Annotated in this window: 93 protein-coding genes and 1 pseudogene (1 of these 94 cut by a window edge); 11 read left to right on the top strand and 83 right to left on the bottom strand. The window is 49.0% G+C overall.

From position 1 onward, the window contains the following. Positions 1-35 precede the first annotated feature (35 nt). Complete coding sequence (locus ACLIN2_RS14825) at positions 36-479, top strand: RrF2 family transcriptional regulator (protein ID WP_411504425.1); 444 nt, start codon at positions 36-38, stop codon at positions 477-479. Between the two features lie 313 nt (positions 480-792). Here ACLIN2_RS14825 and ACLIN2_RS14820 read toward each other — a convergent pair whose 3' ends face one another. The 4 genes from ACLIN2_RS14820 to ACLIN2_RS14805 all read right to left on the bottom strand — a co-directional run bounded on the left by ACLIN2_RS14820 (position 793) and on the right by ACLIN2_RS14805 (position 3,173). Continuing rightward, positions 793-1,056: a hypothetical protein gene (locus ACLIN2_RS14820; protein WP_411504424.1), complete on the bottom strand. Its 264-nt coding sequence runs from the start codon at positions 1,054-1,056 to the stop codon at positions 793-795. A 251-nt stretch (positions 1,057-1,307) separates the two neighbouring features. Next, positions 1,308-1,478, bottom strand: a complete 171-nt coding sequence (locus ACLIN2_RS14815; RefSeq protein ID WP_411504423.1) for a hypothetical protein — start codon at positions 1,476-1,478, stop codon at positions 1,308-1,310. 564 nt (positions 1,479-2,042) lie between these two features. After that, complete coding sequence (locus ACLIN2_RS14810; protein ID WP_122922807.1) at positions 2,043-2,387, bottom strand: potassium channel family protein; 345 nt, start codon at positions 2,385-2,387, stop codon at positions 2,043-2,045. A gap of 174 nt (positions 2,388-2,561) precedes the next feature. Beyond that, positions 2,562-3,173: a DedA family protein gene (locus ACLIN2_RS14805; protein WP_411504422.1), complete on the bottom strand. Its 612-nt coding sequence runs from the start codon at positions 3,171-3,173 to the stop codon at positions 2,562-2,564. A 209-nt stretch (positions 3,174-3,382) separates the two neighbouring features. Here ACLIN2_RS14805 and ACLIN2_RS14800 point away from each other — a divergent pair, with 209 nt between their 5' ends. After that, positions 3,383-4,624 carry a cysteine desulfurase-like protein gene (locus ACLIN2_RS14800; RefSeq protein ID WP_411504421.1) on the top strand — a complete coding sequence of 414 codons (1,242 nt, stop codon included), beginning with the start codon at positions 3,383-3,385 and terminating at the stop codon, positions 4,622-4,624. A gap of 255 nt (positions 4,625-4,879) precedes the next feature. On the opposite strand, the gene ACLIN2_RS14795 is transcribed toward ACLIN2_RS14800, so the two are convergent. The 17 genes from ACLIN2_RS14795 to ACLIN2_RS14715 form a co-directional block, all read right to left on the bottom strand. Continuing rightward, entirely contained in the window at positions 4,880-6,196 is a 1,317-nt protein-coding gene (locus ACLIN2_RS14795; protein WP_411504420.1) for an acetamidase/formamidase family protein, read from the bottom strand. A 124-nt stretch (positions 6,197-6,320) separates the two neighbouring features. Beyond that, positions 6,321-7,307: an NAD(P)H-dependent flavin oxidoreductase gene (locus tag ACLIN2_RS14790; protein ID WP_411504419.1), complete on the bottom strand. Its 987-nt coding sequence runs from the start codon at positions 7,305-7,307 to the stop codon at positions 6,321-6,323. Positions 7,308-7,376: 69 nt separating this feature from the next. Further along, on the bottom strand, positions 7,377-8,534 hold the full coding sequence (locus ACLIN2_RS14785; RefSeq protein ID WP_411504418.1) for an acyl-CoA dehydrogenase family protein: 1,158 nt from the start codon (positions 8,532-8,534) through the stop codon (positions 7,377-7,379). A gap of 27 nt (positions 8,535-8,561) precedes the next feature. After that, positions 8,562-9,344 carry an enoyl-CoA hydratase/isomerase family protein gene (locus tag ACLIN2_RS14780; protein ID WP_411504417.1) on the bottom strand — a complete coding sequence of 261 codons (783 nt, stop codon included), beginning with the start codon at positions 9,342-9,344 and terminating at the stop codon, positions 8,562-8,564. Between the two features lie 224 nt (positions 9,345-9,568). Then, complete coding sequence (locus ACLIN2_RS14775) at positions 9,569-10,522, bottom strand: MBL fold metallo-hydrolase (RefSeq protein ID WP_411504416.1); 954 nt, start codon at positions 10,520-10,522, stop codon at positions 9,569-9,571. Between the two features lie 610 nt (positions 10,523-11,132). Continuing rightward, positions 11,133-12,479: an acetyl-CoA carboxylase biotin carboxylase subunit gene (gene accC, locus ACLIN2_RS14770; RefSeq protein ID WP_092270026.1), complete on the bottom strand. Its 1,347-nt coding sequence runs from the start codon at positions 12,477-12,479 to the stop codon at positions 11,133-11,135. 13 nt (positions 12,480-12,492) lie between these two features. Then, positions 12,493-12,942, bottom strand: a complete 450-nt coding sequence (locus tag ACLIN2_RS14765; protein ID WP_411504415.1) for an acetyl-CoA carboxylase biotin carboxyl carrier protein — start codon at positions 12,940-12,942, stop codon at positions 12,493-12,495. A gap of 15 nt (positions 12,943-12,957) precedes the next feature. Continuing rightward, positions 12,958-14,508: an acyl-CoA carboxylase subunit beta gene (locus tag ACLIN2_RS14760; protein WP_411504414.1), complete on the bottom strand. Its 1,551-nt coding sequence runs from the start codon at positions 14,506-14,508 to the stop codon at positions 12,958-12,960. Between the two features lie 24 nt (positions 14,509-14,532). Further along, positions 14,533-15,576: a methylmalonyl Co-A mutase-associated GTPase MeaB gene (meaB, locus tag ACLIN2_RS14755; protein ID WP_411504413.1), complete on the bottom strand. Its 1,044-nt coding sequence runs from the start codon at positions 15,574-15,576 to the stop codon at positions 14,533-14,535. Next, positions 15,573-17,747, bottom strand: coding sequence for a methylmalonyl-CoA mutase (scpA, locus tag ACLIN2_RS14750; protein ID WP_411504412.1), 2,175 nt, complete (start codon positions 17,745-17,747; stop codon positions 15,573-15,575). The genes meaB and scpA overlap by 4 nt, the downstream gene beginning before the upstream one ends. Then, the gene (locus ACLIN2_RS14745) at positions 17,744-19,867 is read right to left on the bottom strand and encodes a methylmalonyl-CoA mutase family protein (protein WP_411504411.1); all 2,124 of its coding nucleotides are present in this window, start codon (positions 19,865-19,867) and stop codon (positions 17,744-17,746) included. Before ACLIN2_RS14745 ends, scpA begins: the two co-directional genes overlap by 4 nt. Positions 19,868-19,904: 37 nt before the next feature. Then, entirely contained in the window at positions 19,905-20,423 is a 519-nt protein-coding gene (gene accB / locus ACLIN2_RS14740; protein ID WP_411504410.1) for an acetyl-CoA carboxylase biotin carboxyl carrier protein, read from the bottom strand. A gap of 282 nt (positions 20,424-20,705) precedes the next feature. Next, positions 20,706-21,353, bottom strand: a complete 648-nt coding sequence (locus tag ACLIN2_RS14735; RefSeq protein ID WP_174769250.1) for a TetR/AcrR family transcriptional regulator — start codon at positions 21,351-21,353, stop codon at positions 20,706-20,708. Positions 21,354-21,506: 153 nt separating this feature from the next. Then, positions 21,507-22,667 (bottom strand): MFS transporter, encoded by a 1,161-nt coding sequence (locus ACLIN2_RS14730; RefSeq protein ID WP_092270054.1) that lies wholly within the window; start codon positions 22,665-22,667, stop codon positions 21,507-21,509. A 254-nt stretch (positions 22,668-22,921) separates the two neighbouring features. Continuing rightward, a complete protein-coding gene (locus ACLIN2_RS14725; protein WP_411504409.1) occupies positions 22,922-23,149 on the bottom strand; it encodes an AroM family protein in 228 nt (75 codons plus the stop codon). Positions 23,150-23,280: 131 nt separating this feature from the next. Then, complete coding sequence (locus ACLIN2_RS14720; protein WP_092270060.1) at positions 23,281-24,219, bottom strand: M15 family metallopeptidase; 939 nt, start codon at positions 24,217-24,219, stop codon at positions 23,281-23,283. Positions 24,220-24,421: 202 nt separating this feature from the next. Next, complete coding sequence (locus ACLIN2_RS14715) at positions 24,422-25,351, bottom strand: bile acid:sodium symporter family protein (RefSeq protein WP_092270063.1); 930 nt, start codon at positions 25,349-25,351, stop codon at positions 24,422-24,424. Between the two features lie 231 nt (positions 25,352-25,582). Here ACLIN2_RS14715 and ACLIN2_RS14710 point away from each other — a divergent pair. Continuing rightward, a protein-coding gene (locus tag ACLIN2_RS14710; RefSeq protein WP_327933914.1) for an IS3 family transposase occupies positions 25,583-26,940 on the top strand; the annotation gives its coding sequence in 2 pieces (ribosomal slippage) (positions 25,583-26,036 and positions 26,036-26,940; 1,359 coding nt in all). 53 nt (positions 26,941-26,993) lie between these two features. Here the strand turns inward: ACLIN2_RS14710 and msrA are convergent. The 13 genes from msrA to ACLIN2_RS14645 all read right to left on the bottom strand — a co-directional run bounded on the left by msrA (position 26,994) and on the right by ACLIN2_RS14645 (position 43,823). Next, positions 26,994-27,962, bottom strand: coding sequence for a peptide-methionine (S)-S-oxide reductase MsrA (gene msrA / locus ACLIN2_RS14705; protein ID WP_411504408.1), 969 nt, complete (start codon positions 27,960-27,962; stop codon positions 26,994-26,996). A gap of 173 nt (positions 27,963-28,135) precedes the next feature. Further along, positions 28,136-29,350 carry a M20 metallopeptidase family protein gene (locus tag ACLIN2_RS14700; protein WP_411504407.1) on the bottom strand — a complete coding sequence of 405 codons (1,215 nt, stop codon included), beginning with the start codon at positions 29,348-29,350 and terminating at the stop codon, positions 28,136-28,138. A 25-nt stretch (positions 29,351-29,375) separates the two neighbouring features. Further along, positions 29,376-30,776, bottom strand: coding sequence for a M20/M25/M40 family metallo-hydrolase (locus ACLIN2_RS14695; protein ID WP_092270072.1), 1,401 nt, complete (start codon positions 30,774-30,776; stop codon positions 29,376-29,378). Continuing rightward, complete coding sequence (locus ACLIN2_RS14690) at positions 30,776-32,434, bottom strand: ABC transporter substrate-binding protein (protein WP_092270075.1); 1,659 nt, start codon at positions 32,432-32,434, stop codon at positions 30,776-30,778. Before ACLIN2_RS14690 ends, ACLIN2_RS14695 begins: the two co-directional genes overlap by 1 nt. A 39-nt stretch (positions 32,435-32,473) precedes the next feature. Continuing rightward, a complete protein-coding gene (gene opp4C / locus ACLIN2_RS14685; RefSeq protein ID WP_092270078.1) occupies positions 32,474-33,388 on the bottom strand; it encodes an oligopeptide ABC transporter permease in 915 nt (304 codons plus the stop codon). Between the two features lie 28 nt (positions 33,389-33,416). Then, positions 33,417-34,367, bottom strand: a complete 951-nt coding sequence (locus ACLIN2_RS14680) for an ABC transporter permease (RefSeq protein WP_411504406.1) — start codon at positions 34,365-34,367, stop codon at positions 33,417-33,419. 20 nt (positions 34,368-34,387) lie between these two features. Next, complete coding sequence (locus ACLIN2_RS14675; RefSeq protein WP_328211638.1) at positions 34,388-35,377, bottom strand: ABC transporter ATP-binding protein; 990 nt, start codon at positions 35,375-35,377, stop codon at positions 34,388-34,390. After that, positions 35,374-36,396 (bottom strand): ABC transporter ATP-binding protein, encoded by a 1,023-nt coding sequence (locus ACLIN2_RS14670; protein ID WP_092270088.1) that lies wholly within the window; start codon positions 36,394-36,396, stop codon positions 35,374-35,376. The genes ACLIN2_RS14675 and ACLIN2_RS14670 overlap by 4 nt, the downstream gene beginning before the upstream one ends. Positions 36,397-36,434: 38 nt before the next feature. Beyond that, entirely contained in the window at positions 36,435-37,643 is a 1,209-nt protein-coding gene (locus tag ACLIN2_RS14665) for a M20 family metallopeptidase (RefSeq protein WP_092270091.1), read from the bottom strand. Positions 37,644-37,879: 236 nt separating this feature from the next. Continuing rightward, positions 37,880-39,901 (bottom strand): S9 family peptidase, encoded by a 2,022-nt coding sequence (locus tag ACLIN2_RS14660; protein WP_411504405.1) that lies wholly within the window; start codon positions 39,899-39,901, stop codon positions 37,880-37,882. 6 nt (positions 39,902-39,907) lie between these two features. After that, a complete protein-coding gene (locus ACLIN2_RS14655) occupies positions 39,908-41,695 on the bottom strand; it encodes a S9 family peptidase (RefSeq protein ID WP_411504404.1) in 1,788 nt (595 codons plus the stop codon). A 180-nt stretch (positions 41,696-41,875) separates the two neighbouring features. Continuing rightward, positions 41,876-42,787 (bottom strand): DMT family transporter, encoded by a 912-nt coding sequence (locus ACLIN2_RS14650; RefSeq protein ID WP_092270101.1) that lies wholly within the window; start codon positions 42,785-42,787, stop codon positions 41,876-41,878. Between the two features lie 115 nt (positions 42,788-42,902). Then, the gene (locus tag ACLIN2_RS14645) at positions 42,903-43,823 is read right to left on the bottom strand and encodes an MsnO8 family LLM class oxidoreductase (protein ID WP_411504403.1); all 921 of its coding nucleotides are present in this window, start codon (positions 43,821-43,823) and stop codon (positions 42,903-42,905) included. A 68-nt stretch (positions 43,824-43,891) separates the two neighbouring features. Here ACLIN2_RS14645 and ACLIN2_RS14640 point away from each other — a divergent pair, with 68 nt between their 5' ends. Beyond that, positions 43,892-45,217, top strand: a complete 1,326-nt coding sequence (locus ACLIN2_RS14640; protein WP_411504402.1) for an MFS transporter — start codon at positions 43,892-43,894, stop codon at positions 45,215-45,217. A 78-nt stretch (positions 45,218-45,295) separates the two neighbouring features. On the opposite strand, the gene ACLIN2_RS14635 is transcribed toward ACLIN2_RS14640, so the two are convergent. The 6 genes from ACLIN2_RS14635 to ACLIN2_RS14610 form a co-directional block, all read right to left on the bottom strand. Beyond that, a complete protein-coding gene (locus ACLIN2_RS14635; protein ID WP_301172882.1) occupies positions 45,296-46,684 on the bottom strand; it encodes an APC family permease in 1,389 nt (462 codons plus the stop codon). Between the two features lie 54 nt (positions 46,685-46,738). Next, entirely contained in the window at positions 46,739-48,193 is a 1,455-nt protein-coding gene (locus ACLIN2_RS14630) for an NAD-dependent succinate-semialdehyde dehydrogenase (protein ID WP_411504401.1), read from the bottom strand. Between the two features lie 48 nt (positions 48,194-48,241). After that, positions 48,242-49,600, bottom strand: coding sequence for a glutamine synthetase family protein (locus ACLIN2_RS14625; protein ID WP_411504400.1), 1,359 nt, complete (start codon positions 49,598-49,600; stop codon positions 48,242-48,244). 36 nt (positions 49,601-49,636) lie between these two features. Continuing rightward, the gene (locus ACLIN2_RS14620) at positions 49,637-50,398 is read right to left on the bottom strand and encodes an SDR family NAD(P)-dependent oxidoreductase (RefSeq protein WP_092270115.1); all 762 of its coding nucleotides are present in this window, start codon (positions 50,396-50,398) and stop codon (positions 49,637-49,639) included. Continuing rightward, the gene (locus tag ACLIN2_RS14615) at positions 50,382-51,488 is read right to left on the bottom strand and encodes a M20 family metallopeptidase (RefSeq protein ID WP_411504399.1); all 1,107 of its coding nucleotides are present in this window, start codon (positions 51,486-51,488) and stop codon (positions 50,382-50,384) included. The genes ACLIN2_RS14620 and ACLIN2_RS14615 overlap by 17 nt, the downstream gene beginning before the upstream one ends. Before the next feature lie 156 nt (positions 51,489-51,644). Further along, positions 51,645-53,729: a sigma-54 interaction domain-containing protein gene (locus ACLIN2_RS14610; RefSeq protein WP_411504398.1), complete on the bottom strand. Its 2,085-nt coding sequence runs from the start codon at positions 53,727-53,729 to the stop codon at positions 51,645-51,647. A gap of 189 nt (positions 53,730-53,918) precedes the next feature. On the opposite strand from ACLIN2_RS14610, the gene ACLIN2_RS14605 reads away from it, so the two are divergent. Beyond that, the gene (locus tag ACLIN2_RS14605) at positions 53,919-55,658 is read left to right on the top strand and encodes a methyl-accepting chemotaxis protein (RefSeq protein WP_411504397.1); all 1,740 of its coding nucleotides are present in this window, start codon (positions 53,919-53,921) and stop codon (positions 55,656-55,658) included. A 282-nt stretch (positions 55,659-55,940) separates the two neighbouring features. On the opposite strand, the gene ACLIN2_RS14600 is transcribed toward ACLIN2_RS14605, so the two are convergent. The 12 genes from ACLIN2_RS14600 to ACLIN2_RS14545 all read right to left on the bottom strand — a co-directional run bounded on the left by ACLIN2_RS14600 (position 55,941) and on the right by ACLIN2_RS14545 (position 71,936). After that, positions 55,941-56,924, bottom strand: a complete 984-nt coding sequence (locus ACLIN2_RS14600) for a 2-hydroxyacid dehydrogenase (RefSeq protein ID WP_122961826.1) — start codon at positions 56,922-56,924, stop codon at positions 55,941-55,943. Positions 56,925-57,166: 242 nt separating this feature from the next. Next, entirely contained in the window at positions 57,167-58,522 is a 1,356-nt protein-coding gene (locus ACLIN2_RS14595; protein WP_411504396.1) for a DJ-1/PfpI family protein, read from the bottom strand. Positions 58,523-58,688: 166 nt separating this feature from the next. After that, positions 58,689-60,032, bottom strand: coding sequence for a DJ-1/PfpI family protein (locus tag ACLIN2_RS14590; protein WP_258957762.1), 1,344 nt, complete (start codon positions 60,030-60,032; stop codon positions 58,689-58,691). A gap of 28 nt (positions 60,033-60,060) precedes the next feature. Further along, the gene (locus tag ACLIN2_RS14585; RefSeq protein WP_218033692.1) at positions 60,061-60,852 is read right to left on the bottom strand and encodes a tyrosine-protein phosphatase; all 792 of its coding nucleotides are present in this window, start codon (positions 60,850-60,852) and stop codon (positions 60,061-60,063) included. A gap of 30 nt (positions 60,853-60,882) precedes the next feature. After that, positions 60,883-62,097, bottom strand: coding sequence for an MFS transporter (locus tag ACLIN2_RS14580; protein WP_411504395.1), 1,215 nt, complete (start codon positions 62,095-62,097; stop codon positions 60,883-60,885). 108 nt (positions 62,098-62,205) lie between these two features. Then, positions 62,206-63,567: a DJ-1/PfpI family protein gene (locus ACLIN2_RS14575; protein ID WP_411504394.1), complete on the bottom strand. Its 1,362-nt coding sequence runs from the start codon at positions 63,565-63,567 to the stop codon at positions 62,206-62,208. Between the two features lie 57 nt (positions 63,568-63,624). Beyond that, on the bottom strand, positions 63,625-64,320 hold the full coding sequence (locus tag ACLIN2_RS14570; protein WP_400581895.1) for a hypothetical protein: 696 nt from the start codon (positions 64,318-64,320) through the stop codon (positions 63,625-63,627). 510 nt (positions 64,321-64,830) lie between these two features. Beyond that, positions 64,831-65,847, bottom strand: a complete 1,017-nt coding sequence (locus tag ACLIN2_RS14565) for a TerD family protein (protein WP_411504393.1) — start codon at positions 65,845-65,847, stop codon at positions 64,831-64,833. Between the two features lie 138 nt (positions 65,848-65,985). After that, positions 65,986-66,834, bottom strand: a complete 849-nt coding sequence (locus tag ACLIN2_RS14560; RefSeq protein ID WP_411504392.1) for a hypothetical protein — start codon at positions 66,832-66,834, stop codon at positions 65,986-65,988. Positions 66,835-67,216: 382 nt separating this feature from the next. Then, complete coding sequence (ltrA, locus tag ACLIN2_RS14555) at positions 67,217-68,479, bottom strand: group II intron reverse transcriptase/maturase (protein WP_411501590.1); 1,263 nt, start codon at positions 68,477-68,479, stop codon at positions 67,217-67,219. A gap of 606 nt (positions 68,480-69,085) precedes the next feature. Further along, positions 69,086-71,146: an acyltransferase family protein gene (locus tag ACLIN2_RS14550; protein WP_411504391.1), complete on the bottom strand. Its 2,061-nt coding sequence runs from the start codon at positions 71,144-71,146 to the stop codon at positions 69,086-69,088. A gap of 589 nt (positions 71,147-71,735) precedes the next feature. Next, a complete protein-coding gene (locus tag ACLIN2_RS14545) occupies positions 71,736-71,936 on the bottom strand; it encodes a hypothetical protein (protein WP_092270149.1) in 201 nt (66 codons plus the stop codon). A 189-nt stretch (positions 71,937-72,125) separates the two neighbouring features. On the opposite strand from ACLIN2_RS14545, the gene ACLIN2_RS14540 reads away from it, so the two are divergent. Then, entirely contained in the window at positions 72,126-73,784 is a 1,659-nt protein-coding gene (locus ACLIN2_RS14540) for a multicopper oxidase family protein (RefSeq protein ID WP_411504390.1), read from the top strand. A 128-nt stretch (positions 73,785-73,912) separates the two neighbouring features. Here the strand turns inward: ACLIN2_RS14540 and ACLIN2_RS14535 are convergent, their stop codons facing one another. From ACLIN2_RS14535 to ACLIN2_RS14510, 6 genes are all read right to left on the bottom strand, one after another. After that, entirely contained in the window at positions 73,913-75,868 is a 1,956-nt protein-coding gene (locus ACLIN2_RS14535; RefSeq protein ID WP_411504389.1) for an ATP-dependent DNA helicase, read from the bottom strand. Positions 75,869-76,013: 145 nt separating this feature from the next. Next, a complete protein-coding gene (locus ACLIN2_RS14530) occupies positions 76,014-76,985 on the bottom strand; it encodes an ABC transporter ATP-binding protein (protein ID WP_092270155.1) in 972 nt (323 codons plus the stop codon). Positions 76,986-76,997: 12 nt separating this feature from the next. Next, positions 76,998-77,984 (bottom strand): ABC transporter ATP-binding protein, encoded by a 987-nt coding sequence (locus ACLIN2_RS14525; RefSeq protein WP_301172899.1) that lies wholly within the window; start codon positions 77,982-77,984, stop codon positions 76,998-77,000. Positions 77,985-77,999: 15 nt separating this feature from the next. Further along, complete coding sequence (locus ACLIN2_RS14520) at positions 78,000-78,905, bottom strand: ABC transporter permease (protein WP_174769283.1); 906 nt, start codon at positions 78,903-78,905, stop codon at positions 78,000-78,002. A 15-nt stretch (positions 78,906-78,920) separates the two neighbouring features. Then, positions 78,921-79,841 (bottom strand): ABC transporter permease, encoded by a 921-nt coding sequence (locus tag ACLIN2_RS14515; RefSeq protein WP_092270161.1) that lies wholly within the window; start codon positions 79,839-79,841, stop codon positions 78,921-78,923. A 99-nt stretch (positions 79,842-79,940) separates the two neighbouring features. Further along, positions 79,941-81,557 carry an ABC transporter substrate-binding protein gene (locus tag ACLIN2_RS14510; protein WP_328211621.1) on the bottom strand — a complete coding sequence of 539 codons (1,617 nt, stop codon included), beginning with the start codon at positions 81,555-81,557 and terminating at the stop codon, positions 79,941-79,943. 540 nt (positions 81,558-82,097) lie between these two features. Here ACLIN2_RS14510 and ACLIN2_RS14505 point away from each other — a divergent pair. Further along, positions 82,098-82,457 carry a Lin0512 family protein gene (locus tag ACLIN2_RS14505; RefSeq protein WP_122961780.1) on the top strand — a complete coding sequence of 120 codons (360 nt, stop codon included), beginning with the start codon at positions 82,098-82,100 and terminating at the stop codon, positions 82,455-82,457. A 47-nt stretch (positions 82,458-82,504) separates the two neighbouring features. On the opposite strand, the gene ACLIN2_RS14500 is transcribed toward ACLIN2_RS14505, so the two are convergent. Both ACLIN2_RS14500 and pepF read right to left on the bottom strand, forming a co-directional pair. Continuing rightward, positions 82,505-82,852, bottom strand: coding sequence for an MGMT family protein (locus tag ACLIN2_RS14500; RefSeq protein ID WP_411504388.1), 348 nt, complete (start codon positions 82,850-82,852; stop codon positions 82,505-82,507). 71 nt (positions 82,853-82,923) lie between these two features. Next, positions 82,924-84,738: an oligoendopeptidase F gene (gene pepF, locus ACLIN2_RS14495; RefSeq protein ID WP_411504387.1), complete on the bottom strand. Its 1,815-nt coding sequence runs from the start codon at positions 84,736-84,738 to the stop codon at positions 82,924-82,926. Positions 84,739-84,980: 242 nt separating this feature from the next. Between pepF and ACLIN2_RS14490 the strand changes: the two genes are divergently transcribed. After that, positions 84,981-86,207, top strand: a complete 1,227-nt coding sequence (locus tag ACLIN2_RS14490) for an aminopeptidase (RefSeq protein WP_411504386.1) — start codon at positions 84,981-84,983, stop codon at positions 86,205-86,207. Between the two features lie 517 nt (positions 86,208-86,724). Here ACLIN2_RS14490 and cdaS read toward each other — a convergent pair. Together cdaS and ACLIN2_RS14480 are read right to left on the bottom strand one after the other, a co-directional pair. Then, positions 86,725-87,336 carry a sporulation-specific diadenylate cyclase CdaS gene (gene cdaS, locus ACLIN2_RS14485; protein WP_400581906.1) on the bottom strand — a complete coding sequence of 204 codons (612 nt, stop codon included), beginning with the start codon at positions 87,334-87,336 and terminating at the stop codon, positions 86,725-86,727. Between the two features lie 202 nt (positions 87,337-87,538). Further along, a complete protein-coding gene (locus ACLIN2_RS14480) occupies positions 87,539-88,108 on the bottom strand; it encodes an SF0329 family protein (protein ID WP_122961782.1) in 570 nt (189 codons plus the stop codon). 682 nt (positions 88,109-88,790) lie between these two features. On the opposite strand from ACLIN2_RS14480, the pseudogene ACLIN2_RS14475 reads away from it, so the two are divergent. Beyond that, positions 88,791-89,048, top strand: a pseudogene (locus ACLIN2_RS14475) (transposase); the annotation flags it as partial. Between the two features lie 146 nt (positions 89,049-89,194). On the opposite strand, the gene ltrA (ACLIN2_RS14470) reads toward ACLIN2_RS14475, so the two are convergent. The 21 genes from ltrA (ACLIN2_RS14470) to pfkB form a co-directional block, all read right to left on the bottom strand. Then, positions 89,195-90,493 carry a group II intron reverse transcriptase/maturase gene (ltrA, locus tag ACLIN2_RS14470; protein ID WP_411501843.1) on the bottom strand — a complete coding sequence of 433 codons (1,299 nt, stop codon included), beginning with the start codon at positions 90,491-90,493 and terminating at the stop codon, positions 89,195-89,197. 639 nt (positions 90,494-91,132) lie between these two features. After that, the gene (locus ACLIN2_RS14465; RefSeq protein WP_411504545.1) at positions 91,133-92,851 is read right to left on the bottom strand and encodes a methyl-accepting chemotaxis protein; all 1,719 of its coding nucleotides are present in this window, start codon (positions 92,849-92,851) and stop codon (positions 91,133-91,135) included. 97 nt (positions 92,852-92,948) lie between these two features. Beyond that, positions 92,949-93,587: a deoxyribose-phosphate aldolase gene (deoC, locus tag ACLIN2_RS14460; RefSeq protein WP_400581907.1), complete on the bottom strand. Its 639-nt coding sequence runs from the start codon at positions 93,585-93,587 to the stop codon at positions 92,949-92,951. 13 nt (positions 93,588-93,600) lie between these two features. Beyond that, a complete protein-coding gene (locus ACLIN2_RS14455; RefSeq protein WP_400581908.1) occupies positions 93,601-94,605 on the bottom strand; it encodes a substrate-binding domain-containing protein in 1,005 nt (334 codons plus the stop codon). Positions 94,606-94,655: 50 nt separating this feature from the next. Then, positions 94,656-95,645, bottom strand: a complete 990-nt coding sequence (locus ACLIN2_RS14450; protein ID WP_400581909.1) for an ABC transporter permease — start codon at positions 95,643-95,645, stop codon at positions 94,656-94,658. Beyond that, the gene (locus tag ACLIN2_RS14445; protein WP_411504385.1) at positions 95,633-97,135 is read right to left on the bottom strand and encodes a sugar ABC transporter ATP-binding protein; all 1,503 of its coding nucleotides are present in this window, start codon (positions 97,133-97,135) and stop codon (positions 95,633-95,635) included. The genes ACLIN2_RS14450 and ACLIN2_RS14445 overlap by 13 nt, the downstream gene beginning before the upstream one ends. Beyond that, a complete protein-coding gene (locus ACLIN2_RS14440) occupies positions 97,132-98,679 on the bottom strand; it encodes an FGGY-family carbohydrate kinase (RefSeq protein WP_411504384.1) in 1,548 nt (515 codons plus the stop codon). Before ACLIN2_RS14440 ends, ACLIN2_RS14445 begins: the two co-directional genes overlap by 4 nt. Positions 98,680-98,695: 16 nt before the next feature. Next, the gene (locus ACLIN2_RS14435) at positions 98,696-99,733 is read right to left on the bottom strand and encodes a galactitol-1-phosphate 5-dehydrogenase (RefSeq protein WP_411504383.1); all 1,038 of its coding nucleotides are present in this window, start codon (positions 99,731-99,733) and stop codon (positions 98,696-98,698) included. After that, positions 99,730-100,701, bottom strand: coding sequence for a sugar-binding transcriptional regulator (locus ACLIN2_RS14430; protein WP_411504382.1), 972 nt, complete (start codon positions 100,699-100,701; stop codon positions 99,730-99,732). The genes ACLIN2_RS14435 and ACLIN2_RS14430 overlap by 4 nt, the downstream gene beginning before the upstream one ends. A gap of 266 nt (positions 100,702-100,967) precedes the next feature. Next, entirely contained in the window at positions 100,968-101,624 is a 657-nt protein-coding gene (locus ACLIN2_RS14425; RefSeq protein WP_411504381.1) for a hypothetical protein, read from the bottom strand. Positions 101,625-101,801: 177 nt separating this feature from the next. Further along, positions 101,802-101,960 carry a hypothetical protein gene (locus tag ACLIN2_RS14420; protein WP_400581917.1) on the bottom strand — a complete coding sequence of 53 codons (159 nt, stop codon included), beginning with the start codon at positions 101,958-101,960 and terminating at the stop codon, positions 101,802-101,804. A 503-nt stretch (positions 101,961-102,463) separates the two neighbouring features. Beyond that, positions 102,464-103,231: a LamB/YcsF family protein gene (locus tag ACLIN2_RS14415; RefSeq protein WP_092270257.1), complete on the bottom strand. Its 768-nt coding sequence runs from the start codon at positions 103,229-103,231 to the stop codon at positions 102,464-102,466. Between the two features lie 3 nt (positions 103,232-103,234). After that, the gene (locus ACLIN2_RS14410) at positions 103,235-104,242 is read right to left on the bottom strand and encodes a biotin-dependent carboxyltransferase family protein (protein ID WP_411504380.1); all 1,008 of its coding nucleotides are present in this window, start codon (positions 104,240-104,242) and stop codon (positions 103,235-103,237) included. Beyond that, on the bottom strand, positions 104,239-104,949 hold the full coding sequence (gene pxpB, locus ACLIN2_RS14405; RefSeq protein WP_411504544.1) for a 5-oxoprolinase subunit PxpB: 711 nt from the start codon (positions 104,947-104,949) through the stop codon (positions 104,239-104,241). The genes ACLIN2_RS14410 and pxpB overlap by 4 nt, the downstream gene beginning before the upstream one ends. Before the next feature lie 85 nt (positions 104,950-105,034). Continuing rightward, on the bottom strand, positions 105,035-105,682 hold the full coding sequence (gene pcp / locus ACLIN2_RS14400) for a pyroglutamyl-peptidase I (protein ID WP_411504379.1): 648 nt from the start codon (positions 105,680-105,682) through the stop codon (positions 105,035-105,037). A gap of 28 nt (positions 105,683-105,710) precedes the next feature. Beyond that, a complete protein-coding gene (locus ACLIN2_RS14395; RefSeq protein ID WP_092270269.1) occupies positions 105,711-106,475 on the bottom strand; it encodes an IclR family transcriptional regulator in 765 nt (254 codons plus the stop codon). An 84-nt stretch (positions 106,476-106,559) separates the two neighbouring features. After that, positions 106,560-107,513: a DUF979 domain-containing protein gene (locus ACLIN2_RS14390; protein WP_092270272.1), complete on the bottom strand. Its 954-nt coding sequence runs from the start codon at positions 107,511-107,513 to the stop codon at positions 106,560-106,562. A gap of 3 nt (positions 107,514-107,516) precedes the next feature. Then, the gene (locus tag ACLIN2_RS14385) at positions 107,517-108,215 is read right to left on the bottom strand and encodes a DUF969 domain-containing protein (RefSeq protein WP_092270275.1); all 699 of its coding nucleotides are present in this window, start codon (positions 108,213-108,215) and stop codon (positions 107,517-107,519) included. A gap of 39 nt (positions 108,216-108,254) precedes the next feature. Next, positions 108,255-111,731, bottom strand: a complete 3,477-nt coding sequence (locus ACLIN2_RS14380; protein ID WP_411504378.1) for a M14 family metallopeptidase — start codon at positions 111,729-111,731, stop codon at positions 108,255-108,257. 201 nt (positions 111,732-111,932) lie between these two features. After that, the gene (locus ACLIN2_RS14375) at positions 111,933-112,814 is read right to left on the bottom strand and encodes a YitT family protein (RefSeq protein ID WP_411504377.1); all 882 of its coding nucleotides are present in this window, start codon (positions 112,812-112,814) and stop codon (positions 111,933-111,935) included. 141 nt (positions 112,815-112,955) lie between these two features. Further along, a complete protein-coding gene (gene pfkB, locus ACLIN2_RS14370) occupies positions 112,956-113,966 on the bottom strand; it encodes a 1-phosphofructokinase (protein ID WP_411504376.1) in 1,011 nt (336 codons plus the stop codon). Between the two features lie 100 nt (positions 113,967-114,066). On the opposite strand from pfkB, the gene ACLIN2_RS14365 reads away from it, so the two are divergent. Beyond that, complete coding sequence (locus ACLIN2_RS14365) at positions 114,067-115,110, top strand: DUF4855 domain-containing protein (protein WP_411504375.1); 1,044 nt, start codon at positions 114,067-114,069, stop codon at positions 115,108-115,110. Between the two features lie 76 nt (positions 115,111-115,186). Then, positions 115,187-115,343, top strand: the beginning of a protein-coding gene (locus tag ACLIN2_RS14360; protein WP_411504374.1) for an SWIM zinc finger family protein. Its footprint extends 1,448 nt past the window's final position; 157 of the gene's 1,605 nt are visible here — the first part of the coding sequence; it begins with the start codon at positions 115,187-115,189; its stop codon lies off the right edge, out of view.

Genomic DNA, 115,343 nt, shown 5'->3' with positions numbered 1-115,343 from the left:
ACTATTTTTCTTTGTTGACGCAGGAGGATATTTTCATGCAGCTGTTGATTCAATCTGGCGACCTTGGTCCAAAATGGTTTCATGTCGCCTTGAGAGCTCTTGTTTTGATGGCGGAGCAAAAGAGCATGGTAAAAAGCAATCAGCTCGCGGACGCAATTGGAGAAGATCCAACGTTTGTCCGAAAAATACTGGCGAAGCTGGCAAAGGAAGAACTGGTAAAGACATTTGGCGGAAGATACGGCGGGTATGTATTGGAAAAGGATCCTCACTCCATCACGGTCCTGCATGTGTATCAGGCGCTTAGCTCTTCTGATATGATCCCCCATTGGTCGGTTCCATCTACAGGCTCCGAGCTATTTATTTCCTTGATCATTTCAAAGGCGGAGGAAAGATTTCAATCGACCTTGGCTGATTATACGATAGCAGATATTCTGCTCCATAAAACGGAGCCCCGCCATCAGGATAAACCTGGAAATTAACGGCCCCTCATGCCTTAGTAAAAAAGCCTGCTTTCTGCTTTTTCGTAAAGAAGAGAGTAGACTTTTCGTTTTGAGAGATGCTTATGAAAACGTAGGTTGCCTTGGTTCCTCTTGCTTGTTTGACTGCGATTGCGGTGTCATCACCCCGGATCGCAGGACGCGAGAATCGGAGGAGCTTAGCTTCCAAGGGATGCTGTCTGTAAACCTATCCGGTACGGCGTTGAATGGATGGCGTAACATGGTTTTAGTATAGTATTGGGCCGTATAAGAATTTAGTGCCTTGACGAGAGATCATTTGTTAATAAGAGTTATATTATTTGAATCGATCCTCGGTTATTATGTACACATGCCCGATATTCTCAGGATGGTCTCCCGCTAAGTTCTTCACTACTCTAACTTTGTATAACCCATCAAGTCTACCAAAATCGAGGTAGTGAGGAGACTCTTTTTCCGGCGCTTTTCCAACGTCTATCGTTAGTCCAATTGACTGCAAAACCTTCAATGCATCAGCAGGGTACTTTAACACTTCAACCGGTCTTACTTCAATACTAGCCACGTTACCTTCTATGAACTTCACGCTAATTTCACCGATTTCCGTTCTGTAAGTATGTCGAACCGCTTTTGATGTCTCCTCGGTCGAGAGAGACATCCAAGACCCGGTCATCGTTAGTTTTGGATTACCCAGTAGAGATGTTACCTCGGTCTCAGATTTTCCTACGATCGATTTGATATCGAATGTGATATCGTGATCTGCAAACGAAGGTCCTAAGTCGTACGAGAAGTTTCCTGACGGCTCCGTCGGCTTCGTTAGCAACCCATATTTATTTGCTATGGCAGCTTTTTTTCCTCCGTTAATCCTGGCTTTTCTAAAGCAGATTCTTTGGAACTTACTACTTTTGCATCTATATGTACAGATGAGACTTCCTTTAAACCTTGCCCTTGGTCGCTACATCCGACTATTATTGCTACCGTAGCCATTATGCATAGGATACGTTTCATGGCCCTCCCCTTCCCAAATTGTTACTAATAATTAATTGTACTTTCACTTAGAAAAATATTCCATATATTAATCGCATAATTTTGATTATAGATGCGCTGAAGATCCTCACTATATTTGGAGTAAAAATGTACTTAGTAGTGAGAGTAAGAATAACCTAGAAGAAAAGTTAAGTGTAATATCAAAAGCCTTAGCAGCCAATCTAAGACCTGAAAATAAAGGATTAGATTGGCCGCTGTTTTAATTATTGGTTGCAGTCTAAAACCAATTTTAATGAGCTGTGGTCTTTTTGGCCAAAAAACTGCGTAAGATCAAGAACTTTAGTCTAGAACATTATTATCTATGAACAATATTGTCAGTGAAAAAATTAATTACGGGTTCGGTCGTACAATAGAAGCAGCGGAAGTCTAGGACTTTACTATTTTACTAAATCTAAGAGTTTTGAAGTGCGAAAAGTCTTTTAGATTCAACATGTCGAGCCCAATACTTTATTTTCAACAAAAAGCAGTAATTTACAGTTGATGCACCTTTCCAAGTTGTCTCGGACGTTTGAACGACCCCACGCCCTATTCCTCACTTCTATCCTCTGAGCCCCTCTTGGTTGTTCTCGTGACCGTTAGCTTTCGAATCAACCCAAGAATGATCCCTAGGCCTGTAAACAAATACAGGATGGTAAATATTTTGCCCAGATCCGTTTTAGGTGCCAGGTCCCCGTAGCCGACAGTCGTCAAAGTCGTCACACTGAAATAAATCGCATCCACCCAACGAAATCCTTCGACAGTTGCGTAAAAGATCGTTCCGGACAACAAAGTAGTTAGGGTCAAAACGAGAAGCCCCTGGAATTCCTTGTCTTTCATCGAGTGAAAAAACGACGAAATAAGATGCTTCAGCGTTATGAGGAACGAAATCATCGACATTCCCCTTTCCTATGTAATTTCGCCGCGCCTTATCGCCACCAAGAAAGCGATCACGCTCATTTTTTGATTTCTTTAGCTTTCCCTTCTCATTTTGGATTAATCAGGAAACGATGGGCGCGTGGCGTGTGCACCCAATCCACAAAAAAAGAGGTGCTGCTCGCACCTCTTTTACGATTTAACTCCTCTTTTTCGCAGAAATAGAATCAGAAATATGACGATTCCTCCGCCGATGACCGCATATGCCACCGTCGAATACATGTCCATGAAAGTCAAAATCTCTTCCCAGGACTGCCCCAGAAATGCCCCGAGCATCACGAGTGCGACATTCCATATCAAGGTTCCCAAGGTCGTGAACAGCAAAAATAGCCACACGTTCATTTTCGTCATCCCCGCAGGAACGGAAATCAGGCTTCTGACCAAGGGCACCATTCTGCACAGGAAAATCGTCCAGTACCCATATTTATCGAACCACACATTCGCTCGTGCGATATCCCCTCGCTTCAAGCGCAGGATATGACCCCAACGGTCGACAAGCACTTCTATTTTTTCCAACTCTAGATAATAGCCGATCCCGTATAGCACGATTGCCCCCATCACAGATCCCATCGTAGCTGAAATAATGACGCCCGGAATCGATAACGTCGTGTACGTCGTCATGAATCCACTGAAGGTAAGAATCACTTCAGAAGGAATCGGCGGAAACACATTTTCCAAAGCCATCAGTAAAAAAATGCCAATATAGCTGAACTGCTCTAAAAAAGCAGTAATCCACGTTTGCATGGTATCCCTCTCATCCCTAGATTGATCTGGTGGTGAGTGACAGTCAGAGCACCCTATCAAGTATTACGTATCTCCTTTTAGTATAGATACCCTCGAGCCATTTGTACAATTCGAAACCAAGAAAGGAGATTCTCTCTATAATTGGCTGATTATTGTGATAATATGGAGGTTGTAGGATTCTATCTGGTAGCCAAAAGGAGACGTGGACGATGACCAAAACGACGGAACTCTTTCCAATCGCGGCAGTTCGAGAACAGTTTCCCGCCTTGCAGCGGACTTACAAAGGTAAACAAGCCGTTTATTTTGACGGCCCTGGAGGTTCGCAAGTCGTAAAAAGCTCCATGGATGCCATTTATGCCTATATGCAAAACGGCGGGGCCAACCTGCATGGTTCCTTCCCGAGCAGTCGTGAAACCGAACAAACCATAGCGAGTGCAAAGGAAGCCGTAGCTGCCCTCTTTGGAGTGAAAGCGGAGGAAGTCGCCTTTGGAGCGAACATGACGACGCTGACCTTTGCGATTGCACGCGCGCTGGGCAAGCACTGGCAAGAGGGCGATGAAATTATCGTATCCGAGCTGGATCATCGCGCGAACGTCGATCCATGGCTGACGATCGCTGCAGACCGCGGGATGACCGTGCGCTGGCTCCCTGTGGACCCAGACACCCTTACCTTGCGTGTAGATGAGCTGGATTCTTTGTTGAATCCGCGAACACGTCTGGTAGCCGTTGGTCTTGCTTCCAATGCTGTCGGTACGATCAATCCCGTTGCTGCGATTTCCGAAAAAGCTCATGCTCTCGGTATTCCCGTCGCCGTCGATGCTGTCCACGCCGTCCCGCATCTTGCCATCGACCGAGACGCTTTGGGTGCTGATATTCTTCTCTGCTCTGCCTATAAGTTTTTTGGCCCGCACGTCGGGATTGCCGTCATTCGCCAAGAGCTGTTTGAACAGCTGCAGCCATACAAACTCCAACCCGCTCCCACCTACATACCAGATAAACTGGAAACAGGCACGCAAAATCACGAGGGGATCGCGGGAATAAGACCCGCTATCGAATTTATTGCGGGATTGGGGAACGGAGATAGCCTTGCTGCGCAAATCCAATCCGGCTATGAACGAATCGAAGTCTATGAAAACGAGCTGGCAGAAAAGCTGAGACATGCGCTGTCCCTGATTCCTTCTGTCACCTTGTTCCAGGCTGCCCCTGATGTCCCCAAGACGCCAACACTCGCCTTCCGTGTAGAGGGCTGGTCCCCGCAAGCCTTCTGCGAGAGAATGTGCGAGGACTACGGGATCTTCATCGCAGACGGAGATTTCTACGCAATGACACTCGCGGACAAGCTGGGGATAAATGAAAGTGGCGGCTGGATTCGTGCAGGGCTGGCACCGTATAATACCTTGGAGGAAGTGGACCGTTTCATTCAAGGAATCAAAGAACTGACCCAAAGCTGATCAGCTGAAATAGAATTGCCCAAAAGTGACAAAAAGAAATATCCCCTCGTGGTTGTATTGTGTAGCAACCTTCGAGGGGATTTTCTATGAGTCAACTTTTGCGTACGAATGATTCAGAGTGTAAGAATCCGCCAGCAGGATCACTCGGAATGGGGGTCGCCTCCCCATCCAATAAAAATGCACCCCGTCGAGAGTTCCTCTAGCTTTTCCCATGTCTATTCGTAGGAGTGCCTATCGCTTGTCTCTCTGACTTTCTTATTCTATGTAGCGGGAGTACTGTTCTTTTGCCAGCTCCAGCAATCCGATTTTCTCCAGCCGTTCTACGGGTGCTAGGAAAGTGACCGTAACAACACCCGGGTGACGGCCAATCTGGATTGCCCCTGTAATGGTAGCCCGATTCAATACCTCAGGAACGGTCATTTCCAACAAATCAGCTGCACGCTGCAGCCCGTTCTCCGTCGCTACGTTCAGATTGGCACCCGTACCGATGACCGATAGGGGCAGAGACTCTTCCAGTTTGTCCAGCTCCCATGTTTTGGCGTAATGCAGCGCTTTTGCCTTTTCCTCCGCTGTAAACGGCTTTGCCAAATAGGGAAGATCTTCTTCTACCGGCAACAATACAGGACCATCTATGGAAAGCCCGGGTATAACATGGACTTGCAAGGTGACAATGCCGGAAACATCCGTCGTGTGGCCGGCAATTTCCCCATCCCCCTGCATCGCGTGCATGTCGCCGAGATAAACACCACCACCAGGTACTTTTACAGGGCAAATCAAGATGGCGTTCTCGCGCACACGGTTGATATCCATATGCCCATCCGTCTTGTGCTGATCGAGTTGTTCTTTGGTCATGGCGTACTCATGGGGAGCACCGACGAGAAAAGCACCAAAGTCTCCCGCATTATGCGAGTCAGGAATTGCATAGGAAGGAGTTGTCCCCAGCTGGCCAAGAAATGGACGGACGCGGGCAACAACACCAACGAGATCATGCGGGGCAAAGGTGACAATCGGGTTTTGCTGAGATTGCTCAGGTGTATTCATATAGTAGCGACCGTCTTGGGCAATTTTTTCTGCGGCCTTCTGCGGAAGAGTAACTCCAAGCTCTCTGGTTTCATTAAATCCAATCGTGTAACCATTTGTAAACGTAAAGGGAGTAGTTTCTGCACCGCAGTTTACGCAGCGGATGGCTTCTGGTCCGATACCCTCAATTTTTGTCTCTGGATACAGCGTACCGCAGCCAGGACATTTTGCTGCAACAAATGGGTCTCCCAAAAAACGCCCCTCCATCGTCCGCTCATTACCTGATGCAGTCACCATGGAGGTCACTTGAATGGATTTGATTCGGATCGCGATTGCGTCACCTACATTTGCTCCTTCAACAAAAACAGGCTGTGTCACCTCATGTCCACCTCGAAGTGCAGGCGTGATCATGGGTCCCCAGCAGCCCGGGGTGGTATTGGCTACGATAAATCCCCCATCACGAACAGGTCCGAGCATAGCTTTTTCAGGATCTAGGATGCCATTCACAAAAGAATTCACGTAAATGGTTTGTTGCGCTTTGACCTTTTCCATTACGATCTCTCCTCGCTCAGTAAAATGTCCACAAGATTATTATCGCTCTAACAATTCCAGGAAGGCACAAAAAGTCCGCTTCGCACGAAGAGAAACTAGCGAACAAAACGGACTCTTCCTGCTCTTAATTCAGTGAGCTGTTCAAAGGGGAACGTGAGGCTGGCAGCTGTTTAAAGGCCGCAAGCGTTTGATCGTATTCCGTTTGAAGCTCGTTTACAATCTCTGCTACGGTTTGAATGGATTTCGTACGGCCAACTCCGTGACCTGCCGACCAGATGTTTTTCCATGCTTTCCTGCCCGTCTTTGCAAATTCAGCGTATGTCCCCAAATGATCTGGATCCAGTCCTTCGCCCACAATACTCGGCTTTAAATAGTTTGCTGGAATGCCGCTGAAAGTGGGCGTGTAGATGATGTCTTCAATGCTTGCGTCAATCAGCATCTGCTTGTAATCGTCCCCCGCGCTGCTCTCCACGGAAGCGATAAATCGCGTTCCCATAAATACAAGATCCGCATCGATCGTGCGGGCCGCCAAAATTTCCTGTCCGCTTGCGATCCCTCCTGCCAAGACGGTTATCCCATCCCAAAACTCACGGATCGCACTTAAGAAAGCAAAGCTGTTCAGTGTTCCGGCATGACCGCCTGCTCCGCCGCACACCAGGATTAACCCGTCCACGCCTGATTTCACTGCTTTTTTTGCATGATAGATGTTGGTGACATCGGAGAAGACGATTCCCCCATAAGCGTGCACAATCTCTACTACAGGCGCGGGATCTCCCAAGGCTGTAAAGACAAACGGAGGCTGATACTTTTTGATGAGCTCGAGCTCTTCTTCCAACCGTTCGTTTAAATGGCGTATGACAATATTGATGGCCCAAGGAGCAATCTTGCGGTCCGGCTCCGCTGCTCGGCTGCGCGCCAGCTCTTCCGTAATGGTAGACATCCAGGCTCGCAGGTCATCCACCGTCCGAGCATTTAAGGACGGGAAAGAGCCGATGACCCCAGATTTGCACGCAGAGATCACTAGCTGCGGATTCGAAACCAAAAACATAGGAGCTGTAATGACAGGCAGCACGAGATGCTCGGAAGTCCATTCTGGCAAACGATTTTTCATAGCGTGTTCGCTCCTTTCTCATTCGACAACTGAATTTGGCTGTTTCATTTGCAGTGGAGTCTCGTTTCCTCAATACGATCTGGGCAGGCCAAGGACATGCTCGGCTACATAGGAGAGGATCAAATTTGTCGAGATCGGAGCGACTTGGTACAGCCGCGTTTCCCGGAATTTGCGTTCGATGTCGTATTCTTCAGCAAAGCCAAAGCCCCCATGCGTCTGAATGGTCGCATTGGCTGCCTCCCAGGAAGCATCTGCTGCGAGCAGCTTGGCCATGTTCGCTTCTTTCCCGCATGGAAGACCTGCATCAAACAGCTCTGCTGCCCGAAAACGCATCAGATTAGCCGCCTCGAGGTGGATATAGGATTGGGCGATCGGAAATTGAATCCCTTGATTCTGACCAATCGGCCGATTGAACACTACTCGTTGATTGGCGTACTGAGTGGCGCGATCGACAAACCAGTAGCCGTCGCCGAGACATTCGGATGCGATCAGGATTCGCTCCACATTCATTCCATCCAAAATGTAGGAAAACCCTTTTCCTTCTTCGCCGATCAAATTTTCCACCGACACTTCCAGGTTTTCGATAAACAGCTCAGTCGTTGCGTGATTCATCATGGTGCGAATGGGGCGGATCGTGATTCCGTTCCCTACAGCTTCCCGCAGATCGACCAAAAGAACAGACAAGCCCTCTGTTCGCTTTTTCACCTGGTCGAGTGCTGTCGTGCGCACAAGCAGAATCATCAGGTCAGAATATTCCGTTCGGGAAATAAACACCTTTTGACCGTTTACGATATACTTGTCTCCTTTTCTGACCGCCATCGTCCTCAGCTGTGTCGTATCGGACCCTGTGTTCGGTTCTGTTACGCCGAACGCTTGCAGGCGAAGTGACCCATCTGCGATTTTCGGCAGGTACTTGCGCTTTTGTTCCTCTGAGCCATGCCGCAACAGAGTTCCCATGGTATACATCTGTGCATGACAAGCCCCCGCATTTCCCCCGGAGCGATTGATCTCCTCCATGATTATGGAAGCTTCCGTTACGGAGAGACCCGAGCCACCATACTCTTCTGGAATTAAGGCGCCCAGGAATCCCGTCTGCGACAGCTCGTTCACGAAGTCTTCCGGATACGCTCTTCTCTCATCCAGCTCACGCCAATAGGCATCGGGGTACTTTTTGCAAATTGAGCGAACGCTCTGTCGCAATTCTTGATGAAAGGCAGTATCAATCATAGCTTCAACCCTCCCATCTACTTCGCATTATTTTCCGACAAAACGGGGTGCGCGTTTTTCCACGAAAGCCAAGACACCTTCCAGCCGATCTTCTGTATCCACACATCGGTTGTAGTACTCCAGTTCCTTTTCCCTGGCGAGATCATCCTCCATGCCAAACAAGTTGTCCACGGCTTGCTTGCAGTACTGGACAGACAGGGGCGCATTACGGGCCAGACTTTCTGCCAAATCCAGCGTGACCTCTCTCAAATCTTCCGGTGCTGTCAGTCGGTTGATCAGCCCGGCACGATCAGCTTCCTCCGCCTGAATCATTCGTCCCGTGCATATCCATTCCTTTGCTTTATGTAAGCCAATTCGTTTTGCCAAGAGCCGAGTTGCTCCTCCTCCTGGCATAATCCCGCGCGTCACCTCTGGGAGCCCGAATACTGCACGAGTCGTTGCCACGAGAAAATCGCAGCTCAGAACAAGCTCAAAGCCGCCTGCCAGTGCATATCCATCCACAGCTGCAAGAACCGGCTGCGGTGTATCAGCAATCGCGTAGAACATCTGCTCGAACAAGCGATGCTGCTCTCGCCATGCTGCTTCTGACATACCATTGCGCTCCTTCAGGTCAGCTCCTGAGCAAAATGCCTGTTCGCTCGATGACTGCAGGATGACAGCGCGTGCATCGGATTGAGCAATTTGCTGAAATGCTTGCAGCAGGTCTTGTGCCATTTGCGTGTGAAAGGCATTACGAGATTGTGGTCGATTCAGCTCAACTACAGCGATGCTTCCCTCAAAACCTATGCGTCTACTCTCAACAAAAGACATGTCCTTCCCCCTTGTTGTCGTGCAAACTCGGATTGCTCCTACTTGAAAAACCTGCACCTACCAGTCAACATGCAACAAACTTTAATTGTCTATATTTTAACACAATACAGACTATTTCTCCTACTTTCCTGCTGCTCGCAAATCGCTAGGATAGCTGTCAGCAAAGCCACAGGGAATGAGGAATAGCGCCTTCCTTCTTCAGAAGACGCTTTTTCGCTCATTTGCTACTCTGCCTTATGGTAGGAAATGACTCCCTCTCGTTCCCGAGCTTGCACTTTGCCCACTGACTCCATATAGAGAATGCGGGTGAGCGTCATTAAAAACTCTGCGCTACGGGGCATCGACATTTTTTCAAACCCGTATACCGCTTGGGCAAGCTCCCCTGCCGTACTTCCCGCTTCTGGTATCGCAGCTAAAATCTGCTGCATTCTTTGCTCATGGCCGGCAATCAGCTCGTGAATACGCGCCGGTACATTCCGAATCAGACTCCCGTGCCCTGGCAGTCCGATGCTCACCGGCAGCTTGGCTATCTTCTCCAGAGACTCAAAATAAACCGCCAAAGGGTTGCCATCTTGCTCCGTCCAGATCGGAATAAGCGGTGAAATCTCGTTTAACACATGATCGCCAATCAGCATGACTCCGTTGGATTTATTCAGAAAGCAAAAGTGATCAGGCGAATGCCCAGGCGTCCAAATCGCTTCAAACGCTTGATCCCCCAGTTGGATTTCCTGCTGATCCTCCAGAAGCTCGTCCGGTTCAAAATAATCGGCGTCCAACTGCTCCAGCATGGCCTTCTCACTGACCGATGGGCCTCCATGCTTTGTGAAAAAGGGGTACGTGCTCGTTGCATCCCCTTCATGTGCTTTTCGGCGGGCACGAAGCTTCTTCATTTCCTCATAGCCTTGTCTCGCTATCACTAATGGTGCATGATACGTCTCCCGCAGCCATTTTGCCAATCCGATATGATCAGTGTGCGAATGCGTCAGAAGGATTTTTTCTACCTTGGTCCCTTCTGGCAGTGCCTCCTTCCAGATCCCGATCGCCTGCTCTGCATAGCTGCCCGTATCTACAATGGTCACACCGTTCTTGCCTTCGATCACATAACTGTTTACTTGCCGCATGCCAAAGGGAAACTGTATCGACAGCAGATGAATTCCTTCTGCAACCTGTACCAGCATCGTTTTTCTCCTTCTCTCTCTTTATTGTTTTTTAATCTTACCATATTTTTTTACGGATCATGGGAAGCCAGTTACCTACGCCATCCGAACAGGTTTATCCTGCAATGGCATTGCCTTTTGGATCCCGAAAAAACTGATCAGGCATGAAATCTATGTAACCTCCCTTTTTGCTGTGGCTCTCGCTATCATCACAGATACCTATCTGGACCTTAAACATAATCTGTACGGTTACTTTCACGTTGGTCCGGATTATGAAGTGCTACTCGTTTTGTTTGGTCTCTATCCGGCGTATAGCTTTATTTACTTAAACCTTTTTCCTATTACGAAAGGCCTGTATGCAAAGGCCGTCTACCTACTGCTTCATTGGCTCTTCTGTCTTTTCTATGAATGGCTAAGCGTACAGCCGTTTGGTTTTTTTTACTACAACGGTTGGAAGCTCTGGTATTCAGCCCTTGTTTACCCGCTTCTGCTTGTCACCCTTTTCGGCCACCTACTCTTTTTTAGAATGCTTTGCTCACCTCGCAAGTAGCCATACATCTCTTCTTTTCTGCACACAAAAGAGCCTCAAAACCTCGAGGCTCCTTTTCTTGCTAGGAAATCTACGTTCTCCTTATAGATCCAGCTTGTTTTTCTCCAGAAAATTCGTTGCGAAATGACCGGCAACAAAATCAGGGTGCTCCAGCAGCTTCTCATGGAATGGCACTGTTGTATGCACACCTTCGATCACAAACTCATCAAGGGCACGACGCATGCGGGAAATCGCCTCGTTGCGGTCTGTTCCCCAAACAATCAGCTTCGCCACCATGGAATCATAAAACGGCGAGATTTCATAGCCGGGGTAGACAGCACTATCTACACGTACGCCATAGCCTCCTGGCGGCAGATAGTTAACCACTTTTCCAGGCGAGGGCATGAAATTTTTCGCAGGATTCTCCGCATTGATGCGGCACTCGATCGCCCAACCATTGATTTTGACATCTTCCTGGGTAAACGACAACGGATTGCCTGCAGCAACCGAAATTTGCTCCTTGATCAGGTCGATCCCTGTAATCATTTCCGTCACGGGATGCTCGACCTGAATGCGTGTGTTCATTTCCATGAAATAGAATTGACCATGCTTGTCGAGCAAAAATTCTACGGTTCCTGCCCCGTGATAGTTCACAGCTTTTGCCGCTGCCACAGCAGCTTGCCCCATTTTCTCGCGCAGCTCTTGATCGAGTGCTGGGGATGGCGCCTCCTCTACCAGCTTTTGATGACGACGCTGAATCGAGCAATCACGTTCGCCCAGATAGACGGCATTCCCATGCTTGTCACCCATGATTTGGATCTCGACATGGCGCGGCTCTTCCACATATTTCTCGAGATAAACACCCGCGTTGCCAAAAGCGGACTCTGCTTCTTTCTGTGCTTGGTGGATCGCTTTGCTAAGCTCCTGCTCGTCATAGGCGAGACGCATACCACGACCGCCTCCGCCTGCTGTTGCTTTCACGATGACAGGATAACCGATAGTGGCTGCAACGGAAAGCGCCTCTTCGATGTCATCAATCAGACCTTCCGTCCCTGGAACGAGTGGTACGTTCGCCAGACTCATTGTCGCCTTCGCTTCGGACTTGTCCCCCATTTTCGTAATCGACTCTGGATCCGGTCCGATAAACGTAATGGAGCAGTCCTGGCACAGCTGTGCGAACGACGCATTCTCTGCCAGGAAGCCATATCCGGGGTGGATCGCGTCTGCTTTCGTCAAAAGCGCAATGCTCATGATGCGCGGCATGTTCAGATAGCTGTCCTTGGAGGCAGTCGGTCCAATGCAGTACGCTTCGTCAGCTAGCTGGACGTGCAAGGCTTCGCGATCTGCCTCCGAATACACAGCGACAGTGGCAATTCCCAATTCTCGGCAAGCGCGAATGATTCTGACAGCGATCTCACCGCGATTGGCTACTAAGACTTTTGTAAACATATACGCTCTCCTCCTAGCCTTGTTTGACAGTCAGCAAAGCTTTCCCGTAATCGATGAGCTGACCATCCTCTGCGAGCAGTTCTACGACTTCTCCATCGAAAGGAGAGACAATATCCTGGGAAAGCTGCAGGGCGTCTACCGTGCAACGCCCTACCACGTCTCCAGACTGAACCTTCTGACCTGCTGCAACCGATGTGCTGAAAATACCTACTGATGTAGAAGTGATCGTATGGATCATTTCCTGTACCACTGGTGCTTGTTCCGCAGCTTCAGCTGTCACCGCTGCTTCCTGATAGCCAGTTTCGACTTCGGCTACCTGAGCAACTGGCTCCATCGCTGCCGCCACGACAACGGGTGCTGCTTTTTTGATCACGATGGAGGTCGAGCCCTTTTCCCACTCCAGCTCCTCGATGGACGATTGATTCACCAATTTGATTAACTCGCGAATGTCGTGCAGTTTCATCTCTATCGATCCCTTCTACAATGGGATGTTCCCATGCTTTTTATAAGGACGTTCTTCCTTTTTATCCCGCAGCATTTCCAGCGCTTGCGCTACTTTCATTCGCGTTTCGCGTGGATCGATGACATCGTCGACCATTCCCAGACTCGCAGCCACGTATGGATTGGCAAACTTCTCGCGGTACTCAGCGATTTTTTCCGCGCGCGTCGCAGCCGGGTCTTCGCTTTGCTCGATCTCTTTGGCAAAGATGATGTTGGCCGCCCCTTCAGGACCCATCACGGCGATCTCCGCATTCGGCCATGCATAGACTACATCTGCCCCGATGGACTTGGAGTTCAGCGCCACATAGGCTCCGCCATACGCTTTTCGCAGGATAACCGTAATTTTAGGCACGGTCGCTTCCGAGTAGGCGTAAAGAATCTTCGCACCGTGGCGAATAATGCCTCCATGCTCTTGGTTGATCCCCGGGAAGAAGCCGGATACATCCTCAAACGTGAGCAGTGGAATGTTGAAGCAATCGCAGAAACGGATAAAACGAGCCAGCTTGTCGGAGGAGTGGATATCGAGCCCTCCCGCCATGACTTTCGGCTGGTTCGCGATGATCCCGACGCTGTGACCATCGATGCGTGCAAGTCCAATCACGATGTTGCGTGCGAAGTTGGGCTGTACTTCCATGAAGTCGCCAAAGTCGACGATTTGCTCGATCACTTTGCGCACATCGTATACTTTCGTGCTTTCGGCAGGGACGAGCTCCAGCAGTTCCTCCTGCCAGTTTTTCCCTTCCTCCGCATCGCGTACGGGCGCTTTGTCCCTGTTATTTTGCGGCAGGAAGCTCAGTAGGCGACGTACCTGATCCAGTACTTCTTGCTCCGATTCCGCTGTAAAATGGGCGTTTCCGCTCACGGTGGAGTGCACTTTTGCCCCGCCGAGATCCTCGGAGGAAATCTTCTCCCCTGTTACGGTCTCAATAACCTTAGGACCCGTGATGAACATCTGACTGGTCTTTTCCACCATGAAAACGAAGTCCGTGATCGCGGGAGAATAGACGGCTCCGCCTGCGCATGGTCCGAGGATGACAGAGATTTGCGGGATCACACCGGAATAGATCGAGTTGCGATAAAAAATGGTTCCATAGCCATCAAGTGAGCTGACGCCTTCCTGAATGCGAGCTCCTCCGGAATCATTCAAGCCGATAAATGGGGCGCCGTTCTTCGCTGCCAAATCCATCACCTTGGCGATCTTCATGGCGTGCATCTCACCGAGTGCCCCGCCAAATACCGTGAAATCCTGTGCGAACAAATAGACAGGACGACCGTTTATTTTTCCATAACCGGTAACGACACCCTCACCAGGCGCCTCCATTTTATCCAAGCCAAAGTGAGACGCACGATGCTCTACGAACGGATTTAGCTCCATGAACGTATCGGGATCGAGCAACAGATCGATCCGCTCCCTGGCCGTCAGCTTGCCGCGGTTGTGCTGCGCATCGATCCGGGCATCGCCACCGCCTAGCTGGACTTTAAATTTTCGCTCCATTAGCTCGTCAATTTTTTCATGCATGCTGCTCATGGTCCGACCTCTCTTTCTGTTCCATCACTGTCTCGTTTTTTCAAATATCGCCACTAGTTGTTGCACCGCGCTCGTCGCAGACAGCTGTCCGCTGGCTACGGCGTTTTCGATCTGCGGCAGCATGCTGGCTACTTCCGGATTGCTGTAAAAGGTGGAGCGCAAATAATCCTGCGTCATACTGTGCATCCAATCCAGGGATTGCGCCCTCCGGCGGGCATCGAAGCCTCCCGTTCGAGTCGTCTGATCACGAAACTGACCGATGACGTTCCATATTTCTTCGATCCCTTCACCGGTAAGCGCAGAGCACATGTATGCTTTTGTTTCCCAACCGGTTGTCGCCGGCTGTAGGTAATGCAAGACCCGATTGTACTCGCCGCGTGCGACGAGTGCCCTTGTTTTGTTCTCTCCGTCTGCTTTGTTGATCAAAAGAGCATCCGCGATTTCGATCACGCCCTTTTTGATCCCTTGCAGCTCATCTCCAGCTCCTGTCAGCATGAGCAGCAAAAAGAAATCGACCATGGACCGAACCGTCGTTTCACTCTGCCCTACGCCAACTGTCTCTATTAAGATTACATCGTACCCTGCCGCTTCACAGATCAGCATCGTTTCTCGCGTTTTTCGGTTGACCCCGCCGAGCGTGCCCCCCGTAGCAGAAGGGCGAATGAATGCATTCGGATTGCGCGACAGCAGCTCCATCCTCGTCTTGTCACCGAGAATGCTTCCACGTGTAACTGTGCTGCTAGGGTCTACTGCTAGAACAGCCACTCGATGTCCTCTCTCGCAAAGCATCGTACCAAAGGCTTCAATAAATGTGCTTTTCCCCGCTCCTGGCACACCCGTAATTCCGATCCGAATGGATTGTCCCGTATGCGGCAAAAGCTGCTTGATGACTTCCTGGGCCATGTTCATATGGAGGGCAGAATTGCTCTCTGCAAGTGTGATGGCCTGCGCAAGAATCGTGCGGTTGTTTTCCCGCACCCCCTGTACGTACTGTTCAACCGTTAAGCGAGGGAGACGGACAGACGATGTAAAATGCAAGGAAGTCCTGTCGTTCCTAGCCTCACTCATAGGCTCGAAGCCTCCAGGCGACGAACGATTTCTTGCAGAACATTTTGCGCAGCAACAGGAATGACGGTCCCTGGTCCGAAGATAGCAGCGGCGCCATTTTCCCTTAGAAACGCATAGTCCTGTGCGGGAATGACCCCGCCAATCACCACGACGATGTCTTCACGCCCCAGCTTTTTCAGCTCTTCTACCAGCTGCGGCAGCAACGTTTTATGTCCGGCAGCAAGCGAGCTGAACCCGATGACGTGTACATCGTTTTCTACGGCCTGCTTCGCTGTTTCCTCGGGTGTCTGAAATAGCGGTCCGATATCGACGTCAAACCCTAGATCGGCAAAAGCGGTTGCAATGACTTTCGCTCCCCGGTCGTGACCATCCTGACCCATTTTCGCGATCATGATGCGTGGACGGCGGCCCTCCCATTGCTCGAATTCGTCCGCCATTTTTCGTACCGCTGCCACTTCTTCTGCATCGGCATATTCTGAGCTGTAAACACCGCTAATGGAACGGATAACCGCTTTATGACGACCCACGACTTTTTCATACGCATCGGATATTTCCCCGAGGGATGCGCGTGCCCGAGCCGCTTCAATCGCCAGCTCCAGGAGGTTGCCTTCTCCTGTCTCTGCGCACGTAGTAATTGCCTGCAAGGCTGCTTGCACTCTTTGCTCATCGCGATTTTCTCGCAGTTCACGCAGGCGCTTGATCTGCGCTTCACGTACAGCGGTATTATCGACCTCGAGAATTTCCAGCGGATCTTCTTTGTCCAACCGATATTTATTCACGCCGATAATAGCCTCTTTGCCAGAATCGATATGCGCCTGACGACGTGCAGCTGCCTCTTCGATTTTCATTTTCGGCAGACCGGTCTCAATCGCTTTTGCCATGCCGCCAAGAGCCTCGACCTCTTCAATATGCGCCCAAGCTTTTTCCACAAGCTGCGCGGTCAATGCTTCGACATAGTAGGAGCCTGCCCATGGATCCACGACTTTGCAGATTTCCGTCTCGTCTTGTAAAAACAGCTGTGTATTGCGTGCGATCCGTGCAGAGAAATCCGTCGGCAGCGCGATCGCTTCATCCAGCGCATTGGTGTGCAAAGACTGTGTATGCCCAAGAGCTGCAGCCATCGCTTCTATGCACGTACGAACGACGTTGTTGAACGGATCTTGCTCCGTCAAGCTCCAGCCTGATGTCTGGGAGTGTGTGCGCAGCGCCATCGACTTTTCCGATTTCGGATTAAACTGCTTGATGAGGTTTGCCCAGATCAGACGTCCCGCTCTCATTTTGGCAATTTCCATGAAGTAGTTCATGCCAATCGCCCAAAAGAAAGACAGCCGCGGTGCAAACGCATCGATGTCAATCCCTGCTTTCAAGCCGGTACGGACGTACTCCAGTCCGTCTGCCAGCGTGTAGGCCAGCTCGATATCTGCCGTCGCACCTGCTTCCTGCATATGGTATCCGGAAATACTGATGCTATTAAATTTCGGCATGTGCTTGGAGGTGTAAGCAAAGATATCGGAAATGATTTTCATAGATGCTTCCGGCGGATAGATGTACGTATTGCGCACCATGTACTCTTTTAAAATGTCGTTCTGGATGGTTCCTGTCAGCTGAGCTTGCGATACACCCTGCTCCTCTGCAGCTACGATATAAAACGCCATAATCGGCAATACCGCACCGTTCATCGTCATGGATACCGACATCTTATCCAGCGGAATGCCGTCAAACAAAATCTTCATGTCTAAAATGGAATCGACTGCTACACCGGCTTTTCCTACATCCCCGACAACTCGCGAATGATCGGAGTCATAGCCGCGGTGAGTCGCCAGGTCAAACGCGATGGAAAGACCTTTTTGACCCGCGGCGAGATTTCGGCGATAAAAAGCGTTGCTCTCCTCTGCCGTAGAAAAACCTGCGTACTGACGCACTGTCCAAGGCTGCGTCACGTACATCGTCGGATAAGGGCCACGGAAAAACGGAGGCAAACCCGGCATATACCCCAGATGCTCCATGCCCTCCAGATCTTCTTTTGAGTAGAGGGGCTTCACAGGGATTTGCTCAAGTGTCTGCCAGAGGAGCTCATCCATTGATTGCTGCGTATCCGGCATCGATGAGTTCGCGCCTACACTTTTATTTGTCCGAAACGAAACTTTTGAAAAATCAGGTCTCTTCTTCATGCCATCACCCCTATGCGCTGCAGAAGATCTCGAAGTACTTGGTAGCAATTCGTACGGACGTGGATGCAATCATCCAACCCCACATCCTTATAGACAGCGAGCTGTTCTGCTGCTGGAAGACCCGCCAAAAGAACAGTCATCTCCGGCTGGCCCGCTTTGATCCCTTTCACGATTGTCGGAACGATCTCGGGATAGCTCTCATCATCCGAGCAAATGACCGTGATCGCTGCACCAGAAGCATTTGCGGCTTCCACTGCTTCTTCAGCAGAAGTAAACTGCTGCTGGCGTAGGACATCAAAGCCGCCTACCGTGAAAAATTCCGCGGCGAAATCGGCACGACCTTTATGCTTCGATACCGGTCCCATATTGGCGAGAAAGACATTTGGCTTGCCGCCTGTCTTTGCGGCATATTGTTCTGTCTGGAAGCGCAGCTGCTCAAAAGATTCAGCGATGCGCTGTTGCGGCAGAGCTTTTACCGAAATCGCTCCTGTACCGGATGGAAGCAGTGCTTTCGTCAGTTCGCCCAAGGTCGCCCCGGCCTGCACAGCTTTTATCGACGCATCCAGCAGATCTTGCTGGTCAAAGGAAAGCGCCTGGAGTATCGCCTCCATCGCAGTACGGTCCTGTTTTTGAAGAAAAGCCTGATGCTCCGCTATCCTTTTTGCCGGATCACACTGGAGTTTTTCAGGTTGTTCCGGACGCTCTTGTGCATTTGCGTACATATTCGTCCCTACGATACGAGACTTGCGTGAAGCAACATTCTCGGCCTTTTTGCTCGCGACTGCTGCGATTTGCTCCTGTGGCATACCTGCTGCGAGTGCTTTCTCCATGCCCCCTTGCTCTTCTACCTGCAGGAAAAGCTCCCATGCTTTTGCAGCAAGCTCATCTGTCAGCCACTCGATATACCAAGAGCCGCCTGCGGGATCGGCCACCTTTGCCAAATGGGCTTCCTGCTCCAAAATGATCTGCGTATTTCTAGCAATGCGCCGTGAAAACTCGGTGGCAGGACGGATAGCTTCATCGTAAGCAGACACATGAAGACTGTCTACACCGCCAACTACCGCTGAAAACGCTTCCGTTGTCGCGCGCAAAAGGTTTACATTCGGATCAAGTACGGTTTTCGTCCAGGCAGAGGTTCTCGCGTGAATGTTCATTTTTTGCGCGGCTTCCGAACCACCGTACGAATCGATGATAGAGGCCCAGAGCATACGAGCCGCTCTGATTTTTGCGATCTCCATAAAGACATTCGAGCCGATGGAAAAAGCGAACTGGATGCGTGGTGCTATTTCTTCAATTGAGAGTCCTCTATCCAGCAAAGCTTGCACGTACTCCACTCCGGTAGCCAAAACGTATCCCAGCTCCTGAGCAGCACTTCCTCCAGCATTGTGGTAGGGGTGCGCCTGCACGAGAATGGTTTTTACTTGAGGTGCATGCTTGATCGCCCAGCGAGTCGCATGAGCCATTCCGTCATACAGGATGGTCAGGGGGACAGATAGAATTCCTTCGCTTGCGAGCCTTGCCATTGGATCCGCACCCACACAGGCATGAAGTTTGTTCGGATCTTGACCTTTTGCCTTCATATGAGCAATCAGCAAGCTGAGCAGTGGCAATCCAAAAGCGCCGGCGTTCACGTAAAGCGGGACTTTCTCCAGGTCGATTTCTGCAAATGCCTGGTCCAGATCCTCGCGACTAAAAATGGAAAGCCCTTGGTTTCCGACTTTACTATGCACACCATCTTCTGGATCAAGTCCAGCCTTCGTAGCTTCATCCAAGACCAGATTCAGCATCGTCTGACCGCGTGCAAGATCGTGACGAGCAATCTGATTGAACTCTTCTACGGTAGCGGCCAGGATCTCTTGCGAAACTTCCCATGCGCGCGCTGCAAAGGCTCCCGCCGCTTTTGTGCCTCGCAAGTATGGCGCAACACCCGGTTGGACATGAATATGCTTGAGTTTTTCGATATCTTCCTGTCGATAGATCGGCTGAAGAGTAATTCCCTCGTAGGTTTTGGTCAACAGCTTGGCGTCAAAAGAAGCGCCTTTCAGCGTCTTTTCTGCCGCCTCCCGCCATTGCTCGTACGTCGGGACGGAAAATTCTTTAAACAACGTCTCTTTATTCACGTATTTTGACCTCCCCGATCGGTGAAAGCCTCACCGTTTATTTTGCCGTCTTGACGAGGAACAGGGGCTGCCCGAGATCAACAAGCTGGCCGTTTTCCACCAGGACCTGCACAATTTCCCCATTGACCTCTGCTTCGATTTCATTAAAGAGCTTCATGGCTTCTACAATACATACGATAGTAGATTTCTCAACCTGACTGCCAACTGATACATAAGGGGCAGCATCAACTGCTGGGGAGGCATAAAAAGTACCTACCATCGGCGAAGTCACTTTATGCACGTTTTCTGTGCGATCGTCTGCGAGCGTTGTAGACTTTTGAACCTCTGCTGTCGGACGTACCGTTTCGATAACCGGCTTTGCCGCTTCAGCTTGGGGGGGCGCAGCAGCTTTGACAGGTGCGAGCACTACCTTCGTCGCGGGCTGTGTCTGCACAACCACTCCATTCGAGCGTCTTTTAATGGACAAGCGTGCATCCTCTTCTTTGATCTCGATGGATTCTACATCCGTTTGCTCCAATAATTTCACGAGTTCTCTCACTTCATAGATCGTCAGCACAACCATTCCTCCTGTTTCTCCGTCAACGAGTCAGCCCGCGAACCTCAAACCGACTAGTTGGTTTGAAGGCGCTGAGCAAGACCGACCAGTTGGTCTTTGCTACAGTATAACAAGTTTCTGAATAATAGTACAGACCAACTGGTTGGTCTGACGGAACTATTTTTAATCTCGTTGCAATGCTTTGTACAACGAGAGAAGGTTTGGAGCGACCACAGCCCCATCCCGCTATCTTCTCGCAGCGCGATTTTTGACACAGTCGCTTTTTTCTCCTATAGCTGTTTCCTAAAAAGGCTTAAACGGCATCTCCGAAGATGTTAAAAAGAATCGATTGAAATCAGGGTTTGCCATCGCATCCTGTTTCAGTACAGAGTGCAGTACCATATCTGCATAAATATCGGCAATTTGCTCAATCGAGTATGTACCCGACTTTTGGTACCATTTATAAATCCAGTTCACCATCCCGAAAATAGCCATCGATACGATGGGAACAGGCAGCTCGGGACGAAATTCTCCAGAGTCGATACCGTCTTGTACCACCGTGAACATGATTTTTTTGTAACGATCCCGCTTGATCTCGATGTCTCTGAAATATTCGGGGGCCAAGAATAAGCTTTCCTGATAGAAGATGGTCACTTGTGATCGATACAGATCGATCATCATGACGAAGGACTTCACGATCGCCTGCAACCGCTCTGTCGGTGTTTCCCACTGCTCGTAAGCTTCCTCCGCCTTTTCCAGTACGTAAGAAATAAACTGATCGTGGATGATGTAAAGAAGCTCATCCTTCGACTTAAAGTTGTGATAAAAACCACCTTTGGACGTGCCGCTTTCTTTGACGATTTGGTCCACAGTCACCCGGTGGTAGCCATTTGCTTCAAACAAGCGCATGGACGTTTCAATAATTCGTTCTCTGATTGATTTTTCGCTCATTATCTTCACCCGTAGTCATTATAGCACAAGATCTGGTATCGTCACTCCTGTTGCGATGCAAGTTCGCGATGAAATGAAAAAAACGTTGCGTAAAAAAACAAGAGCCCTACTGCTTTGGAGCCCTTGTTTGGCGTTTGCATGATCACTATCCGATTAACTACTGACTGACGATCCTTGCTTGGCTGCTGATTGCTTTTCTTTTGTTAGGAAGGCGCCGCCAAGCAAAAAGGCACCGCTAATATAAAAGACCGCAACTAGACCACCCCAGCTGCCAATGACGCCAAAAAACAGTGGCGCAATGAGCTGCGAGAGTCGATTGGAAGCAAGCCGCAGCCCCAGCACTTCACCCGTTCGCGTTTTCGGTGAAGCGTTGTATGTCGTGGTCAAGGATAAAGGCTGCCCACATCCCAATCCTACCCCCATGATGGCGCTCAACACGAGCAGCCACCACTCATTACTTACAAACGGAATGAAAATGAACGAGATCCCCGCCGTTAAGATGGAAAACAGCAAAACCTTTTCCCTGCCTGCCTTTTCCGCTAGCTTGGCTAAAAAGAACCGGACTGGAACCATCGCAAGTCCCTGAATGGCAACAATCCACCCGATATTCGAGTCTGAGATCCCCAAATGACTCGCATACAAAGGGAAGTACGCCACATAAATATCACGAGAATACAGGACGAGCGCACTTGTCGCGAGTGCTTTGCGCAGCAGCGGAATCCGCAATAAAGTAAAGGAGCTGCCCGATTCTTCTGCTGCCATCTGCTTCTTCTGCCCCACCACTTTTGGTATCAGCAAGGAAAAACAAATCGGCACAACGCTGATGATCACCGATACGATAAATACGGACGCATACGATACATGCTCCGACAAGTATCCACCGACCACTGGACCAATAAAGCTTGCGAGTGCGACGACTGTGCTAAAAATGCTGAAGTAGTGGTCGCGATTTTCTTTTGTCGCCGCTTTTCCCAAGACATTTTGCATACATACATTGATGAAAACATGGGATATCCCTACGATCGCCTGGGAGACAAAGAGTGAAGGCAATGTCGGAAATAGAAAAGGAAGCGTCAGTCCAATCGCACAGCCGATGTTGGACAAGAAGAGCGGAATGCGGTCCCCAAAGTAATCCGCAATTTTTCCCGCATGGATGGCAAACAACAACGGAAAAAACGCAAAAGTCGCGGCCAAAATCCCGATAAGAAACGTATCTGCCCCCAAGTGAGACGCATACAACGTCATGATCGGTCTCGTGGCGAAAATCATGATCTGGAATCCAAAGGTAATCATTAGCACATTACGTAAAATCATTCCTGTTCCCCCGGCTCTTCTCTCTCGTTACACCTGTTCATTGTAGTAAAATTTCGATAGAAAAAGATATTCCGAAAATTTATCACAGTCATTTAAAAAGCAAATGTGATGGAAAGCTTTTTAATAGGTTGTTATGTACCAATGTAAGACGCTTTTGCAGCAATGTGAAATAGCGGTTTTACATGAGTGGTGATAACTTGTGGTTATGAGAGGGCAAACAAAAAAACACCCCGTAACAGGGTGCTCGCTGCTTGCTAAATCATTTCTAATAAAATTTTCGCCATGAGGGCAGAAGACAGGATGACCGGCAGACCTGTCAGATCACTTGCCAGCTGATGTGCTTCTTCCGTGTACCCCATGCAGTCCAGAAGGAGTATATCGACGTGATCCCTCAATGGCGCTACCGCTTGTTGGTATGTGTCTGCATCTAGCTTGAACGGGGAAGACTCCTGTACATAGCAGCAGCGTAGTGGAAATCCCACGGCTCTCCATTTCCCTGATCTTCTCCTGTAGAATAGGCCGCTTTTTTGTGTGCGCTTACAATCGGCTCAAACCAAAAAAGAGAAAGCCGTCCTCTCCAAAGGAACGGGCTTTCTCTTGTTCATGTAATCCACTACTGTTCTGACGAAACCGGTGCGATCCCAAAGTACTCTTCCATGGTCGTTTGTTTCTCTTCGATTGCTTGGGCAACTTCATTTCCAACATAACGCAAATGCCAAGGCTCGTATATATACCCCGTGATGGCGTCCTTGCCCTCTGGGTAACGGATAATAAAGCCGTATTCATGCGCATGATCCGCAAGCCATTTCGCTTCTTTGGTTCCAGCAAAGCAACTGGTCGCTGCGCATTTTCCGTCCGCGCCTGACACGTCGATCGCAAGTCCGGTCTCATGTTCACTCGTTCCAGGGACTGCGCTGTATGTACGCGCCTTCTCCAGTCCATCCTGCTGCACGTAGCGATTAAACAATGCCTTCTGATAGGCATGTGGACGATAGGCAGATACACCGGCGAGGGCTACTCCATCCGCTTTCGCAGCCGCAAACAGCTTTTCCAGCGCTTCTGCCGCTTCCTTGCGCATTTGGCGCTTTTCACTCTTGGCGGGGAGCAGATATGGCACATTCGGGAAAACGAGATCCGTCGGCTGATAATTATCCGGCAGCTGCCGCTGTTTGTTGACGAGAACGGTTACACTCTGCGGCTCCGCTACTACCTCGAGATCAAGGTCTGGAATCTGCACCGAATCAGAAGGCTTGCCGGATGGCTTCTGCTCTTCCGGTATAGTGGAAGCAGCTGGCTTTTGCGGTTCCGCAGATGATTTCGGTGGTGTCTTCACCGGCGCTTGACCTTCTGTAGGCTTCGGTGCCGTTTCAGTGGAATTGCTCGGCTGTGACTTTTGTCCCGGTTCGTTTTTTTCAGTCGAAGCAGGGGCATCGGATTGAGTAGGTGCCTCCGATTGTGGAGGAGCAGCAGCACTACTGCAGCCTGTCACGAGTAGGAGCGCGGTTGAAATCAGGAGAAAGTGACTTTTCACAGGATTCCTTACTTTTTTCATCTTGTCGTTCCTTTCAATCCCGGCGATTTCACGTAAGTCCGGTCTGGGTGTTCGTACCTGTTACCTTTATCGTACGTAATCATTATGACATACATCCACCCGTTTTCGTTACAGGTTTCCGTAGATTTATGGTCACAAAAAACCTTCGCTCCATCCAGGGATTACTGGCGAAGCGAAGGCTGTTTTGTTGACATGTTTCCCGCTATTTCTCTTCCTTTTTGGCGAACCAAGTAGCGAGGACAGAACCGGAAATATTATGCCACACGCTAAAGATGGCACTTGGCACTGCAGCAAGCGGATTGAAGTGGGCTGCTGCCAAAGCTGCTCCCAAACCAGAGTTTTGCATTCCGGTTTCCAAAGTAATGGCTTTTCTTTTAGCGAGGTTTAATCCAAACAATTTGGCAAAGCCATATCCCAGCAGGTACCCAAGAACATTGTGCAAAATGACGACTGCAAAAATGATAAGTCCCGTTTCCACGATTTTTCCTTTATTAATAGCTACCACGATCGCTACGATCAGGACGATGGCGATCGTCGATATCAAAGGCAGCGCTTTTGCACTCGCAGCAGCTTGCTTTTGAAACAGCGCTTTGACGATTACACCCAGAACAATCGGCACGATCACGACTGTCACGATGTCCATAAACAGGGACTGGGTGTTAATATTCATCCATTGACCTGCAAGCAAGGAAATGAGAGCGGGCGTTGCCAGCGGTGCGATCAGGGTCGATACAGCAGCGATGGATACACCCAAAGCCACATCTCCTTTGGACAAATACGTCATGACGTTTGAGGCAGTACCACTTGGACAGCAGCCAACCAGGATAACGCCAACGGCAATGTCAGGCGGAAGCTGCAGAACAATGGCTAGGATGAAAGCGAGCGACGGCATGATCAAATAGTGGCCAATCACACCAATCAACACATCCACCGGGCGACGAAACACTTCCCGGAAGTCTTCCGAGGACAAGGTCAGTCCCATCCCGAACATAATGACACCGAGCAGGAAGGAGATGTACCCTTTTCCTCCCACAAATGCTTCTGGGGCAAAAAATCCGAAGATCGCAAACAAGATTACCCAGATCGAAAAAGTGCCTCCTACAAATTTACTGATTTTTTCAACGGTATTCACTGCATCTCTCTCCACTCTCTTTTTTATCTCTATTGTATTTTTTTCATTATACTTTACGACTTTTCATTATTCTATACACTCTCACAATTCCATCTATACTTATTACCTATATAACTATAGTTTTCATATCAAAGCGTGCGTTCGGAAAAAGACCGCCATCCTCCCACTTTGGGAAGTGAACTGCACCCCAATTGTTAGACACATCTAACGATTGGGGGTGCAGTTTTTTCTATGGCTAAATTTTCTCCGGAAGATAAAATAACAGCGGTTCTCCGCTATTTAAACGGTAACGAAAGCTTTGCTTCCATTAGCTCGTCAATGGGTATTGCGAAATCTGAGGTGGTTAAATGGGTTCAACATTACCAGCACCACGGTACCGAAGCGTTTATGAAACTCTATACAGGTTACACGGTTCAGTTTAAACTAGACGTACTCAATTATATGAACGGTCAAGGGACGTCTATCAGGGAAACAGCTGCACGGTTTAACATCTCGCATTCGTTGCTGATTCAATGGAAAAAGCAGCTGGAATTGCAAGGATTGGATGCCCTTGAATCAAAGAAGAAGGGGCGTCCATCTATGCAAAAGAAAAACTCCAGTTCAATGAAAAATCAAGTACCAGCAGAAGGATCACTAGAGGCATTGAAGGCGGAAAATGAACGTTTGCGTATGGAGAATGCTTATTTAAAAAAGTTGAATGCCTTAGTTCAAAACAAGGAAAAATCACCAGGCAAGACAAAGCACAAGTAGTCTATGAACTAAGGCATGAATTTCCGGTGAAAGCACTTCTTCAACTCGCAGATATTCCTAGAAGTACGTATTATTTTTGCGTGAAAAACTTTGGTCGTCCAGATTTGGATGGGGAGTTAAAAGTGTTGATTCAAGCCATTTATGACGAACATGAAGGACGCTTTGGCTACCGTCGTATCCGTGATGAACTTCGAAATCGTGGGCATATAGTCAATCACAAAAAAGTCCAGCGAATCATGAAGGAATTGGGGCTAAAATGTCTTGTCCGCATGAAAAAATATCGCTCTTATAAAGGAAAAGTCGGTACGATTGCTCCAAATATTTTGGACCGTAACTTCAAAGCTGAAAAACCAAATGAGAAGTGGGTAACAGATATTACAGAGTTTAAATTATTTGGTGAAAAGCTCTATTTCTCACCGATATTGGATTTGTTTAACGGCGAAATTATCACCTATACAATCGGTTCAAGACCAACCTATTCCTTAGTTTCAACCATGTTAGAACAAGCTTTTGAACAATTGACAGATGACCATACTCTTATGATTCATTCTGATCAGGGCTGGCACTACCAAATGAAACAATATCATCATGCCCTTCATGAGCGAGGCATCACACAGAGTATGTCCCGAAAAGGGAACTGCTACGATAATGCAGTGATGGAAAATTTCTTTGGTATTATGAAATCAGAACTTCTATATCTAAAAGAATTTCACAGCGTGGAGCACTTTAAGACAGAACTAGCCAAATATATTGAATACTATAATTCCAAACGAATTAAGGCAAAATTAAAAGGCCTGAGTCCGGTGCAATACCGAATTCAAGCCCTAGAGGCTGCCTAATAAATTAATCTGTCTAACTTTTCGGGGTCACTTCAAAGCTGACGGTCTTTCGATCATTTTTCAAACAAACGCTTGTACTCGCCAAAGCCTTCCTCTTCCAAACGATCTTTTGGAATAAATCGAAGCGCAGCCGAGTTGATGCAATACCGAAGTCCATTCTCACCTGGACCATCCTCAAATACGTGCCCCAAATGGGAATCCGCATCTTTACTCCGTACCTCGGTACGAATCATGTTATGCGTCAGGTCCATATGCTCGGTGACTACTTCTTGATCGATCGGCTGTGTAAAGGATGGCCAACCGCAATTGGAATCAAACTTGTCCAGCGAGCTAAATAGTGGCACGTTCGAAACGATATCCACGTAAATCCCCTCTTCATTGTGATTCCAAAATTCGTTGGTAAAGGGGCGTTCCGTTCCACTATTCTGTGTCACTTCATACTGCAAGGGTGTCAGTCGTTGCTTAAGCTCTGCTAGCTTTTCGCGATCACGCCAAGCTTCCTTCGTAAATTTCGCACGTCCGGAACCTTCCCGATAGTACTGGTAGCGTACCGGATTTTTTTGATAGTAATCCTGATGGTACTCTTCAGCAGGATAGAACGTCATGGCTGGCAGGATCAATACGGCGATCGGCTTTTGGAAACGTCCGCTCTCGTCCAGCTCCTTCTTCGATTCCTCAGCTAGACGCCTCTGTTCTTCATCGTGATAAAAAATGGCTGGCGCATACGACTGTCCTCGATCCCCGAACTGTCCGCCTGCATCAGTCGGGTCGATTTGCCGCCAAAATAGCTGCAGCAAATCTTCATAAGAAAATCTTGCCGGATCATATGTAATCTGGACCGCTTCATAGTGACCCGTCGTACCGGAACAAACCTGCTCATACGTCGGGTTCTCCACTGTCCCTCCTGTATAGCCTGAGATTACTTTCTGAATGCCTGGCATTTTATCAAACGGGCTGACCATGCACCAAAAGCATCCACCCGCAAAGGTAGCCAGCTTGTAAGCATTTGTGTCGCTACTCATGCCCTTCGCCTCCTAACGTTTTCCCTTACATGCTTTCATCCCTTCGATTGTACCTGTTTTTGAAAAAGAAAGTCCACCTTGCAACTGTTATACTTACATGCACTCTGTGAAAGGCAAAGACCCCGCCAGCTAGCGAGGTCTCTGTTTTCATTTGTCTAGCCCCATATTTCCGTTTATCCTTGCGCTGTTGCAGACTCGATAGGACTTGGAAAGGACGATGCGTCGCCCCCAAAAACGATGGAAAGAAACGCTTTGCCGGTCAACAGTATGGCTCGCTCATCTGCATCAAACATGGGATGGTGATGTGGATACGTTGCCCCGATCTCCGGATTACGTCCACCTACAAAGAAAAAGGTACCCGGGACTTTCTGCAGGTAATAGGTAAAATCCTCACTCGCCATGCTTGGATCCAGGTTTTTTACGTTTTCCTCGCCTATCAGATGTTGAAATAGCCTGCGAACGACTTGTGTCTGCTCGGGATGATTCCAAACAGCGTCATAGCCAGAACGATAGCGAACCGTCCCGACAGCACCCGCCGCCTCGCAGGTAGCTTCCGTGATCTGGCGAATCTGCTGCTCCACGAAGCTTCTGACCTCTTGATTGAAGGTACGGACATTCCCGTTGATGTGGCAGGTGTCGGGAATGACATTCGCTGCAAGCCCGCTGTGGATTGATCCGACTGACAGAACGACTGGTTCAATCGGATCTACACGCCTGCTCACGATCTGCTGCAAATTCACCACCAGCTGACACCCTACCACGAGGGGATCGATCGTCAAATGCGGCTGACCGCCATGACCGCCTTTTCCTGAGATGTCAATCTCAAAGCCATCGCCAGCAGCCATCGTATAGCCGTCTGTCACACCAATCGTTCCATACGGCTCTGTAGACCACACATGTGCACCGTAAACTTCATCTACCCCGTCGAGGCAGCCATCCTCAATCATGGCTTTTGCGCCACCGGGAGGCATCTCCTCTGCGAATTGATGAAGAAATACGACGTTTCCGGGCACCTGCTCTCGCACCTCGCTCAGTACGTGTGCGACACCAAGCAAGGCCGATGTGTGTATGTCATGTCCGCAAGCGTGCATGACTCCTGGAACGCGAGATTTGTACTCGACCTGTTTCTCGTCCTGAATGGGCAGTGCGTCAAAGTCTGCACGCAGAGCGATCGTCTTTCCTGGCTTGCCGCCACGTAAAAGTCCAACGACTCCTCGGCCACCAACTTCTGTCCTGACCTCCAGCCCAAGTGCTCGTAAATAATCGGCTACTTTTTTCGGGGTATTCACTTCCTGATAGGATAGCTCCGGATGCATGTGGAGGTCGCGTCGAATATTCACCAATTCGGGGTAAAGCTGTTCCAATCTCGTGAACAAATCAGACAACATCCGCCTACTCCCCCTTCTTTTCCTCTTACGCTTCTACGCTTCTTTCTTCTCCAGTCAGCGCTGCCGCAAATCCCGAGAGCAGCAGGACCATATGGGCTATCCCTTGCTCAAAATCCTGCAGTCGAATGGATTCGTTTGGAGCATGCGCTTTCGATCCTACCCAGCCCACTCCGGTACTCACGACTGGCAGCTTCAACGTTTCTCCAAAGGCGAACATCGGTCCTGTACCCGCTGAATTCGGAGCGAGAACCGGGCCCTTTTCGTAGATGACTTTGGCAGTGTCGAGCACATGAGCGACAAACGGATGATGGAAGTCGGAACGATACGCCTTCTGACCATTAATCATCGTCGCTTTCACATCGTCAAAGCCATTTGCCAGCAAGTGCTTTTGAATGCAAGCGAGAATATGCTGAGGATCTTGCCCTGGTACCAGACGGCAATCCACTTTTGCCTTTGCACTCTTTGGCAGAACCGTTTTGGCCCCTTCGCCTGTATAACCGCTTTCCAATCCGCAAATCGTCATCGTAGGATGGAAAACCATCGCTTCCCGTGGATCGGTTCCCTTCTCAGCCGTGATAAGAGGTCGTTTGAGACCATACAGCTTGCTCACGGCTTCTTCGTCAAAAGGAAGCTCCGCTACGACCTGCTTCTCTCCATCCGTAGGCTCTTCGATTCCATCAAAGAAACCTTCGACCAAAATCTCGTTCTGCTTGTTTTTCATGGAAGCCAGAGCCTGCACCAAGCGCCATGCCGCATTGTCCACATAGGCTCCTACGGAGGAATGCATGTCAATATCGGCACCGACGCAAGTCAACTCCATGTATGCCATGCCTTTGATCCCTGCTACCATACTGATGCGGTCTTCCTCGTCCTTGGAGCCGAACTCCCAGATGCACGCGTCAGCGGCAAACAGCTCTTGATACTCTTTTAAATACGGCTCCAGATTCGGACTCCCGATCTCCTCTTCGCCCTCAATCATGAACTTGATATTGCAAGGCAATCCGCCAAGCTCACGATTTAAAATCTGAATGGCAGTCAACCGGGCAACCAGGTCGCCTTTATTATCGGCGACCCCCCGTGCAAACAATTTCCCGTCTTCAATGACCGGATCAAATGGCTCTGAGTTCCATTCTGCAAATGGCTCCGGAGGTTGAACATCGTAGTGGTTGTAGAACAGCAAGGTCTTCGAAGCATCGCCTTCGCTTCCCGCCGCAAAAAACGCGTAGATGACGGGGTTTCCACCTAACTCATCGAGGATCTGCACTTCGCCGCCAGCAGACGTGATCATTTTGGCAACGAAGGCAACCGTTTCTGGAATCGCTTTGTGCTGCGCCGATATGGTAGGAAATCGCAAGTACTCCTTAAGTGTTTCGATAGCACCTGGCACGCTTTCCTGAACGATGCTGACCAGCTGTTCTTTTTCCATTATTGAGCGCCTCCCATGGACCATTTTTCAAGGTGATTGTGGAATCCGAAAATTTTCGGTTCCCCAGTGGCAACCTGTTTGGAATAAGCGAAGAAATCACTATCCGAGTACAAGGAAATCAAAGGTACATCTTGATTCCAAATCGCTTGCAGCTCGTTGTAGATCTCTTTGCGTTTGTCTGGATTCGCTTCTGCTTTCCCTTTCAGGAGAAGCTCATCGACTTTTGGATTTTTGTACTTCATGAAGTTAAAGGATCCAATCGAGCTGTACAGGGAAGATACTTCCGGATCGAGCGTAAAGGTAAGACCCATTAACAGAAGTTCGTAGTCCCCAGCCTTTGCTTTTTGCATGATGGTCGGGAAGTCAAACGTAGATACTTTGACTTTCAATCCGATTGCTTTCAGGTTTTGCGTCAAAATGTCTGCGGATTGCTCGCGAACTTTGTTGCCAAGCGGAACGACAAAGTTGAGCTCATGGTTGAAGTCCCAACCAGCTTCTTGCAGCAGCTGCTTCGCTTTTTCTACGTTATAGCTGTATTTCTCCAGGTTTTTGTCAAGGTATGGGCTAACAGAAGTATACGGTCCATCCACGATTTCACCGTATCCTCGCAGCAGCTTGTCTACAATTTGCTGACGGTCAAGCGCATACGTGATCGCTTGGCGTACACGAGGATCTGAAATCTTTTCAGTGTTGAACATCATGGTTTGGAAGCCGTATTGCGCTTCGCTCTTCGTCGTCACGTTCTCAAACTTCTTCACTGTCTCGTAATCTTGCGGTGGAATTTTCCCAATTCCGTTACCAATGTTCATTTGCAGCTCGCCTGTTTGCAGCTGTGCTACGAGGTTTGGCGCAGGCATAATTTTGATGAACATTTTATCAAGCTGTGGGGCTCCCAGATAGTAGTCTGGGTTCTTTTCAAACTCGACGTACTGGTCCTTTTTGTATTGGACAAACTTGAACGGGCCGTTTGTTACCGTTGGCTTTTGCATGAATGGATCTTGCGACAAGGCAGCTGGATCAATCTTCTCAAGCGCGTGCTTCGGCAAGATCATCAGCTTTGTGCCCAACTGCTCTTTGATCATATTCGGATCGACAGGAGCTTTGGTTTTGAACTCAATCGTTTTCTCATCAATGACTTTTACACCAGGCAGTTCGGTTTTCCCATCCTCTAGCTTCCCTGTATCTTTCGTGCCTTCAAACATCGACAGGTAGCTGCCTACAGAAATCTCTACCTTTGGATTCGCAATCAAATTGAACGTGAAGGCTACATCCTCTGCGGTTACCGGTTTGCCATCCGACCATTTGGCATCCTTGTTAATTTTGATGGTAAAGGTTTGGTTGTCGGTTGTTTCAAAAGAATCAGCCAGCTTCGGAACAAACTTCAGCGGCGCTTCCATCTCGAGGAAGGAGTCGAACATGAATTTTTCTACAAACTGAGAGGCTACGTCCGCGCTGTTGATCGGGTTGAAGAGAATGGGCGGATTGACCAAGCCGAGGAACATCGTTTTCCCAGCCGCGCTGGTGGTTGAGCCACCACTGTTTGATGGTGCGGCAGTGCTACCGGTACCACTCGTCGCTGTATTGCCGCCTCCGCAGCCTGCGAGCAGCAAGAGTGAGGCAACTGCTGCAATACTGATGCTTCGATTGATTCGTTTCATTCATAGACCCCCCTATTTTTTTATTTCACCCAATCCTTGTTACTTCAAGCTTTTCGGATCCATCGCATCCCGCAAGCCGTCTCCCATGAAGTTGATAGAGAGAACAGCGAGCAAGATCATCATACCCGGTGGAACCCACAGCCAAGGTTGAGATGACAACACCGTTAACGATTGCGCTTCTGTCAGCATATTGCCCCAGCTCGCTGTCGGCGGCTGTACGCCCATCCCCAAAAAGCTGAGGGAAGCCTCCATGATAATGGCCTGCGCAATCCCAAAGGTCGCATTGACCAGAATGGGAGCCAAGCAGTTCGGCAAAATGTGCTGAAAGACAATTTTCGGTGTGGAGTAGCCAAGTGCAACACCCGCCTTGACGTAGTCCATTTCTTTAATAGAAAGGACACTCCCTCGGACAATCCGACAAATTGCTGGCCATCCGAGTAAACCTAACACGATAATGATGTTATAAAGGTCTGGACCCATGATACTGACGAGAACCAAAATAACCATCAGATAAGGGAATGACATGAAAACGTCTGTAAGGCGCATGATCACCATGTCTACCCATTTCCCAAAGTAACCGGCTATCGCTCCCAAGACGGTTCCGATCACGACGTAAATCGCAACGGCGCCAACCCCTACAGAGAGTGAAACTCGAGACGCATAGATCAGACGACTCAAAAGATCACGTCCCACCTGATCGGTTCCCAGCATATGTTCGCCTGATGGCGCTGCCGCAAATTCCCCAGAAATCTCATATGGATCACTCGGGGAGATCAACGGGGCGAAAACGGCTGACAGAATAATCAAACAAAAAACAATCAAACCAAGCACAGCGAGCTTATGCTTGAGGAAGCGCTTGGTGATCATACGCATGTAGCTTTCCTCTGCCCCAAGTTGGGCTTGAACATTTGACAACGGAATATCCTTTTCCGTGTTTACATTTGCCATCGACATAGCTGTCCCTCCCCTCCAACATTCGTCATCAATCGTACTTAATTCGTGGATCTGCTACTGAGTAGAAGATATCCGCCAACAAGTTGGAAGAAAGTACGGCAATTGCTGCCAGGAAGTTGATCGCCATAAGCGTCGGATAGTCGCGAGAGCCAATTGATTGAATCGTCAGCTGTCCGAGTCCAGGCCATTGGAAGATCTGTTCGGTAACAACCGCACCACCAATCAGGACAGACACGTCTATACCGATTACCGTAATGATCGGAATCAGGGCGTTACGGAATCCGTGCTTGTTAATAACAAAGAATTCCCGCAGCCCCTTGGATCGAGCTGTACGCAAATAATCCTGACCGAGGATGTCCAGCATACTCGAGCGAACGTATCGTACCATCCTTCCCGCAATCCCTGCAGCGAGCACCATCGCCGGCATGATCAGATGCTTGAAGGTATCGCTGAATCCGCCTTCGCTGCCGAGCGTATTCATACCTCCTGTTGGCAGTGAATGCATCTGGACGGCGAAGATGTAAATAAAACCGAGCCCAAGAAAGAAGTGAGGAATGGAGATGCCTAGAAAAGAGACCGATGTCGATAGATAATCCAACCAGGAATACTGCTTCGTCGCGCTCAACACACCAATCGGAATGGCAATGAGATAGGCGACGAACAAAGCGGTTCCCATCAGGAGCAGCGTCGGACCAATCCGGGAAGACACCATGTTGAGTACCGGCTCGTACGTCGAAAAGGAATAACCGAAATCTCCTTGAACCAAATTGCCGAGCCAGCGGACGTATTGAACATAGATCGGATCATTCAGTCCCAACGCTTCTTTTTTCAGTTCAATATCAGCTTGTGTCGTATCCGGGTTTACAAACATTTCAACCGGGTTTCCAGGCGCCAGGTTTACGATGAAAAAGCTAAAGACGGTAACACCAAAGAGGACAGGTACCGCGATTAAAAGTCTTCGTACGATGTATTGAAACAAGGTATCCCCTCTCCTTTCTGTCAGCCTAGTGGAAAATGGCAGGCTACGGTATGCTCGTCACCCTGCAGTGCTGGAGCCTGTGAACGGCAAATGTCTTGTGCCAACGGGCAGCGTGCATGAAAGCTGCAGCCTTTTGGTGGATTTGCCGGACTTGGCACGTCCCCCTCCATGACGATCCGCTCCCTGTTTCGCAGATGCGGATTCGGAATGGGGTACGCATGGAGCAGTGCCTGCGTGTAGGGGTGCCGCGGATTTTTAAAGATATCCTCCGTCTTTGCCAGTTCTACAATTTTGCCAAGGTACATGACGGCGATGCGGTCACTTATGTACTTGACGACACCAAGACCGTGTGCGATGAACAAGTACGTCAGCTGAAATTCCTTCTGCAAATCTTTCAGCAGGTTGAGCACTTGCGCCTGAATGGAAACGTCCAGGGCAGATACCGGTTCATCGCAAACGATCAGCTTCGGCTGCAAAATCAGTGCTCTCGCAATCCCGATCCGCTGTCTTTGGCCACCGGAAAACTCGTGAGGATAGCGGCTTTTGTGAAATTTCGAGAGGCCAACAATTTCCAGAATGTCATCGACCTTTCTCGAAACCTCGCTTTTATCGGTCAGCTTGTGGGCGAGCAGCGGTTCCGCTAACAAATCGCCAATTCGTTTTCTCGGATTCAAGGAAGAGTAAGGGTCCTGGAAAATGATTTGGAGGTCTGTGCGAATTTTTCGCAGTTCCATGGACGACAAGGTACTAAGCTCCTTGCCTTTGAAAATGACTTTCCCCTCCGTTTGGGGATCCAGCTGAACGATTGCTCGTCCTGTGGTCGATTTTCCGCACCCGGATTCGCCCACAAGAGAGATCGTTTCTCCCTCATAAATCGTCAGGTTCAGACCGTCTACGGCTTTTACCTGACCGACTGTGCGAGAAATAATCCCCTTTTTGATAGGAAAATACTTTTTCAGGTTTTGCACTTCCAGTAAAGGGGTTCGTTCGTCGGATTTTATCAGACTCATGCGATCACCTCTGTCCTCGGTTGGATCGGGGCTCTGTGCGGATCATCTTGTTGTAACCAGCAGCGAACCCGGTGGTCGCTCTCAGGCTGAATCGGAAGTAAAGGCGGCTTTTCGTGAGCGCATTTTTCGGTCGCGTACTGACATCTTGTGTGGAAGCGGCAGCCTTTAGGCATGTTGTGGATCGTCGGTACTGTACCTGGAATCGAGAAAAGTCTCTGATCGCTGTCGTGCTCTAAGTGGGGAATGGAATCCATCAAACCTTTTGTGTAGGGGTGCTTGGGGTCATCAAACAAAGTAAACACGTCTGCTTCTTCTACTACTTGTCCGGCGTACATGACAATGACTTTGTCCGCCATTTCCGCGATCACTCCCAAGTCATGGGAAATGATCATGATCGCCGTATTCGATTCGTCTCGGAGCTTTTTCATCAGCTCCAGGATTTGTGCCTGAATCGTCACGTCCAAGGCCGTCGTCGGCTCATCTGCAATCAACAGCTTTGGCTTACAGGAAAGCGCCATCGCGATCATGACCCTCTGCCTCATCCCACCAGATAGCTTGTGCGGATACTCGTCGATGATCTCCGATGCACGTGGGATCCCGACTTTGGTCAGCATCTCGACCGCGTAGGCTCTCGCCTCTTTTGCTGGCAGCTTCATGTGAAGATTGATCAACTCTAGCATCTGGTTGCCTACTGTAAAGACAGGATTCAGAGAAGTCATAGGCTCCTGGAAAATCATCGAAATCTCGTTCCCTCGAATGCTGCGCATTTCCGCTTCTGTGGCTTTTGTCAGGTCTCTCCCGTTAAAAGTGATAGACCCCTTTTTAATCACGCCGGAATGGCCCAAGAGTCTCATGAGAGATAGGGAGGTCACGCTCTTCCCGCAGCCAGATTCACCTACGATTCCGATCGTTTCTCCTGGCCGAAGCTGAAAGCTCACTTCCTCTACGGAGATGACCTCGCCTTTATCGGTTTGAAACGCAGTCTGGAGCTTATCTACTTCGAGAAAGTTTTTTTCCAAGCCTCACACACCCCCGTCTTAGTGATCGTTATTCGGTATTAGACTGCCGGTTCGGGAACAGGCTTTGTTTCCTTTTCTACGGCGTAATGATAGACCAGTGCGGTCAGTGCTTTCGCTGCGTGTACCATCGCTTGCTCATCAAAATCAAATCTTGGATGATGATGCGGGTAATGAGCGCCTGTGTCTTCATTTCGTGCACCTGTAAAAAAGAACATGCCCGGTCTTTCTCGCAAATAGTAGGAGAAATCTTCACTACCCATGATGGGCGTCATTTCTATGAGCTGATTCTCATCGGTGAATGTTTTGACCGCTTCGAGGAACGCGTCGGTCTCCTCTGCGTGATTGAAAACAGCAGGATAGCCTGATTCGTATTTCAATTGGCAATCGGCATGCAGCCCCTGGCTGATTCCATTCACGATATTGGTCACTTCCCGCTGCATATGCTCTCTGACATTCTCGTCGAACGAGCGAACGGTTCCTTTGAGTACAGCTGAATCTGCGATGACGTTGCCCGCGTTTCCTGCATGGAAGGAGCCTACCGACAAAACAGCGGCCTTTTGTGGGTTAATTTGCCTGCTCACGATATATTGCAGCTGACCCACAAGCTGTGCCCCAATCGCGACGGCATCGACTGTCTCGTGAGGCGAAGCACCATGTCCGCCTTTGCCCTGCACCACGATCTCAAACGCATCTGCTGCAGCCATCGCGTAGCCTTTTGCGTACAAATAGGTGCCGGTGGGTGCTTGGGAAGTGAGATGGGTGCCGAACACGACATCTACTCCATCTAAGCAACCGTCTTCTATCATTCCGATCGCACCGCCGGGATTCAGTTCTTCCGCGTGCTGATGCAAAAGGACCACATTACCTGCCAGCTTGTCACGGTTCTCACTCAACACTTTTGCTACAGCGAGCAAAGTTGCCGTATGTCCATCATGTCCGCATGCGTGCATCACACCAGGTACTTTTGATTTATACGGAACTTCTTTTTCATCTGGGATCGGGAGGGCATCAAAGTCTGCGCGCAAGGCAATTGTCTTTCCAGGCTTCGCTCCACGAATGGTTCCGACAACGCCTCTACCACCGACCTGCGTCTTCACCTCAATCCCATAGCTCTCCAGAATGCCTGCAATCATTTTAGGTGTCTCTACTTCCTGAAAAGATAGTTCAGGGTATTGATGCAGATGTCTTCTCCATTCGACCATTTGCTCATACATCGATTCTATCTGAGTAAACCAATGATTCAGCATTCGGATTCCCCTCTCAATATGTTGGTAAAAATCCATATTTTGAGTATACGAATATTCAGATATAGATTCAATTATATTTTTCAGTTTATTCAGAATAAAAATTCTATTATGAAAACGTTTTCATCTATGATCTTGCAAGTTTGTAATCGCTGTCAACACATCGGAACACTTGGTATTAAATGATCAAAAAAGGAACGCAATACACGTTCCTTTTTTGATTAGAGCAAACAAAGCCTCTACTCCATCACTACTTTTTCCGTCTGGTGCAGGTACGTATCGAACCATTCTCCTGTGTATTGCAAGCGCAAAACACGCTGTTCCGGATCTCCGCTGCGGGATAGCTCGTGGCTCGCCCCTGGGAAACGAATGAAGCTGACTGGTGCCTTTCCCTGATGCTGCAAGGCGATATACAGCTGCTCTGCCTGTTCGATCGGGCAGCGATGGTCCTGTTCACCATGCATGATCAGGAGAGGCGTTTCCATCTTGGCGACATGACGAATCGGGGAGTGCTGCCAAAGCTTCTCTGGATTGGTAAAAGGATTGCCTTGAATCTCTTCCTCCGTGAAATAGTAGCCGATATCGCTCACCCCGTAAAAGCTGAGCCAGTTGCAAATGCTGCGATCTGTAACCGCCGCTTTGAACAGATTCGTTTGGCCGATGATCCAGTTGGTCATGAATCCCCCGTAGCTGCCGCCTGCAACACCTAGTCGCTCTGTATCGATAAAATCAAACGTCTGGCATGCAAATTTGACCGCACTCATCAAATCGAGGTAGTCGTTTCCACCGTAATCTCCGCAGCACGCTTGGACAAATTGGTCACCGTAGCCCAAGCTCCCCCGTGGATTGGTATACAAGACTGCATAGCCTTTTGCCGCGAGCAGCTGGAACTCGTGGAAGAACGTATTACCGTACATGGAGTGTGGGCCCCCGTGGATTTGCAGGACCATCGGGTATTTTTCACCAGGCTGAAAGCCCACTGGCTTCAACAGCCAGCCGTGAAGCTTCCAGCCATCTTCCCCCTGATACTCCAGCTCGATTGGCTCAGGCAACGCCAGCTCTTCCATCAGATCATGATTGACGTCCGTCAGACGAACTTCCTCACCTGTCGATAAATTCGCCGCATACAAATCTCCGGGCGTACGCGTATCGCTGACAGCCAGTACGACGGTATGGCTCTGTTCATTTAGACTAAATCCGTAAATGTTTCGAGCGCCGCCTACTACTTGGGTAATCTTACTGTCCAATGTCGTATGATATAGACCCGAATTGCCTCGCTCACTCGCGATGAAATACAGGCCTTGACCGTCTTCCGTCCAAACTCCGCCTGGATTTGGATGGCCAGGAGAGCGCACGTCTCCAATCGTGCAATCGCCTACATGAACATCCCAGTTCGCCGTGATGCAAGTCTGTGTTCCCTTTTCCAGATCCGTCACCCAAAGGCTCTTTTGTGTGGCGATCATCCGTGTGGGAGATTCGTTACCGATATACGCCAGCTTCTTGCCATCAACTGACCAGGTAGGGTTTGAAAAGGTTCCTGCACTATTGGTCAGCTTTTTCCAATCTCCTCCTGCTACAGGTACAAGATAAACGTCCAGAGCAAGATGCAGATCCGTATTCTCCACGCGGTTGGCCGTTATCGCCAGCCACTCGCCGTCTGGGGACCATGTCCCTACAGTGTGCTGATACTTCCCTTCCGTCAGTGGTGTGATTTCTCCGGTTCCCACTTCTACCACAGCAATCTGCTTGTTGGTATCATAGACAAAGCCAGCGTCATCCGACTTGTACATCATCCGGTTAACCACGATCGCTTTTCTCGGCAATTCCTTCTTCTCGTCGGTTTCCAGGTCAGCAAACGAATCATCCGGCGCAAGTGTCGATGAAAAAGCGATTCGCTTCCCGTCGGGTGACCACACTGGATTACCCGCTCCTGTTCTACATCTTGTCAGCTGCCTTGGCTCTCCCCCGTTCACATCGATCAGCCAGATTTGCGATTTTCCCGAACGTTTGGAAACAAAGCAGATCGTGGAGCCATCAGGCGACCAGCGAGGATAGGAGTCACGTACCTCACCCGTTGTGAGCGCTGTAACCGTTTGGTCTTGTAAAGATTGAAGAAACAGATGCGTTTGGTAAGCGCGATTTTCATCCACCATCGACTGCACGTACACGACTTTCCTTCCATCGGGAGAAAGCTGCGGATCACTCGCATACCGAATTCGATAAAAATCTTCCGCCGTAATGCCTCGTTTGTCCTGTACCATCGTCCTTCACTCCTCTTCTGAATGGGAATTCGCCAGGTGATGCAGAAAAAACTCGGATATTTTGTGATTCATGGTGATATGATTTTCCAGTTTCTCAGTCATGTGGCCTTCATCTTCAAAAATGTGAAGATCGACCAGCTGTCCCCTCTCTTTCATGTCCGCTACCAGCTGTTCTGCTTCACTGACAGGGACGCGCGTATCGTTGCGGCCATGAAATACGAGCAAGGGGACGTTGATTCGAGCGGAATGATTGAGCGGAGCGATTTCTTCAAAAAACTCGCTGTCTTCTGCGAGCGAACCGTACTCTGCTTCCCGCAATTTGCGTCTCCACTCCCCCGTGTTTTCGAGGAAGGTCCGGAAGTGTGAGATTCCTACAATATCGACGCCAGCTGCCCATAGATCCGGATAATGGGTTAATGCCGCCAGTACCATGAAGCCACCATAGCTGCGTCCCATGATACCGATTGCGTGCCCATTCACTTCTTCTTGATTGGACAGGTCCTTTGCCAGCCAGGCAAGATCCGCTACAGAGTCCATCCGCTTCCGCTTGTCATCCAGCTGCACATAGGTACGGCCATACCCCATGCTGCCACGCACGTTTGGTGCCACGACGATGAAGCCTTGATTCGCCAGATATTGAAAAACGGGATGGTATTCGGCGCGTATCTGACTCTCCGGCCCACCGTGCACGTGAATGACAACCGGTTTATTCCGTGCCTGTCCTTTGGAATAGAAGAAGTAAGGTACTTCCAAGCCGTCAAAGGAGCGAAAGGTTTTCAGTTCCGGTGTCACGAGCGTCTGCTCAATCGCCTCGGACCTGCCAATCGTTGTAATCTGCTCGTATGCTTTTGCTGCAAGCGTGTAGGTCCAGATGTCTCCTGGCATCGTAGGGCTTTTCAACGTAAATGTCAGTTGCTCATCCGACAGCCAGGCAAGTGACTGGATCACGCCAAAGGGAGTCCCTTCGACCTTCTCGTATGTACGTTCTGGTACGGAATATAACGATAAGGATGAGATGCCGCCTTCGTTTGTCGTGAATGCAATCTGCTGCTCATCCTTTGACAGGACGATTTCTTCTATATCCCAGCCGGGAATGTGGACAAGGCGCTCTAACTCGGGGCTATCAAAGGTAAACCGGTACAAGCCCATCGTATCTTCGCCGCGATCTGTGACAAGATACCCCCCGTTTCCGTCCGCAGTCATTTTCAAGGACTGGAATCGCGCAGGGACACTGCAAATCGGCAATCTCGATGCTGTTTTCGTTTGCACGTCCAAGAGGTACAGTGCGTTGTCGATATTCGTTTCCTGCACGCTAAAGACGATCTGCCCCCCATCTGGCAGCCAGCCAATCGGGACGCATCGGCCGTCATAGGCGAAGACTTCCTCGATCACTCCGCTTGCTACATCCTGCACAAACAAATCAAAGCATCGTGGATGACGCCGGTTACTGGACCAAACAATCTTTTCCCCATTTGGAGACCAGCCACCGAAATAATGAAAATGCTCAGGTGAGTTCGTGAGTGAAGCAACCACCTCTCCCTGGCCGTTCAGCAGGTAAAGCTGCTGGCGTTCATCCCCTTTGCAGTCCATACCTACAATCGTTTTCGTACCGCAAGGAGAATGCTCATACTCCACAACTCGATCAGGCAGAGAGGCGATTTGCACCGGACCTGACTCTCCCCAGCTCCACAGCTGTGCAGAGCCGGAGATTTTGCTGAGAAACGTCCATTTCTTCTGTCCAGGAACTACTTTCATCTGATAAGCGGACTGTACTTGCAAATAATCCAAGATCATACGCTGTCATCCCCCTCTCGTTGTTTCACTCCAATCAACCAGTTCCACGAAAATCGAATTTATCCTTCAACTTCTTTTCAATTGTCTGTATTTTTTGCAAATTCCCCCAATGTGCTTCCATCAAGAAAGCGCAAACCCGTACAGGAAGAAAACTTCCTGCGAGCTTGCGCTATTACCTACTTACATGGATTTTGTACGTTCTGCCAACAGCTCTGTCTGTCTCGTCGATGCTTTTCGAGAACGAACGGTCGCGACGATAACCCCGGTCACGATCAAGAGCGATCCCCCTACTTGAATAGCGGTTACTTGGGAGCCAAGCAGAAGAAAACCAACCAGCATGGCTACAAACGGCTGCAAATTGAGGAAAATGGCAGCTTTTCCCGTGCCTACTACCTGGAGCTGCTGATTCCATACCAACCCGCAAATCCCCTGCATAAAAATCGCTGTCAAAATGAGCATGGCCCACGCCCAAAACTCATGGCTGATCACGGATGTCCGATCAAGGGTGAGGAAGGCAGCTGGGGTGAGAAAAATGGTACCTACTGTAGTGGAATACACGGTCGAGATAAACGGATGCATCGTCTCTGTCAGCTTGCGGATGATGATCATGGATGAGGAGAAGGTCACCATCGCAATCAGAATCAGCATGACACCTTTGGAGATCGTAAGTCCTGCACCGATGCCCACTACACAAAACGTTCCCAGAAGAGCCAGAGCAGAGCCAATCTTCATACGATTGGTAAACTGTTCCTTCAAAAACAGAGAGGCCAAAATTGCTGTGACAATGGGTGCCATCGATAAGATCAAGGAAGCCGTTGTTGCATCCGTGGTAAGCAAGCCATTGAAATAGGCAGTCTGATTCGCCAACGTCCCAATCAGACCAAGCAAAACCAATAGTCCCCACTCTCTCGGCTTGATTTTCACGAATTTCTTTGTGATCCACGCATAACAGAGTAAAAACAGTGACGTAAACATCAGTCGAACATCTGCCAAAAACAGGGGAGGAAATTCTTTGACCAGCATGCTGCCGAATACAAAATTGCTCCCCCACAGCGTAACACAAAACAGCAACAGCAAGTATGATCGAATCATGGTCTATCCTTCTTTCGCCCGTTACATTCAACTCTTTGCTACGCTATAGTAACCGAGAGTTGCGCAAAAGTCCATGAGATTTTCAACCATATTTTTTTGGTAAAGATGTTCTGATTTACACAATACTTCCCAAGGATAAAACCAAATGCGCCAGCCGCTTGTAAGATCCCAGCCGCTTTTGATAATCGGGAACATCCGTGATGATCATGAGTTCATCTGCACGAAATTTCGATACGAGCTCATCCAAAATGGGCGCCAGCTGTTTCGATGTGCCTATAATCATTTTAGTGGAACGGCTCCCTTCCTTTTTTTCACAGATCATTCTGGATGCCTCTTCCTCGGTTGCCGCGCAATACACACTGACAGCCAAAATAACTTGCGGCTTCTCATGATGACGAGTGGCTTGAAACTGTTCGCGGTAATGCGCAATGGCCTCTTCCCCAGGCTGCTCACTCATAAAGTGGCCAAACACGTAGCCAGACCCGAATTTTGCAGCAAGCTCTGCACTTTTGCGATTGGTGCCGAGCATCCATAGCTGTGCAGGAGCAGGCGGAATAGGCCGTGCGATCACGGGCTGCCCTTCCACTGTAAATTCATTGGCTAAAATAGCGGACAAGTCCCCGACAAGTTCCTCCATCTTCCCCACTTGCGCGAGAAAGCTGCCACTAATGGCCAAGGAGGCATGAGCGGACCCTCCAGGCGCACGTCCTATTCCTAGATCGATCCTTCCCGGGTACAGCGTTGCCAACAGGGCAAAGGCTTCTCCGACTTTATACGGGCGGTAATTGGGGAGCAGTACCGCTCCTGAGCCTATTCGGATACGACTTGTCTTTGCTCCGATGTGCGCGAGCAGCACTTCTGGAGTTGACGAGGCAAATTGTGGCATGTCATGATGCTCAGAGACCCAGTATCGCGAATAGCCCAGTGCTTCTGCGGTTTGCGCGAGCACTACCGATTGCTGCAGGGCAGCATGGGGGGCGACTTCTTGATAGATAGGGGAGAGATCTAGAACACTAGCTTTGATTCCTTTCAGCAAGTCAGTAACACTCCTTTCGATCACGATGAGAAGCAAGTCTACAATATGGGAGAAGAAGGCGGTGTCCTATGAACGATAGAATCACGATCCCCATTTGGGCTATCGGATCATTCCTCGTTTTAATGAATACGACGATGTTCAACGTTTCTTTGCCCAGTATCATTACGGCTTTGCATATCGATGCCGGGCTCGGCTCCTGGATCGTTTCCGGGTACTCCATCGTCTTCGCTCTTTCCACGATCATTTTCAGCAGACTCTCCGACAGTCTCCCGATCCGCAGCCTGCTCACTACTGGCCTTTCCATCCTTGGTGTTTCTTCTATTATCGGTTACATGGCGGACAGTTTTTTCCTGATTCTGCTCGCGCGCCTCCTGCAAGCCTGTGGCGCTGGGGCTGTCCCCGGACTCGGGATGATTTTGGCCAGCCGCTACATACCCGCAGAGCGGAGGGGCAGGGCCATCACGGTTCTGGCATCGGGCAGCATTTTGGCTTTCGGCTTAGGTCCAGTCATAGGTGGCGTCCTCACGCAGGTAATGGGCTTTCATGGACTGTTTTTAATCATCTGCCTGGTCTTCGTTTTGATTCCCGTTCTGTGGAAGCTTCTGCCCAAGGAGACATCTACAGGGCTGCAATTTGATTTCGCGGGTGCTCTTTTGACTATCGTTGCTACGGCAAGCTTGTTGATCGCCTTGACTCAGCTGTCTTTGTTCTTTTTGTTGATAGGGATCGCTGCGATTGTCGCGAATATCCGCCACCTGCGCCAAAAAGAAAAGCCTTTCATTCATCCTTCCTTACTCTCGCATGCAGGCTATCGAAAGCTTGTCATCATCGGCTTTTGTGCATTCATCTTGAATATGTCCAACCTGTTTTTGATGCCCTTGGTACTCGCGCAGGTTTTCCATCAAAGCGCTGCAGCCATTGGACTCACGATTTTTCCTGGAGCGATATTGTCCAGTATCGTCATCCCGTTCATTGGACGCTTGATTGACAAGTATGGAAATTTTCGTTTTTTGCTCGGCGCCCATTTTTTTCTTTTTCTTTCCATTCTACTGACTGCGGTACTTCTACCACAATCACCTATTGTCATTTTACTCGCTTATGTACTGTTTGCGCCTTCTCTTTCCACTATTACCTCTACCCTCTCCAATGAGGTTTCACAAATCCTGCCGAAGGAAATGATAGGCGCAGGGATGGGACTCTTGCAGCTGTCGCAATTTCTCGGCGGCTCCTTTGCCGTTGCCCTTTGCGGATTGCTGCTCAGCTGGGAAAAGAATCTTCCTGTACAGCTTGCGTTCCAAAGCCTTTTCTTCTTACTCGCTCTCGTGCTGCTCGGTGCGATCGTGATGGTCATCCGCTACCGAAGCACCCAACAAGCACGTACATTTAGTGCCTAACCAAAAAGAAAAGACAACGGCATGCAGGGCGTGGTAGTAACCCTGCAGTCGTTGTCTTTTTTCGTTGCACCCATGTGTCTACAGATCTCGCATTGTTGGCGGAAGCTCTCTAAATCCTTTTGTTTTGAATGCAAGCAGAATTACTCCTACAATCATCCAGCTTGTTCCTACCGCAAAAGTTTTCCAGTCAAAGCCCCACCAAACAAATCCGATGACAAGGAATCCGAGCCATGGGAGCAAGCAGTAGTTGATGAAGCCTTTCATGTCTCTCTTTCTTTTCTTCACGAAGAAGTAAGCAAAAACGGATAGATTCAGAACCATAAAGGAAGTCAGCGCACCGAAGTTGACCAGCTGAATGATCGTTTCAATCGGCATGAACATCGCAATGAAAAACGAAGCCGTCCCGACAAAAATGGTAGCATTGAACGGTGTTTTGTATTTCGGGTGAATTTTCCCCAAGAAGCCTGACATCGGGAGCAGCTTGTCGCGGCTCATCGAGTAGATAATGCGGGAGATGGCAGATTGAATCGCCAAAGCGTTTGCAATCCCCACTGCGGCAACGGCAATCAGGATGAATGCGTAGTACAGGAACGCTCCCCCAACTTCACGTGCGATATCGAAGTAAGCCATATCCGGGTCAAGGTTGGTGTAATCGGGATGTGCCAGCGCAGCCAGATAGGTTTGCGACATAAAAATCACACCGATCAGCACAAGGGTGGACACGGTAGCTCGTCCAACCGTTCTGCCGGGATTTTTCACTTCTTCAGACAGGGTAGAAATAACGTCGAAGCCTAGGAAGCCCAGAACCGCGATCGAAGCTGCACTCGCGATAAACCCGAGGTCAATCTTGTCGGCTTGGAACAAAGGTGCCAGGGAGAAGCCTCCTGCTCCGTGACCATCAATAAACACGAATTTGATCGCAAGAACCATAAAAGCAAGAAGGATGGCAATCTCAAAAAAGAGAAAAATCTTGTTCGTTGTGGCTGTCAGTGTTATTCCTCGTGCCGTAACAAATGTATTAATGGCCAAAAATACCAAAACGATAAGAGGCGTAGGAATAGCAGGAAAAATGCTGTTTAGCCACAACGCAGAAAATGCGGTCAGCAAAGCAGGAGCCATTAAATAATCGACGGCGATCAGCCAGCCTGTGACAAACCCGACATGGGGGTTCAATCCGCGCTGTACATACGAATAGACAGAACCTGCGATGGGAAACTCCTGGCTCATTTTGCTGTAGCTGAGTGCCGTAAAGACCATCGCGATGACGCCTACCAGATAAACGATTGGAACCATTCCAAATGTTTCATGCGCAATCATTCCATACACTTGAATCGGGGCGATCGGAAGCATCGTGATCAAACCGTAGATGACAAGATCCTTGAAAGTAAGAGCTCGCTTCAGCTCCTGTTTGTATCCAAGGTTCGTGCCGGTCTCGGGTGATTGCACTTCTGCAGCGGCATTTGACATACGCACACCTCATTCTTTGATTTTTTCGAAGCAAAGACCACCGAAGCGGTGGCGTTACTCGAGCGTTAACGCCACGTACTTCAGCTCCATATATTCCTCAAGTCCTTGGTGACCGCCTACTCTGCCGATCCCACTTTCCTTTACACCACCGAATGGCGACTGAGGATTGGCGAGGGATGTTCCGTTAATGGCCAGATTTCCTACCTCCAGACCATCAATCATCCGGAACATCCGGGCAGCGTCTTTTGTAAATACATAGGCAGCCAAACCATAAGGCGTATTGTTGCATCGCGCCAAAACTTCAGCTTCATCGGTAAAGGACAGCACCGGTGCTACCGGACCAAAAATTTCCCGTTTGGTCAGCTCCATGTCAGCTGTCACTTCATCCAGCAAGGTTGGTGCGTAGAAATACCCGTCTTGCAGACCTTCATCCGATACGCGGTTGCCTCCGACGACGAGCTTTGCCCCTTTTTCTACTGCATCGCGCACCAGCGTCTCGACTTTATCCCGATAGTTCGGGTCGATCATCGGGCCGACTTGTGTGCCTTCTTCTGTTCCGAAACCTACTTTCAAGCTGCGCACTTTTTCTGCCAGCTTTTCCACGAGCTCTGCACGAATTGATTCATGTGCGTAGATCAAATTGATCCCGTTGCAGACCTGCCCGCAGTTCTCAAACTTGTTGCCCATGATGGCATCGACAGCCTTCTCGAGATTGGCATCCGGAAAGACGACGACCGGTGCATTTCCACCCAGCTCCAGCGTGAGACGCTTCACATTGTCAGCCGCTTGGCGCATCAAGATTTTGCCCACCTCTGTGGACCCCGTAAACCCGATTTTGCGCACGCGCGGATCAGCAGACAATGTGGCTCCGATCTCCTCTGCAACACCTGTCACGACATTGGCGACGCCTGCGGGAATGCCCGTCGCCATCAGATGATCGAGCAACGCGATCGCGATAAGGGGAGTCTGCTCCGCCGGCTTCAGTACAAACGTGCAGCCTGCCGCAAGTGCCGGTGCGACCTTGTTCGCTACGATGGCACTCGGAAAGTTGGCAGGTGGAATCAGTCCAACCACACCGATGGCCTCTTTAAAGACCATCAGACGCTGTCCTTGTCGGGAAGCTGGAATGATCTCCCCGTAGGCACGCTTTCCTTCTTCCGCATACCAGCGAATATAGACCGTCGTTCCATAAATTTCGCCTCTTGCTTCGTCTAACGGCTTTCCTTGTTCGGTCGACAGCAGCCAAGCCAACCGCTCTTGATCAGCCAGAATCCGTTCCGCCCAATCCAGCAGGTAGCCGGCACGCTGATCTGCTGGAAGCTTCGACCAAGTTGGAAATGCTTTTGCTGCAGCATCAATCGCCTGCTCGGTCAATGCTTTGCCTCCGCGGGGAACACGGGCCATCGGTTTTCCTGTCGCTGGATTGATGACATCCATCGATTCTTTCAAAAAGACTTTTTCCCCATGGATCCAGGCATAGTTCAGATCGTCATGCTGTATCTGGAACATCGTCGGTTCCCTCCTTTTCATTGCGTACGAAAAAGCGCTTTGCCTGCGTTAGATAAACTCGAAGTACTTTTTCCGCTCCCAGTCGGTTACTTCGAGGAAATAGTCGTTCAATTCATTTTGGGCGGCCGTCAGGTAATGATCGACTACGTCATCTCCCAAAAGCTCACGGGCGATTTTGCTATTCGAAAGCTTTTGGATGGCTTCTGCCAAATTGGCCGGCAAGCGTCTCACTCCAGGAGCACTGGAAGCATCACCTTTTGTTGGGGCTTCGATGTCGATTTTGTGCTCGATACCGTACAGTCCTGAAGCCAGGCAAGCAGCGAGAACGAGATAATGGTTGGCGTCAGAGCCCGGAATGCGGTTTTCGATGCGGCAGGACTTGCCTTGTCCATCTACGCGGAAAGCGGTCGTGCGATTATCTTCGCCCCATGTCTGTGTATTCGGCGCTCCCCCCGTATTGGCAAGGCGCTTGTACGAATTGATGTACGGCGCATAAAACAGCATGAACTCAGGAGCGAGCGCCATCATGCCGCCGAGAAAGTAACGCCCCGTGTCAGACAGCTTATAGGGATGGTTTGCATCGTAGAAAACATTGTTTCCCTGTAAGTCCCACAGGCTAATATGCGTGTGTCCGCTGCTGCCTGATGCTTCTGTATCGTGCTTCGCCATAAATGTCACCATCAGGTTGTTCAATGCGGCGATCTCTTTGATCCCATTTTTGTAAATAGCCGTGCGGTCTGCCATTTCCAGCGCTTCTGCGTACTGCACATTCAACTCGACTTGGCCGTTCCCCCATTCCCCTTTCAGAGCTTCTACAGGGATACCGGCTTCTTCCAGATAGCGAGCCAGCTGACCTAGGAACCAATCATCCACATTAAGCCGATAGATCGAATAGTCGACTGGATAAGAGAAAAGCGGCTGCAAATTTGAGAAGTTCTTTTCCCTAGCAGAGTCTATCGTTTCTTTGAAAATATGAAACTCGATCTCGGATGCCGCATAGGCGCGATAGCCCAGTGCCCCTGCTTTTGCCAACTGCTTTTTCAGGATATTCCGAGGGGCGATCGTGACTTCCGATCCGTCTTTATTGTAAATATCACCGATGACCACCGCATTTTTCGGAATCCAGGGGTATGTGCGCAAAGTGGAAATATCCGGTATGACCTTGATGTCATGCAGCCCCGTATCAAAGTTGCAAAACGTGTAGTTCTCTGCGTATTTCAAGCTGACATCCCAGATGAAATTGATGGCGCAAGTGTGAATTCCGTGTACGGCGTCATCGAGAAAATAGCGCACCGGCACCTTTTTTCCAAACAGCTTCCCTTGCATATCTACACCTGCAACGGTAATCATGTCGATCGTTCCATTTTGGTACTGATCCTTTAATGCTGAAAGATCAAGCTTCCCCATGCTGCTCACTCCTTTTTGTGTGAAATCTGACGACGCTTAGTGAATCGTCCAGCCGCCATCTACCACGAGCGTGCTGCCCGTTACGTAAGAAGCTTCATCCTGAGCAAGGAACAAAACGGCATTCGCTACATCCTGGGGTTGTCCGATACGCCCTACTGGCAGACGCTCCAAAATCCATTCTTTTACTTCCGGGATCGCCAAGCCTTTCTCTGTGAACGGAGTCTGAACGACGCCAGGAGCAACCGCATTGCACGTAATCCCATGAGAGGAGAGCTCCAGCGCGATGGCTTTCGTCAGCATGTGCAGTCCACCTTTTGACGAATTGTAATGAGGCTGGCAATGCCCGCTGCTGGAAACAACGCGATGCGCTTCCACGGAAGTAATGTTAATGATGCGTCCGCCTTGCCCCGCTTTGATCATTTCCTTTGCGACTGCTTGCGAGCAGAGGAATGGAGCTTTCAGGTTTACGTCATGCACTTTGTCCCATTCCGCTACGTCCAGTTCAAGGAACGGTGTAAAGGCAACGATTCCCGCATTGTTGACGAGGATATCCACTTTGCCGAATTCTTGAATGGTTTGCGCGACCATGTTGTCCACTTGATCCTTTTGAGTGACATCTACCTTTACTACCATCGCTTTACTGCCTTCAGGGGCTAGGGAAATCGTTTCATTCGCACCTGCTTCGTTCAGGTCGGCGACAACCACTGTAGCACCTTCTTCGAAAAGGCGAAGGGCGATTGCGCGTCCATTCCCCGACCCTGCTCCTGTTACGATTGCTACTTTATTTTTCAATTTCATCTGTGCTCACCTTTCCTTCCAATTGTTTGATGAAATGTTTTAGAATTTTTTGATAGTAAACGAGTGACTCAATTTCTACGTACTCGTCAGGTCCGTGATGATTCGCACCTATTGGACCAAACTCGACGGCTGGAATGCCATATTGAGCAAAAAATCGCGTATCGGCGGAACCGTCCTGGCCAAACAAAGCGGTTTTCTTGCCGAAGACATGAGCGGTAGATTGGTAGAGCGATTGCACATAAGGATCGAATTCACTGGTAGTGACAGGTGAGCCGTGCCGGAGCGTTTCCACATGAGCATCTGGAACAGCCTGCCGAATGGATTCGAGAATATCCGCCGGGTTTTGTGTAGGGAGATAACGAATGTCCAAGTAGAGCGAGCAACGATCCGGTACCTGATTCAAGGCTGCACCGCCCTCAATCTTTGCTAGATTAAAAGACGGCACCGGGAAAAAACGACTGCTTTCTTGCATGAAATCAAGGGTCGCAAGCTCGTTGTACTTTTGCATGGCAGCTACAATCGCATTCTTCCCGAGCCATGGTCTGCTTCCGTGAGCAGCAACACCAGAAAACTCGACTCTGACCTGCAGGACACCTTTTGCCTGAACGGCTATATCCAGGTTGGTCGGCTCCCCACAAATGACAAAATCACCTCTGCTCCCTTGTTCAACTAGAAAACCGCTGCCTAATTCCCCGCCTTTTTCCTCATCCGGGACAAGTTGCAGAATTATGCGACAGTTTGGCGGCTGGTGAACAAGATCTGCTGCCAGATTCATCATCGCGGCTACCGATCCGAGCATGTCATAGCTGCCTCTGCCGTATAGCCTTCCACCTTCCACTCGCGGGATGAAATTCTCAGGATGTCCGGGCACTACATCAAGATGGCCATTCAAAACGAGCGTGCTGCCAGCATTCACTTGACCGATCGTTGCCGTAATCATTTTGAGCCCTTGATTCTCCCAGAGACGGACAGGAACACCATGGCGCTGTAGCCAATCCGCACAGAATTCAACGGAGTAGTTGATCCTCTCGGGAGTCGTGTTTTCCATTTGAATCAGGCTGCTAGTCAATCGAACAAGCATATCTTCCATGACGATCACATCCTTCTTTGATCTGTGCTGTTCGCTCTAGTTCTTTATTCCTATTCGATGTAAGCCGCCACTCATTAGCTAAGCAAGTCCCATGCCAACATGTTCTGCTACAATTTCAATTATTTAGAATGGACAGAAAACGGGAGAAATGGGTGATTATCTTCCCGTTACTCCCATTTCTCCCGATTTACCCTTTTCCGTATTGCCGCAGCACAGATGATATCCTCTCTCCGTCAAGGCAATGCCTCCGCGCCCTGTGCTCACTTCGATTAATCCCTCGCTCCGCAGCTTTTCGATGATGCTCCTGACCTTTGTTTCATGAATCACCACACCATTTTGACGTGCCTGTTCGACTAAGGAACGCCTGCCAGCATTCCTTCCGCTTGTCTTGGCTTGATAAATCAGGTTCAGGATGAATCGCTCGTTATCGGGAGTAGAGTGATACAGCTGAAGCGGTACCTCATTGGGCGAGATCGCTGCAAACTCCCTTTCGTCCCCCTCGTCTAATCCGGGTATATCACTGGCAGACAGGTTGGGATCGTTCATGAAGGCAACGTACTCCATCGCGTTTTCCAGCTCACGCACATTTCCATGCCAGTCATGTCTGAACAAAGAGGCCAGCAGCGGCTCTACTAACTGTTCGTCTGCTCCTCGTCTGCGCAAAAAATGAGCAGACAGCAGCGGAATATCCTCTTTGCGTTCACGAAGAGGTGGGATCAGCAGCTGGAGAACTTTTAACCGGTAGTACAAATCGGCACGAAAAGCCCCGTCGTTGACCATCCTGGACAATTCGCGGTTGGTTGCCGCAATCACTCGAACATCGACAGGAAGCAAACGGGTTCCGCCCACTTTCAATACTTCCTTTTGCTGCAGGACACGCAGAAGCCGGCTCTGCATATTCGGAGAAATGTCCCCAATCTCATCCAAGAAGATCGTCCCTTTGTGTGCTTGCTCAAACAGCCCAGGCTTGCCCCCTTTGCGCGCCCCTGTAAAAGCTCCTTCTTCATAGCCAAACAGCTCACTCTCCAGCAAGTTATCCGGCAACGAGCTGCAGTTGACGGCAACGAACGGATACGAGGATCGGGTAGAAGCCTGATGAATCGCATGGGCAAACAATTCCTTGCCTGTTCCGCTCTCCCCGAGAATCAGCACCGCAAGGTCACTGTTAGCCATTTTTTCTGCTTGCTCTACTACTTTTTTCATACGACTCGAGGTTGTAACTAGATCGTAAAAAGAGTATTTGGCATGATGTCCTTTTGCATGCAGCCGCAGCTTCAGCTCCTGCTCTTCTACGTGGCGTGCCGCTTTTAAGGTCAGGACCCCGCCTGTCGAGTGGCCATTTTCCTCGATAATCTGTCTGCTTGCGAGAACCTTGTGTTTTTTAATTTGCAAAAGGGCTTCGCTGAACTCTTCTGTCAGCGCATCCAAATCGATTTTGACCCGCGCAAACAAGCTGTTTACCGTCAGTTGGATGGCCTCCTGAACCGTACAATCGAACAGGGCTTGCGCCGCGGAATTAAAAAACGTAATCTTTCCGTTCATATCATAAGCGATGACGCCATCCTGTACCATGTCAAGCGTTTGCTGCAGCAGCAGCTTCGTATGAATCAAGCCTTGCATCGTGATCTGAATCCCTTGGCTCCTCGTAATGATAGATTCAGAATAAACAGACAACATATCTCGGGCGTCACTATGCAAGAGATTAAGCTGTGTCAGGATGTCGACGAGTGTGCTGACATCGATGACCCTCTCTCCGATATCAATCACGCGGGTGACACCGTCTGGTACAAGCTGCCCTTCTCCTGGTGTAATCGCAGAAGGATACGGCGGACAATTTTGGATTTCCGGATAATATGGGAAAAGCTCGATATGACCTGCTCCCAGCTCCCTCAAAAGGGCGATCGTTTCTTCCGCAGAATCCTTCTCGTCGTTGACCATGAGAAGCTTCGACCCTACAGGAATCGACATCACCTTTTCCCAGCTAGTTCGCAATAAGGTTCGCCGAATGATCAAGATTACTGTGCCCGGTTTAATTTTGGGTGCGAGCTCGCGTGTAAAGATCGTTTGCGTACTGATGAGAACCATGTCGTAATTACTATCGTTGTTCCAAGACTTTTGCGAGAAACCATAGAATTCTATAAAGGCACCAAATAGGGCAATCAACTGGTCTGTGATCGCCTCAGCAGTTTTACTAGATCCTGCAATAATGGCTACTTTTTTCTTTCCTTTGATTGGAAACACTCCTTCTTCCTCCACTTGATTCCTCAGAACCTGCTCTTTTGTCTCTATTCCTATTATCGTCCTATTCTCGTCCTTATTTGACAAATAATAATATAAATCGACAAAAAAATCACCCAAATAATGGCATGATTCTTGCAATTCAATAAACGGAGCGTTTTTCCCACAAAATAGAAAAAGGAGTTGAAAAAAATGCCACGCAAGAAGATGCAGGTCTCATTCTTCGGTAAGAATCTGGTGCTCTCCTGCTTGACGATTCTCTTGATGGGCTTGATGTTGGGGGTCGCCAGCTTTGTTGTTCAGGATACAATCCTTCAGCAAAACCTGGATGAGCAGGCACGAGGATTCGCTGCTTACGCAAAGGGAGAGATTGACATTGCGGACATCAAGAGTGCTCTTACACAACATGATCCAAAAGACCCAGTTCAAGTAAAACTAACGGCCCAGCTCGACCGGATGTCCAAAGAAAATCCAAACATTGCCCAAGCGTACGTCTTTGGTGCAGAGCTGAAAAACGGCAATACCAACCTCACAATCGCACTGCCTACGCATGTGTATGAAGCTGGCTTCAAAGCAGGTGATGACTTCGAGCAAGCACCTCAATGGGTAGTTGCCGCTGAGAAGCTGATGCAGAGCAAAGAGGCAGTGAATACAGGAATCTACAGTGACGTGTACGGCACGTGGGTCACGATCCTGCAGCCGCTGATGGATGAAAACGGAAATATCATCGCGATTTTTGGCGTTGATACGAATGCCAATATCGTGGATCGAGGCAAGCAAGAGCTCTTTCAATGGTTGGGAATTGGCTTCCTAGCATCCTTCATTATCGTTTTCCTCTTACAATACGGCTTCCTGCGTAAATTCTTGTCTCCGCTGAAAGATCTGGTACAGGTAATCGGAAAAATGAATGAAGGACACCTGGATGTCTCCATCCAAGTGAAACAAAACGATGAGCTGGGCCTAGTCGCGGAGAAAGTAAACGGCTTGATCAGTCATTGGCGCACGATTATCGAAAACGTCCAAAAACATGCAGAGCACGCTGCGACATCGGCCCATGAGCTGGCAGAAGGAGCGGCTCAGAATACGGCTACCTTGCAGCAAGTGACCGAAACCATCCAGGACTTGAAGGCAGGTACAGATGCTACCTCCCTCTCTGCAAACGAGAATGCTCGCGCCATGACAGAGATGGCCACAGGCATTCAGCGGATTGCGGAATCTACCTCCTCCGTTGCAGAATCCTCCCTCGACATGTCGAAGGAAGCGGAAAAAGGAACAGATTCCGTGCAAATGGTCATTGACCAGATGGATTCGATCAGCCGTTCTGTTCAAATCTCGGCATCCGCTCTCAGCTCACTCGAGAGCAGTTCGAAAGAGATCGGTCATATCGTCGATGTCATCACGGAGATTGCCTCCCAAACCAATCTGCTGGCTTTGAATGCGGCGATCGAGGCGGCACGTGCAGGTGAACACGGGAAAGGATTCGCGGTTGTGGCAGACGAGGTTCGCAAGCTTGCCGAACAGTCCTCCAAATCGACCGCTCAAATCACTCTCCTGATCGAAGAAATTCAGCAGGAAATGGGCAAAGCCGTACAAAGCATGAAGCAAGGTACGAAAGAAGTGGAAACGGGGATCCAGGTTGCGAAAAATGCGGGAGATGCCTTCCAGCATATCCTGAATGCTACCCAGCAAGTTGCGGAGCAGGTCGAGGACGTTTCTGCTGTCTCGGAGCAAATGTCTGCAAGCTCTCAGCAGGTTTCCGCAACGGTAACGCAGCTCGCTTCCATTTCCCAGACATCCGCGGACCAGATAACGGATGTCGCTGCCGCATCGGAAGAACAGTTCTCTTCCCTGCAAGCGATCTCTGAATCGGCACAGCGTTTGAATCAGATGGCACAGGAGCTGCGCGACACCGTGAATGTCTTCAAAGTATAGCGTTCGAACTGCATCATTCGGTAGAGCAGGAGTACATCCTACATTCATTGCCCTAGCAAACGCTTAGCGATAAGACTTTACTCATATCGTGGTAAACAGAAGACGTGTACCGGTATTCCTGATCGCAAGGAAGGCTCAACAACCCGGTCACGTCTTTCTGCTTTTCTAATGTCCAGACGTTTCGATATGGGGAGATTTCTTTCCAGAAGGTTTTCTACCCAAGCATTCCTGGCTTCTAAAAAGGAAAAGACAACGTCGTCCGTTGTCTTTTGTCGTAGCTGTTTATTTTTCGATTTCCAGCACTTCCGGATTTATCAGCGCAGGTGGTCGATTGCCAAGAATTCCTTGAACAAAGTTCTCTGCCGCGAATTGCACCATCGCCTGTCTCGTTTCCCATGTAGCCGATCCGATATGTGGCAGAGTGACCACATTCGGCATAGACAAGAGTGGATGCTTCGGGTCTATTGGCTCTTGGACAAAGACATCCAGCCCCGCTGCCAAAATCTCTCCTTCTTGCAAGGCCGAAACCAGTGCCTCCTCATCTACCGTGGCGCCGCGTGAGCCATTCACAAAAATGGCCGACTTCTTCATCAAGCGGAACTCTTTTTCCCCGATCAGCTTGGTCGTTTCTGCACTCAACGGAACCATCAAACAGATGAAATCCGCCTCCCGACAAAGCTCTTCGAGGCTGCAATACGTTGCCTGATAGGTTTTCTCAACCTCTTCATTCCGGGATCGATTGTGGTACAAGATATTCATCCCAAAGCCAAAATGGGCACGTTTTGCGATAGCAGCGCCAATGCGCCCCATCCCGATGATCCCAAGCGTCTTGTGGTGCATGTCCACCCCGTAATACTCAGGCGTGATATGCGACGTCCAATTGCCAGACTTGATCATGTGATCCAGCTCTGGAATGCGCCGTGCAGTCGCGAGCATCAGACCAATCATGGTGTCTGCCACTGTTTCATTCAGCACATTGGGCGTGTTTGTTGCCATTACACCGTGTCTTGTGAGCGCAGGTACATCCAGATTGTCGTATCCCACGCCCACATTACTGACGATTTGCAGGTTCGGTGCCTTTTCCAGAAGCTCGTCGTTTACCTTCAGACCCGTTCCTAACAGTCCCTTTGCCTCTTTTAATTCTTCGTAGAACGCCTGCATATTATCGGCATGAAGCTGCTCAAAATAGACGACTTCACAGGCTTCCTGGACATACTCGAGTACACTTGGTTCCACTTTTTTATAAATAATCACTTTCGGTTTCATATACATGCCCTCGCCTTCCAGAAAGTAGATGATACACTGCCAATACGAGCGAATTGTCAGTTGTCTTTTCTTTTTCGCAAAGAACTTCTATAATTCCTGCTATTGCTTCCCTTCCTAACAAAAAGAGGCGGGGGATTTCTCCCCACCCTGCGAGTAAATGCTTGAATCTGCGTCCTGCACACATCGCTTCGATTACCAAACCTTCAGTTGAATCGTGATTGTCCTTTGGTTTTGTTCGATAATCATTTCGTTGATTCCTTTACTAAAAAACGTCTATCAATAAAGTATGCAAACAGCAAACTGATAGTGGCTAGAAATAGTGGTACTCCAAAGGCTTCAATTGAGAATGGATTACCCTCTAGCTGCAAATAGTCTGCACGATACTCCAAGCGCTTTGCTCCAAATTTTGCAGTCAGCTTATCCTCCTGTTTAGCTAAATCTTCAAGTGGTGCATCAAACATAAATCTCTTCGTAGATTCGCTATGCAAGAATTCAGGCTTAACGCTCTTTCCGCTTGCAATCCATGCTTCTACTTCCTCGGCTCCCAATATTCTTGCCTCGGTGCCTGGAACAATGAGGCGATCTAACTGAGGAGCATTCTGAATTTGATATTTAGAAATCAGGTTCAGATGATATTTTGTGACTATCGGTTGCTCATTGCTCGATATAGAAATGACTTTCGTCGTTCCTGAAGCCGCATACGTATCATATATCGCGGATAACTCGCCATCATCCATACCATTGTATAACAATACGCCTGTCTGTGTCTGGTTCCACTGAAAAGCTTGATTAAACAGGTAAATTATTTCGCTCCTATCCAGGTAATATGGATCAACCTTAGGATTATTCACAAAGTGGTAGGTAGGGTAATTCATGTCGGCCGCAATTTTTTCGGCCATTGATTTGCCCAGCTGCTGGGAAATGACATAGAGGGTAGCATCGATTCCTGATGTGAGACCTGCCGAGGATACTATTTTCTCTCCACCCACTACATATCGCTGGTCCCTAATCCAGTTTGTTTCCGAGAATGACTTTTTAATTTGATCAAAGAATTGCCAATGCACAGTTGAAGATTTTCCTGTTAATAATCCCGCATCTGCCGCATTGACAGCTCCTCCACATATACTCAGAATGAACGTGTCCGAATGTTTTTGGATCCATTCACGTACAGGTTTATATTTTTCCTGGTTTTCTAAGGGCATGTATGGGATCACAATGAGATCTGGACTTTTACCTAACAATTGATCCAATTCTTCAAAAGAATAATGTGGCAACAAATCAAGACCACCTGTTAACGAGGTAACATTTTTGTCAGGAGCAATGGCGAACACATTATAAGCTTTAGTCATCGCTAACATTTGATAGGGAACCAAAAAATCAAATACTTCTGTGGTTGGACTCCCCAAAAGAACTGCGGCAGTCGGTTTGTTCGGATTATAATCAGGTATTTCTACCTGGTTTATTTTGGGGATCGGTTCATTGCGTAAGGAGTACCAATACGCCTTCTGCTCACCAAGAAAACCGATTACCCCACCTCCTCCAACGATAAACACGAGTATACCTAGATAAACAGCCAAACGTAGTAAAAACCTTTTCAAAGAAATTTCCTCCTTATTAAATCCATATGCCTTCCATGCATTTCACTATAATCCACCAATATGAACGTACTATGAACAGCGGATGCTGCTTCCCTTTGCAATCATGAAAACAGACCGTATCCCCATGTATAATGCGGGGGATACGGTCTTATCCTTCAATCAGTTATTAAACCCATTTTGAAAGAAAACGTCTATCAATCAGGTAGCCTGTCAACAAAGCCCCAACACCAAGCATAAGCGCGGTGATAAAAGCTTCCCAGGCAAATAGTTCACCCTCCAGCTCTAAATGATCAGGCCGATATTCTAATCGTTTGGCGGCCCATTTCGCTGTAAGAAGGTCCTCTTGCTTCGCTAAATCTTCCAGCGTCGCGTCAAATACAAACCTGTCTGGCTTGTGGCTATGGATGTATTCAGGTTGCACTCCACGATCTTGTTCGTTCCATGATTGACTAGCGTACGTTGACAACGTGGGTGCCTCTGTGCCTGGCACTAATAATCGCTTAATTTTGGGAGCATTCGATACTTGATACCTAGCTACGAGATTTAAATCGTGTTTTGTCGTGATAACGCCTTCCGAATTTGAAATCGTAAAAACCTTTGCCGTACCTAATGGCGAATACGTGTCAAAAATGGAAGCCAGTGCACTTTCTTCCATTCCTTCATAAAGAAGAACACCTACTTGCTTTTTTTGAAACTGAAAGGCCAGATTCATATAATAAATTGCCTCAGTTTTATCAATATAATAAGGCTCTACTTTAGGATTGTTCACATAGTGATAAGAAGGGTAATGCATCTCTTTCGCTATTTTGACAGCAGCAGACTCTCCTAACTGTTGCGAAATAACATAGAGAACAGCATCGATACCCGATGTGAGACCTGCTGAGGATGTAATATTTCCTGCCTGGACGAACCTCTGGTCCCTCATCCAATTGGTATCAGGATATGTTTTGGTAACCTGGTTAACGATACGCCAGTGGATGGTGGATGTTTTCCCTTTTAATAACCCTGCATCGGCAAGATTGCTTGATCCAGAACAGATACTTAATATCTTGGTTTTCCCATGTTTTTGTATCCACTGTCGAACAGGACGGTACTTCCCTTCATCGTCCATAGGCATATAAGGGACCACAATAAGATCAGGACTCTTTCCAAGTAACCCATCCATTTCTTCAAATGAAAAGTGTGGAATGAGATCCAAACCACCGGTTAAAGCCGCGACCTTATTTTCTGGTGCCACAGCATACACATTAAATTCGTCCGTCATTGCAAACATTTCGTAAGGAACAAGAAAATCAAATACCTCTGTAATTGGATTTCCCAATACGACTGCAACTGTCGGTTTAGTGGGATCATACTTTGGTATTTTTACTCCCTGAAAAGAAGGGCTTGATATGTTACGAACAGATATCCAATCGGCTCTTGAGCGAACAGCACCAAATGCACCAACACCCCCCACAAATAAAAGAAATAGAGACAGATATAGAACAAAACGCATGAATCCCTTCTTCAATTCGTATTCCTCCACCGGAAAATATGCTTTAATCAAGAATCAATTCTTTCAATTTTCGCAAGGTACCTTGTTCGATCCCACATGCTCGAATCAGGTACATGTCAATCGAACCGTACTTTTGAATTATGTCACTGAACACTTCATCCAAGCACTCCTTGTTAGCCATCAATATGAGTTTTATTCGCGCTGGCTTTACCTGGAATAAAGTCAACCATGACATCGCTTTACTCAATTTCTCCAAGCGTGATTTGTATAAATCATTGGTTACTAGATATTCTTGCACAACAATGGGATAAGGAACTCCCGCGATCAATTGGATTAATGCCGAAATAAAACCGGTACGGTCCTTACCCGCCGTACAATGAATTAAGGCAGGAAGATTTTGCTCTTGAGCGAGTAAGTCTATGATTTTCTTTATCTGTAGAGTACTCTCTACTGCCATATAATGATAATAGGCTCTACTAAACTTCTTGAAATTTTCTGCTCCTGCCCTCCCAAAAAAGAAGTCTATGATTTGTCGTTTACTGGCTTGTGTTCCCTCCAGATGAAGTGGCATATTCATAACCTTAAATCGTCCGTGTGGTAATAGACGTGATTGTTTTGATTTGTGCTCTTTTGGAGAACGGAGGTCACATATGACTTTTATTCGACATTCATCCAGCTTTTTCAAATCATTTTCTGTCATCCGGGATAGATCGTCAGAGCGGTAAAGAACTCCGGTTTTCAAACTTCTTCCATCTTCCGTTTTCAAGCCTCCCATGTCCCTAAAGTTAACCAGTTTATCAAATGACAGATTCATTTCTCCAACAGCTCGCTGCAAAGGATTCCCTCCCGTTTCGTGGTTTCTCGATTAAGGATTCTGCATGTTTAACAAGGCAAGATGACGGTTAAATTTTACGTGCAACTTACTGCCTCGCCAGAAAAATACAACACTTAACAGAGCAATGAGACCGTATGTTCCAAATGTGAAGAACCCGCCAGATGAGAAGTGTGTGAGAATCACACTACCTAGCCAAGGACCAATAAAAGACCCCAGTGTAGTGAAGCTTTGCGCTCCGTAGTACGCTCCACGAAAATGAGCAGGTGTGATTTGATCCAACAACTGGTATTCCGCAGGGATAACTAGTACTTCCCCCATGGTAAAAACAACCATGGACACAACAAAGTGCCACCACTCATTTGCAAAAGCAAAACCAAGCATCCCTAAGGCAAAAATGCTGCTGCCCATAAAAACGGACACAATAGGTTGAAATTTTTGAGCAATCCTCGTCACTGGAATTTGAAACACGATTACACAAATCGAATTGACACCGACAATGATTGCAAATAACTTCGCAGGTTCATTTACCTGTAGGCCTAAATACTGCATAAGTGGAACAGACCATTGACCATGAACAACCGTGCTTAAAATTCCCCCTATTATGAAAAGAAGCAATGGAGCGTCTCTATAAATCACTTTGCACGCAATTACGATAGAGGACTTATCGGATTGGTTGTAGGAGGCTGGATGGCGGGTATCCTGTTTTATCAAAACGAGAAGTCCGACTCCTAAAATACAGTAGACTGCTGCCGCGACATAAAAGGATTCAATCGATCCTCCTATATCCGCCAAGAGCCCAATCAATGGTCCCAACGCATAGGCAATATTCACAACCAGGTAACGCAGTGAAAAAACTTTCAAGCGATATTCCGACGGCGTTACATCTGCCATTAGTGCTTTTGAGACTGGGCTAAAAAAGCCGGAGAAAAAACCTTTGAGAAAAACAAATAGAAACAACAAAACGGGTTCCTTACTCAATGCGAAGCCTATCATAAAGACGGAATAGGCAAACATAGACAGTATGAGAACTGGCTTTCTGCCTAAAACATCCGAAAGCGATCCCGCCAAAAATCCGCCCAATGTTGCAGCCAATGGTACGATCCCAGAAAGTACACCGATGTGGATGGGCTCCATTTTCAGCACACTGGATAAATAGAGCGGCAAGAATAGAATGGAAGTGGCATCTGCCAAGGTTAAGAGGAAAGTAAAGCACACGAATAGATACACATATGGATGATGAGTCATCCTGGCCCTTCCTATGTGAGACAAGAGTACAGCTCCTTTTTGATATAAACTTTAACAATCTAAAGAAAAATGGTAATGATGAACGCATCATGAACGAATCCCTTGCTATCACCTGTACGGAAGATGCTTTATCTTTTTCGTCATGAACCGTTTGTCAATGAAGCGCGCTACCAGCAAGGAGATAATGGTTAACAGAATCAGATTCCCATAAGTCTCTAAAGAAAACGGTTTGCCTTCAAGCATAATTTGGTTGGCTCGATATTCTAATCGCTTCACAGCGTGCTCTGCACTTAAAATGTCCTCTTGCTTTGACAGATCCTCAATCGGTGCCTCGAATACAAATCTATCTAGTGAGTTTTCATGTATGAGCAGTGCATTCTCGCTTCGCCCAGCTTCCTGCCATTGCTGAATATCCTTAGCTGCAATTGTTTTGGCATCAGCCCCGGGTACGATCATTTTATCGAGCTTCGGTGCATTCGGCATTTGATACCTAGCCAGAAGTATGAGATTGTGTGCAGTAACCACTGGCCGCTCTGATTGGGAAATGGTCAATACATTCGTCGTTCCGGTATCCGAGTAAGAATCAAAGATGGAAGAGAGCGCCAATTCTTCTATTCCGTTGTATAGCAGCACTCCTGTTTTTTGCTTGTGCCACTGATAAGCATTGTTTAACAGGTATGTCATAAACTTCAAATCAATTGAATAAGGATCAACATTTGGATGATGTAGAAACGGATAAGAAGGATAATGAACCTCCTTGGCAATCTGATTCGCAACAGGTTCTCCTAATTCTTTTGAAATAACGTACAGGACCGCGTCAATTCCAGCTGTTTGACCAGCTGATGTGATTATGTTACCTTCTACGACGTACCGCTTGCTTACTGTCCAAGCAGTATCTGGAAAAAACCTTTTCATATCCGGCATGATTTGCCAATGAGTTGCTGCTGATTTTCCCTTTAGTAATCCTGCATCTGCGAGTTGAGCCGATCCTGCACAAATACTCAACAGTGTCGTATCCGCGTGCTTTTTAATCCATGTAAGGACGCTTTGATATTGACTACCAAAAATAAGCATATTCGGAACAACAATTATGTCAGGACTCTTTCCTAGCAATCCATCCAATTCTTGAAAAGTAACGTGTGGTACAACATCTAGCCCACCGGTTAATGATTTCACCTGATGATCGGGGGCAACCGCATAAACGTTATAAGCTCCCGTTCTAGAAAATAGATTATACGGCATGAGAAAATCAAAATCTTCGGTAATCGTGTCCCCCAATACGACTGCAACAGTTGGCTTAGCGGGATCATGTTGAGGTATCGTTACTCCCTGTAAAAGAGGGACAGGCTCTTCTCGGAAGGACTGGTAAAAGTCTATCTGTGAATTTCGAAATCCGACAGCTCCGACGCTGCCAGCGATTAACACAAAAGTCACTACATAAATAGCGATGGGCATTAGTATTCGAAACATTTCAGTCTCCTCCTATTACTTAACCTTCTATTCTTGCTTGTTCTGGTTAACTTCACGTCATTTCTCTTCTGCTATCGCAACTACATAAGAAAATGTCCTGATTTTCCCATCTTGTTTAAACTCAGCCCATATTTTATACAGACCGGGATTGGAGAACTTTGTCTCAAAGATTGGCTCTTCCCCATTGGATGGGTGGACATGAAGATATTTTTGAGCATTTTCATCCAGAATGACTACATGCCCCATAGCACCTAAATAAGGAGTAAGTTTGGTGCGATCCAAGTCAAATTTCAGCGAAACGGGTTCGTTTGTACGAAAAGAACTCATGTTCAGCTTTACTGTTTCTCCCTCTACCGTCTGAATGAGTTGGTCATCAGGCTTGAGTTCCTCATTGTCCACTGAAACGACTGGATTCCCAACAACAAAGGGTACTGGCTCAACCGAATATACTAGCTGCTTTGGCTTAATATCAATAAATGCCTTATAAAAACCATTCGGCAGTATTTTCCCAATCCTAAATTCTCCCTTCCCAATCCTCTCTGGATGGAGGTGGTAATACTTCTCCTGATGTTCATCCACAATGATAAAATGAAGTAGTTTTTCATGATTGATCACAAGTTCATGAGCGTCATTACCGTGCCCTTCCTCTCCATTTTCATGAACACCATCACCATCCGTTCGCAGCTGTTCTACGGCAACCACCTGTTGATTTTCAACAAGATAGCTTTCATAAAATGCATATCCCCCAAACACTACTGCTAATTACAGAAGCGCACCAAACACCGCTTTCACCTTTTCTTTTCTTTATTACCAGTTCCTTGAGTGTTGCCATCACGAATGCTATCCATCTACATGCTCATTTCTCCTCGTGTTGATGAATGATAATATCGTCGTTACTGACTTGCTGTACCCAAAATATAAATCGCTACTGTGAACACAATATGAACTCTGTATTTTCGTTAAAAGGGCTTGAATGCATATCCCGTTGAGGCTGCAACACCTTTTTAAGCACAGAAAAAGCCTGTTGGTTGAGGAAAGACGAATCGTCATTCCAGTCAACAGACTTGCGTAAACGGTCCCAAACAAATTGGTGAAGGATACAGCATCTGGTTATTTTTATTGTGTGGCAACTGTTCCTACTGAATGAAAAAGGGAGTGTATACCCCATAGAAAATTGACTCTATTTAGCCTCTCTCGCTAATGAAACGGTATCATTACAGCAGGGCAACTAGTGTCGACTGTCTGCGTACAAATTAACTTTCCTCAAACAAGAAATTCTGCCATAATCTGCTCGAGATCGAAGGGCGTTACCCCTTCCTCAGGAGAAAAAATAGCATCCGCTAGGTCTCGGGTTTCTACCGACTCCCCTCTTGCTTCCACATGGAGAGAGAACAAATCGTACAGGTCAGGCTTTCGCCAGACCGTCATGGCTTTCCCCATCAGTACCATACCTTTTGGGTTGCCTTCGACATGATTGTAGTGGTGTGGATTTCTCGTCAATGCTAAATCTGTCCAGATGACCTCGCGTTTCACCAGGTCCATGATGACTGGAATCGCAATCTGCGTATCAGCCGTGACGTCCATCTTGTTCGCAACCGTGGCGGGCTCAAATATCTCGCCAGAAAGAGGTTTCTTCCGCATCATCCAGCCCGTAAAGCACTCTGGCAAGTTGCAGTAAGGTTGATTCGTGAAGGAGTGTAGAGTGGCTACGAGATAACGACCTCCAAAGTTCACAATGGAAGGAATATGCAGATCTATGAATTCACACGCCCCCTGAGGAGCCGAAACCATATCCCCACTGTGGGCAGCCTGGTATTTAGAGGACCGCAAATTCGTATAAGAAACATGCACCACATACTGCCAGTTCTGGTCGTACATGACGGCTGACAGATCAATATCGACACGCCCCGTTGGCTTACCATCAACATTCCCCTCTTTCCACCAGAAGAAGAAACGAATGGTATCTCCCTCCCCCATCGGAAGCCGGCTTCCCCTTACGATCGTATGAAGGGCTTTGCTGGCAGACCTCTGAGAAAACGGCACGTGATAGTTCTTCAAGCGATTGTCGACGAACACTCTTCCCAATGGAGGTAGCTCAGCAAATCGCTGAATCAGCGACTCTTTACATATTCGCACGATCTCCTGGCACGCAGCTTCATCGATAACTGGCAGGGTATAAGGAGCTGCAAATGCTTTTGCGACGTTTCCTTTAGGAAAAAAGATCCGAAGCCCCTGTCGTTCCATCCGACGGGCAAAATGATTTTTCACTTGAAGCAGCACAGGCGTCGATACCTGACTGGCGACCTCTCCAAAAGCCAGTGCAACATACTCGCTTTATTCGGTCGAGCGCAACAGGTGATCAAGCCTTCTGGCAAATTCACCCGGCCGCTGCATCAACAACTCGATTGCATTCCAGATCTATCGCGATTGAAATGCGAGCTCCACTGATGTGTTATAAGTTGTAAATGGCTTGTTATTCCGCAGGATATCAAAAGCTTCTTCACAACGGGCATATCTATGCTTGTATTCGGAGGGGTGCAGAATTTCGCCTAGTCGAATCCAGCGTTCCTTATACCTGAGCATATCCTCCACAATAGGGTGACATTGTTCCAGCAACCCAAGCAACAGCCGTCTTTCGCTCCGTTTCAGCTTGCGAAAACGGGTAGCTTCAGCCAGGCTGATATCACCATCCGATAAAGCCACTGCCAAACGCAGGACATCGGTAGCCGTTTTGAAGTATCGTCCGATCCGGTTTACGTCGGCTTTATCCTGTTTCAATAAACACCCCACCATGAATCCCACATTTTCCTTGAACGGAATCACGTCTGGCAGAATCGCATCCAATTCATCCGGCTCGGCGAACTCAACAGCAGCTCCAATATCTTCTCGGTCCGTATCTGAGATAGATGTCTTCGCTTGGATCAGCTGACGGATCATAGCATAAAAGTCATCCTTGCTTCCCAAATCAATGACTTTCAGCTCTTCGTCATTCTGAAACGTAGGTCTGCTTGTTCGCTCATAAGCAGGCAGGTCCAGTGTAAGGTAATGGTAAATGGCATTCAGATAGAGCTGCGCATCCGATGCCTGCATCACCTGCTCGGGAAATCCCGGATACATAGGCTGGTATTGCACATGTGCGCCGAGCAGCAACCGAATATCCGCATCCAGCTGACGATAAAACGCTGCAAACTGGTCCTTGGATAAGGTGCGTAAAGCATGCATCAATCGATGGGAGAACGTGTATCCAAGAGACTCCACATTTTTCATAGCGGTAGCCAAATATACCTTTGGGAGTCGATCGGCTCTTTTCCCTTGGCTGACAATCAGTTTATTTGCTCTTCTTAAAAAATCGTATTGATCATCATTAAAGTGTCCAGGAAAGCTCGATCCCTACTGTCATTAGGAGTCAAGTAGAAGGAAGGATCGCAATAGCCTGAAAGCTGGGAGTTCAAAGCCGTTGACCTTGAACGCTTGATGCATTCAGCATCACATACTGCCCCAGCTGCGAACATGGCGAAAGTATTACGACTTGGAAAAATAGTCCGAATAAAAATGGGGCAAATGCGGTCTTTTCCAATCGAGTAGGAGGGAGCGAGTAACTCCCGTCCTCTCACACCACCGTACGTACCGTTCGGTATACGGCGGTTCATCAAGCTTGACGAATGACAGAATATCGTTGTAATAAGCTTTTCAGCCCTTGTTGTTGCCAATATGCAACTCCGAGGGCTTTGTGCATTTGAGGAGTCTTTGTGGTACGCCATGCACCCTTTCTGGTGTTTGCAATTTCTATTGCTTGGACGTGCGATAAACCCAGAGAGCGAAGTTCTCGATATCGGGTTCGTACTCGCTTCCACTGAGACCACAAGCAAAGTCGAAGTCTACGTCGTATCCATTCGTCGATAGATTGAAGGATTTTCTTTGCATCCGCAAGGGCAAAATATCCGATCCAACCCATGAGGTACTGGTTTAGCTTCCGAATCCTTTCATCCATAGAGATGCTCCATACCGGATTAGTGATGAAGCGGATTTTCTCTTTCAACTTCAGAAGTGATTTTGGATGAAGCCGAATCCTTGCTTGTTTTGCATTAGTGAAACCGAAACCGAGGAACTTACGCTTCCAAGGTCGATCCACTGCGCTCTTCTGCTCATTTACTTTAAGCTTAAGTACCTTCTCCAAGTAGCTTTGGATACTTTCTTTTACCCGTTCTCCCGCCCGCTTTGTTCTCACGTAGATATTGCTATCGTCTGCGTATCGACAAAAGCGATGTCCCCTCTTTTCCAGTTCTTTATCCAAATCGTCGAGCAAGATGTTCGCCAATAACGGACTAAGTGGACCACCTTGTGGTGTGCCCTCTACTGCCGAAAGGCAGATGCCATTGACCATGATGCCTGCTTGTAGATATGCGCGAACAAGTTTCAACAAAGCTTTATCTTTTACTTTTCGAGCAACCCGACTCATTAAAATATCGTGATTAACCCGGTCGAAGAATTTCTCTAAGTCCATATCCACGACAAAGCGATATCCTTCGGAAATATAAAATTGTGCTTGTCTCATGGCGTCATGCGCACCACGGTTCGGTCGGAATCCGAAACTGGATTCTGAGAAGTGGGGGTCAAATATAGGAGTAAGAACTTGGAGGATGGCTTGTTGAATAAAGCGATCTATCACGGTAGGAATACCTAATAACCTTACTCCTCCGTCAGATTTCGGGATTTCGACTCTGCGGACAGGGGAAGGTTTGTAGGTCCCTTTCATAATCTGCTTTTTAGTGGTCAACCAGTGTTCACGGATATAATCGCGCAGTTGTTCGGTTGAAACACCGTCGATTCCCGCCGATCCTTTGTTTCTTTCCACTCTTTCGAGTGCCACTAATAGATTTTCTCGTGACAGGACTTTCTCCAACAGCTCCATGACGATACCCTTCCTCCGCACGCATCCTTCTAGTCTTGCCGGACAATACTCAGCCCTCTCTTGTACCCTCAGGGCTTCACCCATTTTCTCCAAGAGTAGTTCCTTACAGAATTCTGCTTCACAGTATTATCACGAAAGTGATTAGCGGATGTGTTGACTTAATGTTCAGCCCTTCCCCGTTCAAGCGTCCTTTACTTGGGTACTATGGCTTCTGCTGACTTCTGCATGTTCAGCGTCTCCTTACGAAGACGGTTACCAACATTTGAAGGCACTTCATGCAGACCTCCCCAGGTAAGAGCGATAACTTTCATCCCATGTACCTGCCCAAGTTTACTGCTGTATTCCTTGGCTGTATGGGGCTTCGTCTTGTTTGGCAGACTCACCCGAATACAACAGCCTCAAATTGGGTTCGTGTACCTCAGGTCGGGACTTTGCCGCCGGCTTCCTTCAGATTCCACCTCGCGGTGGACACCCTTGCCTTGGGCTAACGGTTGGTACAGCCAACCCCCGTTCGGGACTTACACCCTAGAGCTATCGCCCATGCTGGGCGCACCAAGAAAAAAGGACAGCAACAGATGCTGTCCTTGCCTTGCCATTATCCTGTTTTCAATCTTTCTTCTTAGCTGTTGCTTTCTGAATAGCTTTCGCCAAGAACTCGGCATAAACCTTCGCACCCTCTGGTCTGAGGTGAACGCCGTCATCATAGAAAAAGGTGTCCTTGCCTGCACTCACAGTGTACCAGTCGAGCAAAACGGTATGCGGGTAGGTCGCAGCTACTTGCGCAAGTGTTGTATTGACGACACTTTCCCAAGGCTTCGGAACTCTCGTATTCACCAGAATAATGTGATCAACTCCATCAAGTGAATCCAGGAGCTTGATAAGCTGCTTCTCGCTGAAGGACCCATTCGTCCCCAGTTCGATAACAACCGTGTCGCCAAGCAGCCCTTTTGCTTTGAGGTTCGCCAGCACAGCAGGAGCTTGAGACATTTGTCTTCCGATTTTGCCGTCGATGACAATACCTGGCAGCAGCTTTTCCAGAAAAGGTTCGATATCCAGCATAACGGAGTCACCCAGAGCCGTGACTCCTTTTCCAGATCCCATCGGTTTTTGCTCTTGCTTTTCATTCGAGTCGGCTGTTTTCTGGTCTTGCTCTTCTGTCGCTGTCTGATCAGGCTGGCCTTCCTGTTTTACACCTTTATCTTCAGCGACAGCTACATCCTTTTTCTGTACCGAATCTTTTGCTTGTGTCGATTTCCCGCCAGCCTTTGCTTGTGCGGATGTTTCCTTTTTACCGCCCTTTTCCTCCGCCTTTGAAGATGCGCTTTGCTTATTCCCAGCAGAACCGTTCGGATGGACTGGACCTACCTGTTTGGGCAGTTCAACCGTGTAAACGACATTCTGTTTAGGGGCTTCCGCTTTTTTGCTGGGGACAGGGGTTTGACTGGCAGTCGCATCAGAGGTCAGCGATGCAACACCGAAGTATGTCGCACACAAAACCACAGCGCATGCATAGGCAATGATTCTCTTATAGCTTCTTTTCTGCCCTTCGCGGCGCTGGGCAATTCGCGACCAGATTCTTCCCAGTGCTCCATGGCGAATGGGTTCCTCGATGTATTTCCATGACAGTGCTGCCAGTACTATGCAAGCGAGCACTTGAAGAATGGCGCGAGGGATCGCGTATGCATCTGTATGCTCCGGACCGGGATTGGTCAGCACAATGACCGGGTAATGCCACAGGTAGATCCCATACGACCGGACGCCAAGCCATTTCAACGGCTTGCAGCCCATCCATTTGGCGAGTGTACTCGCGGGGTGAGCCAATGCAGCGACGACGAAAGCACTTACGACAGAGAGAAGGACAAGACCTCCGCGATACAGGAACTCATCATATTGATTCGTTTTCCAAATCGCCAGTAGCATAATGACAAGTCCTGCACCACCAGCCAGGTCAATGGATAAGCGCGCACGGCGGGAAATGGTAGCGGATAGCTTGCGACTCGGCCACACCATCGCGAGTGCTGCACCGATCAGCAAAGCGAATACACGTGTGTCCGTACCGTAGTAGACACGGCTTGGATCGAGTCCAGGTTCGTACATCCACGCCATCGCTACTGCAGAGATTGCGGCAGCCAAAAGTGTAATCACGACGAGCGGACCACGTCGCTTCATATAACGAAGCCCGAGGGCGAGTAATAGTGGCCAGAACAAGTAAAACTGTTCTTCAACTGCCAACGACCATAAATGACCGAATGGCGATGGGGGGCCAAACTTTTCGAAATAGGAAACATCCTGAAAAATGAGCCACCAGTTACTGACGTACAGCACAGCTGCTGGGACGTCGCCTTTCATACTGGGAAGATGGTCTGGTTTGAACCAATTTACCCAAGCTACAACCACAACCAGCAGTAACAAAAGAGCGGGTAACAGCCTACGGGCACGACGTAACCAAAAATCTTTCATATCGAGACGTTGATTCCGGCTCCACTGGGCAATGAGCAGATCCGTTATGAGATAACCAGAGAGAACAAAAAAGATTCCGACACCCAGCAATCCTCCAGGTGCCCAATTGTAATTGATGTGGTACAAAATAACAGCAAACACTGCCAAGGCTCTCAGCCCGTCGATTCCAGCCATGTATCGGCTGGTGCCTTTCAATGGCTCAGGCATGTTGACGGCCTCCCCTGCGTGCGTGGTTCCATTCTTGATGAGACTTTTCCGTACTCGATATGCAGCTCATCTGCATTCTCCCCTTTTTGTTTCCATTCTGTTCATTGACTAAAGTTGACCGGGGTCAGCCATTCCACATCGGGAAATGCGTGCTGTATGAATGCAAAGCCCCCCTATTTTCCTCAAATAGAAAACGGGGCTGGTATCCTTTTTCATGGTTCCAATCATATTTGCCCGTATTCAGGATGTGTGTAGCGACTCGCATTGGGGGGTGATGCCCTCTTTTCGTTTATTGATGTATCATTCATCGCCTCTTTCCCGTACCCATTTACAGGAAATTACCTTTCGTTTGCGAGTATGGGTCCATATGTACGCTTCAAGCAGAGGTAACCTCGTGTAATTCGATTATAAGACGATCCGCAGGTAAAACGCGTTACAAAATGTTTACGAAGTTCGGGAGGAAACTTTCCCGGAATTCATCGACAAAAAGAAAGAGAAGCTGTTGGCGTCGATATCTGCCAACAGCTTCCTTATGTAAGCGTTGCTCCGTACCGGAAATGATCTGACAATCTATGATCATTTTCCAACATTAAATGTGATGTGTAAACAAATAATTCAAGAAAAGTCCTCCACTAATGACCGCAATTACCATGAAAATAATGCCACTGCGAATCCGTTGCGAAAGGAGACGCATGAACCCCAGACAAAAGAACACACCGGTCACCAGAAAATACGCGATTCCCACCCAAAATAAACTCCACGGCAAGCTCGCCAAATCTACATTACCCAACGACTACACCTACCCTACTCTCATCTACTTTCCATTTTTTCACCATTGATACTCCATTATAACAGGTCTTTCGTCCAACTTCTGATCCCTACCACATTCGTAACAGAAGTTTCATACATCGATGTCTTCATGGTTTCTCCATATTGTTTTGCTACCTTACCGTTAGATAACTTCAAAGGAGGTCTGCACTTGTTTACCCATCACGCAGGAAAAAAATGGCGCCGCCTGTCCATCCTGCTGGCAGGGATCCTAACCCTGTCCGCTTGTTCCCTTACCAGTTCACCGATGAACCACGAAGGTCATGAAATGCCCACGAAGAATTCAAAGGCAACTTCCGCTGGAGCATTTGAAGTTCTGAGCGGGAACTCCTTTACGTTAACCGCCAAAGAAAGCATGTTGCATCTGGACAACCAAACAATGAAAACTGTCTGGACGTATAACGGAACCGTACCTGGCCCCCAATTGCGCGTCAAGCAAGGGGAGAAAGTAAAAATCGTACTGAAAAATGAACTCCCCGACCCGGTCACCATTCATTGGCATGGTTTGCCTGTTCCCAACAACATGGATGGCATTCCGGGTGTCACGCAAAACGCAGTCAAACCTAATGAGACCTTCACCTATGAATTCACTGCAAGCGTGGCAGGCACATACTGGTATCACTCGCATCAGAGAAGCTCCGTGCAGGTGGATAAAGGGCTATATGGATCTCTCGTCGTCGAGCCTGCTGCTCCTACGGCAGATCCTGCCGATCAGGATGTCACACTTGTCCTGGATGAATGGATGCAGGACGACAGTATGGCCCAAATGCATGGCGGTGGCAATTCCGGCGGAGAAGAGATGAATGGCATGGATCATGGGACTATGGATCATGGATCTATGAACCATGGCTCCATGAGCAGCAGCGCAAATCCTGCTATCAACCAAAGCCAAAATACTGCTAACGGTCACGAAGATATGGCCGGAATGAGTGACGCAGAAATGATGCCGCTGATGTATACGATTTTTTCTGTCAACGGAAAAACCGGCCCGGCAATCCCTCCGATTCATGTGCAGGAAGGAGAAAAGATACGGCTTCGCCTCGTCAATGCTGGGTATCTTTCGCATAAGCTGAACCTGCAAGGGCATGAATTCAGGATCGTCTCAACCGATGGCCAGCCCATTCACAACCCGCCCCTCATTAACGGGCAGCTGCTGAACATCGCTCCCGGAGAACGCTACGACATCGAGTTCGTGGCAAACGAGCCCGGAAGCTGGCTGCTGGAAGAAAAAAGCCCGTATCCTGGGGCAAAATCACTGGCCGTGCCCATCCTCTACAAAGGCTATGAGAAGGAGAAAGCGAAACCGGATACGCCCCAAATGCCGATCGTTGACATTACCAAATATGGCGAGGCAGCCAAAAGCAGATTTAGCTTGGATCAACAGTACGAGATTACGTATCAAATGGACCTGAATACACAGACGATGGATGGGCAAATGGCATTTACCATCAACGGGAAGACATATCCGGATGTTCCTCCTTTGAATGTGAAAAAAGGAGATCTTGTCAAGGTCACCATGGTCAATCGTTCCAAAGAAGACATCCACCCGATGCATCTGCACGGTCATTTTTTCCAGGTGCTCAGCAAAAACGGCCAGCCGGTCTCGGGCTCCCCACTCATCAAGGACACGCTGAACATTCTACCGGGAGAATCCTTCGTCGTTGCCTTTGTCGCTGATAATCCGGGAGACTGGATGTTCCACTGCCACGATCTCGGACACGCCGCACAAGGAATGGTTTCCGAAGTTAAATACGCAGGCTACCAAGCTGATTTTGTGCCAGATCCTAGCATCGGAAATATGCCAGAGTAGCTCCCATACACGATCGGAAACTCGGCTCCTCCAAGCCCTCGCTAAAATTCTGATACATTCTTTCTTTACAAGAAAAAAGAAAAGAGCAGGAACACAACCGTTCCTGCTCTTCTTTGCACGAGTCCAAACTACAAGACTGTTTTCCATTCTACTCCGGCCGGGAAGACATCCTTTACGTGCTGTCTCAGCTTGTCGTTTGTATAAAGCTCCGTACTTAAGATGGACACGATACCGCTATCCTCTCTCGTCCGAATCAGCCTGCCAATCCCTTGACGAAGCCGCAATAGCATATAGGGCAAATCGACTTCTTCGTACGGCACGGCCGCACTTTTTCTTTTCGCAGCGTAGACGGGGTCGTTTGGAGGAAACGGCAGAGACCAGATCACAACATTGGACAAGGAAGATCCTGGGACATCAAGCCCCTCCCATAGTGATACGGCACAGAGGCTGCTCTGCTCGTCCTCCTGAAAACAGGATATGAGGTGAGTGATTTCCTGATCTCCCTCATAATAAATGCGCATGTCCGCGCATTCGGGCACACTCTCTATGGCTTGCTTGAACTGCCGCATTTCCTCCAAGGAGTTGAACAACAGCAACGCACGTCCCTCTGTACGCTTCAAAAGCGCAGTCGCTGCCTTCATTTTTTCCTGGAAAACAGATTCGTCGGACAAATGCGGAACGAAAGCCTCCATCTGCTCCGGATAATCGTACGGAGACGGCACGGAGAACGATAAGTAGTGACTGATTCCCAAATTGTCCGCTACAAACTGAAACGATCCATCGACGGAGAGCGTCGCAGAGGAAAAGATGATCGGCATTGCTTCAGCAAAGACGCGCTCTTTCAAGACTTCCTGTACCATTTTCGGCATGACGATGAGTGTCGAGCCAGTCCCCGTCCCCTCCTGCGTCATCCACGAGATGACTTGGTCAGGTTGTCGGAACAAGCTCAAGGCGAGCTGCATCATCTCCAAATGCTCTTCCACAATACGCAGCTGGAATTCATCCAGCGTATATAGCCCGCTCTCCAATGCAAGCTCTTCTTCAATCCAGCCGATCTGCTCGGTAAAGCGGTTGATGGCTTGCAAAAGAGCAGCATCAAAATGAATCTCTCTCCGATTGGAGCCGATGACCGCTTGGCTATGCTTGTCCAACTGGTAGAACATTTCTTCGCTCTGGGTAATAGCGTCTTCCACTGCAACTGCAAGAGATTCACGGATTTCGCCTTTGAGCAGGCGAGTAATGATTTCTTCAAATACAGCATGGTTCAGCTTGTACGTCAGTGCCTTCTGTGCGGCAGGCTCCAGCAGATGACCTTCATCAAAGATTACCGAGCTGTGGCTTGGCAGGAGAGGCAGCTGGCCGCCTCTTTTTCTGGCCTCGTACGTCCAAACGTGCTCCATATAGAAATCATGGGAACAGATGATTAAATCGGCTGACTTTCGGTAATGGTTTCTCGAAAGTGTTTGCCCACAGCGATGCTGCTTTTCACAAGCAAAGCAATCCTGGAACGAATCCCAGTTGACCATTCCCCATTTTTCATCGTTTAATTCAGGATAATCAGCGCGGTCTCCGTACGGATAAAACGACTGCAGAGCTTCATAGGCATGTACAAAAGGAGGCAGCTCTTGATAAATCAGCTGGAAGTCTTCGCCAAGCTCAGGCTGATGTCTTACTTCGTCGAGCTTTCGCAGACAGAGATACTGATCAGGAGATTTCCCCATTCTCGCATCGATGGTCAAGTCGAGATGTTTCGCTAGTTTCGCGATATCTCCCTGTGGCTTGACCAGCTGTTCAATCAGCGATTCATTGGCACAGGCGATGATTGCCGGTTTTCTCGTGTAGCGTGCGTAGCAAATGGCATACAGCAAATAAGCAAGCGTCTTCCCTGTCCCGACACCCGCTTCTGCAAAAATCGTTTGCTTTTCAGCAAAAGCGCGCTCGAGCTGAAAAGCCATGTAAATTTGTTCATCTCGTACTTCGAAGCCTGCATCTGGCAAGATGTCATAAAAAACGTCCGCCACCCAATCGCTCACTTGTGAGATAAACGACTGGGTAGGGTCGTATTGAAAAGGATACCGTTCCACTTCTGTCCTGCCTCCATTAATGAAAAGTCCATCGATCTATTTGATGCCAAGATGTAATCATGACACGTCTTGTCCATAAACACAATAAGAATGGCTCAAAAAGATCAAAGTGGTGGCAAGGATAAAACAACAAACCCTACTTCTGTTATACCAACGGGAAATGACAGGCGACTGACCGCCCATCAAATTGCTGAATTTCCGGCTCCTTACTCTTGCAAATGTCCTGTACATACGGACATCTGGTATGGAATCGACAGCCGGATGGCGGACGAAGTGGGCTGGGAATATCCCCTTCCAAAATTAGCTTCTCCTGATTGCGCGAACGAGGGTCGGGGACCGGCGCCGCTGCGATCAAAAACTTGGTGTACGGGTGAAGTGGCTGTCGATACACTTCTTCCGTCGGCCCAAGCTCCATCATTTTCCCCAGAAACATGACTCCGATCCGATCCGAGAAATAACGAACAACACTCAAATCGTGGGAGATAAACAGGTACGTCAGATTGTTTTGTTCCTGCAGCTTTTGCAGCAGGTTAATAATCTGCGACTGGATCGATACATCCAGAGCGGACACGGGCTCATCACAGACGATGAACTTCGGATGCAGAGCCAGAGCACGAGCAATCCCGATACGCTGTCTCTGTCCGCCGCTGAACATATGCGGATAGCGGGAGCCGTATGCTTTACGCAGACCGACCAGCTCCATCAGCTCTGCAACACGGTCTTCCCTCTCTTTTTTCCCGAGCGACTCATGTGTGATTAACGGCTCCGCGATGATATCCGATACTTTCATCCGAGGATTTAACGAGGCAAAGGGATCCTGGAAAATGATCTGCATCTCTTTCCTCAGCTGCCGCAGTTCGTTTTGCGACAGTGAAAAAATGTCTCTACCTTCGAAATGTGCAGTTCCTTCCGTCGCATCCAGGAGCCGTATCAAGGTCCTCCCCAGCGTGCTTTTTCCACAGCCGGATTCGCCCACGATCGCCAAGGTTTCTTTCTCGTACACATCAAAGCTGATATCGTCCACAGCATGGACCGTACCTGTTTTTTTCCCAAAGAGTCCCTTATCTACGGGGAAGTATTTTTTTACATTTCTCACTTGCATGAGTGGCTTGTCCATCTCTTCCCCTCCTTACTGATTGTATTTGATACATCTGACCAGATGATCGTTGCCCATATCGACCAGCTGCGGCTCTACTTCACGGCAAGCGTCTACCGCATATTCGCACCTCGGATGGAAACGACAGCCACGTGGAAGCTGCAGCATATTGGGAACCATCCCTTCGATACTGTAAAGACCTTTTGATTTGTTCTGGTGAACATCTCTTCTCGGAATGGACTTTAGCAAACCTTCTGTATAGGGATGCTTCGGATTGTCAAACAGGTCAAAAACATCGGCTTGCTCCATGATTTTCCCTGCGTACATGACGTAGACATAATCGCACATCTCTGCGACGATCCCCAGGTTGTGCGTAATCATAATGATGGACGTGTCGATCTCTGCCTGCAAATTTTTCATCAGCTTCAGGATCTGGGCCTCAATGGTCACATCGAGAGCGGTAGTGGGCTCATCGGCGATCAACAGCTTGGAGCGGCAGATCAAAGCCATCGCGATCATCACCCTTTGCCGCAGCCCGCCCGAGAGCTGATGCGGATAGACGCTATAGCGCTTTTCCGGTTCCGGAATCCCGACCATCGCAAACATCTCAATAACTTTTCGCTTCGCTTCCGCTTTGGTCATATTTTCATTGTGCAGCAGCAGCGTTTCAGCAACTTGCTTCCCCACCGGATAAACGGGGTTGAGCGAGGTCATCGGCTCCTGAAAGATCATCGAGATCTCATTTCCACGAATCGATCTCATTTCTTGCTTGGAGATCCCTACGAGATTTTTTTGATCAAAACGGATCTCTCCCCCCGCGATCTTCCCAGGTGGCGCTATCAGCTGCATAATCGACAGGGACGTCATGCTCTTTCCACAGCCGGATTCGCCCACAATCCCGACAATCTGGCCTTTTTTCACCTTGATGCTGACATCATCCACTGCAGGGACAACACCTTTATCCGTATAAAAATACGTTTTGAGGTTGTTTATTTCCAAGATGGTATTGTCTTCTCTCATCCGTTTAGCTCCCCCTTATTGCTTCAAGTATGGATCCAGTGCATCGCGCAGGCCGTCTCCCAGGAAATTGAACGCCAAGACGATCACTAAAATGGCGATCCCCGGTGCAATCGCTACCCAAGGGGCATTGAATAGAAACTCTTTTCCGTTGGAGACCATGAGCCCCCAACTGGATGCAGGCGGCTGAGCCCCGACTCCCAAAAAGCTAAGACTCGCTTCGGAAAGGATAGAGCCTGGGATTTCCAGTGTAAACAGAACGAGCAGCTGCGGTATGCAGTTGGGGAGAATGTGCCGCAGCATGATGATGTAGGGCTTGACCCCTACAGCTCTGGCTGCTTCCACGAATTCTTTATTTTTCAGGGATAAGGTCTGCGCACGTACCACCCTCGCCGTTCCTGCCCAGCCCACGATACTAAGCGCGATAAAGATGTTTAAGAGGCTCGCCCCCAGCGTGTACATGACCACCATCGCCAAGAGCAGGGATGGAAAAGATAGCACCATGTCCGAAATCGTCATGATGACAAAATCGGTTCTCCGTCCGAAATAACCAGCGACGATTCCGAGGACAATCCCGATCGACATCGTAATCATGCTAGGTACAAGTCCGATCAAAAGAGAGATTTGAGAGCCGTAGATAATACGGGACAAAACATCCCTGCCAAACATATCTGTTCCTAGCCAATGCTCCAGGCCAGGCTTTTGAAATTGGTTGTCGAGATTGACTTCATACGGATCATGCGGAGCGATCCACGGAGCAAAGATCGCCATCAAAACAAACAGCAAGATGACAATACCGCCGGTGATCGCCATCCGATCTTTTTTCAGCGATCGGAACACGTCCTGCCAAAAGGTTTCTTTGACCAGCTCGTCACTGGCTTCTATTACTTCTTTTTTGAGCATCAGATTTCTCGCTAGATTCATGCGTCATGTCCTCCTTTAGTCATATTTGATCCGTGGATCGATCAGGGAATAGAGTATGTCTGCAACTAAATTCCCCAAGATGACCAGAACAGTCGTGAACATGACGGCTCCCTGCAAAAGCGGCATATCTCTGCTCTGAATGGCGTTTACCGCGATCCTGCCGATTCCCGGAATACCGAATACACTTTCTGTAATGACCGCACCAGACAGTAGACCCGCCACTTGCAGAGCCATGACGGTAACAACGGGAAGCATCGAGTTTTTCAAAGCATGGTTGAGGATGACTTTGATCTCGAGATTCCCTTTTGCTCTTGCCGTTCGGATATAGTCATTTCTCATAACCTCCAGCAAGCTCGATCTCGTCAGTCGTGCGATTGTACCTGCCGAGCTCCAGCCGAGAACGATCGCCGGCATGATCAAGTACTCGGGTCCGCTAAATCCGGAAACAGGCAAGATCCCCAAAACCATGGAAAAGATGTACTGGAACAGCAGCCCTGCCCAGAAAACGGGTATGGACACACCCAATAGGGAGAATCCCATGATGCTGTTATCTAGAAAGGAACGCTTTTTCACGGCTGAAAGGACACCAGCCGGAATCCCGATGATCCATGACACCAGTGCTCCCGACATAGCCAGAGCCAGTGTGTTTGGAAAGGCATCAAGCAGCAGCGTCGTCACCGAACGATTTAATTTGTACGAGGTCCCAAAATCACCGTGCAAGGCATCCCAAACAAAACGGAAAAATCGAACGTAGGCAGGATCGTCGAGATGCATTTGGGCACGGACCCGCTCTACCACATCCGTACTGATATGCTCCTTCATCATGAGAGCAATAGGGTCACCGGGAATGACATTGAGCATGATAAAGGTAATGAGTGAGATTCCGAATATGACAGGAATGGAAATGAGTAGTCTCTTTACAATGTACGCCCCCATCAGGCCCCTCCTTTTCACAACAGCCCCTATGTAAAAATAACTACCAGGCAGCAGTAGTTATTTTTACGGGAGACTGTTCATTTCTTCTTGCCTAACCGCTTATTTTTCTTCCACGATATCAATGTCATAGAAGCTCATAGCCGACCAGCCATTCCAGGAAACCTGGAAGTTCTTCACGCGAGGCTGAACGACAAACAGGTGATTGAGAGCAAAGAGCGGGATCCATGCAGCATCTTCCTGTACAATTTTCTTTTCCAGCTCTTGATACAGTTTGATCCGTTCATTTTGATCAACCATTGTCCGTGCTTTTTCTAGATCATCCTGAACGGCTTTGTTTGTGTAGTTGAAAGAGCGAGCCTTTGCATTTTTCGCAGAGAAGAACGTATAGAAGAAGTTGTCGGGATCGTTGTAGTCGGCTGACCAGTTATTATGAGCAGACGGCAGTTTCCCTTCTTTACGTGTCGCAAAATAGGTAGACTCGTCCATTTGCGTGATTTTGACCTTAATCCCTACTTTGGAAAGCATGGCTTGAACGGCCTCGTTCATTTTTAGCGTATTCGGGCTATCCGTCACCTGGGCAATTTCCATGTCAAAGCCATTCGGGTATCCGGCTTCTGCCAGAAGCGCTTTCGCTTTTTCTGGACTATATTCAATTTTTGGCAAGTCAGGGTTATAGCCCAAAAGTCCAGGCGGGGAAATGCCATCTACGAGCTTCCCTTCTCCGTTGTACAGTTTGTCCAAAAGCGTTTGACGGTCAAGAGCCATTTGGATGGCTTTGCGTACGCGCACATCGCCCAAGGCTTCCATGTCTTCGTTAAACGCATAATAATACACGCCTACGATTGGTCCGCTCACGACTTGGTTCTTCCACTTGTCGTTGCCTTTAAACTGCGGGATTTGCGACGCGGAGTCTTCCAAATCCAAGATGTCCAGCTTGCCGGTCTCGAACATCATGCGGTTTGTCTCTGCATCCGGTACGATTTTCATGACCAAGCCATCGAATTTCGGTGCCCCACGCCAGTAATCCGCAAAGGCTGTCATTTCTATGCTGTCGTTCAACGACCATTTGGAGAGCTTGAACGGTCCTGTACCTATCGTTTTATCCGGTTCAAGTCCGAACTGATCGCCTGCTTCTGTCACGGCTTTTCGGTTGTAAATAGAGCCTGGAGGAGTTGCGAGGTTCGCTACAAAGGGAGCAAAGGCCTCTGACAGCGTAATTTCAATCGTGTTGTCATCGATTACCTTCAACCCGCTGACGCTATCTGCTTTTCCATCCATGCGCTCCTGTGCACCTGCAATCATGTCCAGGAAGTCTGTGTTCAACGCTTTTGTCTTTGGGTCCAGCATGCGATCGAACGTAAACAGCACGTCATCCGCTTTGAAAATCTCGCCATTGTGGAACTTCACATTTTTTCTGAGGTGGAAGGTGTACTTCAAACCATCAGGAGAGACATCCCAGCTCTCCGCCAGCCCAGGAACCAGCTCGGATTTACCAGGCGCCACGGTTTTGGCTTCAACCAGTCGATCATAGATGTTTAGAGGAATCGTATAATCATCGGTCGTTAACTGAACGTCTGCCGTACCAGGGTCTTTTTGCTGAGAGATAGTTAACGTACGGCCGGAGCTAGCGCTCTTTCCACAGCCGCTTAAGACAGCGGATGACAGAATAATCAGAATTAAAATGAATGAAAATAGCACACGCGAAGGTTTTTTCATAGAATTGCTCCTCTCGATCTGAAAGATGTGTCATCGGGCGTCATTCCTGTACGCAGGTCATCTTAGGTGGGTACACCTCCCCCAAACACGTATATTTATAATGAATGTTACCCTTCTTTGCGTTAACGCGTCATTTCACAAACTGTACAAACATTCTAGTAATTTTGATTATTCTTTTATTCACCTTGTCTAATTTTCTCATGCTTTCATTTCCTTTTTTGTATAAAAATACTCCTCATGCTTAAAAAAGGGTAAATGCTGCATGAATCGATCAATTGGAAGTCGCGAGAAACGCCCAGAACAACCTGCGGGATTCAGCTTGTATGCCCAACTGGATTCGGAAGGCTTGATGCCCAGCTGCCATCGAACGATTGGGCTATCCTGGGTGAAAATCCGCTATAGGCCTATTGCCACTCGCCACTTTCGAGATTTTGTGATCCACTACTTCTCGCCCTGAGAATTTGTTTTGTCACAATCTCGTCCCCAACAACGTGATAAAATAACAGGGACAAAGAAGGCTTACATAGGAGTGAGACGAATATGGAAAAAGTCATGTTTATTGAAATTGGGATGGGCATTGACCTACATGGACAAAACGTCACCAAGGCAGCTGTACGTGCCGTTCAAAATGCCATTCATCACAACTCGATGCCGGGTCTGCGCATGGTTCTCCCGGAAAACAATATTCACAACATGAAAGTCAATGTTCGCTTGGCCGTCCCTGCGGACCAAGACAAATTGGATTTGGACACCGTCCGTGCAGAATTGCCTTATGGGGAAGTCACGTTTGAAGTAGTAGAAGGTGGAATGCTGACCAGCAGCGGTGTGGTCATCGCTGAAAAAGAAGACAAAAACGACCTGGCCTACGTCGTCATTGCTTCCGTAGAAGTGGGATATTAAGGATAAACGGCAAAAAACAGGCTTGCCTAGGCGCAGGCCTGTTTGCTTTACCCTCTTTCTTCTTCGCGTAGAAACGGATCCAGCTCTTCGGCGGAAACGTATTGAAAGGTATTCAAGTCAATCGCCCCGTCATCAGACACTCGCACTCCTTCTGCTTCCAATCGCATTTTTTGCTCGTGAAATGAAATTTCATCCGACAGTGCGATCATGCCTTTCGCGTTAATCACGCGATGCCAGGGCAGTTTATGCTTTTTGCTCATGGAGTGAAGGATTCGCACCACCTGTCTCGCCCCTCTCGGACTGCCTGCCAAGCCGGCAATTTGGCCATAGGTCATGACAGTCCCTGCCGGTATTTGCGAAATGATTTCCACTGCACGCTGGGTAAATGGTCTCATTCTATGCTCCTCTCCCAAAAGAAAGAGCTTGCGCGGCTTTCACCTGCACAAGCTCAGCCATTCCTGCTTCCTTACTGCTCCTGCGCGGCAAAAAGCTCTTCCAGCTGGGTTATCAGGCTGCCCACGTAGGCAACGGCATCGCGGATCGGTTGTGGATCAGACATGTCGATCCCAGCCATCTTCATCAGCTCCAGTGGCCGCTTCGTTCCTCCCGCTTTTAGAACCTCCAGCCAACGATCCACTGCAGGCTGTCCTTCTTCCCGAATTTTCGCTGCTACCGCTGTGGAAGCCGTCAAGCCTGCTGCGTACGTGTATGGGTATAGCCCCATGTAGTAGTGCGGTTGACGCATCCAAGTCAGGCTGGACGCTGCATCGAGCTCGACAGCATCTCCCCAGAAATTCGCAAGGACCTCGCTTTTCCACTCGGACATTTTCTTCGCGGTAATCGGAACATCGACTTGTGCGGCTTCGTACACTTTTCGTTGCAGCTGCGCTTCCAGCATGTGTGTCACGAAGTTGTGATAGTACGTATTCAGCAGCTGGATGATCACCCAGCGCTTCAGGCGAGGGTCGTCGGATTGCTCCATAATATGCTGTGCCAAAAGAAGCTCGTTTAACGTCGACGGTGCCTCAATAAAATACATCGTCGGACGGAAGTTGATATAAGCCTGATTTTGGCCGCAAAGGATCCCATGACCAGCATGACCGAGCTCATGAGCCAACGTAAACGCACTGCGCATATTGCCCGACCAGGTAATCAGAATGTACGAATGGTTTCCGTACGGAGTCGAGCAGAAGGCGCCTGTCGATTTGCCTACGTTGTCTACGTAGTCGATCCAACGGTTGTCCAGCGCTGTTTCCATGATCTGCGCGTATTCGGGCCCCATCACTTGCAAAGCGGATTTGATCAACTTGCCCGCTTCTTCAATCGTTACAGGCGGACTAAATTCCGGGTCGAGCGGCGCCTTCAGATCGCAGAACTGCAATTTCTCCAAACCCAGCTCTTTCGCTTTTAGCTTGGCAAAGCGCCGCATGTGGGGAGCGAGCTGTGTCCCGATGATGTCCAGAATATTATGGTACATATCTAAAGTGACTTGCTGGGGCTGAAGCAGCATTTGCGTGACCGATTCATACCCACGCAAGCGAGACATCACGGTTTGCCGCTTGACCTCTGATGCATACACGGCCGCAAAAGAGTTTTGGTAGTTGGCAAGTGTCTGCGAAAACGATTCGTAGGCAGCGCGTCGCAATGCCGTATCTGACGACATTTCATAATCTGTTTCAAACAGGGCGAACGATACCGGTTGCTCTGCCCCTTGGGAGTCCCGTACAGCTGCAAATGTCATATCAGACAGCTTCCCTCGATTGTAAATCGTGTACGGAGCAGAGAAGACCTCCCCTAACGCTGCGAGAGCGGATTCGGTATCTGCACTCAAACGGTAGGGCTTTGTTTCCAACAGCTCGTGCAGGCTCTTGCGATAAGTCTCAAGCCCCGGCTCCTCCTGCAGATACGTTTCGATCGTACCATCGGGCAAGTCGAGGATCTCGGAGGAAATGAACGAGAGTGCTGCATTCAAGGCAGAAATCGCATCTCCCACCCGCGCAGAAATTGCCTGATTTTGCGGATTGGTCCCATCCTCTGAAGTACGCAATCTGGCATAGGTCGCCACGAGCTGCGCCCTTACGACAAGCTCATCTCTCGCTTCCAGGCAAGCCAGCAAATTTTCTGCCCCACTATGTAATGTCCCTTTAAATGCAGTGAGCATGGGAAGATGATCGATTATTTCCTGCAGCTCGGCATCCCATGCTTCTTGGGTTGAAAATAAGTCGTCCAGATTCCAGGTTTGCTCAACTGCCACATGCTCACGCGTCGTTCTAGATTTCAATGCTCACGCCTCCCTCGATTTCGGTAAAATGTTTTCTATTTATTAAAATTGGATTCTTACTGGAATATTCCTCTATTTCCAAAAAAGAAAGCGATCGCCAAAGGTAGGCTCGAAAGCAGCGGGATTCTGTCTCTTTCTGCGCTTTCCTAGGAAATGCGCAATAAAAATTAATAGAAGAAAAAACCAGATGGACAGCTATAATAAGGAGTAAGGTTAGGTATTGTACATAGGAGGTTTTCTCGATGAATTATGAATCGTTAATCGATCGCTATGCAGAGCTAGCTGTTAAAGTCGGTGTCAACGTCCAGCCTATGCAGACTCTCGTCATCACAGCTCCCATCTCCTCAGCTGCATTCGTGCGCAACGTCGCGAGAAAAGCGTACGAAGCCGGCGCCAAAAATGTACAAATCGACTGGACTGACGATGAGCTCACCAGAATGAAGTACGATCTCGCTCCTGATGAGGCTTTTCGTGAGTACCCGATGTGGCGGGCAAAAGGACTGGAGGAGCTCGCGGAAAACGGAGCGGCTTTTCTTTATATCAATGCATCCAATCCCGATCTTCTGAAAGGGGTCGACCCGGAGCGAATCTCTACCGCCAATCGCACGGCTGGTCAGGCACTCCATACGTTCCGTAGCTATTCCATGGCTGACAAAGTGAGCTGGAGTGTCATTGCCGTTCCGTCCCCTGCCTGGGCATCTGTCGTATTTCCAGACCTGCCAAAAGAAGAGCAGGAGCGCGCACTTTGGGAAGCCATTTTCCGTGCTACACGTGTCGATACGGAGGACCCTGTGAAAGCTTGGCACGACCATCATGCAAAGCTCAATGAAAAAGTCGACGAGCTCAACGCGAAGCAGTACCGCTTCTTGCATTACACAGCACCAGGGACGGACCTGACCATTGAGCTTCCCCCTCGCCACATCTGGATCGGCGGAGGCAGCGTCAATAAAGATGGCACCTCCTTCATGGCCAACATGCCAACCGAGGAAGTCTTTACAGCCCCTCTCAAACAAGGCGTAAACGGAACGGTCACCAGCACCAAGCCATTGAGCTATCAAGGCAACCTGATCGAAAACTTCACGCTTACCTTTGAAAATGGACGGATCGTCTCCGCAAAGGCTGAAAAAGGGGAGGCTGCACTCACGAAGCTGATTGAAACGGACGAGGGCTCCCATTACCTGGGTGAAGTGGCTCTGGTCCCGCATTTCTCCCCCATTTCGGAGTCGAACATCATTTTTTATAACACGCTTTTCGATGAAAATGCTTCAAACCATTTGGCCATCGGGAATCCTTACCCCGTCAACATCGAAAATGGAGCCAATATGAGCAACGAAGAGCTGGAGGAATACGGTTTGAATAGCAGTATTACTCATGTCGACTTCATGATCGGTTCGGTCGAAATGAATATCGACGGGGAAACGGCGGATGGCAGCCGGGAACCGATTTTCCGAAACGGCAACTGGGCGTAATAAATAGGGGCAGGCGGAACGAGATGGGTGTTCTGCACTGCCTCTTTTCGTTTGGGGCACTTTCATGCAGCTAGTCCAATTCTCCCTAGCTTTTTCCGTTTTTCTATACCATCAGATCTACCTGCGAATAGTTCTTCCTAATCATTTATCAATCACAGGCCTAATTTACGAAAATTCCTCTTGCTCCGCTGTAAAAATTTTCATCTCCCTTACCGATATACCAATTAACCATACCTGAAATGAGTGGTTGATTTGGCCTATATCCTAGCTACTTCTATATGGATTCTCTCCTTGGCATCACTGGAATTTATTTCCTATTTCTATCAAAGCGACCTTCTTGGAGTCGGTCCCCGCTTTGCCAATATGGCGTTGGCTGCTGTTTTTACCAGCGTGTATCTTTTTTTCATTTTTCTCGTTTGGCTGTTCCAGAGAAGGCTCAACTCCGCGGGATCTTGAATACGAAAAAGGCGTCGTCGTAGGTTCCCCCTTAGACGGCGCCTTTTTCTATTTCTTTGGATTAATGCGTGATAATCGGATACATGTGACCCTGCATGGCAAAGGATGCTTTTCCCGTTTCTTCGGAGACGACGATGATCAAGGCATCGCATTGTTCGCTGAGTCCCAATGCCGCCCGATGTCTTGTTCCCAGTTTTTGTTCTCCAACGGACACATGCGATAAGGGCAAGACATTTGCCGCTGAGAGGATGTGATTTTCCCGGATAACAACTGCCCCGTCATGCAAGGGACTGCCCGGAAAAAAGATCGATTCCAGCAGGGAATGGGTCATCCAGGCTCCAATCGGAATTCCGGCTTGCAGGTACGATTGGAGTGAATCTTCTCGCTCGACGACAATCAATGCCCCTTGTTTGCGCGAGGATAAATTTTGCACAGCCAAGGAAAGATCGGTGTATTTGTCTGTATACGGACCCAGATAGCATTGCAAGTAAAAGGAAGCCGCCGTGGTCTCCAGCTGGCTAAACCGGCTGCGAATCTGATCGAAAGTTCCGAGCAGACATCCATTTTCATTCTCGAGTGCAAGAATGCTTTGTTCGATTGCACCGGCAATTGCCGTCAGTTGCTCTTTCATCTCTCCCTTTAGCGGAGATACGTCGCAGTTCACTCGTTCCATGAAAACCCCTCAGTTTCAATTTATCCCTTGTATGGATGATTGTTCCCCTCCCCGCGTAGAAACATTCTATTTCTAGAATGGGAACCCATTTTCTAACAAACCCTAGAAGCAATATCGATCGAAAGGCTGATGCGGCGAAGAGGATTCAAGGAATACTGGACGGATTTTCTCGGCTGGATGTGAATCCGTTATTTGTTTATTTTCATAAAGTACGAAGACGTAATTCATAAAAATACTGAACAATCGGATGCTTTCCCTTCATTTTCTCGGCCATGTTTAAAATTCGCTTTTTCCCTACTCGTCTGTCCACCAAAGCTAGGATATTCAATAAGATATCATTGCTCTCCATGCTTTCCTCGATAGAAATGGATAAAAATTTAGTAGCTACACCGCTGAAATTTGATTTACTTAATGCTGCTTGGGCTAACAAAAGCTCCTTTGCATATTCTGAAATTTTTCTATTTCTTGCAATTACTCTTAGACGATCTTCCGGAACTATTCCCTTGGTTTCTTTTCTGACAGCTTCGATTTCTTCATCGCTGATAGGAATTCGGATATCCGGATCACTCTTAATTTCCTGCTCCGTCTGATACCATTTGATTGAGGTCGTTTTATCACTCATATGGAGTACATTCTTTTTATCTACTGCAATATAGCACAATCCTGCTTTGTCTGGTAAATAACGATAGCCGGTCGCACGGTATTCAACTTTTCCTTGTAAGGCAGGACAGAGAAAACTCTCCAGCTGTTGTTTCAATTTGCTCCAGGACATTCCATCCTCCTATGTTGTATTTCATCATTAGCTAATGCGGCAGTCATTCTAGTACCCATACTACAATAACTAATACATAGATCATACTCAATATAAGTAACATAGCGCTTCTCAAATTTCTCCGAATAGGCCAATATCGGAATATCATTAAATCCCATAAGACCTGTCTTGCGATAATAATTCAACTTAAACAAAATGCCTTTCACGGATTTATTTAAGTCTTCCTTCATCATACATCGGTTTTGACACGCTTTGGCAAGCTTAAGGAGGGCGCGGGGACTGTCCATTTTTAGCATATAGAACAAATACTTGAACTGGTAAAAAAAGCCGTTGGCGATTAAGATTATTGAGTCCAATTAGTGTGCTTGCCGAAAATGCAGCGACGGGGATTATTATAAAGTTCCTCCAAAGTCCCGTTAAGGTAGAGGCTAAAGGCTCAAGATATGGATTCGAGAGGTAGCAATAAATCATGGAGAAATGCAGTAAATGAAGCGGTGAAGAAAACAGGTATAGATAAAAATCGGAGGTGTACTGGCGGAATAATATATATAATTCGAAAGGAGTCTGTAAAATATTTTGTGTAAACTCTCAACCTCTAAACTACAATTAGGAGTAGAAAGATTGGAAGATTTTTATGATGTCAAAAGAGCAGATCAATCAGTGGATCAAAGAGAAAAACACTCAAATTCTCGCCCTCTATGCCAAAGGCGTATCCACACGCGATATCCAAGACCATCTGCAACTGCTCTATGGCATCAAAGTCTCACCAACGCTCATATCCAATGTAACGAATAAGATTGTACCGATGATCAAAGAGTGGCAAAATCGCCCCTTGCAAGCGGTTTATGCTGTTGTTTTCCTTGACGCTATTCACTTTAAGGTAAAACAGGACGGAGCTATCGTCAATAAAGCCGCCTATATGGTAATTGGTATTGACCTTGACCGGCATTGTAGAGTAGAAAACTGAAACTTTCGGGCGACCTTGAGGTCGCCTTACTTGTTTCAGCTCCCCCTCATCAAACCGTACGTGAGGTTTTCCCTCATACGGCTTTCCGATGTTCTTCTTTCTTTGGCATTCGGCACTGCTTATCCGGCAAGTTTCACAAGTATTCCTTGAGTATCTTTAATGACTTTTCCTTCCCACGAGTGTTTCTTTCGCACATTCCTTTTCTTGTTAACGAAAAGGGTAAGCCTTTCAATAACATACCAGTCAATCCGATTTAACCATCTTGCAGCTATTGGCGATAGCGAGTAGTAGTTCTTGAAGCCTTGAAGTTTTCGATTTAGCCCCTGTACTAACTCCGTTAACGACCAATACAACTTGCTGCGAGGTTCGGTATACACTTTTATTTTCCGGCGCATTTCCTTCATAGCTTTCTTACTCGGAATATGGGACATGACAAACACCTTCGATCCGCCCTTGTTAAGGACCGGAAATTTCCGGTGATGTAGACCAAGGAAATCAAAGCCCGAAGTATTATCCCAGATGTTGACCAGTCGAGACTTGTCCTTACTAAGTGCAAGATCCAATTTGTCCATAATAGCTTTAATGACCTGAATACTTTCCATGGCATCCTTTTTCGTTTTGCACATGATGACGAAGTCATCGGCATATCGAATCAGTTTTCCCAAATGGGCAAATTGCTTTCCCCATACCGTATCCATGTAGTTGAGATAGATGTTGGCTAACAGTGGGGAAATGACTCCTCCTTGCGGAGTACCCAATTCGGTGTCATGAAACTGTACATCTTCCATCACGCCTGCTTGTAGCCAGTTCCGAATCAGCTTTAGTACCCTACGGTCAGAAATCCTCTGCTCAACTAACTTCATCAGCTTCTCCTGATTGATGTTGTCAAAGTACCCTTTGATGTCTGCATCAACCACCCAGTAAGCATTTTTACTTGCTTTCCTGATTTGTGCAATCGCTTGATGAGCGTTACGTTTTGGGCGAAATCCGTATGAGCAATCTTTAAAGTCCGCTTCAAAGACTGGCTCAATGACCATCTTTGTCGCCATCTGAACAACCCTGTCTCGAATAGTTGGGATTCCGAGTGGTCTTTGTTTCCCATCCGCTTTCGGAATGTAAGTACGCCGTACCGGTGCTGGATGATACTGATTTCTCTTTAGGTCGAGATAAATTTCATTAAGGAATTTACTCTCTCCATACTCATGCACAATCTTATCTATCGTTTGACCATCCACTCCGCCACTTCCTTTATTGGCTCGTACTCTACGCCAAGCTTCTGCAAGAATGTCTGGTCTGTATACTTTGTCGTACAGAGCATGAAACCGCCGTTTTGGCTTTTCCTTGGCACAAAGATATAGAGTTGTCCAAAGTTGTCGAGCTTTTGCATCGGTGTAGTTAGCAAGTTTACTTGCATTCACTCACTCTTACCTCCTTTCAACTCTTGAACAAAGCAGGGCTCCTTCTCTCCATAGAGTTTTGTTGTCTCTACTTCATCGGTACTATGAACCCCTCCGACTCCCTTCCTGCCGTCCTCCATTTCCCTTTCGGTTATAGGATTCCGCTTTACGCTCCAACGGAGCGTGCAGGGGAGGGTCTCCCCAGTTCCGTTAGCTACTTTCTCAACATACCGCTCCCCATACTCCGGGAGGTTCCTGGGTGCTGCATTCCAAGTGCTACACACCTTCCATGGACTTCGCCCAATATCCCAAGGCTCGTCTCCCCCTTGTCCATCTTCCGATGGTCTCTTTTAACGAAGCGGCAGGATTCACTTTATGTTACGGTCTGCTGATTTGCTCGCACTCCTGTCGGAGTTACTTTGTCACAGGGCTTCAACCTTAGGATCTCTCCACCAGTTGCCTGTCAGCTACGAGGCGACTTGGCTCTTACCTCGGTCGGACTTTCACCGACTAGCAATTAACGGCTTGCTGGGCGCGCGAATACAAACAAACCGACCGATTCATGCTTCAATCGTCGGTTTATTTGTTCGTGCGGCCAGCCTTCCATTCTGAAGGTTGCCCTATCTCTGCTAGATAAATTTTCTGGCACTTTTCAGCAAACTACGTATGAAATCCAGCCACAATCGATTTCATACGCTCTGCTCTCATTCCAATGAGTTCTGCCATCTGACTGACCTTTTCGGAGCTAGCGAGCTGCTCCTCCGTATGGACCACGACCTCTTTGCTGTGGATCGATACCGTCTGCGCAGACGAAGTCAACTGCTGCATGGAAGCCGACGTCTCCTGGGCGCCGGCGCTGACCTGCAAGGAGGCAGCCGATATTTCCTGCAGCTGAGCTGTGACCTCTTCCACCAAGCCCATGATTCGTTCAAAAGCGTTTCCGGTTTCATGAGCCGACCCAAGGCCCGACTCGACCTCCAGAACCATGTCTTCCATAGCCGTCACGGCATGCTGCGAACCGCTCCTGATTTCTGAGATCAATCGTTCAATCAGCGTAGCGGACTGCTGCGATTGTTCGGCGAGCTTGCGAACTTCGTCAGCGACCACGGCAAATCCCCTCCCATGTTCACTCGCACGCGCCGCCTCGATCGCTGCATTGAGCGCAAGCAGCGAGGTCTGCTTGGAAATATCTGAAATGACGCCCAAGGCCAGGACGATTTCTTGCGATTTCTCTCCCAGGTTGCGGATCGTCGTTGCTGTCTCTTTTACCCTGTCATCCATCAGCTCAATTTGCTCCACGACTGCCCGCAGCAAGCTGTTTCCCTGCTGCGCTCCTCCAGTCATCACCGCTGATGCTTCCGCGATGGCAGACGTCCTGTCCGCAATCTCCTGCAAACCCGTACTCACCTGCACGACAACAGCCCCCACCTCTTCGGTGCTGCACAGCTGCTCTTCTGTCAGGGCAGAGACTTCCTTCATCGAAGCTCGCACGCCTGTCGAAGCAGCGTACGATTGCGTCGCGCTTTGTTGCAAGCCTTCCGCAGAGAGGAGCAGTTCGTCGACGCTCTCCTTAGTGGTATGGACGATTTCCTGTACTTTTTCGATAAACACATTGAACGAAGAAATGAGTGTGCCGATTTCACCCGATGCCTGGATCCACACCCGCTGAGTCAAGTCTGATTCGCCTCTGGCTGTTTTCTCAGCAAATGCGGTAATCCACTCCGTCACTTGCTGCACGGGCAGCGACACCGAGCGGGCAATCCCAATGCCAAACAGTGCGGACACCACCCCTGCTCCCGCGAGGATCACGATCATGATCCGGTTGGCATTGGCTCCATCCGCTGTGGTCCTTTGATAGTTTGCGACTGCTTCGCTTTCCTTGGCTGCCATCAGCTCCTGGAAACCATTGTTTATCTCCTGTAGCAAGGGGGAAAGCGTCTGATACTGGCTTGCGGCAGCCCCGCCCTCCTGATGCAGCACCAGCTGGATCAGCTCAGAGCGCTTTTCCTGGTATTGCTTCAGCATTCCCATCAGTTCCTCCAGCCGTTTCCTTTGTTCCGGCTCCTGCACGGAATCGGAAAAGGAAGAGAGCAATTGGTTGTTTTCGCTGATCAGCGCCATCATTTGTCCAATCAGGGTATTGTGCTTGGTTGTGTCCACCTCCAATGTCATCTGATAAAAAAGGGTCTCCATCGTACGCAAATTCGTTCGAACTTTACCGACTTCCAAAATCGGCACCAGATTGTTCTGGTGAACCACTTGCATGTTTTTGCCGGTTTCCTTCAAGTAGTAAAAGCCCGAGAACCATATCCCGGTCATGGTGACCAGCATCAGGACCAGCAACAGCATGATTCGCGGAAAAATCCGCAGGCGATTCATCCTCTTCACAAGTTATCCTCCTGAGCTTTCTCTGTAAAAAGCGCGCGAAAGCAACGGATGAGAAGCTCTCTCTCATCCGTTGCAGCATGTGAAGCCATTAACTGTTCACGATGGCGACGCTGTTGCTCGAACCAATGCGCGTGGCTCCGGCCTCGATCATGCGTTTGGCGGCAGCCAGGTCCCGTATTCCTCCTGATGCTTTTACACCCAAGCGCTCTCCCACTACTACCTTCATCAAGGCTACGTCCTCTACCGTCGCTCCTCCTGTTGAAAAGCCTGTCGAGGTTTTGACAAAGTGGGCACCCGCTTTCTCCGACAATTGGCAGGCCAAAATCTTTTCTTCTCGGTTCAACAGGCATGCTTCGATAATCACTTTGACTAGCTTGCCCTCCGCCGCTTCCACGACCGCACGGATGTCATCCTCCACTCGTTTGGAATTGCCTGATTTTAATGCACCGATATTGATGACCATATCGATCTCCTCGGCGCCGTTACGGATGGCCTCTCTCGTTTCCTCTGACTTGATTGCCGTTGTATTGGCTCCAAGCGGAAAGCCGACGACCGTGCAGACCTTCGCCTTCGAGGTCTGGAGCATGGAGGCTGCCAGCTCAACAAAGGAAGGATTGATGCAGACGGAGGCAAAGCCATACTCGCGAGCTTCCACACATAATTTCATCACCTGTTCTTCTGTGGCCTCCGGTTTCAGAAGAGTGTGATCGATGTAAGATGCAATCATCCTGGACGCCTCCTTATTTCATTTGGGCAAACACGTCTTTTTCGTTGTAGACATCTTTCGCGTTGGAAGCATCTATCAGGCCCGTGCCACCATCCACGTATTCCGGAACTTGCTCTCCTTTTGCTACTTTCAGCGCCGTATCGACCACGATGGAGCCGAGCTTGATCGGATCGTTGAAGACCGTTGCGCTGTATTTTCCATCGATGATCGCTTTCACCGCTTCAGACAGGCCGTCGATGCCCACGATTTTCACCTTGTCTAGCATGTTGGCCTGCTCCAGCACCTGCAGCGCTCCAAGAGCCATGTCATCGTTGTGCGCGTATACCAGATTCACATCCGGATTCGCCTGCAGCAGGTCTTGGAATGCTTTGACCGCTTTGGAACGAATGTAGTCCGAATACGGCCCTTCCACGATTTTGACTCCTGGCTCCTTGCCTACGATCTCGTGAAAGCCATCGTGGCGATCCATCATCACCTTGCCGCCGGCGTCGCCTTGCAGCTCGATTACTTTACCGGATGCCTTTCCTTCACCGCCCAGAAGCGCAACCGCTTGTTTTCCGGCGATCCGGCCCATTTCCTTGTTATCGCGTCCGACAAAAGCCGCTACTTTTTCCTCGGTCGGGCGGTCGACGGTCACGACCTGAATGTTGGCTTGCTTCGCTGCTGTCAGGGCAGGCACTACCGCCGTCGGATTCGTCGGATTCAAGATCAGCACGTTGATTCCTTTGGTGATGAGATCCTGTACGTCAGCGTTTTGCTTCTCGATGTCGTTCTGCGCATCCATTACAACCAGTTCTGCGCCTTGTTTCGCTGCTTCTGCCTTCGCTCCGTCGACCAGCGCCGTGTAAAAGGGCGACTCGGAAGTCACTTGCGAGAAGCCGATGACGATTTTTTTTTCGCCGCCAGCAGCTGTGCTCCCGCCGCTGCCCTCGGAAGCAGATGGCTGCGACGAGCAGCCAGCAAAGACCAGGCTGGTGAAAAGCGCGGAAACCATAAGCCATTTGTTTGTTTTCTTCATGTGAAATCCCCCTTATCCTTCTTGTGGAGAATGTGAAACCCAATCATGCATTATAAGTCTTTGGTTTGCTTAGAGATCACAAACCGATTCAGCACCAGTGCCAGGACGATGATGGCGCCCATGAAAATGGATTGGAAGTACGAGGACAGTCCCAGCAGGTTAAAAATGTTGGTAATCATGCTCATCAGCAAAACTCCGACGAATGTACCGCCGACGCCGCCAATTCCGCCAAACAGACTCGTTCCTCCGAGTACCACAGCGGCAATGGCATCCAGCTCGATGCTTTTTCCGGCGGTAGGCTGCCCTACGGTAAGCCAGGAGGCGAGAACGATCCCCGCCAAGGCGGAAAGCACGCCGCTGATGATGTACGTGTAGGTGATATACCGATTCACCTGTATGCCGGACAAATGCGCTGATTGCGAATTGCCGCCAATGGCGTAGAGCTTGCGCCCAAACGTGGTATAGCGCAGGACGAGCACAGCCAAGATCGTGAGGACAATCCAGATGATTCCGGAGACCGGGATGCGGTCAAAGAGATTTTTGCCGAAAAAGCGAAAGGACTCAGGCAGGTTGTACACAGGCTTTCCATCCGTGAACAGCAGCGCCAGACCGCGGGCAGCCACCATCATAGCCATCGTGGCGATAAAGGCGGGCACTTTGAGCTTCGTTGTCACCAAACCGTTGATATAGCCCATGACGGCACCGGCGATTAGCCCCAGTAAAATGGCGCCAAATACGCCCGTGTACGGAATCGCGAGCGCCGTAGCCATTCCCGCCAAGGCGATAACAGAGCCGACAGACAAGTCAATCCCGGCCACGATGATAACAAAGGTCATTCCGATGCTAATGATCCCGACTACAGCGGATTGCTGCAGAAGGTTCAGGAAGTTTTGGATGGTCAAGAATTTGGGTGACAGCGCAGAGCCGATCACGATAAAGACCGCCAGCAGAAAAAACAGATTGTATTTGCGCAACATTTTGCCAAGGTCGAACGAGGGCGCTGTTTTCTTCTCGCTGCTCACTTCCCTTACGTGTTCCATAACGTAGTCCCCCCTGTCACTGCGTAATTGAGTATTTCTTCCTTCTGTCTTCCAGGATCGCGGAATTCTCCGACGATGTTCCCTCGAAACATGACGAGGATTCGGTTGCAGATTTCCTGGAGCTCATTGATTTCCGACGAGGCGACGATGATGCTGGTTCCCTCTGCTACGAGCTTCTGAATGATCTTGTAGATTTCTTGCTTGGCGCCAATGTCTATGCCCTGCGTCGGTTCATCAAACAGAATGATTCGGGACTGGCCGATCAACCATTTGGAGATGATAACCTTTTGCTGATTTCCACCGCTCAGGTTGCCCATTAATGTCAGCACATCCGGCGTTTTCACATTCAGCTCGCGGATTTTTTCTTCGACCTGACTTCGAATGCGCCCAGGATGGATGACGCCGCCGCTCGCAAAGCGACCGTAGGCTGGCAGGATGGCATTTTCTTCGACGCTCAGTCCGAGAATCGCCCCTTCCGTCTTCCGGTTTTCCGGCACGAGTCCCATCCCTAAGTCAATCGCTTTGCTCGGACTATCGATGCTCACCGCTTTGCCTTCGAGATAGATGCTGCCGGAGAGAAGGGGATCGACTCCATACAAGGCTTTGAGCAGCTCTGTCCGGCCTGCCCCGACAAGTCCGTACAGACCGAGGACCTCTCCCTTTCCCAGTGAAAACGACACATTGGAAATATGGCGCGTCCGAAGTCCCTCCGCTCGGAGCAGCTCAGAAAAGTGCTGCTGCTCCGTATTCCACTCCTGCCGCTCCATCTTGTAGCCGATGATCAGCTCCGTCAGGCGGGCTTGATCCAGCTCGCTCAATTGCTGCGTGGCCACCCACTTGCCATCGCGCAGGACGGTTACGCGGTCACCGATGGCAAACAGCTCTTCCAATTTGTGCGAAATGTAAATGATCGTGATCTCTTGCTTAATCAGCTCTTCAATGATAGTGAAAAGCGTGCGAATTTCCTTCTCGGACAAAGTCGTGGACGGCTCATCCATGATGATGACTTTCGCATTTGCCTGCAAAGCTTTGGCCAATTCCACGATCTGCTTGTGACCCATGCTCAGCTCGGACACCGGGGTATCGACATCGATCGCAATCCCGAGACGATCGATCAGCTCCTGCGCCTGCTCCCGCAAGCGCTTCCATGAAACCATGCCAAATCGCGGATTGGCGTAGGAGCCCAGAAAGATGTTTTCCGCTACGCTCAAATGCTCCACAAGTGAAAGCTCCTGATGAATGGTGATGACGCCAAGACGTTTGCTGTCCGCAGGAGTGGAGATGTGCACCTTCTCCCCTTCCAGATAGATCTCGCCTTCATCCTTTGGATGGACGCCCGCCAAAATTTTCATCAAGGTGGATTTCCCGGCCCCATTGGCACCGATCAAGCAGTGAATTTCCCCTTTGTTCACGGAGAAGTCCACATTTTGCAGCGCTTTCACTCCCGGAAACGCCTTGGATATATTCTGCATCCTGAGGATCTCCGTCATCTCATCCCATCTCCTTTCTCAGGTGATGCCAACCCTTTCATGATCGGAATTAGTGCTGCATGCAAATCCAGATAGGCGGCAAAATACCGGACGTACTTCTCGTGGGCTTCTTTTTGCGGACTATAGACACGCCCTGATCGGACATTGGCCTTGGCTGCATCGGCCAGGCTCGGATATTTGCCCAGTCCGTAAGCCGCGACAATGGCCGCTCCCTTGCTTCCGGCCTCTGTCTCCTCCAAGGTCTCAATGACGAGCCCCGTCACATCGCTTAAAATCTGCATCCACAGTGCGTTTTTGGTACCGCCTCCGCAAGCGATGATCCGTTTGATCGGCACATGGGAGTCTTCAAACGCCGCGATAATATTGCGTGTTCCGTATGCTGTCGCTTCCAGAATGGCACGGAAGATGTGATAGCGTGTATGTGCCAGGGTCAACCCGACCATCGAGCCCGTCACGAGCGGATCGCGATAAGGCGTCCGATTTCCCTGCCAGCTGTCCATCATGACCAATCCGTCACTGCCCGGCGCAATCTTTCCGGCTTCCGCCACTACTTCCTCATACACTGATCCCATTTCTTCGGCAGACACATGAGGGTAAAACTGCTGCAAAAACCAGGTCGTCAAGGAACCGCAGGAAAGCTGTCCGCCTTCAATAAGCCATTGATCGGGCAGGATGGCATTTTCATAAGGACCCCACAGCCCTTCGTGAAAAATAGGCTTCTCGGTATGGACAAGATGGACAAAGCTCGTCCCCATGATCAAGCTCATGAGGCCCGGCTCCACAGCGCCTGCCCCCAACATGCCGATGTGCGCATCGATTCCGCCCTGAAAGACGGGAATGCCCGGAGCGATGCCCAGCTCTACAGCAGCCTGCTCTGTCACCTCGCCTACCCGACTTCCAACAGGGATGACTTCCTGCGGCCACAGCTTTTGATAGTCGGGGAGAACGATCGCTTCAAAAAAGGCGGGAGAAAAACCTTTGCCAACCTGGTAGTTCCATTTGCAGACGGCATTGCACTGAGAGGCAGACCACCTGCCTGTTAATTTGAAGTTGATCCAGTCCAGCTGCTCGACTACTTTTCTTCCCGTAGTCAAATAGCCATGCTCCTTGAGATATAGGACTTTGGCCACCATCCATTCTTCCGATACCTTTCCTCCTGAATACCGGAGAACTTCCTTCACAGCAGGGTCCGCCTTTTCATTGATGGCCTTTGCCTGGTCAACCGCCCGATTGTCCATCCACAGAAGCGCCGGTGTTTGCGGCACGCCCACTTCATCTACTACGAGGACCGTGGAAGACGTCGCGCAAACTCCAATCCCCTCGATCCGGGAAAGCAAAACGAAATTCGCCGCTTCCTTCAGCACCTCCACAAGCGCTTGCCACCAATGCTCCGGCTTTTGCTCCGCCCTGCCCGCCAGAGGGAAGAAGGTCGGATAGGAGCGCTCCCCTCTCCAGACGAGCTTGCCCTCCAGCGTAAACAAGCTGAACTTCAATGCCTGCGTGCCAAAGTCGATACCCGCTACCAAGCCTTTATGTGTTGTCATGTTATACCCCCCTTGCTTAGTTGGGCAGGAACATGATTTTATTGAAAATCAGCTCTCTATTCTTAATCTTCTGAAATACTTCCGGTGCCTGATCGAGCTGGTAGCGATGCGAAATCAACGGCTCAGCCTGCAGCTTGCCTTCCTCCATCAGTTCAGCGGTGAACGACCACTCGCGTCCAGGGAACGGATTGGAGAACGAGTTCCACGAACCGTACAGGGCAAGCTCGTAGCGCAGAAGGTTGTTGACCGCTTCTTTGCTCAAGGTCAGCTCGCTGTTGGAAATGCCCAGGAAGACGACACGTCCCTGCTTGGCTGCCGAGCAAACCGCCTGATTTTGCGCGATCGGCGACCCCGATGTATCGAGGATGAAGTCGGCACCGCCCGTTTTCTCGACAATTTCCCGAGCCGGATCCCCCTTCGTTGAATTGATCACGATGTCCGCTCCTAGTTTCTGAGCCAGCTCCAGCTTTTCCTCGTGAATATCGACGGCGATCACCTGCTTTGCCCCCAGCACCTTGGCAAACTGGACGGCAAACAACCCAATGGCCCCAAGGCCGAACACCGCCACGGTATCGCCTGCTTTACACTTCCCGCGCCACAATCCGTGAATTGCATTGGCCGCCGGATCGATCATCGCACCCGCTTCGTAGGAAACGGAGTCGCCGAGACGCACGAGATTGTCTGGGGTGACTTTTATATAATTCGCCATGGCGCCATCCGTACGAGAACCATAGTAATTGTAGTCCTCGCACAGCGAGTAATCGCCTTGCCGGCAGTATTGGCACTCATTGCACGGGATCAGGGGAGCAACCGAAACGCGATCGCCTGCCTGCCACCCCTCCACCTCCGGACCGCATTTGACGATCTGGCCGGAGAACTCATGCCCTAGCGTCAGCCCTTTGTAGTACGCCCCCTTATACAACGCTCGAGGAATGTCAGACCCGCATACACCGACGGCTTTTACCTCTACCAGCACTTCGCGTGCCCCAATCTCGGGAATGTCGATTTCTTCTATCTGCAGGTTGCCTGGTTCGTACAATTTAACCGCTTTCATTTATGCTGCACCTCCGCTGTTTGCACAAGATCATGCTGTTTGATCAATTCTCTTGCCGTATTTTCATCGGTAAACAGTGTATTGATGTATTTTCCACGAACGGCTCCAAGTACCGCCGGAACCTTATCTTCTCCGCACGCGATGGCAATCGTATGCTTCTTGCGGCGCAAATCGTCCAGTTGCAAGCCGATTGTCCGATCATTGAGCTGCTCGTCGCTGACCGATCCGTCGATGGAGTAAAACCGGGAGCAAATATCGCCGACCGCCCCTTTTTGCAACAGCTTGTCATACTCGTCCTGTTTAAAATATCCCGCCAGATTCAGAACCGATTGATAGGAAGTGCGCCCGATACCAAAAACGGCTATGTTTGCTTCCCTGCCCACTGCTATAATTTCGCGGATACTGGAATCGCTCAAAAGCGCTGCGACAATCTCGCTGGAATCCAAAATGGTCGGGACTGACAGGGCATGCGGCTGGGCTTCGAACGCTCTGGCAAACTGATCGAGGATGTTCATCGCGCCGGTGGAGAAAGCCGTCGTGCTCACACCGCCGTTGAGTTGCACCACGCGAACGTTCTTGCGCTTCACCGTCTTCAGCTGCTTAGCTGCATAGGTGAGGCTATTTCCCCAGGAGATGCCAATGGTATCTCCGTCGGATACCAGTTCGTTTAAATACTCGCCTAGCAGCTTGCCCACGTCCGTCAAGATAAAAGATGGCTCCGGAATAATGGCGGGCGCGACACAGACCTTCATGAGCTCCAATTTCTTTTTCAATTCTTCTTCCAGGTCATCTACTGACTCCAGCGGATACTGGATCGAGAACGTGACGATTCCTTCTTGAATGGCTGCGTCCAAAATCCGGCTGACAGTCGGGCGGGAGATATTTTCGAGGGCCGCAATTTCTTGCTGGGTCATCCCTTTTTCATAGTAAAGCTTGGCGACCCGAATCATTTCCCTTTGGGTGTACATCCTGTCCCTCCTCTCTGAAATTTTGTTCATTGCTTGCACCTAATTTCAAATCACACCTTGATTATAGACAGCGATACCCCAAAACGCTACAAAATATTAAGAATGATTTAAATATTGCACAAAATTTCAGTTTTGCCTTAAGGAAACTTCCGAAGAAATTCGGATTACACACGGCCTCACGCTACCCACACCACCTGCTCTAATAACAAAAAACAAAGGACTCTATAAGGAGCCCTTTGCCGCTTGTTCGATGTACGGTTTCGCCATTACACCAAGGACTTCATCGCTTCTTTGGCAGCTTGCACCCATTGTTTTGTATCGGCTACTTGTGCAGTGGAGTCCGATCCCGCAGGATCACTGACGGCGCTGGCTCGGCGTGGACTACACCAGGTAGCAGGAGCACGCCAATGAGTAGAAGACTTAGTGATTTTTGTTGCCATCTCTTGATTCGCATCGATTTTCCGTCTATGCCCAGCCGCGACGTTCAAATCTTGCGGTACATCGCGCACGATGGCTTCTGTATCTGTAAAGGCAATACCGAATGGACTGGAGACCACGTTAGAGATGGCCCCTACAACCTTACCCTTGGGAATGGTGACGGTAATTCCTTCGATACGATGCTTGCTCTCGTGCTCGACTGCTTTTCCTGTCAGTTGAAGGGTGAGCTGTGTGTTGCTATTGCGTGTAATGACCGGCTGCTGGCCAGCTGGGAGTGTTTGCACGGTAACGCTATTGGCGGACGATTCGTGCAGAAGAGAGGAAGCGACCGTTGCACTCGGATCCATTGACACCGTCAGCCGTGTATGCACACCTGCTTGTTCCGCGGAAGATACGTAGACGAAATAGGTTTGTCCTTGTGGCTTGCCCTTGGTCGATAAAGCTCGGCATGAGCTGCTTCCTGTAGGTGGAGCTTTGCTTCTCATAAGCGCTCTTCAGGCTTTTGATGTTGCAGAGTTGTCTCTTTATCTTTTGTTGATGGACTTTTCGATTTTTATCCTTCGGCGTTACATGCAGCTCTTTGTTCTTTTTGGCCAAAGACGCTGATTTCTTTGCCAATTTCTTGGCCAGCTTCTGATCTCCCTTTTTATTGGCTACCGCTTCTAAAAACTGCATGGTCTTTTGTAGATATTGAGTTGTCTGTCCATATCAAGAACTTCTTCTATGGACTCTTCTTCCGTTTTTGCTTGTGCCATTGGTACGCATACGAATGCGAATAACAGCGGCAGCAATAAAAAGAGGCTGACTGCTTTGGTTTTCATGTTCCCTTCCCCGCTTCTCTTATACAACCTTAGGTAATAAATGATAATAAGTTTCAGGAATTAACCGATTATGTACTCATCGCTACACCACAGATCTATCTAATTTGTATAATGAAGTATATCAACTTTCAAATATCCTTATTGGTAAACAACATGGGTGATTTGGTAAATTCTCTTCAAGTACTCATGATCTCACCTCCACTAAAAATCACATCAAGACAAACAAAAAAGCCGCCCGATTATCGGATGGCTTTCATGTTTGTCATGTGGCTGAGGATCACTCTGAGTAAAATGACGGAAGTGTATACTTGTGTAAACGATTGTACATCAAGATATCAAAGAAGCACTCAAGTTCTCTTCGGATCCACAGTATCAAAATCGAGTATATCCCCTGCATATTGGTTCTCTATCATCTATGGAGCAAAAAAGCAGAGCAGAAAACAAAAGAAGCCCGAGTGATGATCTGGGCGTCGGGCTTCTTCCTTCAGTATCGAACATAAAAATCAGCTCTTGGCTGCAAACGCACGCAGCTGGATTCCTGCTCGAGCAAACGCCTCATGAATATTTTGGGCAAATTCCAAGGCATGCGCCCCATCTCCATGGATACAAATGGTATCTGCCTGAATCGATACGTCGACCCCCTGTCGCGAAAGAACGCGCCCTTCTGTTACCATGCGCACCACCTGCTGCAGAGATTGTTCCTGGTCGGTGATCATGGCATCCAGCTGACTGCGCGGGGTGAGCGTTCCATCCTGCTGATAGGTTCTGTCTGCAAATACTTCGTTCGCTGTTCGCAAGCCGATGCGTTCTGCGGCCCGTGTCAATTCACTGCCTGCCAATCCAAATAAAAGGAGGGCCGGATTCACTTTGTAGACCGCTTCTGCAATCGCTTCGGCGAGCGGTGCTTTTGTCGCTGCCATATTGTAGAGCGCACCATGCGGCTTCACATGCTGCATCGTGCCTCCCTCTGCCTGAATGAACGCCTGCAGAGCCCCGACCTGATACACGACCATGTCGTACGCTTCTTGGGGTGAAATATCCATATTGCGTCGGCCAAAGCCGACGAGATCGGGTAGACCCGGATGAGCGCCAATCGCAACTGCTTTGTCCAAAGCCATGCGCACGGTTTTTCTCATCGTTGCCGGATCTCCTGCATGAAAGCCGCAGGCAATATTGGCAGAGCTGATGTAGTCTAAAATCTCTCTATCATTTCCCAAACGGTAGGCACCAAAGCTCTCGCCCATGTCGCAGTTGATATCAACGTATTTCATCTTTTACCTCCATCCAGCAGCGAGTTGCATCGCTACCCTCAGTTGTTTTAGCTCGAGCTCTCTTTCGTACAGCCATTTTTGTGCATCGCGAACAGAAACAGGCTGAAAACGAACGGTATCACCTGGTTTGAGCTGTGCAAAAACCGGTAAATCCACCGTAGCTACATATCCAATTTTCGGGTATCCGCCGATGGTTTGACGATCCGCCAACAAAATAATCGGTTGTCCGCTAGGGGGCACCTGGATCGTTCCTGCGGTTACGGCTTCAGAAGTCAGCTCCAGCGGGGAGGAAAGGGATAATATGGGTCCCGACAGCCGATAGCCCATGCGATCGGACTGTGGAGTCACTTGGAACGACTGCGCCCAAAAATCCTTCTGGCTTTGATCGGTAAAATCAGGGTACTGCTCTCCCTGCATAACCCGGATCACCGATTGTCCCATGTAGGCAAGCATGGTTTTCGGGACAAACCAGTCTGTTTGGATAAAGGGATTCGTGCCTGCCTGCTTGGCCAACTCGCTCGCGAGATATCGGCTGTAATCACCCGGAGCGCCTGATTTTACTACGTCTTTCCCCTGCAGCATTCTCCCTTCATAGCCGCCAAATCCTGCTCGGAAGTTGGTACTGCGACTTCTCATCACGACAGGAACATCCCATCCTCCCGCCACTGCCAAATAAGCTCGACAGCCTTGTCTGGCATGGGAAAACTGCAGGATACTTCCACGCCTCACCCAAACGGGGCGGTTAGCTGGCATCCGTCTCCCATCGATAGAAGGGACAAAATTCCCACCGCAAACCGCAATCAACAGATCCTCGTGAAAGAGCAGGCTCGGACCCTTTAAGGTCAGTTCGAGAACAGCGTCTGTTGGCTGGTTCCCTACGAGCATATTGGCTATTTGTGCGGCGAATGTATCCATCGCCCCTCCAACAATGACTCCATGCTGCTGATAGCCTATTCTCCCCAGGTCCTGCACCGTGGTCAAAACGCCTGGCTGAATCACCTCTACACTCATGGAGTCACCTCCTGCTGTTCCTGAAAGGCTTCCCAGGAAATGGGGCGAAAGCGCACCAAGTCACCTGCGCGAAGCAGACTCGGCTCCTGATCCTCCGGGCGAAACAAAGGGTGGGCCGTTCGACCGATAATATTCCATCCTCCTGGGCTCACGATTGGGTAGATCCCTGTCTGAGCGCCTCCAATCCCAACGCTTCCCCTCGGAATGGCCGTACGTGGAGTGGACCGGCGCGGAGTCGCAATCCGCTCATCCAGTCCACCCAAATAAGGAAACCCAGGCGCAAAGCCGATCATGTACACCAAGTATTGCTGCTCCGAATGAATGCGAATGACTTCTTCCGGAGCCAGTCCGCTGTGCTTTGCCACTTCTTCCAGATCGGGTCCGCATTCCCCTCCATAGCAAACAGGTATCTCCACGAGCCTCGGCTCTCTGGGAATCTCGCTTTCGGCATGCGTAATGATCTCGCGAAGGTACGCAGTGACTCTCTCATAAGGCGTTTGATCGCTTCTTGGATCATACAAAGCAACTGGATCGTAATACACAGTGACCGTCGTATACCCTGGAACGATTTCGACCATTCCCTTCGGCCGTTCGTCCTGCAAACGATCTGACAGCGTTTTTATTTTTTGATGTGTGCTCTGGTCAATGGTGTTTCCCAGCTTGACCACAACTCCTGAATCCCCTAAAGGGAAGAACTCGTGGCTAATCACCTTTCCGCCCCTTTCATTCCGATTATCGGGATTATCATTCCGAATTATGGATAAAGGAAAAGAGGAGATTCCCTCCTCTTGATTAACTAATTTGCCCACCCATCATCGTGATATCTGCTTCATGGGCCAGTGCCGCTTCCATAGCAATGCGCAGCCCTTTTACAATGGTTTCGACGGCCATGCTCGGTTGACCTGCCAGCCTCGCTGCCTGCTCTGGCAAATACGGAATGTGGATGAATCCTCCTCGAATGGAAGGATTCGTAGTGGCGATCCTATGCATCAATCCGTAGAACAGGTGATTGCATACAAAGGTGCCTGCCGTTTGGGAGATCGAGGCGGGAACCCCGTTTTCCCGCAGCCTCTTCACGATCGCTTTAATGGGGAGGCTCGACCAATACGCCACCGGCCCCCCCTCTACCACAGCTGTGTCAATCGGCTGATTGCCTTCATTGTCGGGGATGCGTGCATCATTGACATTGATTGCGACCCTCTCAACGGTGAGGTCTGTTCTTCCTCCAGCCTGCCCGATACAGAAAACGATATCGGGACGTGTTTCCTCGATTGCTGCATACAAATGCTCCAGCGATTTATCAAAAACAGTGGGAATTTGCCGTACTTCTACTTTGTAGTCCGAGGATTGATGCTCCGTTAGGCGCTTGACTGATTCCCAGGCGGGATTAATCGATTCGCCTCCAAACGGATCAAATCCGGTGACAAGTATTGTTTTCATGACTGGTCCCCTTCCCGGATGGTAGTCCTTATTTTGCGCCTCGCCATCCTAGTTCTCGTGAGATCTCTTCCGATGTTTTCAACAGATGCCCAATCAGGTCCGGAATCCGCTCCTTCTCAAACCTCACCTGTGGACCCGCAATGCTGATGCCAGCTACTAAACGGCCAGTATGATCAAAAATCGGAGCTGCAATCGATACCGTATCATTCTCAAGCTCCGAGTAACTGATGGTATATCCCTTTTCGCGAGCCTGCTCCAGCTCTTGCCGAAGCCGCTCTTTATCCGTAATGGTTCCATGGCCGAAGGGATTCAGCTCCGTTTCCTGCAAATACCGCTCACGTTCTTTCTCTTCTATATAAGAGAGGATAATTCTCGAGCATGCTCCTGCATACAAAGGAGATCTCCTGCCGATCTTGGTGTAGAGCCGAACAGGGTGATTCGTATCCAGCTTCTCGATGTAGATGGCTTCCTTCCCGTCTCGGATAATCAGATTCACAGCCTCTTCTACTTGATCTCGCAGCTTCGTCATGGCTGGCAAGGCGATTTGACGAATATCCAACCGTTCTGCGACAAGCTGACCAAACTGCAGGAACAACAGTCCGAGCGAGTATTTGCCGTCCTCACCCTTTTGCAGGAAATCCATCCCCTCCAAGGAGCCTACCATCCGATGAATGGACGTTTTCGGAATCCCTGACAGCTCTACCATTTCGTTGAGGCTCAATCGGGAGTGCTCAATGAACAGATTGAGCAGCTCCATCGATTTGACGACCGTCTTGTTTTTGTTCTGAATCATGGACTCTTCTTATCCCCCGTGTTCAGGTACTGTTTGTCCATATTTTATCATTTGTTTGAAGTTTAGAGAACGTAACTTTGACTGTTACAGCGAAATGAAATACAACAGCGCGATGTTAAAGCATAAGAGAATCAAGGCAGTAGGCACTTGTACACGAATGACATGGTTTTTGTCTTTTAAGTCAAGTAGAGCTGCTGGCACGATATTGAAATTCGCTGCCATCGGCGTCATCAGAGTCCCGCAATATCCCGCAAACATCCCAATCGCCGCCAAATGGTTGGCATCCACACCGAATTGACCGATCAAGAGCGGGACAGCGATCCCTGCGGTCATCACCGGAAAGGCTGCAAACGCGTTGCCCATAATCATCGTAAACAAAGCCATCCCTACACAATAAGCGAAAACGACCCAGAACAAGGAATGTGTCGGAATAATGGTGCTGACCAAATCCGAGACGACCTTCCCCACACCAGCGCTGGTGAAGATGGTTCCCAGTGTTGCCAGCATCTGTGGGAGTACTGCTGCCCAACCGATGGCTTCCAGCAAACGACGGGATTCTTTAATCGGAGTCATCGGACGGCTTTTCGTCATCACCACTCCGACAATCAAGGAGATCAACGTAGCCAGTGCCAGTGACACCAACGTAATGTTCTTTTGATCCAGAATGAACAGCTCACCGATTTTCACATCTTTCATACCAGTGGTACCGAGAATCGTAATAACCGGAATCAGCAGGGCAGGCAGGAACAGCCAGTTGCCCAATCGCTTGCGGTTCTGCTGACGCTCTTCCCCACTCGCTTCGCCATAGCTCCCTACTTTCAAGCCTCCGGCGCCCACGATAATGACCATGACAATCACGAGAAGTCCCATGACAAACGGGGGAATGACGCTGCCAAGCAGCAAGCTGATCCCATATAGAAAATAGAAGAGTCCTGACGTCACGCGTCTCGGATTTTTCTGATCGCGGAAGGTATACAAGCTTCCGAGCAATGTGATGATACCTAGAAAAATGTAAACAGCTTCAATCGAAAGAAACAAAGCCTATTCCCCCTTCCCTGCGGATTTGTTCTGCTTATTCCCAAACCTGCGATCCAGCGAGCGGTCCAGCATATTCAAACGAATACTGTGAACGATGAGGGCCGCGATCGCGGTAGGAATCGCCCACATGGCCATCTGGAGTGGATCGGACGGAATGTTGTTCTGGTCGAAAAAGCCTTTCATGAGCAAGATGGCGCCAATCGCGATAAAGACATCTTCTCCGAAAAATACACCGATATTGTCTGCTGCTGCAGAGTGTGCACGGATATTTTGACGCACATCGTCGGGAAGATCTTTACCGTACTTGGCTTCTGCCGCCCCTTCCGCCATCGGTGCTACCAACGGCCGAACCATTTGCGCATGTCCACCTATAGACGTCAGTCCGAATACGGCTGCTACTTCGCGAATAAAGAAATACACGTTGATGATTCTGCCCGCTGTCGCCGCCTTGATCTTGGCCACAACCGACTCAGCTTGCTCACGAAGGCCATAGCGCTCCAGCAAACCGATGACTGGCAGCGTAGCGATAAAAATCGCCATGTACCGGTTGGTGGTAAAGGCTTTTCCAAACTGCTCAATGATGTCAAAAAGAGATTGCTGGGCCACAAGCCCTGTGACAAGACCTGCTACCGTAACTACCAAAAGTGGATTTAACCGTACAATGAAGCCAATGATAACAATCGCAACGCCAATCAGAACCATACTAAAACTCCCTTCAAACGATGGTGGATGTGGTTTTTCCTACAAGGGTCTGGTGCGTTGAAGACCGATCCGAGTCACGCCGTCTGCCCATTTTTCCTGGCAAACACGAACTTCGATGGGCCGATCTTTCATCCAGTCAACGATCGCCTGGTGCACAACATGATGAGCATGTCGGCATGCGGCTAGCTCTTTCCCATAGACCGTTTCGTCATTCACCTCTGTCATCAAATCGGCGGTAACCCATTCCGGGAACCTTTCGATTAGATCATGCGAGCTGCGATTGATCGGGCTGTCCCGTGTATAGGCAATGCTTCCATTGGACAATTCAATCGGGAAATGCACTTTGTCAAAATCATTGCCCCATAGCCTGTAGGTCTGCAGCCAGCTCTTGTTGTCCGCGGCTATTTCCTGATCTTCATCGAGCCTTTTTGTCAGATACGAACGAAGGGATTCATAAGCGATTCGCTGTTCATGGGTAGCTTCTGTCAACTCCCGCCAGATCGTGTACATACGCGCACTCGGAATCCAATACGAGACCGGAAAACGCGGCGGACTGTTGTATCCGCTAAATGGCTGAATCCACTCATGAGATGGAATCCCGTGATCATCCAATACGATGTCCGGAGCCCATCGCTCCCACACTTTCGGGTAGACACGGCTTTCGCCAAAAGAGACGCCTTCCTGGAAGCGATACTTGGCAAATTCGAGCCCGCACGCGTTATAACGCGCGGCATGCAGCTTCCAGCATGGGCTTTCTTTCGCCATCTCTGCATGCAAAGCAGCTCCATCCACATTTTCCAATGGGACGATCACCAGATTGACCGATTCGAGCAGCGCGGGCTCAACCGAGAGCTTCTCGATCATTTGCAGAGCAGCATTTGTGCTCGACACTTCATTCGCATGATGTCTCGCATTGATAAAAAAGGTTGGCTTATACAGCCCGTGCTTCTCGAGGCGAGAGGATGACTTGGCAGCTTTCCCCTTAGCGAACAGCTCGACCAGCCAAATCCAGCTTCCGTTCAAAGAAAAGTCAATCGGAGTCACACTGCCGGGGATGTGTCCTACTCTCTCGTCTAGCCAGCCTTGCACATCTTCGTTGACGAAAACGTCCTCCCAGATAGATTTCTTCTCTTGCAGATTCGGTGCGTTCTGTAGGATAGGCTGCGCAGAATATGCTGCTGCAGCGAGCCATTCCCCACATTCCTTTTCCAAACGAGGCTCGCCAACTCCCTCAAACGAAAACGCCAAACGGCCATCAGCTGAAGTTTGCTCCGTGATTCGCGCCTCCGCAAAAAGCTCAGGAGCGGGGGGATGGATTACCTCTCGTTGCTGCTCATGATTGGTATACCAGACCCAGTGTTCGGAAGGAAACGCATAAAGCGCTACGCTTGCCCATGGCTTCGCTCCTGATTCTACGTGCATGAATGGGAGAATGCCTCCAGGTGCGTCCCATTCCGGATCCCCTACTCTTTTTCCATGATCGTGCATGGCATGCAGCGTATAGAAGTAAATGTCCTCGTGCAAGGCTTCCAATACAGAGCTGTTCTCTTCTAAATGCGGCAATTTCTTCTCTACTGCATCCATCCCTACGTGGCATTCAAGCCTGGAAAACTTAGGAACACCCGGGTTGCTTCCTACCTGTTCCAAGACTTGCGGGAGGACAGAATCTTGATACCATTTCCAGAAACGATACGGGTTGGTAGGAAAAGACTTGCTAGCGATTTCGTTGCCTGTCGCTCCTTCGTAAATACGAATTCCTGCGAAAGGGATCATTACGTTCCCCTTCTTTGGTTGTCCAGGCATGTAAGGCAGGCTTTCCACCCAGCCTTCCCATCGCCACGCCTTTATCTCACGCCCACTCTGGTCAAAGGCAGCCACACTAAACATCGTGGCCGCTGCATCCTCCATCAGCTTCAACGAGATTTGCTCCAGGGAGAGATCCATTGCGTTCGCCAAAATCGAATCAAACGGATACAGCTCCTGCAAAAAACGATGAACCAGATCCAGATGTTTTTCGCTAGGCTGGAATGCGCGTGCTTGAAGCTCGACACGATCGATCCCGGCAAGCTCTTGGATGTGTGGCAGAACTTCTTGCATCGCCCAGTTTAGCCCCGACTTGTTGGCATCTCTGTAAACAAAGCGCAAGAGCAGTCCCCATTGTTCGTGGATTTTGGACTGAAGCTGCTGTGACCACTCGTGAAAGGTCGGCTCACTGCAAGTGGTCGTGACTTCCAGCTCTAGCGACCCGACTGGATTTATACCCGCTTGCAGCTTTTCGATTTGCCCGAGCAAATACGCTTGAATCTCTTCCAGTTCACCAGCGTCTTTCCACTCCGCTGCCCATATTGGCTCTTCCTTTTCCATCTGGAGAGAAACTGATCTGTCCTTCTCTCTATCCCCCACATAGGTTTGCCACAATTCAACAGGCGAAAAGAGGTGCTCTGGTACGTGCAGGGTTTGTATTTCGTCAGCCTGATGAAGCGTAAACGCTTGCATTCCTAGCTGAGCACGTATCGCTACATCAGAACTGCTGCTTTTCAGCTGTGAAAATCGATGCCGCCATGTATCCTTCTTCCAGGAATCAAGAGGCTCCAATCCCTCGTCGAGAATATCCCGCGTAAAAGCGACGAGATGATCTGAGTGACTGATCAGTTTGAGTGAACGCTTTTGATTGCTCAGCTGAAGCTTCTGCTGGTTTTCCTTTTCTTCTACGGCAGTATCGATCTCCACGACAAAGCGCTCTGAAGCCGCTGTCTCTCCAAGAGTATGAGTCAAGGGGAAGCATACCGCTCCGGCTACCTGAGCGAGTCTTGCTCCCAGCTCAATAAATGCAACGGTTTCTTCCTGAGCGGCTCGGTTCACAGACAAGCTGACATCGAGTGTCGGGAGGAGCTCTCCCTCTTTTCTTTGATAGATTCCTTCTGTCGTAAAGAGGTTATGCAAGGAGTAAAAGGACGGCTGCCGTCTATTCTCTGGTCTAGCTTCTCTCGGGCCGCTCCCCTGCTTTGCTGCTAGCAGCACATGACCGTTTTGCAGGAGACTTTTGTAATCGAATGATTCGGCAACCAAAGCGCGCGCTGCATGAAGCGTCATCAGGGGTGACGTTCCCGTTACAACCAAAATCGTACCCTCTTCTTCTGGAATCACCTGTAGAATTCCATTTTCCTGCTGCTCGTTCTGGCGATAGGGCTCTAGCGCATGGATTCTGTCTCCCAGGATATCGGTCAGCCAGTTCCATTCATGGCCGAGAACGAGGTGGAAATGGCGCTGGTCCGCTGGCATCTCACCCGCCGAATGAGAGTCGAGTCGATCCTCTGCAAACAGATTCTCGTAAACAGGAAGCGGCAAATCGGGCAAATGAAGACCGATTCTCCCCGCCAGCTCGACCATGGCAGCTGATTCCCAGCTTGATCGCTGAGAAGGAACGGTCATCCGATTTCGGATTCCCTTTGGTGATGCATTGTCGTTCAGCGAAAAAAAGATGCCGTCATTGCTCCATATCGTGCTTGTACGCATATTTCACCATCCCACTTGACTCTGTTTTTCCGCAGTTCCGAATTTCGGAATGTTCATTTCATTTTTAATAGATTTATCATAAATACATAAAGCTTAAAAATCAACAGTGGATTTACAAGGTTCTGAAAAAATAATCATTTTTCGCTACCCTTGCTTTCAGAGCATTGCATCTGCAGCAAGGGGAATGCCCGTTCCATGCACTTAATGAATGTTTTTCTTCTTAAATCTTCCACCCGACACATCGTGAATATGACCAATAGCCAAAAAGGCGGTCGGGTCGATTTCCTCCACAATCGATTTTAATTTAGCTTCCTCCAATCGGGTAATCACACAAAAGATGACTTTTTTATCCTCGCCGGAATACCCGCCTTCTCCGCTCAAGTAGGTAATCCCTCGCCCTAACCGCGCACCAAGAGCGTCGCCTATCTCGTCGGGGCTGTCACTGATGATATAGACCGATCTTGACTGCTCAAGACCGACCATCGTCAGATCAATCATTTTGTAGGCAATATAATAGGCAATCAGGGAGTACATCGCCCGATCCCATCCGAAAATAAAGCCAGCACTGCCCAGTATGAAAATGTTAAAAAACATGACGACTTCGCCCACGGAAAACGGGCTTTTCTTGGTTAAAAGAATCGCGACGATCTCGGTGCCATCTAGTGAGCCTCCTGCCCGAATCACCAACCCTACCCCAAACCCCACGATAATGCCGCCAAAAACGGCCGAGAGAAGCAGGTCATGTGTCAAGCTCGGTACCGGCAGCAAAAGAAAGGTACCCACAGACATCACCGCGACCCCGAATAAGGTCGAGATGGCAAACGTTTTTCCGATTTGCTTATAGCCGATAATTAAAAATGGGAGATTTAAGAGAAATAAAAAGAGCCCCAGCTTCATGCCTGTCAAATGAGATAGCATAATGGAGAGTCCTGTCACCCCGCCATCGATAATGTTGTTGGGGACAAGGAAAATTTCCAGCCCGACTGATACGAGCAAAGCACCTACGAATATAATGAACGCTCTGGTGAGGATTCTTCTCTTTTTCGTTTTTTTATGCGTCGTACCGATTACAGTCCCTACCATTTGCACCATCCTTCCCCTTTCTCTATAACTTCATCATTCCCACCACGAGCAAAAAAAATAGCCAGCCCCTGCCAAGGGAGGCTGACTTCGAAAAATGACTTTACCTAGAAGATAGCTTTATGTGGCCTTCTTTCTACTCGCTTAACGCTCTATGAGAGTAATTTGAGGTAGAAAGGCATCGATATTCTCACGTGTGCAAAAACCTTCTGAAATCGCAGTCGAACAGCCTGCCGCAACAGCATAACGAAAGGCGTCCCTGATTTCCCACTGGTGTGAAACTCCATACAGGAACCCTGCAACTACCGAGTCCCCAGCACCTATTGAATTGACAGCCTGTTGTTTCGGGAACTGTGCGACCAGCTCCGTCTCCGGACTCACCAACACCGCTCCGTTCCCTCCCAGAGTCACAATCACATTGCTTGCCCCTATTTCCATCGCCTTTTTTGCATAATACACGGCTTCCTCGAAAGTCGTTACCTGCACTCCAAAAAGTTGTCCAAGCTCGTGCTGGTTGGGCTTGATTAAAAAAGGTCCCTCTGGCAGAGCCTGGGCAAGCGCCTTTCCTTTCGCATCGAGAATCACGTTTACACCTCGCGGACGCAGGCGTTGCATGATCGAGCCGTAGAAATCTGCGGGCATGCTTGCAGGGACACTCCCTGCGAGCACAAGCACATCATTACCCGTCAAAAGATCGAGCTGGCCTAGGAGCTGGCCTTGGGCTTCGCTTGGGATCGAGGGCGACACGCCACTTATGTCTGTTTCTGTCCCCGCCTTGATTTTGATATTGATTCGCGAATCTTCTGCAGTAGAAATGAGCTGGTGAACAATGCCTTCCCGCTCTAGCTCCTGTCGAATAAATGCCCCCGTAAAGCCGCCTGCAAAACCAAGAGCTACGCTCGGCAGCCCAAGATTTCGCAGCACTTTCGAGACGTTGATCCCTTTTCCACCTGCTGATTTCCACTCTTTTTGCGCTTCGTGAATGCTGCTTTGAGTCAATGTTTGAAGCCATACATGGTAGTCGATGGAAGCATTCAAGGTAACGGTATAAATCATGCGCTCACCACTTTTACGATTTTCTTTTCTTTCTATTTCTACATAGCGCAGCGGATCTCTTTCTTTTTGGGGGCAGCTGCACGATTCCCACAAAACCATGCATAGGACACCCTGCCAGTTGGGATAGCTCCACCCGCTTCTTCATATACATAAACCGTGATTTCTAGAACCGATCCTTTTTGGAAAGCGGTGGTGACTCTTGTCTCCCTATCCCTCTCTGGAAGAAGGGCTCATCGATCAGTTGTTCCTCACCTATGCGGGCTACAGTATTGGTACGGATGGAACGCCCCATTACCAATTTTGGGAGACGACTGATTTTCTCCCGCTCTTAACCTACGTGGATGCGCATACGGGCTGTGTGGACGGTACGATGTTTACCGACTTCCTGTTCCTTGCCCTTGGAATACTCAATGAGTCAGGCGAGGGGCGCTATTTGACCCGGAATGAAAAGTCTCCTGCCAATTGGACGGAGTGGGTCCGTTACCTAGATGAGCTGTTCTTGTGTGATCGGAATCTGGACGCACTTTGCCAGGCTGTCCATCGATCCGCCCTCTCTACGACAAATGTCTGGATTGCGCTCCCCTACCCGAATCCACAGGTTTTTACCAATGACCTTTTGCGCGTACAAACCGTCGTCGAATGGATCTGCCTGTTTCTCTCGAAGTGGGAGAGCAGCCCCCTGAAATGCTGTTTGCACCTGAAAGGTTTCTATTGGCTGCAGGAGAGCCTGTATGAACACGGAGGAGCTTTCGACGATCGCTTCGTCATTAAAGAGGTAAACCAACAGATTCACTCCCTCCAGGTGGACGGTTGTCAACTGAAGTCGATTTGGATTCCTTACCAGCTGGCACACGGTTGGAACGAATGGAGCTCTTTAGGTTTTGACCTCGCTTTTCTCCAGCCCAATGCTTATTTCAATCCACAACGGAGTATTTCAAAGGCTGCTGCCTCTGCTTACGAAAATGGCATGGGCTTCGAGATCGAGTTTGATCTGGCCGTCACGTATGATCAGGCAAAAAGAGAAAAGCTGCAGGAGTACTTACGGCTTGGAGCTACAGGTGGCACGGATGAGAATGGGAGATACTTCGGCCCCTATCAGTTTGAATCTCCACTTGCCTGGTATACGGGTGGCTGGTTTTTTGGCAAAAATGGAAGAAAGCAAGCCATGGTCAGCCTCTATCATTCGAACGATCCTCTTTATAACCAGATTTTTGCCTTTTTGAACGGATTTACGGATTGCTAGAGGTTCTTCCTTTTTCCATTCCCCGCTGTTTGGGTTATAATGGAGGGATGACACTTCGTGCGGAGGATCAAACCAGATGTTGCAAAGAGAACTGACACGGGAACAAGCAGTGCGGGCAGGTGAGCAGCTCCTCGTTTTTGCGGAAGGGCCGATCATAGAGCGTGGATACTCCTACTTTTCGGATGGCGTGGTATTCAACACCCGCGTCGAAAAGGAAACGCTATTGACCAGCG

Source organism: Brevibacillus centrosporus (genome assembly GCF_046622605.1).
Lineage (GTDB): Bacteria > Bacillota > Bacilli > Brevibacillales > Brevibacillaceae > Brevibacillus > Brevibacillus centrosporus.
Note: the sequence above shows the minus strand (reverse complement) of the source record. Positions and strands in the feature narration are given on the sequence as shown.

Bases quoted from the DNA above. Each gene is read 5' to 3' on its own strand.
- ACLIN2_RS14810 (WP_122922807.1), bottom strand. From the start codon at position 2,387: ATGATTTCGTTCCTCATAACGCTGAAGCATCTTATTTCGTCGTTTTTT.
- ACLIN2_RS14765 (WP_411504415.1), bottom strand. From the start codon at position 12,942: ATGAAACTGCACGACATTCGCGAGTTAATCAAATTGGTGAATCAATCG.
- ACLIN2_RS14630 (WP_411504401.1), bottom strand. From the start codon at position 48,193: ATGTTCCAGATACAGCATGACGATCTGAACTATGCCTGGATCCATGGG.
- ACLIN2_RS14625 (WP_411504400.1), bottom strand. From the start codon at position 49,600: ATGGGGAAGCTTGATCTTTCAGCATTAAAGGATCAGTACCAAAATGGA.
- ACLIN2_RS14430 (WP_411504382.1), bottom strand. From the start codon at position 100,701: ATGTACACCCAAAGGGAAATGATTCGGGTCGCCAAGCTTTACTATGAA.
- ACLIN2_RS14435 (WP_411504383.1), bottom strand. From the start codon at position 99,733: ATGAAAGCGGTTAAATTGTACGAACCAGGCAACCTGCAGATAGAAGAA.
- ACLIN2_RS14620 (WP_092270115.1), bottom strand. From the start codon at position 50,398: ATGAAATTGAAAAATAAAGTAGCAATCGTAACAGGAGCAGGGTCGGGG.
- msrA (WP_411504408.1), bottom strand. From the start codon at position 27,962: ATGAGTAGCGACACAAATGCTTACAAGCTGGCTACCTTTGCGGGTGGA.
- ACLIN2_RS14445 (WP_411504385.1), bottom strand. From the start codon at position 97,135: ATGACGGAGATCCTCAGGATGCAGAATATATCCAAGGCGTTTCCGGGA.
- ACLIN2_RS14525 (WP_301172899.1), bottom strand. From the start codon at position 77,984: ATGAGAGAAGACAATACCATCTTGGAAATAAACAACCTCAAAACGTAT.
- ACLIN2_RS14530 (WP_092270155.1), bottom strand. From the start codon at position 76,985: ATGGACAAGCCACTCATGCAAGTGAGAAATGTAAAAAAATACTTCCCC.
- ACLIN2_RS14385 (WP_092270275.1), bottom strand. From the start codon at position 108,215: ATGGTTCTGATTGGCGTTGCGATTGTTATCATTGGCTTCATTGTACGG.
- ACLIN2_RS14795 (WP_411504420.1), bottom strand. From the start codon at position 6,196: ATGGAAAAGGTCAAAGCGCAACAAACCATTTACGTGAATTCTTTTGTG.
- ACLIN2_RS14615 (WP_411504399.1), bottom strand. From the start codon at position 51,488: ATGGAAGATATGCTTGTTCGATTGACTAGCAGCCTGATTCAAATGGAA.
- ACLIN2_RS14465 (WP_411504545.1), bottom strand. From the start codon at position 92,851: ATGAATCGCCTGCGGATTTTTCCGCGAATCATGCTGTTGCTGGTCCTG.
- ACLIN2_RS14560 (WP_411504392.1), bottom strand. From the start codon at position 66,834: ATGAAAAATGTGGAGTCTCTTGGATACACGTTCTCCCATCGATTGATG.
- ACLIN2_RS14415 (WP_092270257.1), bottom strand. From the start codon at position 103,231: ATGAAATACGTTGATATCAACTGCGACATGGGCGAGAGCTTTGGTGCC.
- ACLIN2_RS14605 (WP_411504397.1), top strand. From the start codon at position 53,919: ATGCCACGCAAGAAGATGCAGGTCTCATTCTTCGGTAAGAATCTGGTG.
- ACLIN2_RS14720 (WP_092270060.1), bottom strand. From the start codon at position 24,219: ATGAAAAAAGTAAGGAATCCTGTGAAAAGTCACTTTCTCCTGATTTCA.
- ACLIN2_RS14450 (WP_400581909.1), bottom strand. From the start codon at position 95,645: ATGGAACACGTAAGGGAAGTGAGCAGCGAGAAGAAAACAGCGCCCTCG.
- ACLIN2_RS14825 (WP_411504425.1), top strand. From the start codon at position 36: ATGCAGCTGTTGATTCAATCTGGCGACCTTGGTCCAAAATGGTTTCAT.
- ACLIN2_RS14735 (WP_174769250.1), bottom strand. From the start codon at position 21,353: ATGAGCGAAAAATCAATCAGAGAACGAATTATTGAAACGTCCATGCGC.
- ACLIN2_RS14775 (WP_411504416.1), bottom strand. From the start codon at position 10,522: ATGCTGGTACAGGTTGCAGAAGGAATTCATCTGCTGTCGATACAGTTT.
- ACLIN2_RS14780 (WP_411504417.1), bottom strand. From the start codon at position 9,344: ATGTCTTTTGTTGAGAGTAGACGCATAGGTTTTGAGGGAAGCATCGCT.
- ACLIN2_RS14580 (WP_411504395.1), bottom strand. From the start codon at position 62,097: ATGACTCATCATCCATATGTGTATCTATTCGTGTGCTTTACTTTCCTC.
- ACLIN2_RS14510 (WP_328211621.1), bottom strand. From the start codon at position 81,557: ATGAAAAAACCTTCGCGTGTGCTATTTTCATTCATTTTAATTCTGATT.
- ACLIN2_RS14600 (WP_122961826.1), bottom strand. From the start codon at position 56,924: ATGAAACCGAAAGTGATTATTTATAAAAAAGTGGAACCAAGTGTACTC.
- ACLIN2_RS14655 (WP_411504404.1), bottom strand. From the start codon at position 41,695: ATGATCTTGGATTATTTGCAAGTACAGTCCGCTTATCAGATGAAAGTA.
- ACLIN2_RS14660 (WP_411504405.1), bottom strand. From the start codon at position 39,901: ATGGTACAGGACAAACGAGGCATTACGGCGGAAGATTTTTATCGAATT.
- deoC (WP_400581907.1), bottom strand. From the start codon at position 93,587: ATGATTGCATCTTACATCGATCACACTCTTCTGAAACCGGAGGCCACA.
- ACLIN2_RS14675 (WP_328211638.1), bottom strand. From the start codon at position 35,377: ATGAGTCTGATAAAATCCGACGAACGAACCCCTTTACTGGAAGTGCAA.
- ACLIN2_RS14700 (WP_411504407.1), bottom strand. From the start codon at position 29,350: ATGTTGTCTGATTTGTTCACGAGATTGGAACAGCTTTACCCCGAATTG.
- accC (WP_092270026.1), bottom strand. From the start codon at position 12,479: ATGTTTACAAAAGTCTTAGTAGCCAATCGCGGTGAGATCGCTGTCAGA.
- ACLIN2_RS14500 (WP_411504388.1), bottom strand. From the start codon at position 82,852: ATGAGACCATTTACCCAGCGTGCAGTGGAAATCATTTCGCAAATACCG.
- ACLIN2_RS14440 (WP_411504384.1), bottom strand. From the start codon at position 98,679: ATGACAACACATAAAGGCTTGGTAGCGGGTATCGACTTTGGCACGCAG.
- pcp (WP_411504379.1), bottom strand. From the start codon at position 105,682: ATGAAAACAATACTTGTCACCGGATTTGATCCGTTTGGAGGCGAATCG.
- ACLIN2_RS14730 (WP_092270054.1), bottom strand. From the start codon at position 22,667: ATGATTTTACGTAATGTGCTAATGATTACCTTTGGATTCCAGATCATG.
- ACLIN2_RS14785 (WP_411504418.1), bottom strand. From the start codon at position 8,534: ATGATTGATACTGCCTTTCATCAAGAATTGCGACAGAGCGTTCGCTCA.
- ACLIN2_RS14695 (WP_092270072.1), bottom strand. From the start codon at position 30,776: ATGGAAAAAGAACAGCTGGTCAGCATCGTTCAGGAAAGCGTGCCAGGT.
- ltrA (WP_411501590.1), bottom strand. From the start codon at position 68,479: ATGGAGCTGTTGGAGAAAGTCCTGTCACGAGAAAATCTATTAGTGGCA.
- ACLIN2_RS14375 (WP_411504377.1), bottom strand. From the start codon at position 112,814: ATGGTAGGGACTGTAATCGGTACGACGCATAAAAAAACGAAAAAGAGA.
- ACLIN2_RS14690 (WP_092270075.1), bottom strand. From the start codon at position 32,434: ATGAAACGAATCAATCGAAGCATCAGTATTGCAGCAGTTGCCTCACTC.
- ACLIN2_RS14575 (WP_411504394.1), bottom strand. From the start codon at position 63,567: ATGTTTCGAATACTAATGCCCATCGCTATTTATGTAGTGACTTTTGTG.
- meaB (WP_411504413.1), bottom strand. From the start codon at position 15,576: ATGAGTGAGGCTAGGAACGACAGGACTTCCTTGCATTTTACATCGTCT.
- ACLIN2_RS14420 (WP_400581917.1), bottom strand. From the start codon at position 101,960: ATGAAAACCAAAGCAGTCAGCCTCTTTTTATTGCTGCCGCTGTTATTC.
- scpA (WP_411504412.1), bottom strand. From the start codon at position 17,747: ATGAAGAAGAGACCTGATTTTTCAAAAGTTTCGTTTCGGACAAATAAA.
- ACLIN2_RS14380 (WP_411504378.1), bottom strand. From the start codon at position 111,731: ATGCGTACAAGCACGATATGGAGCAATGACGGCATCTTTTTTTCGCTG.
- ACLIN2_RS14800 (WP_411504421.1), top strand. From the start codon at position 3,383: ATGACCAAAACGACGGAACTCTTTCCAATCGCGGCAGTTCGAGAACAG.
- ACLIN2_RS14515 (WP_092270161.1), bottom strand. From the start codon at position 79,841: ATGGGGGCGTACATTGTAAAGAGACTACTCATTTCCATTCCTGTCATA.
- pfkB (WP_411504376.1), bottom strand. From the start codon at position 113,966: ATGGTTTTGTGGGAATCGTGCAGCTGCCCCCAAAAAGAAAGAGATCCG.
- ACLIN2_RS14455 (WP_400581908.1), bottom strand. From the start codon at position 94,605: ATGAAGAAAACAAACAAATGGCTTATGGTTTCCGCGCTTTTCACCAGC.
- ACLIN2_RS14550 (WP_411504391.1), bottom strand. From the start codon at position 71,146: ATGCCTGAGCCATTGAAAGGCACCAGCCGATACATGGCTGGAATCGAC.
- ACLIN2_RS14505 (WP_122961780.1), top strand. From the start codon at position 82,098: ATGGAAAAAGTCATGTTTATTGAAATTGGGATGGGCATTGACCTACAT.
- ACLIN2_RS14480 (WP_122961782.1), bottom strand. From the start codon at position 88,108: ATGTCCTGGAGCAAATTGAAACAACAGCTGGAGAGTTTTCTCTGTCCT.
- ACLIN2_RS14790 (WP_411504419.1), bottom strand. From the start codon at position 7,307: ATGAAAAATCGTTTGCCAGAATGGACTTCCGAGCATCTCGTGCTGCCT.
- ACLIN2_RS14520 (WP_174769283.1), bottom strand. From the start codon at position 78,905: ATGAATCTAGCGAGAAATCTGATGCTCAAAAAAGAAGTAATAGAAGCC.
- ACLIN2_RS14425 (WP_411504381.1), bottom strand. From the start codon at position 101,624: ATGAGAAGCAAAGCTCCACCTACAGGAAGCAGCTCATGCCGAGCTTTA.
- ACLIN2_RS14815 (WP_411504423.1), bottom strand. From the start codon at position 1,478: ATGAAACGTATCCTATGCATAATGGCTACGGTAGCAATAATAGTCGGA.
- ACLIN2_RS14635 (WP_301172882.1), bottom strand. From the start codon at position 46,684: ATGTCAAATGCCGCTGCAGAAGTGCAATCACCCGAGACCGGCACGAAC.
- ACLIN2_RS14395 (WP_092270269.1), bottom strand. From the start codon at position 106,475: ATGATTCAGAACAAAAACAAGACGGTCGTCAAATCGATGGAGCTGCTC.
- ACLIN2_RS14490 (WP_411504386.1), top strand. From the start codon at position 84,981: ATGAATTATGAATCGTTAATCGATCGCTATGCAGAGCTAGCTGTTAAA.
- cdaS (WP_400581906.1), bottom strand. From the start codon at position 87,336: ATGGAACGAGTGAACTGCGACGTATCTCCGCTAAAGGGAGAGATGAAA.
- ACLIN2_RS14760 (WP_411504414.1), bottom strand. From the start codon at position 14,508: ATGAGCAGCATGCATGAAAAAATTGACGAGCTAATGGAGCGAAAATTT.
- opp4C (WP_092270078.1), bottom strand. From the start codon at position 33,388: ATGTCGATGGCAAATGTAAACACGGAAAAGGATATTCCGTTGTCAAAT.
- ACLIN2_RS14410 (WP_411504380.1), bottom strand. From the start codon at position 104,242: ATGAGTGTAGAGGTGATTCAGCCAGGCGTTTTGACCACGGTGCAGGAC.
- ACLIN2_RS14640 (WP_411504402.1), top strand. From the start codon at position 43,892: ATGAACGATAGAATCACGATCCCCATTTGGGCTATCGGATCATTCCTC.
- ACLIN2_RS14665 (WP_092270091.1), bottom strand. From the start codon at position 37,643: ATGCTGAATCATTGGTTTACTCAGATAGAATCGATGTATGAGCAAATG.
- ACLIN2_RS14805 (WP_411504422.1), bottom strand. From the start codon at position 3,173: ATGCAAACGTGGATTACTGCTTTTTTAGAGCAGTTCAGCTATATTGGC.
- ACLIN2_RS14650 (WP_092270101.1), bottom strand. From the start codon at position 42,787: ATGATTCGATCATACTTGCTGTTGCTGTTTTGTGTTACGCTGTGGGGG.